Here is an 83,025-nt window from a genome sequence, read left to right as displayed (position 1 = left end):
GTGCCCACCCCACCCTGACCGGGCGGCGGCAGGACGGCGGGCAGCACGGGGAGCCGCAGCGCGAGCGTCACTGCCTCGACGGTCGCGGCCAGCAGCGCGCTTTCGTCGACGCCGTGCCGGTCGGCCCACTGCGCCGGGTAGGGACGGTCGGACGACCAGCCGTCGAGGACGTCGAGCTGCCGGAGCTGGGCGAACCACCGCGGGTGGGTCGTGGCGGCCGGCCGCTGGTGGGTCGCTTCGGCGACGGCCGCCGCGAGCAGCCCGGCGATCACCTCGTCAGCCTGGCGGCGGGCCACCTGGTGGACGTCGACGGGCAGCCAGCCGGCTGACCACAAGCGCTCGAGCTGGGTGCGCAGCACCGCGGCGACCCCGGCATGCAGCACCCGCGGCCACCGCACCAGGAACGCGAGCCGCCCGGCGACCAGGTCGGCCGTCGCCACCCGGCCGTAGAGGTGGTCGGCCGTAGCCGCCATGATCGCCTCGACGGCGACCTCGACCGACGGCGCGGCGCCATCGGACCCGCTACCTGCCGTGCGCTGGCTCCCGTTGGTCCGCACTCGTACCTCCGCTCGACCCGAACGTGCGAACCCCCATCATCGCGGGATGGTCTGACAACGTCCGCACCGTACCGCCCGATCGGCGGATACCGCGCGGACGACCGTGTCATGATTCACAACGGCCCGGAGCTGCGGTTCCGGCCACGAGGGGTGACCACGAGATGGACGACGCTACCGGGCACGTCGCGATCTGTCATACCTTGCGTCAGGTCGCCTTGTTCACCCGACGACCGAACGGGAGATGCACGCAATGACGAGTGGCCGCGTCCCGGTCCGTGGCGGAGAGCTGTTCTTCGAGGACCGCGGGGCAGGTCACGCCCTGATCCTCCTGCACGGCGGAACGCTCGACAAACGCATGTGGGACGGCCAGGTCGGCCAGTTCGTCCGAGCCGGGTACCGGGTGATCCGCTACGACGCCCGCGGGCACGGCCAGTCGACCACACCGAAGGACGACTTCGCCGCCTACGAGGATCTCGGGGAGCTGCTGGCCGGCCTCGACATCACCCGGGCCTCGCTGGTCGGGCTGTCGTACGGCGCCCGCACCGCGGTCGACTTCGCGCTCACCCATCCCGATGTGGTCGAGATGATGGTCCTGGCCAGCCCTGGCGTGAGTGGGATGCGGTTCAGCGACCCCGCGATCCTGGCTCTGCTGCGCGAACAGGCCGAAGCCGCCAGGGCCATGGACGCGGAACGGTACGTCGAGTGCTTCCTGCGCGCCTGGGTCGACGGGCCACTGCGCCGGAAGGAGCAGGTGGACCCGGAGGTCCGGCGCCGTTGCCAGCGGATGGCGCTCGACGTCATCGTGAACCACTCGGCGGCTTCCGGAACGCTGCTCGAGGTCGGTGCGATGGACCGGCTGGGCGAGCTGGCGGCTCCGTTGCTGGTGCTGGTCGGCGATCTGGACTCCTCCGACATCCACTCCGTGGCCGGTCGTATCGAGGCTGACGCGCAGTTCACCGCGAGCGCTGTCGTCCCCGGGACGGGTCACACCATGGCGATGGAGCAGCCCGCCGCGTTCAACGCAGCGGTGTTGACGTTCCTGGAGCGGGCCCGGCTGGCCCGCTGAGCCCGGCGGGCACCGCGCGGCAGCCCCGAACGTCAGTCCAGGCGAAGCCCGCGGTTGACGACGACGAGCGCGCCGTCGATGACGTCGCGCAGCGAGTCACGGTAGCCGGTGTCGTGCCAGTAGGCGACGGCGGCGATGAACGCGGCGACGATCGCGGCCGTGGTAGCTCTCAGCTCCAGATCGTTGGGGTCGCGGCCGGTGTGTTTGGCCAGCAGCTCCCGGATGGTGACCTCGGTCTCGGCGGCCTGGCGGTCCATGCCCGCCCGGACCGCGGGCTCGGTCATGGCGTAGTGCATGCGCCGCTGAGCGAGCTCCTCCTCGTCGTTGCGGGTCATCATGTCGATCATGTCGTGGATGACGGCGCGCAGAGCCGTGACCGGGTCGCGCGCGGCGAGTTGATCGTCGAACGCCTTGATGGCGATGGGGTCGTAGACGTCCCAGAGGACGATCTGCTCCTTGGTGCCGAAGTACCTGTAGACGGAGCTGGGCGACACCTCGGCCTCGGCGGCGATGCGCTCGATGGTCACGTTGCCATAGCCGTGCTCGTCGAACAGGGCGATCGCCACCCGCTGGATGTGATTCATCGCCTTGAGCTTCTTGCGCTCACGCAACCCCACCGGCTGGGAGTCAAAGATCCCATCGGCGGTTTTCGCTGGATTTCCCGGGTCGGCGGTCATCAGCGCCGATGGTAGCGCTGATTCCGGCGAACTGACAGTCGCTTGCACTTGGGCCTGCGAACGACGAGCCAGTGGGCGGGCTCAGATCTCCTTGGTGTAGAGCACGCTGCCCTTCTCGCGCTGATAGCCCAGACGCGTGTAGACGCCGAGCGCACCGGTCGGGTTGTCGGTGTCGACGTCGAGGCCCGCGTACTGCATGCCCTCGGCGGCGTAGGCGCGCATCGCCGCGGTGAGCAGGACGCCGGCGACACCCCGCCCCCGCCACTCCCGGCGCACCGCGACCAGGTCGGTCCAGCCCTCGGTGTAGCCCTGCGGTCCCCAGTCCTGGTCGTACGCGCCGGACATGAGGTACCCGACGACGCGGTCGGTGGCCTCGTCGATGGCGAGGACGCTCCAGTCGGGCCGGAACTTCTCACCGCCGACGACGTCCAGGGCCCAGGCCTCCGCGTCCACCGGGCTGGAACCCCAGTGGTCGCGGGCGAACGACTGGTTGTGCGCGATGCGGACGTCCTCGTCGCGCGCCTTGGAGTACGGCTCGACCCGCAGGCCGGCCGGCGTTGCGACGTCGGGCAGCGGCTGGGAGAGGTCGCGACGCATGCCGACGTACCAGCGCAGCGCGCCGTAGCCGCTGGCCTCGGCCAGCCGACGCATCCCGGTGTTGTGCTCGTCGGCGAACAGGCGGATGCGGGCCGGCAGGTTGGCCTCCGCGGTCGCGAGCTGCTGGCGCGCCCGCGCCTCCGACCACGCGACCAGCGCCCGGCCGACACCACGGCGGCGGTAGTCGGGATGCACCGCGCCGACCAGGTAAGGCGCCTGCGTGCCCTCGGTGACCGGCCGGAACACCGAGAACGCGTACGCACGGATGGCACCGTCGGCGTCGATGCCGGCGATGCTGTCACGGGCGGGGTCGCGCCAGCTGCCCTTGAACTGGTCGGCGAGTTCGGCGGCCGTCTGGCGCTCGATGGCGTCGTCGGCGTCCTCGGTGGCCGTGACCAGCTCGAACCAGGCCGGTACGTCGTCGAGGGTGAGTGGCCGCCACGTGAGGCCGGCGTCGGCCGGCAGGGCGGGCAGCCGCTGCGGCGGCTCGGCCCGCGTGGCGAGGGGTTCCAGGTCGAGCGTGCTCACGGCGACACCGTAGGGCGGCGACCGTGGCGCGGGCGAGCGAATTTCCGCCCGGCCACGCCACCTCACAAGCGCGCCAGCGGCTCAGTCCTTGCCGAGCATCAACGTCCACCACGACCCGAACAGGCCGGACTCGACGCCGAGCCCGATCGCGCGGTAGTCGCAGTCCAGCATCACCGCACGATCCGAGCCGTCGTCGGACCACTCGTCGACGACGCGGCGCGCGTTGGCACCACCGTGTGCCAGGTTCTCACCGACCGGCGCATCGTAGCCCTCCTCACGGGCGCGCTCCTCGGTGTCCTGGCCGTCGGAGTTCACGTGCGAGACCTCCCACCGGGAGCGCATGTCCTCGCTGTGCTCGCGGGCCGCCGCCTGCAGGCGCGGATCGAGCCGCAGGTCCGGGCAGCCGGCCTCGGCACGCAGCTCGGCGAGCTCCTCGACGAGCTCCTCTTCCCGGCCATCCAGCGGCAGCCCTGGCAGCAGCGGCTCCTCCGACTCCGTGGGCGTCGGCGTGGGCTCGTCGGTGGTGGTGGGCTCGTCCGACGGGGTCGGCGTGGGCTCGTCGGTGGTGGTGGGCTCGTCCGACGGGGTCGGCGTGGGCTCATCGGTGGTGGTGGGCTCGTCCGGCGGGCGCGTGGCGATGGGCCGCTCGGACGGCTCGTCGTTGTCGGACGCGTCGTCCTCGGAGCCGGACGAGTCGGACCCCTCGTCGTCGGAGTCGTCGGAGGCGTCGTCGGTCGGTGACGGCGTCCCAGTCGGCGCGTTTGACCCCGTCTCCTCCGCCGACGGGGTGGTCGACTCCGCGGTCGGGGTGGGTGTGTCGTCGGGCTCGGCGTAGTCAGGGGTGGTGGACTCGACCCGAGCGTGCAGAACGGGCTCGTCGTCGGTCACGGCGTAGATGAGGCCGCCCACCCCGAGCACGGGCGCCAGCGCGATGGCGCCGACCTTCACAAAGGGAGGCAGATTACGCAGGCGTGCGTGCCTGGCTTCGCTTGTCACGGACTCGACATCCTTTCCAACCCGGACGCCCCTCCCCTAAGCGCCCTTGACGGTCTTTGTGATGAAACCTGACATACCGTAGCCATCGCCCAGTTTTGTCCACAACCCAGGGTTCCCAAACCTCCAACGGCCGACCGATCTGTGACATCCGCGTCGGCGAGGATGGGTCGCATGATCGAAGAGCAGCCGGCGCCGGCCGATCGGCTCGTCGTAGCCGCGGCCATCGTCGACGACCTCGTCCGGCCCCAGAATCTGCTTGCCGCGCGCCGTAGCGCACCGGCCGCACTCGCCGGCGGATGGGAGTTCCCCGGCGGCAAGGTCGAGCCGGGAGAGACACCGCTGGAGGCGCTGCACCGCGAGCTCGACGAGGAGCTGGGTGTCGGCGTGCGGCTCGGCGCAGAGCTGCCCGGCCCTACCGAAGGACGGTGGACGCTCGGCCCCGGCCTGTCCATGCGGTTGTGGCTGGCGGTGCTCACCGACGGCGAGCCCGAGCCCCTGCAGGAGCACGACGAGTTGCGCTGGCTCGGCCCCGGCGAATGGGACTCGGTCGCGTGGCTTCCCGCGGACGTCGCGGTGGTGAAGGCGCTGATCGAGGCCGTGAGCCCAGACTGCCGCCCGGGCTGACCGCGAGGGGAGAGGTCCACTGAGCGGTGGACGACGGGAGCCGCCCAGGCCCGCTAGCCTGGCTGGATGACCGCCTCCGACCCCGACGAGCGGCCCGACGAGCGGCCCGACGAGCGTCCGGACGACCACGCCGCCGCGCCCGCTGACGAGCACGCCGACGAACCCGCCGCCGGTGCCCCAGCGCTCCCGCAGCCGCACGTCCTGCCCGGTGTGCGTGCCTCGGACGCCGAGCGCGAACAGGTCGTCCAGGCGCTGTCCGAGCACGCCACGACCGGCCGGCTCACGCTGCTCGAGCTCGAGGAGCGCATCGGCCTGGCCTACAATGCCGTCACCAGGGACGACCTGGAGCGGCTGACGGCCGACCTGCCGAGCGAGCAGAACGCCCCGTCCGGGCCGGCCACACCCACCGCGGCTCCGGGCAAGCGCCGCGCGGCCACCCGCTGGATCGTCGCGTTCATGGGTGGGACGGAGAAGCGCGGCCGCTGGCGGGCGGCCGAGCGCATCAACGCCGTCGCCGTCATGGGCGGCCACGACATCGATCTGCGCCACGCCGAGCTGGATGCCGACGACACCACGATCGTCGCGGTCACGGTCATGGGCGGCATGGACATCTACGTGCCGGACACCATCGATGTCGAGGTCGGCGGGTTCTCGTTGATGGGCGGGACGGGCGAGCGCGGCAGCCGGCGGCCGGCGCGGGCGGGCGCGCCGCGCATCCGCATCCTCGCCTACAACCTCATGGGCGGCATCGATGTCTGGCGGCTGCCGGAGGAGGCCAAGGACTTGCCGCTGAAGAAGGCGCGCCAGGTGGCGAAGAAGGCGGGCTGACGGTCGAGGGTCGCCCGGTGGCGCAACGGTGGCGGCCCCGCAGGCCGGGCACGGACCTGCGGGGCCGGTCTATATCACCGGATGGCTCCCCCGTGGAAGCCCCCTGTATCGCGAGGAAACGGCGGTGGAGGACAATCCGTTTCCTTCGCTGCATCCGACAGTAGACAGCCCGACTTTCAGATCGCTTTCATGCGACCTTCACCCTGGTGACCAGCGGTGGGGGACGCGGAACGGCCCCGGTCCGCTCAGCGGGCCGGGGCCGTTCGTCATCGCGATCCGGTGTTACGCGGTGCTACCGCCGCGCCGGGCCCGGATGGCGATCGCGACGCCGCCGGCCACGAGCAGGCCGACACCCACGACGATCATCCAGACGTTCGACGAGCCGGTGTCCGGCAGCTCGCCGCCGTCGTCGTCACCCTCAGCGCCGACGGTGAACGACACAGAGGCCTCCGACGAGGTCAGCTCGGGGTCGCCGCCGTCGAGGGTGGCCGTGGCGGTGAGCGTGTACTCGCCGTCCCGCAGCTCCTCGGCGGGCGTGAACGTCCAGCTGCCGTCCTCGCCGACCACGAGCTCGCCCTCCCACTCATCGGCGGCGGTCTGGACGCGCTCCGAGGACTCGGTGACGACACCCTCTATCGCGAGGCCGATGGTGGCGCCGGCGAACGCGGTGCCGCTGAACACGACGTCACCGGCGACGGTCGAGCCGTCCTCCGGCGCCGTGATGGTCACCGGCGCGGCCGTGATGCCGAGGTCGCTGACCGTGACGACCTGCGAGTCGCCCTCGAACGCCTGGGTGACGGTGGCGTCGAACCGCTCGCCGACCGGCAGGTCGGCCGACGGCGCGATCGTCCAGGTGCCGTCCTCGGCGACGGTCGCCTCGCCGAGCACCTCGTCGCCGACGGCGAGCGTCACGGTGGCGCCGGGCTGGCCGGTGCCGGTGAAGCTCGGACGCGGGTTGTCGGTGGTCTGCCCGTTGGTGGGCGACTCGACGGTGAGCGCCTCGGCCTGGACCTCGGTCGAGGTGAACGTGCCGCTGGCCACTTCGGACCGGGAGTGGTTGCCGTAGGTCGCGACGACCTCGTAGGTGTGCTCGCCCGGGGCCAGCGCCTCGGTGGCGGCGACGGAGAACGTGCCGTCGTCGGCGATGGTGCCCTCGTAGGACTGCTCGCCGTCGACGGTGACCTCGACCCGGTGCGTCGAGCGGGCTGCCTCAACGGTGCCGGTGAAGGTCGGCGTCGGGCCGGTCTGCCCGCCGTCTTCCGGCGAGGTGACCTGCGGGGTGTTGATCGCGACGGACAGCTCCCACTCGCTGCCCAGCAGCGTGAGGGCGTTGTACTCGCCGGTGGACAGCGAGTAGCCGATGCTGAAGTCGCCGGTCGTGTCGTCCGGGCCGGTGGCCGGGACCCAGCTGTCGCACTCGGTCCGCCCGTCGTGGGTCGAGCCGGAGTTCACGCCCAGCGCGTAGTTGCCGACGACGACCGAGCCGCCGCTGTCGCCGCCCAGCAGGCAGGCGTTGAAGATGAAGCCGGTCACGTCCTGCGCGCCGACCGGGGTGCTCTGCGCCGGGACCAGGATCTCACCGCAGGTCCAGCCGGAGGTGGCGCCGGACTTGCAGGCCTGGGCGCCGGTGACGGCGTCGATCGGGCCGCGGATGGTGACGGAGTTCTCGTCCGGCGCGCCGGAGCCGCCGGCCCACCCGGCCACCTGGGGGACACCGGTCCAGTCGGGGTTGGTGATGTCGACGAGACCGCCGTCGTGCTGCTCACCGAAGTGCATCGAGCCCGGCACGAACTCGCCGAGTTCCGGGCCGGGGAACTCGTTCGCCCAGTCCTCGGTGGCCCAGATCGGCTCTGACAGCTCGATGTGGTGCACCGGGTAGGTGAACTGCTCGCCGGTCTCCTCGTCGACGCCGCAGTGGCCGGCGGTCAGGTAACGGTCGTTGCCGTCGGCATCGAAGCCGCTGAAGCCGACGGAGCACCGGCTCAGCGGGAACGAGCCGGTCTCGTCGGCCTCGGCGACCTGGTAGGCATAGCCGTAGCCGCCCTTGTGATCCTGGGCCGGCTGTACCTCGCGGCCGCTGTCCAGCAGCTCGATCGGCCCGACGGTGACCTCGGCGCCGGCAGCTTCGGCGAGCGCCGCGTCGGCCTCGTCGGCGACGTTGTAGGTGACGTCCTGCCCGTCGATCGAGGTGCCGAGGATGTCGACGCCCTGCGCGCGCAGGGCGGTGGCGACGTCGGATGCGGCGCGAGCCGCCTCGGCATTGGCCAGGTACTGCGCCGGGTCGATGCCGAGGTCGCGCTCGATGGCCGCCTGCAGCGTGGCCGGCAGGTCCGCTGCCAGCTCGATGTAGTCGTCGGCGGCGAAGGTCGGCAGCACTGCGGATGGCTGCTCTTCGGCGTGTGCCGCGGTGGTCGAAGCTATGACGCCCCCACCGGCCACGGCCGTTACCACGAGCATTCCGGCAGCACGTGCCACGACTCGCCGGCGCGGCAGCATTGTGCTCACAAATTCTCCAAGATGTCATTCTGACATGGCATTTGCCCGGCCACCGCGACCTGGGGGTTCCCCCTGCATGACGCGGAAACCGGGACGAGATCACGTTACACAAGTCGACATCGCCAATACAGTGCGACCTGCATTTGGTCATGTTATTTCAGGGGACATTTCTCGTGGCAATTAATGAGCCACGTTTTGTCCACCTATAACCGGACAAAGGTTGCCGGATAGAACGATGTCACATCATGGTCATCGGACGTGCGGTCACCGCGATTCCGCGAGCAGAGCCTTGACCTCGTCGGCGCGCGCGGACTCCATGGACTCGTAGATGCGCAGCGCCGCGGTCCAATGGCCCGTGGCGGCCTTGCGGTCGCCGTGCGCCGCGCTGCTGTGACCCAGCTCGCACAGCGCCTCGGCCTCGATGTCGGCCAGGTGCTCGCTACGGGCCAGCCCGGCGGCGCGCGAGGCCGCCTCCGCGTACTCGACGCCCGCGGCCCGGCGCGCCTGTGCGGCCTTGACCAGGGCGGTCGCTTCGAGCGCCACCGAGCCCAGCTCCATGGCCAGCGCCGCGGCCCGCTCATAGACCTCGACCGCGCGGTGCGCGGCACCGGTGGCGAGCTCGAGGTGCGCCACCGCGAGCATCTGGTCGAACGCCTCGGTGCACGTGCCGTCCTCCAGGCCCTCGCCGGTCAACTCGAGGTTGCGCCGCGCCTCGTCGAACCGGCCGAGACTCACCAGCACGTCGGCCAGGTTGCGGCGGCAGCGGCGCCGCATCGCCGGGGTCAGCACGTCGTCGGCGGCGGCGCACTGCTCGAACAGGTCGGCTGCCTCCTGGTACTCGCCGTCGAGCTCATGCCAGACCGCCATGTTGTGCAGCATGATGATCTCGCCGTAACGGTCGCCCAGCCCGCGCCGGACCGCGAGCCCCTGCGTGCCGGCCTCGAGTGCCTCCCGCCGCCGGCCCTGGGCGCCGAGGGTCAGGGCGAGCGCGTGCCAGGCCCGGCCGACGAGGGACGTGTCACCCAGCGAGGTCCGCACGTCGAGAACCGCGCGCGACAGCTCCTCGCTGCGCGCGTCGCGGCAGCACTCGTAGCCGGCCCGGGTGAGCGCGAGCAGCAGCGCCGCGGACTCGTCCAAGAGGTTCTGCCCGTCCGCGCGCAGCCCGGCGATGCCCAGCGACGTCATCAGCGCCGAGTGGGGATGCAGCCACCGGTGCACGTCGGCGCGGTCGGCGAAGCTGCGCCCGACGACGTCGTGCGGGAACCATGGCGCGTCCTCGGTCGCATCGGCGCCGGGCCGCAGCACCGGCCACAGCTCGTGCAGGCTTCGCAGGTAGTAGCGGACCAGCCGCTGCCTGGCCGCCGCGACGCGGATCGGGTCGGCGCTGGCGCGCAGGTGGTCGTCGACGAGGTCGTGCCAGCGGTACTGGTCCGGGGCGTACGAGTCGATGAGTCGCACGTCGACCAGATGCTCCAACCGGGCGCGCGCGTCGGTGGCGGAGACGTCCCAGGCGACGGCGGCCGCCTCCACGTCGACCGACGGGCCGGGCAGCGCGGCGAGAAGCCGGAACCGGTAGCCGACGGCGGGGTCGAGGCCCTGGACCGACGCGGTCAGCATGGCGCGCACGCTGAGATCGCCGATCTCCAGCTCGTCCAGCCGGCCACCGGTGAGCCGCTCGGCGAAGTGGTCGATGGGCCAGGACGGCCGGGTGACGAGCCGGCCGCCGGCGATCCGCAGCGCCAGTGGCGACCCCTGGCAGGCATCGATGACGACGGCGGTGGCGTCGGGCTCCGCGGCCAGCCGGTCGTGACCCACCATCGACTCCAGTAGCTCGTACGCGTCGTCGGCGGCGAACAGGCTCAGGTCGATCTGGACGTCCGCCGGGATCATGCTCAGCTGCGGCCGGCTGGTCACCAGCGCGCTGCACCCACCCGAACCCGGCAGCAGTGGCGTCACCTGGGCTGCGTCGCGCGCGTCGTCGAGCACCACGAGCAGCTTGCGGTTGGCGCAGGCGGACCGGAACAGCGCGGCCCGCTCGTCGGCCAGCACCGGGATGTCGGCCTCGTCGGTGCCGAGGGCACGGAGGAACTCGGCGAGCACGTCGGCGGGGTCGGCGGGGTCGCTGGAGCCACGCAGCTCGGCGAAGAGCTGGCCGTCGGGGTGCGCCTCGCGCAGCGCATGGCCGACGTGCAGGGCCAGCGTCGTCTTGCCTGAGCCGCCGGGGCCGGAGATGAGGGCCAGCCGCGCCCACGACTCGCTCTGTGCCAGCGTGCTCGTCAGCACCGCGATCTCGGCCTCGCGCCCGACGAAGCGCGCCGTCGTCCGCGGCAGCTGGAAGGGCGCTCGAGCGGCGGCCTGCTGTGGCTGCTGGCGGACGGCGAGCAGCGTCGGGTCGGAGGCGAGGATGCGGCGATGGACCTCGGCCAGCTCCGGCCCGGGGTCGATGCCCAGCTCGTCGCCGAGCACCGTGACCAGGTCGTGGTATGCGGCGACGGCGTCACCCTGCCGACCCTGCCGGTAGAGGGTCAGCATCAGCTGCGCCCACAGCCGCTCGCGCCACGGATGGGCCGCGACCAGCCGGCGCAGTTCGGGCACCGCATCGTCGTCGATCTGGTCCAGGTGCAGCCGCAGCTCGAACAGCCGCTCCGTGGCCGCGAGCAGCTCCTCGATCAGCAGCGGCGCCGCGGCCCGCTCGAAGTCGTCGGGGACCAGCCCGGTGAGCGGCTTACCCCGCCACAGCGACAGCGCCGAGCGCAGCAGCTCGAGCTCGCCGGACGGCCCCGCGTCGCGGGCAGCGGACACGAGCCGGCGGAAGCGCGCGACGTCGACGGCGTCGGGCGGCAGGTCGAGGCGGTACCCGTCGCCGGCCGCCTGCACGACGCCGTCGCCGAGCGCGGCCCGCAACCGCGCGACATGGGTCTGGATCGCTGCTCGCGGGTGCACGGGCTCGTCCTCGGGCCAGAGGTATCCCGCCAGCGTGTCGACCGGGACGACGGTACCGGGTCGTACCGCCAGGGCGGCGAGGATGACTGTCGGTCGACCGGCCGGCACCTGGAGCGTTACCCCCTCGCGGTGCACCTCGACCGGCCCCAGCAGCGCCACATCAATCTGTGCGCGGCCCACCGTGTGTCTTCCCTCCGTCCCCCTGCACGGGTGTCACCGTACCGGTGACCGCGCTGTCGCGACACAGTCATCCGGGGAGCGGACCAGTGCTCGTCCGGTGTTCATCCGTGCGACACCTCGGGTAGATACCGTTCCCGATCTGCTCACGACGCCCTCCGGACGGAGCACCCAGCGGCAAGCCGACCCGATTCGTCACGTTCGTCGTCACCGGTGCCGGTGTCGCCGGCGTATGGATCGCCGGCTCCGGTGGAGCGACCCGTCGGCGACGCGGTGGTTCTCACCCGGGCCCGGTGAGGACGAGGCGCAGCGTGCGCGCCACGTGGGCGTCGGCGGCCGCGTCCGACGGCGCCGGGTCCAGCCCGAACATCCGCCGCCGGTGCGCCTCGCCCATCAACAGCGTGAACAGCTGCTCGGCCAGGTCGTCGAGGTCGTCGGGCCGGCCGAGCAGGCGCTCGGGGGGCAGTGCGGCGAGCAACTGCGCCAGCACGACGATGTAGCGGCGCGGGCCGTTCGCGTAGTGCCGGGCGGCGAGGTGGGGGAACTTCGCCGCCTCGCCGGTGACCAGCCGGTGCAGCCCGATGGCCTCGTCGGACAGCATCAAGCGGATCAGCCGGACCCCGAACGCGTGGAGGTCGGCGACGGGGTCACCGGCGTCGGGCGCGGCGGCGTTGACCACCCGGTCACCGAGCCGGCGCACCACGGCGACGAAGAGGTCGGTCTTGTCGCCGATGGTGGTGTAGATGGTGCGCTTTGCCACCCGCGCCTGCGCGGCCACCTCCTCGATGGTGGTGGCCGCGTAGCCGTGCGTGAGGAACTGGCGCATCGCGGCCTCGAGCAGCGCGTCCCGGCGGGCGGCGCGGTCGGCGTCGCGGGGTCTCCCACGCGGTGCCGTCGCCGCCGGCCGAGCAGTCATGGTCGCCATCCTGACCCGAGGTAGTCTTCTCTACAATGAAACGATAACGTTTCATTGTTTGCCCGGCCACCGCCGGGCCGACGGCTGGACGTCCCGTGACAACGAAGGGCGGGTAAAGAGTGGCCACCAGACGTAAGCGTTCGGTACCGGACCCCGAGGAGCTGCTCGGCTACTACCGGCAGATGCTCCTGGTCCGGCGGTTCGAGGAGCGCACGGCGCAGGCCTACACCGAGGCCAAGATCGGTGGGTACTGCCACCTCAACCTCGGCGAGGAGGCTACCGTCGTCGGCCTGATGGCCGCCCTGCAGGAGCGCGACTACCTCTTCACGAACTACCGCGACCACGGCTACGCCCTGATCCGCGGCATGGACCCTGGCCGCGTCATGGCCGAGCTGTACGGCCGGCAGGACGGCGTCAGCAAGGGCTGGGGCGGGTCGATGCACCTGTTCGACACCGACGTCCGCCAGCTCGGCGGCTACGGCATCGTCGGCGGGCAGCTCCCACTGGCCACCGGCGCGGCGCTGGCCGTCTCGTACCGCGACGGCGACGAGGTCGTGATGTGCCAGATGGGCGACGGCACCACCAACATCGGCGCGTTCCACGAGTCGCTGAACATGGCGACGCTGTGGGACCTGCCCGTCGTCTTCATCGTGGTCAACAACCAGCTGGGCATGGGCACCACGGTCGAGATGGCGTCGGCCGAGCCGGAGCTCTACAAGCGGGCCTCGGCGTACCGCATGGAGTCCGCGCGGGTCGACGGCAACGACGTCATCGCCGTGCGCGACGCGGCGAGCCTCGCCGTCGAGCGGGCCCGCAAGGAGCAGAAGCCGTACCTGCTGGAGACGGTGAGCGGCCGGCTGCGCGGGCACTCCGTCGTCGACCCCGCCGCATACCGCAGCAAGGACGAGGTCGACGCGGTCCGCGCGCAGGACCCGGTCGCCAGCCTGCACGACAAGCTGGTGAGTGGAGGAGTTGCCGGCGTCGACGAATTGGCGGAGATCGACGCCGACGTGGCCCGCATCGTCAAGGCCGCCGTCGAGTTCGCCGAGAAGAGCCCCGCCCCCGAGGTCTCCTCGCTGTTCGACTACACCTATGCGACGCCGGTGCCGAACGACTCGCGGCGCCTGCCGGGCGAAGCCCTCTTTCCCGCTGAGCCCGGAAACGACTCAGCTGACCCGCTGTTCCCGGTTGGAGCCTGACATGGCCGTCATGAGTTACCGCCAGGCCCTGCACGACACTCTGCGCGCGGAGATGCTCCGCGACCCGGACGTGTTCCTGATGGGCGAGGAGATCGGCCGGTTCGAGGGCTCCTACAAGATCACCGCGGGGCTGCTCGACGAGTTCGGCCCGAAGCGGGTGCGCGACACCCCGATCGCCGAAGAGGGCTTCACCGGTGCCGCGGTCGGCGCCGCGATGCTCGGGCTGCGTCCCGTTGTCGAGATCATGACCATCAACTTCTCGCTGCTCGCACTGGACCAGATCACCAACCACGCGGCGAAGATCTACGGCATGTTCGGCGGTCAGCGCAGCGTGCCGATGGTCATCCGGACCCCCGGTGGCGGCGGGCAGCAACTGGCGGCCACGCACTCCCAGAACGTCGAGCTGTTCTACGCGTTCACGCCCGGCCTCAAGGTGGTGGCGCCGTCGTCGCCGGCCGACGCGAAGGCGCTGCTGCTCGCCTCCATCCGCGACGACGACCCAGTTCTGTTCCTGGAGAACCTCGCCCTCTACAACACCAAGGGCGAGGTCCCCGACGGCGACGAGCCCGCCGAGATCGGCCGGGCCGCCGTCACCCGCGAGGGCACCGACATCACCCTGGTCGCCTACTCGCGGATGGCCAACGTCGCCCTGCAGGTCGCCGAGAAGCTGGCCAGCGAGGAGGGCATCTCCGCCGAGGTGGTCGACCTTCGCAGCCTGCGGCCGCTGGACCGCCCCACCATCATCGAGTCGGTCAAGAAGACCTCCTGTGCCGTGGTGCTCGAGGACGACTGGCTGACCTACGGCATCGGCGCGGAGGTCGCGGCGTCGATCTCCGACGGCGCGTTCGACTGGCTCGACGCGCCGGTGCGGCGGGTCGCCATGGCCGAGGTGCCGCTGCCGTACGCGAAGTCGCTGGAGCTGGCGGCGCTGCCGTCGGCCGCCGACGTCGTCACCGCCGTCCACCAGACGCTCGACGCGGTCGGGCGCCGGTCCGTCGGCGCGCACTGACCGGTCGACACGCACAGGGAGAAGTCATGGTCGACATCCTGATGCCACGCCTGTCCGACACCATGGAGGAAGGCGTCGTCAGCGCGTGGCGCAAGCAGGTCGGCGACGAGGTCAAGGCCGGCGACGTGCTGGTCGAGATCGAGACCGACAAGGCCGTCATGGAGCACGAGGCCTACGAGGACGGCGTCCTCGCGCAGATCGTCGTGCCCGACGGCGGCATCGCACCGATCGGGGCACCGATCGCCCGGCTGCAGACGGCCGGCGAGCCTCCGGCACCGGCTCGGGCTGAGACGCCGGCGGCGGCCGAGTCGCCCGCCCCGCCGAGCGGCCCGTCGATCTTGGAGTCCGCGCGGAATCAACCGGACAATTCACCCAGTAATGGTGCGGTTGGTCCAAGATCAACCGGAGCTGGCGGGCGGGTGCTTTCGTCGCCGCTGGCCCGCCGCGACGCGCGAGAGCTCGGGATCGACCTGACGACGATCGAGGGCACCGGCCCGGGCGGGCGGATCATCCGCGCCGACGTGGCCCGGGCACGCGACACTTCGAGCGCCCAGCAGACCGCGCCGGCGACGCCAGCCGCCGCCGCTCCGGCAACCTCGGCCGCTGCCGCCCTGAAGGAGACCGACGAGCTGATCCCGCTGACGTCGATCCGCAAGACGATCGCCCGCCGCCTCACCGAGAGCATGCAGACGTCGCCGCATTTCTACGTGACGAAGACGGTGGACGCCGGTCCGCTCTCGACCCTGCGCGCCGAGCTGAACGAGCGACTGGTCGCGGCCGGCAAGGCCAAGGTGAGCGTCAACGACATCATCGTCCGCGCGGCCGCGGTCGTGCTCCACGACCACCCGGTGGTGAACTCGTCGTTCACCGACGAGGGCATCGTGCAGCACGGGCGCATCAACATCGGCATCGCGGTGGCGACGGAGACCGGGCTGGTCGTGCCGGTGGTCCGGGACGCCGACGCAAAGAGCCTGACCCGCATCTCCGCCGAGACGCGGGAGCTGGCCGGAAAGGCGCGCGACCGCAAGCTCGGGCTGGACGAGATGAGCGGCGGTACGTTCACGGTCAGCAACCTGGGCATGTACGGAATCGACCACTTCACCGCGGTGATCAACCCGCCGGAGGCGGCGATCCTCGCGGTCGGCGCGGTGCGCTCCGAGCCGGGCGTCCGCGATGGCGAGGTGGCGGTGGTCCAGCGCATGACCATGACGCTCTCGTCGGACCACCGGGTGGTCGACGGCGCTCAGGCCGCTGAGTTCGTCCGCGACCTCGCGGCGGTGCTGGAGGATCCTTGGCTCGCCGTGGCCTGACCCTGCCCCTCGCCCGTGATCATCGCGTGAGCGCGAGGCGCCAGATCTGGCCGACCAGGTCGTGGCCGAAGCTGTGGTGCTCGTTCTCCTCGACCAGCTCGAATCCGGCCTTCTGGTAGATGCGTCGGGCGGCCGCGAGCACATCGTTGGTCCACAGGACCATCGAGGTGTAGCCGGCCGCCCGGGCGAACGCGACGCACTCATCTACCAGCCGGGTGCCCAGACCCGAGCCGCGGGCGTCCGGATCGACGAGGAGCAGCCGCAGCTGTGCCGTGGTGTCGTCCTTGCGCACGCAGAACACCGCGCCGACCGGGCGGCCGTCCCGCTCGGCGATCCAGGCGTTCTCGCGGGCCGGGTCGTGGTTCGCGCCGTAGTCGGCGACGATGCTGGCGACGAGCGCCTCGTAGCTGCGGTCCCAGCCGTACTCCTGGGCGTAGAGCACGCCGTTGCGGTGCACCACCCAGCCCAGGTCGCCCGGCCGAAGGCCGCGGATGACGTAGGAGCTGGGTGTCTCGGAGTCGGCGAGCAGCCGCCGGACGGAGTCGAGGTCGGCCACGAGACGGCGCCGCTCCGGCTCGGGCAACCCCGCCAGCAGCTGCTCGGCCTGCTGGTCCGACCGGGTAACGAGGTCAGCGATCGCCGTCTGCCCGGCCGCCGTGGGCGCCGCCAGGAGCTTGCGTCCGTCAGCCGCCGAGCGTGACCGCTCGATCAACCCGGCCGACTCGAACCGCGCCAACGTGCGGCTGAGCTGGGCGGCATCGACCCCGAGCACCTCGCGCAGCTCGCCGACCTCGGTGAGGTCGCGCTGGCCGAGCTCGAACAGGATGCGCGCCTCGGTGAGGGAGAACCCCGAGCGCAGGAGCTCCTGGTCGAGGAAGCCCATGACGCGCGTGTAGAAGCGGTTGAACTGCCGGACCGCGGTCACCTGGTCGCGCCGTACCTTGGTCATGTCCTTGACTGTATCAACAGAACCATTGACTCAGTCAAGCATCGGCCTCACGACGTTCTGGAGCAGCAGCGCGGTCGTCACCGGCCCCACTCCGCCGGGCACGGGGCTCAGCGCGGCCGCGACCCCTTCCACCGCCGGGTCGACGTCACCGGCCAGGCCGCCGTCCGCTGTCGGGTTGGTGCCGACGTCGACGACGACCGCACCGGGCCGCACGTGGTCCGGCCCGATCAGGCGGGTCCGCCCGGCCGCGGCGACCAGGACGTCCGCCGTCGACGTGACCGCGGCCAGATCCGCCGTGCGCGAGTGGCACACCGTCACGGTCGCGTCCCGGTCGAGCAGCAGGTGCGCCAGCGGCTTGCCCACCACCGTCGACCGGCCGACGACGACGGCGTGCCGGCCGGCCAGCTCGATGCCGTGATGGTCCAGCAGCGCCACGACCGCGGCCGCCGTCGCCGGCGCGAACGCGGGCAGTCCCGCCGCCAGTCGCCCCAGCGAGAGCGGGTTGGCGCCGTCGACGTCCTTGTCCGGGTCGATTGCCGCGGCCACGTCCGCCAGGGCGACCCGAGGCGGCAGGGGCGTCTGCAGCATCAGGCCGGTGACGGCCGCGTCGGCGCTCAGCTCTGTCAGCCGGCCGCCGATCTCCGCGGCGGTGGCCGCCGAGCCGAGGTCGACGACGTCACAGTCGATGCCGGCCTTTCCGGCCGCCGTCGCGATGGACCGGACGTACCAGGCGCTGGCGTCGTCGTCGGTGGCGGTGACGATGGCGAGGAGCGGTGGCCGGCCGGCGGCCCGCAGCCACGCCGCCCGCTCCGTCACCTCCGCCCGGACGATCGCGGCCGGCTCGGCGCCACCCAGCCGCGTCGCGGTCACGACCCGACCCGCTCGCGCACGGCCGCGGCCACCCGGTCCGCGCGCGCGGCCAGGTCGTCGACCTCGCCGACGGTGGCGGCCAACCGGTCGCGGACCACGTCGTCGGTGACGCCAGCCAGGTTGACCTCGACGTTCAGCCGCGCGGTCGTGGCGGCCGCGCGAGCGGCGTCGGCGGCCGCGGCGACGTCGGTGACCACGTTGGGGTTGCCAACCGGCAGGAGCTCCTCGGCCATCGCGACCAGGTGCATTGCCGCGACGATGACCGCCGCGGGCGGCTCGGCGGCAGCGGCCAGTGCCGTGGCGATGGCCGCGGACCGGGCCGTCTTCTCCTCGTCGGTCTCCTTCGGCAGCTGGTAGGTCGTGGTGACCGCGCGGAACGCCTCGGCGTCGTCCTCGGCAAGCTCCAGCGCGTCGGCACGCAGCGCGTCCGCGCGCACCAGAACCCGCTCGACCACGTCGGCATGGTCGGCGAACGTCGGACCGGTGCTGTAACGGGCGACCATGCCGAGCAGTGCGGCGGACTGCGCGGCGTGTAATGCCGCCACGGCACCGCCGCCGGGTGCGGGCACCCGGTCGGCCAGGCTGTCGAGGAAGTCGCCGATCGGCACGTCGCGCACGCTGGTCTCCTCGTCGCTCGGTGGGACGCACGACGACTCCAGTCTCCCGCGTCCGCACCGGCCGCGGGACGCCAGGGCGGCCCCGCGCGTCTCATGTGCCCACGATGTGGGACAAACCCTCACGATTCCGGCCGGTCTGGACCGATCATGAAGGAAGGTCGCCGGGCCGACCCACGGCGACCGACCGGGACTCGACACCCCCGGCGGGTCCCACCGCACAACCGAACAGGGCGACGATGACGAGAGCCATCGACGAGGTGCTGACCCGCGCCGTTGACGACCACGTCTTCCCCGGCGCGGTGTGGGCCGTCGGCGATCCCGACGGCGTCACGGGCTCGGGCGCCCGCGGGCTGCTGGACCCGCGTGAACCGGACGGCCCGATGCGCTCCGACACGGTCTTCGACCTGGCCAGCCTGACGAAGATCGTCGCGGTGTGGGCGTCCGTCGGCACGCTGTGGGAGAACGGCACGCTCAACCTCGACCATCCCCTGGCCACCTACCTGCCCGAGCTCGAAGGCTTCGACCTGGCCGCCGTCACGGCGCAGCACCTGCTGACGCACACCGCCGGCGTGCCATCGCGGGCCAACCTCAAGGCGCTGTACGGCTCCGACCGCACCGCCGTCGAACGCGGCATACTGCGCGAACGGCTGGAGCACCGGCCCGGCGAGGTGGTCGAGTACACCGACCGAGCCGCGCTGGTCCTCGGGCTGCTGGCCGAACGGCTCACCGGGTTGCGGCTGGACGACCTCAGCCGCGCGTGTGCCTGGGACGCGCTGCACATGACGTCCACCCGGTTCGGGCCGCTGCCGCCGGACGTCGCCGCGCGGTGCGCGCCGACCGAGTGGGACTCCGACACCGGCCGGCACCTCAAGGGCAGCCCGCACGACTACTCGGCCCGGCTCCTCGGTGTGTGCGGCAGCGCCGGCGCGTTCTCCGTCGCCGACGACCTCGCGGCCTTCCTGCGCTACCTGCTCGCACCGGACCAGGCACCGCGCCGCCCCGGCTTCGGCCCGGCCTGGATCAAGGAGTCGCTCAAGGTGCAGACCGGCTCGCTGCGCCCGGCGCGTGGGCTGTTCTGGCATCCGGCCGACCGGGCGATCCCGGACGTCTGGGCGCACCTGGGCTTCACCGGCACCGGGATGTGGGTCTCACCGCGCCGGCGCCGATGGGCGGTGCTGCTGACGAACAAGCTCTACTACACGCGGTCGAGCGGGCCGGTCAACGCGGTCCGCGACCGCTTCTGGCGAGTGGCGTTCGACCCCTGATCGTCAGGGCGTCAGGCGCACCACTAGCCGGCGGACCATACAGGCCCTCGAGGCCGACGCGCGGCTCCCGGCGGTGGACGAAGACCGCGAGGTCGAGGACGACGTGGACGGGAGCAGCCGGCGCCGCCGCGGCCGCCGCCTCCCGATTTTTCGCCTGAGCCGGGAACTGCCGCGAGGTCCGCGCCGTCCAAGCAGTCGGCCGCAACGACGAGGCCACGGTCCAGCACGCCACGCCGACGTCATGACGCGAATGAGAGCTCCCTTACTGCGTGACTACGGCGTGTCCAATGTGACGAATGTGGCGTCAGTTAACTCATAGCTGAGATATGGTTCCGCTCGTGGCAGACGACTACCGCAGCCGGATCGGTCGATTGATCCGTGACTCGCGACAGCACCGCGGATGGACCCAGAGCCAGCTCGCCGACGCTCTCGGCAGCAGCCAGAGCGCCGTCCACCGGATCGAGCACGGTCAGCAAAACCTGAGTCTGGAGATGATCGCCCGCATCGGTGAGGCACTCGACAAGCAGATCGTCTCACTCGGGCAACCCGGCCCGACGCATCTCCGGGTCAGCGGGGGCCAACAGCTCTCCGGCAGCATCGACGTCCGCTCCAGCAAGAACGCCAGCGTCGCGTTGCTGTGCGCCAGCCTGCTCAACAAGGGCCGCACCGTACTGCGCGGCATCGCCCGCATCGAAGAGGTCAACCGCATCATCGAGGTGCTCGAGAGCATCGGCATCCGCACCCGCTGGCTCGGCGAGCGACGCGACCTCGAGATCGTTCCACCCGAGCGGCTCGATCTCGACAGCATGGACGTCGAAGCCGCCCGCCGCACGCGCAGCGTCATCATGTTCCTCGGACCGCTGCTGCACCGCGAGCACCGCTTCAAGCTTCCCTACGCCGGCGGCTGCAACCTCGGCACCCGCACCGTCGAGCCGCACATGTCGGCACTGCGCCCGTTCGGCCTCGAGCTCAAGGCGACCGGTGGCTACTACCACGCCGAGGTCGACCGGAAGGCGTCGCCGACCCGGCCCATCGTGCTGATCGAGCGCGGCGACACCGTCACCGAGAACGCCCTGATGGCCGCGGCCCGCAACGACGGTGTCACCGTCATCCGCAACGCCAGCTCCAACTACATGGTGCAGGACCTCTGCTTCTTCCTCACCCGGCTCGGCGTGCGCATCGACGGCATCGGCACCACCACGCTCACGGTGCACGGCAGGTCCGAAATCGACGTCGACGTCGACTACGCGCCGTCCGAGGACCCCATCGAGGCGATGAGCCTGCTCGCCGCCGCGATCGTCACGTCGTCGGAGATCACGGTCCAGCGGGCGCCGATCGAATTCCTCGAGATCGAGCTGGCGCTACTGGAGGAGATGGGCCTCGACTACGACCGCAGCGCCGAGTACGTCGCCGCGAACGGCGAGACCCGACTGGTCGACCTGACGGTGCGTCCGTCGCTGCTGCGCGCGCCGCACGACAAGATCCACCCGATGCCGTTCCCCGGCCTGAACATCGACAACCTGCCGTTCTTCGCCCTGATCGCGGCCACCGCGAACGGCCAGACGATGATCCACGACTGGGTGTACGAGAACCGCGCGATCTACCTGACCGAGCTGACGAAGCTCGGCGGCAACGTCACACTGCTCGACCCGCACCGCGTCCTGGTGGAGGGACCGACCCGGTGGTCGGGCGCCGAGATCATCTGCCCGCCGGCGCTGCGGCCGGCCGTCGTCGTGCTGCTGGCGATGCTCGCGGCCAAGGGCGAGTCGGTGCTGCGCAACGTCTACGTCATCAATCGCGGCTACGAGGACCTGGCCGCCCGGCTGTCCGTGCTCGGCGCCCGCATCGAGCCCTTCCGCGACATCTGATCGATCAGGAGCGCCGGTTCCGGGGTCACGGCCGGCTCAGGCCTGGGATCGGCGGCCGCAGAGCTTCGCCCCTGCGCCCTCGAAATGATCACGTTCAGCAGGATCACCCGTGCAACACCATGCGTGCAAGCATGGTGCGACACGAGGTTTCGTGGTGAACGTGATCATTTGAGGGGCTGCCGGGGTGGTGTCACACGGTGATGTCCGATTCCCGCTAGTAGGGGCCCGCCCGGCGAGTCACACTGGACGCATGCTCGACGAAGAAGCGTGCTACCGCGCAGTTCAGGGCCGCGACGCCCGGTTCGACGGCGTCTTCTACATCGGCGTGACGTCGACCGGCATCTACTGCCGCCCCAGTTGTCCGGCCATGACGCCGAAGCGGGCCAACATCCGCTTCTACCGTACGGCCGCCGAGGCACACGGCGCCGGCTTCCGGGCCTGCCGCCGCTGCCGCCCGGACGCGACACCCGGGTCGGCGGAGTGGAACGTGCGCGCCGACATGGTCGGTCGCGCGATGCGCCTGATCGCGGACGGCGTCGTCGACCGCGACGGGGTGGCCGGGCTGGCGTGCCGGCTGGGCTACAGCGAGCGCCAGGTCCACCGGACTCTGGTCGAAGAAGTCGGCGCCGGCCCGCTGCGGCTGGCCCGCTCGCAGCGTGCGCACACGGCACGGGTGCTGCTGGAGACCACGGACCTGCCGGTCACCGAGACGGCGTTCGCGTCCGGGTTCGCCAGCATCCGGCAGTTCAACGACACGATCCGCGAGGTCTACGCCATCACGCCGAGCGAGCTGCGCGGCCGTGCCCGCCGGACCGGGCGCGACCGCGTCGCCGGGACAATCGATCTGCGGCTGGCCTACCGGCAGCCGGCGGACCTCGACGGCGTCCTGGCGTTCCTGGCCGAGCGCGCGGTGCCCGGCATCGAGGAGGTCGACGGCGGCACGTACCGGCGCGGCATGACGCTGCCGCACGGCACCGGCGTGGCCGAGCTGACCCCGCGGGACGGCTGGGTGCAGGCGACACTGCGGCTGGCCGACCCCCGCGACCTGACCGCCGCGGTCGCCCGGTGCCGCCGGGTGCTCGACCTCGACGCCGACCCGCAGGCCGTCGACGACCTGCTCGGCGCCGACCCGGTGCTCGGGCCGCTCGTGGCCGCGTATCCCGGGCGGCGAGTGCCCGGCACCGTCGACGGCGACGAGCTCGCGGTCCGCGCGGTGCTGGGCCAGCAGATCTCGGTCGCCGCGGCGCGCACCGTCGCCGGCCGGCTCGTGGCCGAGCACGGCAAGCCGCTGGACGCGCCGGTCGGTACCGTCACCCATGCGTTCCCGACGGCGTCCGTGCTGGCCGCGGTCGAGCCGTCGACGTTCCCGATGCCGCGCAGCCGGCAGCGCACCCTGCACGAGCTGACCACTCGTCTGGCCGACGGCGGCATCCGGCTCGACCCGGGCGTGGACCGCGACGAGGCCGAGCGGCTGCTGCTCGACGTGCCCGGCATCGGACCGTGGACGGCGCGGTACGTGCGCATGCGCGCGCTGGCCGACCCGGACGTCTTCCTGCCGACCGACCTGGGCGTGACGCACGGGCTGGCCGGGCTGGGCTTGCCGACCCGGCCGCGGGCCGTCGCCGAGCTGGCCGAGAACTGGCGGCCCTGGCGCTCCTACGCGCTGCTGCACGTCTGGTCGACGCTGTGACGCCGCCGCGTCACGCCCCCGCGAAACTCCAGAACCCGAGAACCATCGAAGGAGAACCCATGACCACCGCGTACTGGACCGCTGTCGACAGCCCGCTGGGCACGCTGTGGCTCACCGGTGACGGCGCCGGGCTCAGCGGCCTCTACATGGGACGGCCGGCCATGCTCGACAACGACGGCTGGGTCGAGGACGACGCGCCCTTCACGGCCGCCAGCCACCAGCTGGCCGCGTACTTCGCCGGCGAGCTGCGCGAGTTCGACGTCCCACTGAACCCGTCGGGGACACCGTTTCAGCAGGAGGTGTGGGCCGCGCTGCGGGCCATCCCGTACGGCGAGACGCGCAGCTACCGCGAGATCGCCGAGCAGATCGGCCGGCCGACGGCGTCCCGCGCGGTCGGCGCCGCGAACGGCCGTAACCCGATCTGCATCGTGGTGCCGTGCCACCGCGTGGTGGGCTCGTCCGGCGTGCTGACGGGGTACGCCTGGGGCCTGGACCGCAAGCGCACGCTCCTGGACCTGGAGACCACCGGCAGCCAGCAGCGGCTACCAGCTCCAGCCGTCGTGGCGTAGCGCACTCTCGATCATGACCCGGCGGACCGGTGCCGGTGCGTCCGGCACCGGCACGCCGGCAAGCCGCGCCGCGTCGAGCAACAGGTCGTCGTACGCGCGGGTGGCCGCCGCCAGGTGGTGTGCCCGCGCCCAGCGGCCCTGGTCGCACTCGAGCCGGCGGATCTCGCCGACGACGCGGGACAGCCGCAGCTGCACGTTGAGGGTCTGGAACGGGTCGGGCATGATGCACGGCGCACCGCGGCCGCCGGCGCGGCGACGCCGGAAGACTTTGCCGAGGTCGTGGAAAGGCGAATCCATCGTGGCTCCCTGACCAGCATGCTAGCCACCCCGGGAACGGTTGACGAGGGGTTTTCGGTCGCCTGTGGGACGCTCTACAGATGCCCGAAGGCGACACGGTCTGGCTGGCCACGAAACGCCTCCACGACGCGCTGGCCGGTGCCGAGCTGGTGCGCACCGACTTCCGCGTGCCGCGCCTGGCCACCGCCGACCTCGCCGGACGTACCGTCACCGAGTCGGTCGCCCGCGGCAAGCATCTGCTCACCAGGGTGAGCGGTGGCTTGACGCTCCACACCCACCTGCGGATGGACGGCGCTTGGCGCGTCTTCGCCTCCGGTCAGCCCTGGCGGGGCGGTCCGGCGTTCCAGATCCGGGTGGTGCTGTCGACAGACCGGCACGACGCGGTCGGGTTCCGGCTGCCCGTGGTCGAGCTGGTCCGGACCGCGGACGAGTCGCGCGTCGTCGGACACCTGGGCCCCGACCTACTCGGCGACGACTGGTCCGCCGACGTCGCCGTCCGCCGCCTGCTCACGGACCCTGACCGCGAGCTGGGCGTCGCCCTGCTCGACCAGCGCAACCTCGCCGGCATCGGCAACATGTACATGGCCGAGCTGTGCTTCCTGGCCGGCGCGTCACCGTGGACGCCGGTGGCCGCGGCGCCCGACCTGCGCGCCGTCGTCGACGACGCGCACCGGCTGCTGCACCTCGGTATCGAGACCGGGCGCCAGGTGACCACCGGCGACCCCCGCCCGGGCCGGCAGCACTGGGTGTACGGACGCGGCCGGCGGCCCTGCTGGCGCTGCGGCACGCCGATCCGGTCAGCGCAGATCGGCACCCCACCCCAGGCGCGGCTGACTTACTGGTGCCCGCGCTGCCAGCCGCGGCCCTGAAGCGAGATCAGGCCCGCTCGACGGTGACGTTGGGCGGGAACTCGCGGTCGGCGAACCGGCCGATCGCGTAGGTGGAGAACGCGTCGACGCCCGCGCTGACCGCACCGCCCAGCACAGGGACGCGGCGGACCATCGCCAGCGTCGCATGCTTGCCGCCGATACGCGCCACCAGCTGCGACGTCACGCCCGCCACGGTTCGCTCGACGACGGCGGGGTCGGGCTCGTTGATGCCGGTGGCAACGTCGAACGGCCGGCCCGGCAGGTCGCGGCCGCGTAGCGCGGCCTCGACGCCGTCCTTGCCGAGCAGTGTCATCATCGCGGCCGTGCGCACCCGCGGGTCGGCGATGTCGTAGCCGCGCAGGTGCGCGATGGCCGCGGCCATGCGAAAGTGCAGCACCGCGATGCCGGCCATGTTCGCCGGCACAGCGACCGGCATGGTGACGACGCCGCCGATGTTGGTGACGAAGCCCTGGACGCCGGCCAGCCGGATGTGCTGCTCGATGACGTCGCGGATGGCGCGCTCGACGTCGCCGCGCTTGTCGAGGTGACGACGGGCCACCTCGCGGGCGCCCGGGAAGCCGGGGAAACCCTCGATGGCCCGGCTCATGAACTGGTTCGCACCGCGCGCGGCCATGATCGGCGCCGCGCGTCGCGCGGCGACGGTACCGGCCCAGGTGCCTACGGTCCGACGCACACCCATGCCTTCACTGTACGTGGCCGGCGACGTCATTCGGATCCGTCGTGGGGCGGATTACCCTGACGATGGGAGCGGAGCCGTCGCACCGTGCCGGGAGGGAGACCGTAGTGCCCGTCGAGCCGCCGCCGACCCGGTGGGAGCTGCCCAGCACATCCGGCGACGACGACCTCGTCGCGTTCGGCGCCGACCTGGAGCCCGGCACGCTCCTCGCGGCGTACCGCAACGGCCTGTTCCCGATGCCGGTCGACCACCTGCTCGGCCGGGCCACCGACCTCGCGTGGTGGTCGCCGAACCCGCGCGGCGTGCTGCCGCTGGGCGGACTCCGGGTGTCGCGGTCGCTGCGCCAGTCGTGCCGACGGTTCGAGATCCGGGTCGACGCCAGCTTCGGCGAGGTCATCGACGCGTGCGCCGACCCCACGCGGCCCGGGGCGTGGATCACCCCGGGCATCCGGCAGGCCTACGAGCGGCTGCACCGGCTCGGCTGGGCGCACTCCGTCGAGGCATGGACGCCGGACGGCCGGCTGGCCGGTGGGCTGTACGGCGTGGCCATCGGCGGTCTGTTCGCCGGGGAGTCCATGTTCCACGCCACCCAGCGCTGGGGTCGCGACGCGTCCAAGGTCGCTTTGGTCGCCCTGGTCGAGCTGCTGCGCGCCGACGGGCAGGTGGGCCGGCTGCTCGACGTCCAGTGGGGCACGCAGCACCTGGAGAGCCTCGGTGTGGTCGAGATCCCGCGTCCTGAGTACCTCAGCCGGTTGCGCCGGGCGCTGGAGCTGCCGCTGCCGCCCGTGTTCGCCGGGCGCGTACCGAACGAGGCACACTGACACCATGCCGGAGCTACCCGAGGTCGAGGCCCTGGCCGCCTTCCTGCGCGAGAAGGCGGTCGGCCGGGTGGTCGCGCGTGTCGACGTCGCCGCCATCAGCGTGCTCAAGACCTTCGACCCACCCGTCACCGCGCTCGGCGGGCTCACCGTGACCGGGGTTGCCCGGCACGGCAAGTTCGTCGACCTCGACTGCGACGGTATCCACCTGATCATCCATCTGGCCCGGGCCGGCTGGCTGCGGTGGAGCGACACGCTCTCCCCGAAGCCGCCGAAGCCCGGCAGCGGGCCGCTGGCGCTGCGCGTCCACCTCGACGACGGCTCCGGCTTCGACCTCACCGAGGCCGGCACTCGCAAGCGGCTGGCCGTCTACGTCGCCCGCGACCCCGCCGAGGTCCCTGGGATCGCCCGGCTGGGCGTGGACCCGTTATCCGACGAGTTCACCGTCGACCGGCTGCGCCAGATCCTCACCGACGCCAAACGCGCCCAGATCAAGGGCGTGCTGCGCGATCAGTCGGTCATCGCCGGCATCGGCAACGCCTACTCCGACGAGGTGCTGCACGCGGCCAGGCTGTCGCCGTTCCGGCCCGCGTCGAGCCTCGACGACGACGAGCTCGCCGCGCTGCACGCCGTCATCATCGATGAGCTCACCACCGCGCTGAAGCGCGCGCAAGGACTGGCCGCCAAGGACCTCAAGGACTCCAAGCGCTCGTCCATGCGGGTCCATGGGCGCACCGGCGAGACCTGCCCGGTCTGCGGCGACGTCGTGCGCGAGGTGTCGTTCGCCGACTCCAGCCTCCAGTACTGCCCCACCTGCCAGACCGGCGGCAAGATCCTCGCCGACCGTCGGATGTCGAAGCTGCTGAAGTAGCGCGGGGTCAGAACGTGGCCGCCGCCGCGCTCGCGGCCGCTCGCGCGGCGCGCCGCCCTGCCTCCGGGTCCGCCGGGTCTCCCACCACCGAGTCCGGCCGCAGCGACACCGTCCGGATGTCCTCGACGCCGGCCCAGCGCAGCCAGTCCTCCAGGTAGGGGCTCTGGAAGTTCGAGCCGAACGCCGGACCGCGGCCGGGTGCGTAGACGCCGCTGGTGTAGATGACGGCGGCCTTCTTGCCGCGCAGCAGTCCTCGATAGCCCAGCTCCGGGTGGAACTCGAACACCAGGCCGGGCTGGCTCACGACGTCGATGAACTGCTTCAGCACGTAGGGCAGCCCGGCGTTCCACATGGGCACGCTGAACAGGTAATGGTCGGCGGCGTCGAAGCGGGCGAACGCCGCGGTGACGTCCTTCCAGACGGTTCGCTGCGTGTCGTCGAGGTCCTGCCCGGCGAAGATCGCCATCTTGGCGTGCGCCGCTGTCGGGCCGAACTCCGGCAGGGTGCCGTCCCAGAGGTCCCAGTGCCTGGCCTCAGCACCGGGGTTGGCCTGGCGGTAGGCGGCCACGAACTCGTCGGCGAGCACGAGCGACTCCGAGACGTTGCCCCGCGGCGACGCGGAGATGTGCAGGAGTGTTGTCATGGAGGTTCCCTTCGAACGAGCGATCTGGACTACAGTCCGGTTATGTCCATGGACAAGACCGGACCGCGGTCCGGTTATTCCCCGCCGCCGGGCGAGCTGCTGCAACTGCGCTCCTCGCCGCCGCGGGAACGGGCCGACGCCGCCCGCAACCGGGTCGCCGTGCTCGACGCCGCGGCCGCGCTGTTCGCCCGCGACGGCGTCGACAACGTGACGATGGACGCCGTCGCCGCCGCCGCCGGGGTCGGAAAGGGCACGGTGTTCCGCCGGTTCGGCGACAAGGCCGGGCTCGCCGTCGCGCTCCTGGACGAACGGGAGCGCGAGCTGCAGGAAGCCATCCTGTTCGGGCCGGCCCCTCTCGGCCCGGGCGGGCACGACGACGCGCCCGCGCCGCTCGAACGGCTGGCCGCGTTCGTCGACGCCTACCTCGACTACGTCCTCGTCCACCTGGACCTGGTGCGCATGTCGGAGACCGCCGCGCCCGGCGCCCGGTACCGCATCGGCGCCTACCGCTTCTGGCACCGGCACGTCACGTTGCTGCTCGCCGCGGCCGGATCACCTGAGCACACCGATCCCGACGCGCTCGCCCACGCGGTGCTGGCACCGCTGGCCGCCGAGCACCTGCACGCCATGGTCGCCGAGGTCGGACCGGAACGCACCCGCCGGGCCGTTCGCGCCGTCGCCCTCCGGTGAGCCGTGGCGGCGTCCACTCCGCCGCCACCACGAGGATTCCTGGTGCATCACGAGGCTCACAAGCATGGTGCGACACGCGATTTCGTGCTGAACGTGATCATTTGCAAGATCGCGTGTGGCGCGACGACGGGGTCCTTGTTAACGTTCACACCCACGACTGCGCAGAGAGTACGGTGTGAGCATGACGCAGGGGACGGTCAACCGCAGCCCGGTGATGGCCGACGTCGCCCGTATCGCGGGCGTGTCGCACCAGACCGTGTCGCGGGTCCTCAACGGGCACCCCAACGTTCGCGCGTCCACCCGCGAGCGCGTGCTGGCCGCCATCGACCAACTGGGCTACCGGCGCAACCTCTCCGCCCGCGCGCTGGTGACCCGGCGCACCAACACCCTCGGCGTGGTCGCGTTCGACACCACGCTCTACGGCCCGGCCAGCACGCTGTTCGGCATCGAGCAGGCGGCCCGCGACGCCGGCTACTTCGTCAGCATCGTGAGCCTGAAGACCATCACCCGCAAGAACGTGGACGAGGCGCTGGACTACCTCACCGCCCAGGCCGTGGACGGCATGATCGCCATCGCGCCACAGATCGAGGCTGCCGCGGCGGTGTCACGCGTCCCTGGTCACCTGCCGGTCGTCGCGGTCGAGGGCGGCGAGGCCGGCGCCACCCCCGTCGTCGCCGTCGACCAGGTCGCCGGCGCGCGGCTGGCCACCCAGCACCTGCTCGACCTCGGCCACCGCACCGTCTGGCACGTCGCCGGCCCGGCCGAGTGGCTGGAGGCCGAGGGCCGGACGACGGGCTGGCAGGCAACACTCGAGCAGGCCGGTGCGCCGGTGCCGCGGCTCATCCAGGGCGACTGGAGCCCACGCGCCGGCTACGAGGCCGGCCGCGCGATCGCCGCCGACCGCGAGGCCGGTGCGATCTTCGTCGGCAACGACCAGATGGCACTGGGGCTGCTGCGCGCGCTCACCGAGGCCGGCATCCGGGTGCCCGACGACATCAGCGTGGTCGGCTTCGACGACATTCCCGAGGCGGAGTTCTTCAGCCCGCCGCTGACCACGGTCCGGCAGGACTTCGCCGAGGTCGGTCGCAGGAGCATCGGCCTGCTTCTCGACCTCATCGAGTCCGGCTCCGTGGGACGCGACGAACACGAGCGCATCGTCGTCCCACCGACGCTCGTGACCAGGAAGAGCACGGCACCACCAACGACGGCGTGACGGCAACGCGGACGCCGGCCTACACAGGACCGAGGAGCGCAGGGAGACATTGTGAGCGATAACACCAACGACGCCGTCGTCGTCGGTATCGACTTCGGGACACTGTCCGGACGGGCCGTGGTGGTCCGGGTCGCCGACGGCGCCGAGCTGGGCAGCGCCGTCCACGAGTTCACACACGGCGTCGTCGACAACGAACTGCCCGGCACCGGCGAGCGGCTGCCGCCGGACTGGGCGCTGCAGGTGCCCTCTGACTACATCGACGTGCTCAAGACCGCCGTACCGCGGGCCGTCGCCGCCGCCGGCGTCGACCCGACCGCCGTCATCGGCGTCGCCACGGACTTCACCGCGTGCACCATGATCCCGACGCTCGCGGACGGCACCCCGCTCAACGAGCTGCCGGAGTACGCCGGGCGCAAGCACGCGTACGTGAAGCTCTGGAAGCACCACGCCGCCCAGCCGCACGCCGACCGCATCAACGCACTTGCCGCCGATCGGAACGAGCCGTGGTTGGCGCGATACGGCGGGCTGATCTCGTCGGAGTGGGAGTTCGCCAAGGCCCTGCAGGTCCTCGAAGAGGACCCGGAGATCTACGCGGCCATGGAGCGCTGGGTCGAGGCCGCCGACTGGATCGTCTGGAAGCTCAGCGGCAGCTACGTGCGCAACGCCTGCACCGCCGGCTACAAGGGCATCCGGCAGGACGGCGCCTACCCCTCGCCGGACTACCTCGCGACGCTGAACCCCGGCTTCGCCGACTTCGTCAGCGAGAAGCTCGACCAGCCGATCGGCCAGCTCGGGGACCGGGCCGGCGGGCTCACCGCCGAGGCGGCAGCATGGACCGGCCTGCCCGAGGGCATCGCCGTCGCGGTCGGCAACGTCGACGCCCACGTCACGGCGCCGGCCGCGCAGGCGGTCGAGCCCGGCCAGATGGTCGCGATCATGGGCACGTCCACCTGCCACGTCATGAACGGCGACGTCCTGCGCGAGGTGCCCGGCATGTGTGGCGTCGTCGACGGCGGCATCATGGCCGGCCGCTGGGGCTACGAGGCCGGGCAGAGCGGGGTCGGCGACATCTTCGGCTGGTTCGTCGACACGTCGGTGCCGGCGACCTATGCCGAGGAGGCCGCCCGGCGGGGCCTGAACGTCCACGAGTACCTGACCGAGCTGGCCGCCGCCCAGGAGGTCGGCGAGCACGGGCTGATCGCGCTGGACTGGCACAGCGGCAACCGGTCCGTGCTGGTCGACCACGAGCTGTCCGGCGTCGTCGTCGGCCAGACGCTGGCCACCAAGCCCGAGGACACCTACCGGGCGCTGCTCGAGGCCACCGCGTTCGGCACCCGCACCATCATCGAGACGTTCAACCGCGCCGGCGTCGAGGTCACCGAGCTGATCATCGCCGGCGGGCTGCTGAAGAACGGGTTGATCATGCAGATCTACGCCGACGTCACCGGCCTGCCGCTGAGCGTCATCGGCTCCGAGCAGGGCCCGGCTCTCGGCTCGGCCATCCACGCCGCCGTCGCAGCCGGCGCCTACCCGGACGTGCACGCGGCCGCGGCCGCCATGGGCAATGTCGAACGGGCCGTCTACCAGCCCGACCCCGACCGCGCCAAGGCGTACGACGCCCTCTACGCCGAGTACGTCACGCTCCACGACTACTTCGGGCGCGGCGGCAACGACGTCATGCGCCGGCTGCGCGCCATCAAGCGGACCGCGGTGACCCGATGACCACCCTCGACGACACCATCGGCGTCCTGCGCCGCACGGTCTGCGCGCTGCACGCCGACCTGACCCGGTACAACCTGGTCACCTGGACGTCCGGCAACGTCTCGGGCCGGGTGCCCGGCGCGGACCTGTTCGTCATCAAGCCCAGCGGCGTGTCGTACGACGACCTCACGCCGGAGTCGATCGTCGTCTGCGATTTCGACGGCAAGCTCGTCGACGGCGAGCTCTCCCCGTCCAGCGACACCGACGCGCACGCCTACGTCTATCGCCACCGGCCTGACGTCGGCGGCGTCGTGCACACCCACTCCACCTACGCCACCGCGTGGGCCGCGCGCGACGAGGCCATCCCCTGCGTGCTGACCGCCATGGCCGACGAGTTCGGCGGCGAGATCCCGGTCGGCCCGTTCGCACTGATCGGGGACGACTCCATCGGCCGCGGCATCGTCGACACGCTGGCCGGGCACCGGTCGCCGGCGGTGCTCATGAAGAACCACGGCGTCTTCAGCATCGGCGAGGACGCCACGGCAGCGGTGAAGGCAGCGGTGATGTGCGAGGACGTCGCCAGGACGGTGCACATCGCCCGTCAGCTCGGCGAGCCGAAGCCGATCCCCCAGGACGACATCGACCGCCTGTACGACCGATACCAGAACGTGTACGGCCAGTGAGCCTGGGCAACGCCCACTGAGCCGACGAAGCCACGAGGAGATGACGATGGATGCGGTGTTCGACCAGCGTGAGGTCTGGTTCCTGACCGGGAGCCAGGGGCTCTACGGAGACGAAACGCTGCGCCAGGTCGCGGGGCAGTCGCAGCAGATCGCGCAGGCCCTCGACAGCGCCGGCGACATCCCGGTCCGCGTGGTCTGGAAGCCGGTGCTGACCGACGCCGACGCCATCCGGCGGGTGGCGCTGGAGGCCAACGCCGACGACTCCTGCGTCGGCCTGATCGCCTGGATGCACACGTTCTCGCCGGCCAAGATGTGGATCAGCGGACTCGACGCGCTGCGCACGCCGCTGCTACACCTGCACACGCAGGCGAACCGGTCGCTGCCGTGGGCCGAGCTGGACATGGACTTCATGAACCTCAACCAGGCCGCACACGGCGACCGCGAGTTCGGGTACATCCAGTCCCGGCTGGGCGTCGCGCGCACCACCGTCGCCGGCCACGTGAGCGACCCCGTCGTCGTCGCCCGGATCGCCGCCTGGGTCCGGGCCGCCGTCGGGTACGCCGAGATCCACGCGCTGAAGCTGGCCCGGTTCGGCGACAACATGCGCGACGTCGCCGTCACCGAGGGCGACAAGGTCGAGGCACAGCTGCGGTTCGGGGTGTCGGTCAACACCTACGGTGTCAACGACCTCGTGGCGGTGGTCGACGCTGCCAGCGACGCCGAGATCGACGAGCTGGTCGCACAGTACGACGACACCTACGACCTGGTGCCGGAGCTGCGCAAGGACGGTGACCGGCGCGAGTCGCTGCGCTACGCCGCGCGCATCGAGGCAGGCCTGCGCGCGTTCCTGACCGACGGCGGGTTCCGCGCGTTCACCACGAACTTCGAGGACCTCGGCGGGCTGCGCCAGCTGCCCGGCCTGGCCGTGCAGCGACTCATGGCCGACGGCTACGGCTTCGGCGGCGAGGGCGACTGGAAGACGTCGGTGCTGCTGCGGACGGTGAAGTCGATGGCCGCCGGGCTGGCCGGCGGCACGTCGTTCATGGAGGACTACACCTACCACTTCGGGCCCGGTGAGCCGAGGATCCTCGGCGCGCACATGCTGGAGGTCTGTCCGACCATCGCGACCGGCACGCCGTCCTGCGAGATCCACCCGCTGGGCATCGGCAACCGCGAGGACCCGGTCCGGCTGGTGTTCGACGCCGCTGCCGGCCCGGCCGTCGTCGTGGGCATGGCCGACGTCGGCGACCGGTTCCGGCTGGTGGCCAACGAGATCGACGTGGTGCCGCCGGACGAGCCGCTGCCGCGCCTACCGGTGGCCCGGGCGGTGTGGAAGCCGCGGCCGAGCCTGTCGACGTCGGCGGAGTCCTGGCTGACCGCGGGCGGACCGCACCACACCGTGCTGTCGCAGGCGGTCGGCGCGGAGATCCTGGCCGACTTCGCCGACATGGTCCGCACCGAGCTCGTGGTGATCGACGCCAACACGACCACCCGGCGGTTCGCCCAGGAGCTGCGTTGGAACCAGGCCTACCACCGTCTCGCCGGCGGCCTCTAGGGCGCCCGGCCCCCGGGACCGATCGGCTACCCTGCCCGGGGGGAGAACGGCGGTCGGTCGGCGATGCTCAACCCTGATGTGCGGCTCGAGTGGTTCGTGTCCTTCCTCGCGGTCGTCGAGACCGGCAGCTTCTCCGCGGCCGCGGAGACTACCCACCGCTCGCAGCCACGGGTGAGCACCCACGTCGCGGCGCTCGAACGAGCCTCCGGTGTGCGGCTGTTCGACCGCCGCAAGCGCCCGGTCATGCTCACCGACGCCGGCAAGGCGCTGGCGGAACACGCCGAGGCGATCCTGCACGAGCTCGAGCTGGCCGAGGACGCCATGGCGACGCGGCGGGCGACCGGCCACGGCGTCGTCACCCTCGGCACCTATCCGAGTGCCAGCGCGGCGTTCGTGCCCGAGCTGCTGGATCGCTTCGCGGCCGACCACCCGGACGTGACGGTGGCGCTGGTCGAACGTTCCACGATCGAGCTCGGCGAGGCGCTGGTCGCGGGCGAGATCGACCTGTGCGTGCGGCCGATGAGCCCGCCGCTGGGCACGCCGTCCATACGCGAGCGGCTGCTCTGGCGGGAACCGCTGGTGGTCGCGTTCCCGCCGGACCATCCGCTCCGCGCACTGCCGGAGCCGCTTCCGATCAGCGAGGTCAACACCTATCCGTTGATCACCATCGGCTCCATGGACTCACCCGATCCCGCCGGCTACGAGCCGTATCGTCTGTTCAGCGAGCACGGCTTCGAGCTGCATCCGGTCCAGGCCACCAACCAGCCGCAGACCTTGATGGCGCTGGTGCGGCGCGGGTTCGGCGTCGGCGTCACCAATGGGCTCGCGGCGGCCATCTGCGACACCGACGGCATCGTGGTACGGCGGCTGGAGGGCGACTGCGGCCGGCGCGTGGCCGTGCGCTGGGACTCGTCGCGGCCGCTCAGCCGGGCGGCGCGTGACCTGCTGGGCGCCATCGTCGTGGCGCCGCGCCCAGCCGGAACCGAAGCGCTGCCGTGACCCCTTTCGCGAAGATGATCGCGTAGCCCGATACTTCTATACGAAAGACGCGCTTAACACCCATCCGCCGGGTTCGTAGTGTGACTGACCTATTCGACTCACACTATGCCTGGGAGTGCTGATGGGAGTTGACGGGATCGGTCGGCGCGAACTCATCCAACGTGCGGGTGGCCTGGGTGGCCTCCTCGCTCTGAGCCCGGTCCTGGCCGGAGTGGCCGAGGCGGGCGCCCCGGCGGCTCGGACCGGCCCCGCTCCTGGAGCCGTGACGGCACCCGGCGGACTCGACGTCTACGAGTCCATCGGCGTGCGGCCGCTGATCAACGGGCGCGGCACGTTCACCATCCTGAGCGGCTCGCTCATGCTGCCCGAGGTGCTGGAGGCGATCGACGCCGCCGCCCGCCAGTACGTCCACCTGGACGAGCTGGCCGACGCCGTCGGTCGGCGTCTGGGCGAGCTGACCGGCGCGGAGTTCGGGATGGTCAGCTCGGGGTGCTCGGCCGGGCTCGGGCACGCAGCGGCGGCCTGCACCGCTGGCGGCAACCCTGACCTGCACATCCAGATCCCGGACCTGACCGGGTTCGAGAAGACCGAAGCGATCATCCCGCGGCACTCGCGCAACGTCTACGAGGCCGCCGTCAGCGCCATCGGTCTGACTGTCGTCGAGGTCGAGACGCGCGCTGAGCTGGAGTCCGCCCTCGGCCCGCAGACCGCGCTCGTCTACATCATGGCCGGGCCGCGGGTCGACGAGAGCGAGCTCGACACCGCGACCATCGCCGAGATCGCTCGGCCGCACGGCGTTCCGGTGCTGGTGGACGCGGCGGCGGAGATCCTCACCATCCCGAACGTCCACCTCGAGCGCGGCGCGGACCTCGTCGCCTACAGCGGCGGCAAGTGCCTGCGCGGACCGCAGACGGCCGGCCTGCTGCTCGGCCGCGAGGACCTCGTCCGGGCGGCGTGGGTGCACAGCGCGCCGCACCACGGCTACGGGCGCGGCTTCAAGGTGGGCAAGGAAGAGGCGATCGGCATGCTCGCCGCCGTCGAGATGTGGCTGCGGCGCGACCACGACGCCGAGTGGGACCAGTGGACGGGGTGGCTGGAGCACATCGCGAGCACGGTCTCCACGGTCGACGGCGTCACCACGCGGATCGTGCAGCCGGAAGGGCTGTCGAACCGGACCCCGTCGCTGCGCGTGTACTGGGACGAGGAGCAGGTCGGACTGTCCGGCGCGACCGCCTCGGCCACCATGTACGACGGCGAGCCGCGCATCGCGCTCAACTCGACATCCGGCGACGCGCCCGGGCGGACCGGCGTGTCGATCACGCCCTACATGATGTCCCCCGGTGACGACAAGATCATCGCCAGAGAGCTGCGGGCACTGCTGCTCGACCCGCCGGAGCCGCCCGAGCCGCCGCGGCCACCCGCGGTGGACGTCGCCGGCACCTGGCAGGTCAGCATCGAGTACACCGCGAGCAGCTCCGACGCGCACGTGCTGGAGCTGACCCAGGACGGCGCCGACCTCAGCGGGACACACACCGGCGAGTTCGTGTCGCGCGAGGCCACCGGCACCGTCAGCGGCGAGACCGTGAGCATCCGCAGCAGCTACGGCGAGTCGCACGGCGACGCGCTCTCCTTCACGTTCACCGGCACGGTGTCCGGCGACGGCACCTCCATGAGCGGCGCCCTGGACATGGGTGAGTACCTCCGTGCCACGTGGACCGCCACCCGCCAGGCGTGACCCGACCCCGTCATTCGAGCACGCAGACCAGGAGGCACTGTGATCCCGAACCGACGAGACTTCATCAGCAAGGCACCGGCCGTTGCGGTCGTGGCGGCCTCCGCCGCGACCGGCGCGGCCGCCCTGACCGACTCCGAGCAGCAGGACCAGCCCGGCGGCTCGCGGCACCGGCCGCACAAGGAGACGCACTGGCCGGGTGGTGAGCCGCCGGACAACCCGCTGTTCAGCCCGATCGTCACGTTCGGCGACCTGGTCTTCATCTCCGGAATCGGTGCCCACTTCGAGGGCGACATCACCGCACACACCGATCACGTGCTGAACGAGGTGGAGCGCTACTTGGAGGCGGTCGGCTCGTCGATGGAGAAGGTGCTCAAGGTCAACGTGTACCTGAACTCGCTCGACGACTACGACGCCATGAACGCGGTCTTCCTCGGCCGCTTCGGCGACCGCCCCGGCGTGCGGACGACCATCGCCGCCGCGGCCGGCATCCCGGGCGACTCCCTGGTCGAGATCGACTGCATCGCCTGCCGCTGAGCCACGACCCCGACGGATTGGAGCCGACATGACACCACGGTCCCGTACGGTCCTCCCCCTCGCCCTGTCCGGCGTGCTCGCCGTGACCGCCCTGCACACCGCCGGATCGTCGACGCCGGAGCACGACGCCGCGCCCCCACCGCGGGCGGCCAGCAGCGGCGGCGCCGACGCGGAGTACGACCTGCTCATCGACGACGGCCACGTCATCGATCCGAAGAACGAGCGCGACGAGGTCCTCGACGTCGCGATCGACGACGGCGTGATCGCCGAGGTCGCCGCCGAGATCGACCCCACCAGCGCCGAGCGGACGGTCGACGCCTCCGGGCTCTACGTCACACCCGGTCTCATCGACATGCACACCCACCTGTTCGTCGGGCCGAACGACGCGTACTCAGCCGGCTGGCAGAGTGTCGCCCCCGACGGGTTCACGTTCCGCTCCGGTGTCACGACGGCCGTCGACACCGGGTCGGCCGGCTGGGAGAACTTCGACGAGTTCAAGACCAATGTGATCGACCGGTCGAACACGAGGGTGCTGGCGTTCCTCAACATCGTCGGCAAGGGCATGGCCGGCGGGGAGTTCGAGCAGGACCTGACGAACATGCTGCCCGGGCCGGCGGCGCGAGTCGCCCAGCAGTACCCGGACGACATCGTCGGCATCAAGACCGCCCACTACGAAGGCACCGACTGGAAGCCAGTGGAGCGGTCGGTGCGAGCCGGCGAGATCGCCGGTCTCCCGGTCATGGTCGACTTCGGCGCCGACCACCCGGAGCGCCCGCTGGAACAACTGCTCACCGAGAAGCTCCGCCCCGGCGACATCTACTCGCACGCCTACTCGGGCAACCGCGGCGAGCTCACCGAGGACGGCAAGGTCAACCCCGGCATGTGGGCCGGGCGCGAGCGCGGCGTGCTGTTCGACGTCGGGCACGGCGGCGGCAGCTTCGCGTGGGACGTCGCGGTGCCGGCGATGGAGGAGGGTTTCGTACCCGACACGATCTCCACCGACCTGCACATCAGCAGCATGAACTCCGGGATGAAGGACATGACCAACGTCATGTCGAAGTTCCTGGCCCTGGGCCTGCCGCTGTACGACGTCATCGAGGCCTCCACCTTGGCGCCGGCACAGGCCATCGGCCGGGAGGACCTGGGACACCTGTCACCGGGTGCGCCCGCCGACGTGGCGCTGCTCGAGCTGGCGGAGGGCGACTTCGGGCTCGTCGACAGCTTCGGCTTCCGCATCGACGGAGACCGGAAGCTGGTCTGTGCCCTCACCGTCCGCGCCGGCGAGGTGGTCTGGGACCTCGACGGCCGCGCGGCGAAGCCCTGGATGCCGAGGGAGCAGTGACACCTGCAGCCAAGATCACCAGCACCAACTAACCTTGATCGTCAAGTGGCACAGCGGGGCCTCGCCGGGCTCTTGACCGCAGCCGGCCGTGCGAGGCGGGGCTCCGGGTTCGAACCGGGTCACTCGTCGCGGCCGGCGAAGTCCCGCAGGTGAAAGTAGCCGTCGAGGGTCGCGACCCCGGCCACGGGAGCCAATGCCTGTGAAGCGTACTGTGAAAGTATCGAAAAGGGTTTCGCATCGCTACACTGTGCAAACCGGCCCGCTGAGGCAAGCCCAATCCAGCCAACGGTCGGCCCGTGAAGTTGCGATCGGAGGCGACCGTGGCGAACGGCTCGAGTCGGGCAACGACCCTGACCGACGTCGCCCGGCTGGCTGGCGTGTCGGTGGCGACGGCGTCCAAGGCACTGAACGGCCGGGCAGGGGTGCGGACCGAGACCCGCGAACGGGTCGTCGACGTGGCCAAACGCCTTGCCTTCCAGCCGAACGCGCTGGCGAAGAGCCTGCTGGCCGGTCGCACCGGAACCGTCGGTCTGCTCACCTCCGACATGGAGGGCCGGTTCTCGTTGCCGATCATGATGGGCGTCGAGGACGCGTTCGGCGCCGCTCGCACCTCGGTGTTCCTCTGCGACGCCCGGGGCGACTCGATCCGTGAGCAACACCACGTGGACGCCCTGTTGAGCCGCCGAGTCGACGGTCTCATCGTCGTCGGCTCGCGGACCGAACCACGGCCGTCCCTGGGCCGCGGCCTTCCGGTCCCGGTGGTCTACGTCTATTCGCCATCGGATCATCCTGACGACATGTCGCTGGTCATCGACAACGTCGCTGGTGCAAGCCTCGCGATCCAGCACCTGGTCACGGGCGGACGTAAACGGATCGCTCACATCGCCGGCGACCCGGGCTACCAGGCGACCCACGACCGCGCCCGGGGCGCCGAGGCAGCGCTGGACGCGGCCGGGTTGTCGTTGGCGTGTGGGCGGATCCACTACGGCTCGTGGACCGAGGCATGGGGTCGCGGTGCCACCCGGATGCTGCTGGCCGACGAGCCAGCGGTCGACGCGATCTTCTGTGGAAGCGACCAGATCGCCCGAGGTTGCCTGGAGGTGCTCCGCGACCAGGGCCGTGAAATACCCGATGACGTCGCGGTCATCGGCTTCGACAACTGGGAAGTGCTCACGGTGAACGCCCGTCCGGAACTCACCAGCGTCGACATGCGCCTGGAAGAGCTCGGCCGGCGGGCGGCTCAGCGGCTCTACGAGGCGATCGACGAAAGGATGACGCCCGGTGTGGAGATGCTGCACTGCCAAATCGTGCAGCGGGGCTCCACGATTCCGCTCAACTGACCGTCCGATCCCGGACGATGCCGGCAGCCGCTTGACGTCACTTCCGTGACGGGTCTAGCGTCGGCAGCTTGGAAAAGCTTTTCGTAGATTTTCTAACAGCGGAGGCGGACGTGACGCTTATGGTCGCGCCGGCGCCGCGCGGAGCCGGTCTGGACGTCCGCCGCGGAGCCGGCACATGGGCCACGTTGGAGCACCCCATCGAGTGCGCCGGCGTGGACGGGTCCCTTCATCGAAGCGGCTACGACCACATCGCCTCGGCCCTCGAGGGCCGGTGGACGGGTACGGCCCAGTGGCGACACGGGGACGCCACCATCCGGGTCTCCGATACCTGGGAGCCGGCCGGCGATGCGCTGACGCTGCACCGCCGGATCCGCGCCACCGGTCCAGCTCCGGAGCACCCGGACGGGTTCCGCTTGCGGCTGGCATGGTCGGTGCCGTCGCCCGGGCCGGTCCGGCTGTTCGTGCCAGGACTGATCTACGCCGTGGATCAGTACACCGATGGCCGCGAGCACTCCTACGCCGATCACCGCCTAGCCTATCCGCTCGTCGCGGCCCACCAGGTACGTCGGGGTGAGGTCATTGTCCTGAAACGACTCACCCCCGCCACCTTCGACCAAGCGCCGGAGCGAGAGCCAGGCCAGCGAGCGTTCATCCAACGCACAGACATCGGCTCGGTCGGCTTCTCCACCGAGCCCGAAACGCTGACGTTGAGCGCCAACTGGCCGTACCACGAGGGCGAAACCAGCGCCATGCTGGACCGTCAGGGTACCCCGGCCACCGCACACTTCCCGGTGGACGGCGAGGACCTCGACATCACCATCCGCTACCGGTTGTGGGTCGACGCCGCGAAGACCTTCTCGACCGCGACTCACCGGGCGTTCAGCGCCGCTTTGGCCGCTGCGGCGCCGGAGCCGACCGCCCTCCCCGTGCCACTGAGAGACTCCATCGAAGTGCGGTTGGATTCGGCTGCTGCCACCTACCGGGAATCCGACGACGGGTTCGCAGGATTCGCGCTCAACTTCGACCCGCGACACGGGTTCGGCTCGCACCCCTTGGCGTTCGGCGCATCGTTCGCCGAGCATCGGATGGGCCGTTCCGAGCAGATCTTCGAGTACGGCTTCACCGGCCGGCAGCTCAACGTCGCCTACATGCTCGCCCGCCACAACCCTGATGCCTGGTCCGAGCGCGCCGCTCGCGTGGTGGACGCGTTCGTCGATCGGATGTGTACCGCTTCCGGCTGGATGTACACGTTGTGGGACACCGGCCGAAAGCGGCCGCTGTACGCCTGCGGCGACCCGACTGGTCCGGTCATGCACTACCTCGGACGATCCAGCCGGCCGGGAACCTACAGCCGGATGATGGCCGAGGCCGGCTCCGATCTGCTGCTCAACATCTCCTTGTACAACCCAACCACCGCGCGTCCGTCCTGGTGGGACGCCTGCCTTCGGCTCGCCGACTTCTTCGTCCGGTATCAGGATGACGACGGGGCCTGGTACCGGGCCTACACCCCCGATGGCGACCCGGTTACCGGCGGAGAATGGTTCGGCACGTCGCCGGCCGCCGGCAAGACGGCGACGTCGACGGTGGTCCCGTTCCTGCTCGCCGTCGCCCGGCAGGCGACCGGGTGTCACCCCGAGGCCGCTCGGCGATACCGAGACGCCGCGATTCGAGCCGGCGAGTACGTCCTGCGACACTCCGTCGCACTGGACGACTACCGCGGCGGGACGCTCGACAACCCGAACGTCGTCGACAAAGAGGCAGCCTTTCTGGTCATGAGCGCCGCCCTGGCGCTGCATGAGGCGACTGGGGAAAGCCGCTGGTTGGATGCGGCACGCCGGTCGGCCACACAGGCGGTGACCTGGCACTCCATCTGGACGGTGCCGAACATTGACGGCACCGAGGTCGCCACCGCGGGCGTCCGCTCGGTCGGCTGGGGAGGCATCAACTCCATCTGGGGCGCCGGCGTGACCGACATCTATTCCCTCTTCTTCGCCGCGGATCTGGTCCGCCTCGCCCGGCTCGCCGACGACCAGTTGTTCGCCCGCGTCGCACAGCTCATCGCGCACTCGTCGGTGCAGCTGCTGTCGGTCCCGGAGCGGTCGTACGGGTTCGCCGACATCGGCATGCAACCGGAAGGCATTTCGTTCTGCGACCAGGGCGCCGACGACGGGCTCATCCGCAAAGGCGACACCTGGGGCGGTCTAGCCTGGCCCTATAGCGCCGGCACCTTCGGAATGGCGAAATACCTCGACGCCTGTGCCGAGCCGGCCCCGCACCACCAACCCCTGAACTCACCGATCGTGAGGAAATGACATGCGCCGACGAACGCTGATTCCCCTGTGCTTGGTCCCGGCGGCCTCGCTCGGCCTGGTCGCATGCGGTAGCGCCGTGCCAGAGGGCCAGGAAGGTGACAGCGGCGACGGCGGCGAGGTCACGGTGACCGTCATGTCCAACTTCACCTCCGACGTCGCCCGCGGCCAGGTGCTGGACGAGCTGATCGCCAAGTTCAACGAGGACCACGAGGGTGAGTACCAGGTCGAGTCCGCCGCCGAGCCGGACTGGCCGACCCTGCAGCAGAAGATCCGGTCGATGATCTCGGCGGGCGACCCACCAGACGTCTTCCTCTACAACTACAACCCCAACGACCGTAGCCGGGAGGAATCCGGCGCGCTGATGGACTGGAGCCGTTACCTCGACGAGGACCCGGAATGGAAGGCGCGCTTCTCCCCGGCCAACCTGGACGCGATCGCCCTGGACGGCGCGATTCCCGGCATTCCCGGTGACCAGGCTCCCGCACTCGTCTATTACCACAGCGACCTGCTCGAACAGGCTGGGCACGACTCGTTCCCCGCGACCTGGGACGACTTCTTCACCGTGGCGGAGACGCTGAAGTCCGAGGGAGTTGCCGGCCTGGCGATGATGACAGCCGACGACGCCTGGCACACCATGAACGCGTTCAGCTACCTGGCCACCGCCGCGGGCGGCCGCGATGCCTACGCACCGGGCGAATCCCTCGACAGCGACGCCATCCGCAGGGCCGCCGAGGACACTCGGCGGCTGCTCGAGCTCTCGACGCCGGACGCCGTGGGCGGCAACTACGCGGTCAGCTCACGCAACTTCCTGGCCAAGCAGGCTCTCGCGGTGATCGACGGGCCGTGGCTGATCAGCTCGATCCAGTCCGACGTCGAGGACCCGTGCACCGTCCAGGTGGCGCCCGCGCCGACCGCGGGAGACGGTGCCGTCGAGCCCGGCTATACCGTCACCGACTCGCTGAACGTCTGGGGCGCGGCTGAGCAGGCCGACGAGGAGAAGACCGAAGCCGTCGTGGCATGGATGAAGTACTTCACGTCGAACGACAGCGCGGTCCGGATGGCTGTCGACGGCGAGTACCCGCTCGCGGTGCAGACCGAGCTCGGCCCGGAGGACGCAGAGCGCGCATCGTGCCAGATGAGGCAGGTCCTCGAGATCGCCAACGCCGCGCCCGCCAGCGTCGTGCAGATGGGCCGCGAGATCACCAGTGGGGCACAAGCGCAGCTGCCGTCGCTGCTGGAGTCGCTCGCCCTGGGACAGCGCGGCCCTGATGAGTTCGCGGCCGGGCTCCAGCAGGCGAACCAGGAATGACCTCCGCCCTGGTCCCGGCCCGGGCGATGACGGCGCCGCCCGGCCGCAAGGAGCGCAGAGGCGGGCGAGACGTGGCCGACCGGTGGCGCATCGCGCTGTACCTCCTGCCCGCTTTAGCACTCGTCGTGCTGTTCCTGGCCATCCCGCTCGCGGTGGTGTTCGGCATGAGCACCACCGAATGGGCCGGCGTGGGCGTGCCCGAGTGGGTCGCGTTCGACAACTTCACCCGTCTCGCCGAGGACCCGGCCTTCCGTACGGCGCTCGTCAACACACTGATCTGGGTGGCGGCTGGCACGCTTGTGCACACGCCGCTGTGCGTCCTGGTCGCGCTCGTGATCGCCCGCAGACCGCGCGGCTGGCGGTTCTTCCGGACGGTGTTCTTCCTGCCGAACGTCATCTCGGCCACCGCGCTGGCGATGCTGTGGTACTTCGTCTTTCACGTCAGCCTGGGACTGCTGAACTCCGCCCTGTCCGCGATCGGCCTGGAGTCCTGGGTTCGGCCGTGGCTGTTCGATCCTTCCACGGCGCTCTCGGCCACGATGGCCCCCTGGGTGGTCTACATCGGCTTCGGGATGGTCCTGCTCCTCACCCAGATTTCCACCATCCCGAAGGAGCTCTACGAGGCCGCTGAGCTGGACGGGGCCTCGACACTGCGGCAGGACCTGTCCATCACCATCCCCTTGATCCGCCGGGCGATCGCCCTTCAAGTGCTCTTCGTCGTCGGCTACGCGCTGCGCAGCTTCGAGTATCCGTTCATCATGACCAGTGGTGGACCGGCTGACTCGTCGATGACGCTGTCGCTGTACATCCACCGCCAGATGATGACGGCGAACCAGTACGGACTGTCCATGGCGGCTGGCGTGGTCACACTGGTCGTCGGCACCGTGCTCACCCTGGCGGTCTTCGCGGCGTTGCGGCGGACGGAGCGATGACCATGGCCGGCAAGATGTTCCGCTGGGTCGTCCTCGGCGTCTTCACCCTGATCACGCTGCTGCCCCTGCTGTGGCTCGTGATGTCGTCGTTCAAGAGCGACGCCGAGCTGTTCGGCAGTCCGTTCGCGCCGCCGGAGTCGTGGTCGTTCCGGAACTACAGTGAGGCGCTTCGGGAACACCCGTTGCTGGTGTTCCTGCGCAACAGCGCCGTGGTCGCCGTCCTGGCGACGGCATTGATTCTGATCGCCTCGCTGATGGCGTCTTACTCCCTGATGCACCGCTTCCGGCTCAGCCGGATGACGTTCGGGTTCCTCCTGTTCGGAATCTTGCTACCGGTGAACGCGCTGATGACGCCGATTTTCTTCACCGTCAACAAGCTCGGCCTCTACAACACGACCATCGGTCTCGCGCTGGTGTACGCCGGGTTGTTCTTCCCGTTGGGCTTCCTCATCGTGAAGACCTACATGGACACGACGCCGATGGAGATCATCGAGGCGGCTCGGGTCGACGGGGCCAGCTTCCATGCGATCTTCCGCCGCGTGGTCGTGCCGTTGTCCATGCCCGGGGCGGCAACGGCGGGGATCTTCCTCGTGATCACCGCCTGGAACGAACTGCTGTTCGCGTCGATCCTCACGCAGGACGAGGCGTCTCAGACGGTACAGGTGGGCATGCGGTACTTCCTGACCACTTACGCCGCCGACTATCCGCTGGCGTTCGCCGCGACCGTGGTCTCCATCGCCCCGACCGTCGTGATCTACATGATCCTCAGCGAGCGCATCGTCGCCGCGATGACCGCTGGAAGCGTGAAATGAACACCCAGGAGGCGCTGTGTCCCGTCACCCAGTCAAGGACCACGCCGGGGGCCGACCGGTCGTGCCCAGATCAGGACCACTGCGTCCGCTCGGTCTGGGCGAGGTGCGGATCACCGGTGGATTCTGGGCTCGGCGGCAGCGTACGAATGCTGAGGCGACCCTTCCACACATCGCCTATTGGCTCGAGCGCTCCGGCTGGATCGCGAACTTCGACCCGGATCGGTTGAACGGCGCGGGCGACGGGTCCGGCCACGCCGGAAGGGAGTTCGCAGACTCCGAAATCTACAAGTTCATGGAGGCCGCCGCCTGGGAGGTCGCACGGTCCGGCGACCCGGCGCTGGACGCCCGCCTGACCGCACTCGCGGACCGCGTCGCGGCCGCACAGGACGACGACGGCTACCTCAACACCGCTTTCGGCCACCCGGGCCGGCCACCCCGCTACAGCGACCTGGAGTGGGGCCACGAACTGTACTGCTACGGTCATCTCCTTCAGGCCGCGGTCGCGCGGGCACGAACCCATGGCGGGGACCGGCTGTTCGAGGTCGCTCGCCGGGTGGCCGACCACGTCTGCCGGACCTTCGGGCCTGCCGGTATCGCTGGACTATGCGGTCATCCGGTCATCGAGACCGGCCTGGCCGAATTCGCCCGGGTCACCGATGAGCAACGCTATCTCGACCAGGCGGCCCTGTTCGTGGAGCGCCGCGGACATGCCCGGCTCGCCGACATCGAGTACGGCCGCGCCTACTACCAGGACGACGTCCCGGTACGGTCCGCCACCGTGTTGCGCGGCCACGCCGTCCGGGCGTTGTACCTCGCCTCCGGCGCCGTCGACGTGGCCACGGAAACCGGAGACACCGATCTCCTCCGGGCCGTCGCCACCCAATGGCAGACGACGGTGGCCCGCCGCACCTATCTCACCGGAGGAATGGGAGCCCATCACCAGGACGAGTCGTTCGGCGACGACTTCGTGCTGCCGCCCGACCGGGCCTATTCGGAGACCTGCGCCGGCGTCGGCTCGGTCATGCTCAGCTGGCGGCTGCTGCTGGCTTCCGGTGATCCCAAGTACGCCGACCTCATCGAGCGGGCTCTGTACAACGTCATCGCGGCGTCGCCTGCACTGGACGGGCGGTCGTTCTTCTACGCGAACACACTGCACCAGCGGCGGCCTGTGCCGGGGCCCGACGCAGGTACGCCCAGCCGGCGCGCGGCCGCCGGTTCGCGGGCGCCCTGGTACGAAGTGGCATGCTGCCCGCCCAACGTCGCGCGCACACTTGCCAGCCTCGCCGCCTACGTGGCAACAGCTGACGACGAAGGTGTTCAGCTGCACCAGTACATCACCGGAGGCGTGGCCACGCAGCTGCCGGACGGGCGGCGCGTCGCATTCGAAGTGGGCTCCGACTACCCGTACGACGGCACAGTGGTGATCCACGTCGTGGGTCACGAGCAGCGGCCTTGGACGCTTTCCCTTCGCATCCCCGCGTGGGCCGACGGCGCACGCGTCATCTTTCGTGGCGAACAGCGGGCGGTCGTGCCCGGAGTCGCCGCGATCACGGAGTCCTTCCGGCCCGGCGAGGAGATCCGGCTGACGCTGCCAGTCGCCGCCCGCCTCACCGCGGCGGATCCGCGCATCGACGCGGTGCGCGGATGTGTCGCGGTCGAACACGGTCCTCTCGTACTGTGCGCCGAGTCGGCCGACCTCCCCGACGGCGTCGAGCTGGACGCGATTCGCGTGGACATCGACCCCGGCGCGTCCGACATCACGCCGGGTGCCATCGAGACCGACGCCGTCGCCGTTGTGCGAGCACACAGAACGGCACCGGCGGATCGCCCGTGGCCATACCCACAGCCGGTGGGCACGAACACGCACGCATCGGAAGCCGACTCGGCCGTTGAGCTGCCGCTGATCCCGTACCACGCCTGGGCGAACCGCGGTCCATCATCCATGCGAGTGTGGCTTCCGACGTGATGCCAGGCTCTGTGTGTCAGGTGTGCGTGAGGCGCCGCCGTCACGCGACGGCGCCGAGCATCCGGACCGCCTCCACACGGTTCGGTGCCAGCCGCAGCTCGTCGGCGAGGCCGGCGAGCAGGTGCTCGGCGAGGGACTGCAGCAGCTCCAGGTGGCTGGCGTCGTCTGGCGATCCGAACGCCAGCACGAGGTCGACGGGGTCGTTCTGGTCGTGGCCGAACTCGACCGGCCGGCTCAGCACCGCCGCGGACAGGCACAGCTGGACGGCGCCGTCCTCCGGCCGCGCGTGCGCCAGCGCGAGGCCGGGCGCCAGCACCATGTACGGCCCGTGCTCCTCGGCGATCGCCACGCAACGGTCCGGGTACCTGGCCTCCAGGGCGCCGGCCGTGACCAGCGGGGCACAGGCGGCGTGCACGGCGCCGCGCCAGTCCGTGGCCTGGACACCGACCACCGCGTCGAGGATCGGCTCGGTCACTCCAGCCAGCCCTGTGCCCGCAGCGCCTCGTCGAGCTGGCGCCGCAACCCGTCGACGTCCATGAAGTTGGAGATGGCGATGACGACCGGCGCGACCCCGCTCAGCTCGTCGGTGTGCAGCCCCTGGGCGATGGCGACGTCGGCCTTCATCCCGCGGGCGGACGACACGTCGGTGTGCTCCACCTTCGCGTCGACCCCCAGCGACTTCAGCGCCTTCTCGGCGTTCATCTTCAGGATCAGGCTGCTGCCCATGCCCACGCCGCACACCGTCAGGACGGTCAGCGGTCGGTTCGGCGCTGGCGACATCGGTGTCTCACCGCTCTCTCGGCGTCTCGGAATCGGTCTCGGTGCCCGGCTCCGACTCTGCCATGTCCTCGTGCCGGTCGGCGGCATCGCTCCTCTTCAGGCGCTTGAGCAGCCACACCCATACCCCGAAGACGGCTACCACGACGGCGCCGACCAGCAGCACGGCACTGTCGCCGAAGCCGGAGAAGAGCTCGCCCAGGCCGAGCAGCAGCAGGATCATCAGATACCAGTCCGGGTCGGCCAGCGTGGCCAGCTCCGGAGCGGTATCGGAGAGCAGGTTCCAGCCCAGCCACTGGCCGAACGCGAGCGCGACGCCCGTGATCGCCCCGGCCAGCGTCGCGCCCCGCCAGCCGCCGAACGCGTTGCCGTAGACGGCCGCGCCGCCACCGACGAAGAACAGCATGATCATCGGCGGCACCAGGACGAACCAGCCGGCCGCGGCGAAGATGCCCATGAGGATCAGGAAGGTCGCGGTGGTGGAGACGAAGCCGAGCATGACGGCGGTCGGTGCGACCGGGAAGATGGTCGGTGCGTCCAGCGCCGGCCGGGAACCGGGGATCGCCTTCTCGCTGATACCAGTGAACGCCGGCACGATCTCGGCCAGGAACAGGCGCACGCCGTAGAGCAGGATCGCGATGCCGGCGGCGAACCGCAGGGCCGCGATGATCGCCCAGACCCATGGGTTGACGTCCGGGTTGTAGGCGTCCGCCTGCGCCTCGGCCACCTGCGAGTCGGCAAACGCGACGCCGACCACCATGATCAGCCCGATGACGAGCGCCGTCGACACCGTCACGTCCTTGAAGAACGACAGCCGCCGCGGCAGGCGCACCTGCTCGACGTCGTGCCGCTCCGGGTCGCCGACCAGCGGCGCCAGCTTCCCGCCGATCCACGCCACCGACGAGCTGGTGTGCGCGTAGCCCCAGTCGTCGGAGGAGATGACCCGGCGCATCATCGGGGCGATGAACATCGGCTGCACCGTCCAGTAGCAGCCGGCGACGGCCGAGCCCACCAGCACCAGCTGCCACCGTTCGAGGTCGCCGAAGACCTGCACCAGGCTGGCGGTGATGACCAACGCCATCCAGAAGAGGAGATGACCCGTCAGGTAGACGTAACGGGTCTTGAGCACCCGCACCAGCAGCAGGTGCACGACGAAGCCGAGCGTGATGACCAGTGCGACGTCGCTGCCGCGGGCGCCGAGGAACTCGTCGAGGCTGTTGGTCGACTCCGGCGGGTCGAGGCCGACGGCGCTGGCCACGATGGCTTGGAACGACGCCAGCCCGCCAGTGAACACCTCGACGCCGATGAACAGGATGATGATGCCGACCGTGGCCCGCAGGGCACCGCCGACGACGTCCTCGACCGGCTTGCGCTGCAGTATCAAGCCGATGGCCGTGATGATGCCGATGAGGATCGACACCTCGTTGAACAAGTTGGTCGCGATGAACTCGAGTGCGTTCACGGCTGGTCGCTCCCTCGCAGTCGGCTGCGCGGTCTCCCCCCGCTCGCTGTTGTCGGGACAGTACTGGTCCAGACCAATCCCGACAAGCGGCACGCCGAGGTCAACCGGTCGCGAGGTACAGCAGCGCCTTGCCGTAGGCCTCCTCGGCCAGCTCGTCCTCGATGTCGATGCGGTGCCCGGACACCTCGAGGGTTACCCGGTATCCGCCCTCGACCCGGTTCAGCCCGACGAACGTGCCGCCGAGCAGCTCGCGCAGCCGGCTCTCGCCGGGCAGCCAGAGGGCGACGTCCTGCTCCACGCTGTCCAGCGCCCATTCCACGGTCCCGTTGAAGCCGAGCACCCGCCCGGTCGGGAAGTCGTGCACGTCGACCACCATCTGGCTGACCACGAACACGTCGTCGTCCATGCCGCGGTTCGGGATGACGAAGCGGTCGCCGGGTTCGGGGTCCCAGCGCAGGCCGGCTTCGCGCAGCTTCCGGGCGAGTTCGACGGAGATCACCCTTCCATTGTGACCCCCACCGGTTTCAGGCCTTCCTCCCCAGGAAGGCGAGGAGCCGGATCTGCTCGTCGGCGTCGTCGGGCACTGGGACCTCCGGGCCGCAGACGCCGGGCCGGAACCGGACGCCGCTTCCGGGGGTACGGGCGACGAGCGCGACACGCCCATGGCGCCGTCTAGCGAAATCTACGGATCGGCCTAGACGGCGCCATAGAGTCCGATCATGGACCCGGTCCGCAACCCGTACGCCCCCGGCGCCGGTCAGCGCCCACCCGAGCTGGCCGGCCGCGACCGCGAGCTGCAGCAGTTCGACGTCGTGCTCGAGCGCATCGCCCGCGGCCGGCCGGAACGCTCCCTCGTACTGACCGGCCTGCGCGGCGTCGGCAAGACCGTCCTGCTCAACGCGCTGCGCTCCCAAGCCATCGGACGGATGTGGGGCACCGGCAAGATCGAGGCGCGGCCGGACCAGTCGCTGCGCCGACCGCTGGCCAGCGCCCTGCACATGGCTGTGCGCGAGCTGACCCCGCGGCACCGCGACCCCGAGCGAGTGGACGGCTTCCTCGGGGTGCTCAAGGCGTTCGCGCTGCGCTCCACCGGCGACGACACCAAGCTGCGCGATCGCTGGCAGCCCGGCATCGACGTGCCGGCGGCGGCCGGCCGGGCCGACACCGGTGACATCGAGGTGGACCTCGTCGAGCTGCTGGTCGACGCGGCCGGGGTCGCCCGCGACGTCGGGGTCGGCATCGCGCTGTTCGTCGACGAGATGCAGGACATCCCCGCGCCGGACGTGTCGGCGCTCTGCGCGGCCTGCCACGAGCTGTCGCAACAGGGCCTGCCGCTCGTCGTCGTCGGTGCCGGGCTGCCGCACCTGCCGGCCGTGCTGTCTGCGTCGAAGTCCTACTCCGAGCGGCTGTTCCGGTACGTGCGGATCGACCGCCTCGACCGCGGTGCTGCCGACCGGGCGCTGGCCAACCCGGCCGCCGACGAAGGCGTCCGCTTCGAGTCCGCGGCGCTCGACGCCCTGTACGAGGTGACCGAGGGCTACCCGTACTTCGTCCAGGCCTACGGCAAGGTCACCTGGGACAACGCCCCGGCCGACCCCATTGGCGCCGACGACGTGCGGATGGCGGCACCGGAGGCACAGGCCGAGCTGGCCGTCGGGTTCTTCGGCTCACGGTACGAGCGGGCGACCCCGGCCGAGCGCGAGTACCTGCGTGCCATGGCGTCCCTGTCCGACGACACCCACGGCGCGGTCCCCACCTCGGACGTCGCCACCTTCCTGGGCCGCAAGCCGTCGTCGCTGTCACCGGCCCGCGACTCGCTGATCAAGAAGGGCCTGGTGTACTCCGCCGAGCGCGGAACGATCGCCTTCACCGTCCCGCACTTCGGCATCTACCTGCGCCAGCACGCAACCATTTGAAGCCGGGAGCGCACCGCATCGGAGGTTCTAGGGCTCTCTACGCTCAGCGCTAGAGAACCCTAGAACTCACCAGAGACCGTAATCGTCGACGACGACCTGCTCGTCCGGCACGCCCTGGTCGCGCAGCCGCTCCAGGCTGGTGGCCACCATGGACGTCGGGCCGGCGACGTACACACGGTGCTTCCGCCAGTCGCCGTAGGCCGAGACGATGTTGCCCATCAGGTCGGGGCTGCGGTCGGTGGGACCGTCGGGCGAGACGACCGGGACCACCGTCAGCCGCCGGTACCGCACGCCGATGGACTCCAGGTGCGGCAGGGCGTAGAGGTGGTCGCGGTCTCGGCCGGCATAGAACACGTGCACCCGGCGGCCGTCCTGCCGCTGCTCGAGCTCCTGCAGAGTGGCCAGCACCGGGGCGATGCCGGTGCCGCCGGTGATGCACAGCAGGTCGTGCTCGGACCGCGGCGAGGCGACGTCGTGACCCTGCGGCGCTCCGAGGTGCAGGACGTCGCCGGGCTCGGTGCGCCAGACGAGCGCGCTGCTGACCCAGCCCGCACCGACGGTACGGACGTGGAACTCCAGCAGGCCGTCGTCGCGCGGGGCCGATGCCATGGAGTAGGCGCGCCAGATCTTGGGGCGGCGCGGCGTGGTCAGGTAGGTGTACTGGCCCGGGCGGTACGGGTAGTCGGTGTGCGGGCGCACCTGGAGGATCGCGACGTCGTCGAGGATGCGCCGGTGGTAGACGACCTCGGCGTCCCACCACGGCGGCGAGATGACGGCGTCGCGGCGGGCCGCACCCACCATGACCGACGCGATGTGGTCGTAGCCGTCGACCCAAGCCTTCTCGTACCGGGGTGTCCAGCGCTTGCCGAGGGCCCTGCGGATGGCCAGGATCAGCGCGGTGCCGACCGGCGCGTAGTGCTGGTCGATGACGCCGAACTTGCGGTGGTCGCGACCGAGGCCCTCGAGGTACGGCTCCAGGACGTCGCGGTCGTCGGCGCTGCCCACGATGCGCACGATGGCGCCGAGCAGGCGGGAGCGCTGGACCTCCATGCCGGCGCCGAAGAGCTCACGGGTCTCCGGCGCCATCACGAAGAGTTGCGAATAGAAGTCGGTGCCGATCGCGTCCAGGTGCTCCTCGACCAGGCCGAGACTCTCGCGCAGAGCGTCGCCGTCGAGGCCGGTCGTGTTGCGCGGCTGGGGTTCCAGTGCTCGCTCCGGCTCTACCTCGGTTCCAACCCCCGCGTGTGCCCCTGACGCACCGTCGGCCTCCGGCTCGCCATCGTCCACCCGGCCAGCCGGCTCTTGACCCACCTCGTCCGACAGCTGCTCGTTCACTCCGTCGTCGACGACGGGCGACGACGCCGAAGCGCCATTGCGGCGCAACTGCACCGGCTCCGCGCCACGGTCATGACGAGCGGGCTCGAACCACGAGCCACCGTCATGCGCACCGGAGTCGGCAACGGCGCGCGGGTCGACACCGGCGGCGTCGATGACAGCATCGCCCGCCGTTCCCCCGGTTTGATCACCTTCCGCCCCACGTTGTCCCGACGACCGGGAGTGAGTCCACATCGTCATCCTCTCCGCCCCGCTCTAACCTAGCGGTCCGCCCGTCACTTCGGCACGGAAGGAAAAGTCACGGTCGGACATACGTGTGCGATGAGGGCATCGCATACGGTACGCCGCAGCGGCTCTGGGCACCGGGAATCACGCGAATCCGCTGGTGATCAACGGTGCGATGGATCACCGGTCGGACGGCACCCGACGGACGGCGATGATGGAGATCCCGCAAACTGTCATCTCAACATATGGACGCGATCGTGTGACGAATGGTTCACTGTCGGGAGGTTTGACAGAGTCTTGCAGTGGGCACCACTGGATGCGGGTGTGACAGGGGTCTGGTGAAGGGAGAGCAGCCAGTGGGCCGAGTCGTGGCCACGAAGCGTGAGGCACGATCCAACAGCGCTCGCCTCGTGGAGCTGACCGGCGAGGTCAGTAACGTCCCGCACGCCCGTCACCTGGTAGCCGAGGACCTCCGCACCACCAGCGTCTCGCCGGCCGTCGTCGAGAACGCCCTCATCGTCGTCACCGAGCTGGTCACCAACGCCATCCTGCACGCTCAGCCCTTGACCCTCAGCGGCACCCGCGACGGCGTCCTGCTCCAGTGGTCGGTGTTCGGCGAGGACGTCCTCATCGAGGTCACCGACGGCGGCGGCCCTGACCGGCCGCAGATGCGCCAGCCCATGTGGACCGAGGACCAAGGGCGCGGGCTGTCCATCGTCGACGCCATCGCCCGCGAGTGGCGCGTCAGGGCCGAGCCCGGCCGGGTCACCGTCTACGCCATCGTCGGCCCGTGGAACCCGGCCTGACGGCGCCCGCTCACCCCCGTCCGGCTGACACCCGCCCACCGGAACCGGATACGCTCGGTTGTCGTGAGCGCCACTACTGAAGTCCCCGTCGTCGGCCCCCGCGAGCCGTGCCCGTGCGGTTCGGGCAAGCGCTACAAGGTGTGCCACGGCAAGCGTGCCCGCGAGGCCGAGCGGCAGTACGTCGCCCGTCCGTTCGCGGGCCTGCCCGGCGAGTGCGACTGGGTGGCCATGCGCGAGATCGTCTCCTCGGCCACCGCACCGCTCCGGCTCACCGGTGATGCCGCCCATCGCTCCGCCGTCGTCTGCACGCTGCTGCCGGGCGCCCTGCCCGCCCTGGTGCGCGACAACGGCGAGATCCTGCTGGCGCTACAGACCATCAGCTCCACCGGCGACCCGGCGGCCGACCTCGGACACACCCTGGCGCAGGCCCTCGAGGCGGAGCCGGGCAACACCGTGAACCCAGGTCCCCGCCCGGCCGACGCACCGCGGCTGCACGACCTGATCGACTCCGACGCCGAATTCTCCGTCACGGTTCACGAGGGCTTCGACTACTGGTTGGATCCTGAGTCGGACACCGGTTCCGAGGCCCGCGCTGCTTTGGAGGAGGCCAATTCCGCGATCGTTCCCGCGGCCCGCCTTAGCTCGGTCTCCGCCGCCTATTGGTGCAGCCTGGGCGACCGCGACCAGGTCCGGTGGGTCCTCCCGCACGAGGAGGAGCCGCTGTTGGACGGGCTGGCCCGGTTGCACGCCGCCGGCACGGACACATTGGGCGACGGTACCCGGCTGCTCGGCACGTTCCGGGCCAGCGGTTTGCTCGTCCCCGTGTGGGATCTCGTCGACGGCACCACCGCCGACGAGGTGGAGAAACCGGCCGCCACGTTCGCCGAGCGGCTCGACGACGCCGTCGCCGACACCTCGCCGCTCGACCACGACCAGCGCCGTGCGCGGGCGGGCCTGGCCAACCGCCAGGTGACCATCCGCTGACTCCAGGTTGATCTCCGGTCCGCGGCGCGAGAGGCCGCGGGCACGAAAGACCCCGACCGCTCACGACGGGGGAACACGAGCGACCGGGGTCTCTATGCAGACTACCGTGTTCTGGGCGAAGAAGTTCGAATGAATGAGAACTTCTTCATATTCATACCGTTACGGCCAGGTCTCGGCCGGTCTGCGACCTTGTCAGAGTGGGTCGCGCCGAAGCGGGCACGACATGCACCGGGGGCCGCCGCGGCCGGAGCCGAGCTCGCTGCCGGCGATGCGCAGCACCTCGATGCCGGACTCCTCCAGCCGGGCGTTGGTCTCGGTGTTCCGCTCGTACGCGACCGCCAGCCGGGGGCCGACGGCCAGCGTGTTGTTGCCGTCGTCCCACTGTTCGCGCTCGGCGGTCACCGGGTCGAGGCCGGTCTCGATGGTCCGCAGCGCGTCGATGCCCATGGCCCGCGCCGCGACCTCGACGAACGGCGCTGGGTCGTCGTCGATGACGATGTCGCCGTCGGCCCATCGCAGCGCCACTGCCGTCAGCTCGTCGGCGACGTTCGGGTACATGACGACGGAGTCCTCGTCGACCATGGTGCAGACGGTGTCGAGGTGCATGGTGGCGCGGTCCTGGGCGATCGGGACCGCCAGCACGGTGCGCGCCAGGCCGGGACGCAGGATGTTGCGGGCCAGGCGCTCGACGCCGGCCGGAGTGGTCCGCTCGCCGGTGCCCACGGCCACCACCCCGGGCGCCAGCAGCAGGACGTCGCCGCCCTCGAGGTTCTCCAGCTCCGGCCCGTAGACGGTGCCGACGCCGGCGAAGCGCGGGTGGTAGCGGTAGATGGCCGCCGTGAGGCTGGTCTCGCGGCGGCGCGCGGCCATGGCCAGGCTGGTGACGGCGACACGGTCGCCGATCCATACGCTGGAATCGCGGGTGAACAGCAGGTTGGGCAGCGGGTCGATGACGAAGTCGTGCCGCTCCATGAGCCCGTAGGTCAGCCCGCGGCCCGTGCGCAGCTCCTCGTGGGCCAGCCCGGTGATCAGCACCCGCGCGAGGTCGTCGGGATGCAGCCCGGCCAGCTCCGCGCGCAGGACGGCCCGCAGAGTGTCGCCGTGGCGCGGATCGGCCGCCACCGACTCGATGCACGCCTGCCGGGCCTCGTCGATCGCCAGCGTGTCCACCAACAGGTCGCGCAGGTACACGACCTCGACGTCATGGGCGCGCAGGGTGTCGGCGAACGCGTCGTGCTCGTCCTGGGCTCGGTCGACCCAGGGGATGCCGTCGAACAGCAGCTTGTCGTTGTTGCGTGGGGTGAGGCGCTTGAGCTCCGGCCCGGGTCGGTGCAGCAGGACGGAGCGCAGCCGTCCCACCTCGGAGTCGGCGCCGTCGACGGTCGGTCTGGACGCAGTCATCGAGAGCAGAGGCTACGCGGTCACCGGGCGGTTGGACGGTGCGGGGCACCGACCCGCCAGCCGGTCTCTAAGCTGGCGGCATGACGAACCAGGAGCGCCTCGTGGAGGGTGTCGCCGCGATCATCCCCGCCAAGGACGAGCAGGACCGGATCGCCGCCACGGTCGAGGCAACCCGCGGCATTCCGGGTGTCGACGTGGTCATCGTCGTCGACGACGGCTCCACCGACCGGACGACGGCGACGGCGACCGCCGCCGGCGCTGTCGTGGTCGGGCACGCCCGCAACCGGGGCAAGGCCGCGGCGATGGAGACCGGCGCCACCGCGTTGAACGCCATCGAGTCCCGCGAGGCGTCGCGCACCGCGCCGCGGGCGCTGCTGTTCCTGGATGCCGACCTGGAGGCGACCGCGGCGAACGCGCGTCCGTTGGTCGACCCGGTCCTGGCCGACGAAGCCGACATGACCATTGGCATCCTGCCGACCCAGCGCACGTCCGGCGGCGGCCGCGGCCTGGTGGTCGACCTCGCCCGCACCGGCATCGAGCGGGCCACCGGCTGGACGGCCACGCAGCCGCTGTCCGGTCAGCGCTGCCTGACCCGGGCGGCCTTCGAGGCGGCGCTGCCGCTGGCGCAGGGGTTCGGCGTCGAGACCGGCCTCACCATCGACCTGCTGCGACAGGGCTTCCGGGTGGTCGAGGTGGAGGTGGAGTTCCACCACCGCGTCACCGGCACCGACCTCAAGGCCCAGGTGCACCGCGGCAAGCAGTACGCGCACGTCATGCGGGCACTGCTGACCCGCGGCGTCCGCCCGTCGGCGCCGGCGCGGTTCCGTACCCGCTGACCCCCGCCCCACGAGCATCAACGAGACGGTGCAACCAGCTCCGCGTCGTCCACCAGCTTCGCCGGTGCCAGCCGCTGGGCTGCGGCGACCGCCGCGACTCCCAGCGGCACGCCCACCGTCAGCAGCAGCGCCGGCACGATGATGCCGGAGTCGTTGGCCGCGAACCCCGCCGCCCCGGTGAGCAGCGACGCCCACACCAGGTAGCGCATCAGCGACCACTGCCGCACGGTCTCGGCCATCGCGGCCGCGCCGTCGCGGCGGGTCAGCCACAGGATGAGCAAGTACGCCAACGGGACCAGCCAGCCGTAGATGGGCCAGCGCTCCAGCGTGCCGATGGACGCCTCGGCCTTGCGCAGGATGACGGTCAGCGCCTCGCCCGAGAGCAGGTCGTCGAAGAACCCGCCGAAGTGCGTGCGCGAGCCGGCCGGGCGCAGCCAGTCGAGGAACGCGAACAGCCCGAACAGCACCGTCGCGCCCACGCCGGCAAGCACCACCCGCGGCACGGTGACGCGGGCGCCGAGGGTCCCCAGGACCAGCACCGCGAAGCCGGGGATGGCGGCCAGGATGCCGCCGACGTCGGCGCCGGCCTGCGGCGCCCCGTCGACCACAACCGCGATCAGGCCGACCACGCCGACCGCGGTGGCGGCATAGCGGCGCGAGCGCCCGCGGTCGATGAGGAACTGGCCAAGCGCCGCCGCCGCGACAAGGCTCGCCACCACGAAGATGGCGAACGGGATGTTGCCGAATCCGTAGAAGCGCCCGGCCACCAGGGGCGACAGCCCGAGCAGGCTGGACTGCTGCAGGCTCGACCCGCTCGCCACGTCGACGGCCAGCACGGTGGCCGTCACGCCGGCGACGACACCCGGCGGGCCGTAGGCGCGCTTGCGCCACGGACCAGCCAGCGCCACGACGGTCAGCGCCACGGTGGACACGACGATGGACGTCCACAGCACGACGTTCGGGTTGTCGTAGCGCCACCACCGGGTGATGTTGGCCAGGTAGGACGCCACCGGCGCGGCGGCCGCGGTCACCGCGACCACCTGCACCACGCGCAGCACGATCGAGCCGTACGAGGAGCGGCGGCGCAGCGCCAGCACCGCGGCGGCGAACACGATCACCTGCACGATGCCCAGCACCTGGAAGAACGGCCCGGACTGGACGCGATAGATCTGGGCGGCCTGGTCGACGCCGGTCAGCTCCGCCACCGTGGCCGCGGACGTCGCCGCGTGCTCGCCGGCCGGACGCCAGTGCCGTCCGGCGACGTCGCGGGCCGGATCCTCCACCCCCGCGTAGGTGAGCAGCGTGGGCGCGATGTCGGTCAGCTGCACCAGCCCGGGCCACAGCGTCGACGACGACGTCAGCCACCGCCCGCCGAAGGTGTCGTCACCGTCGGCCACCGGCCCGGTGGCGAACGCGGCCCGGAGCCCGGCCGGGGGGATCGGCGTCGGCTGGTCGGGCAGGGGCACGGAGGTGGCCGCGCTGTCGGAGAGCCCGGCGATCAGCAGTGCGGTGTCCGGCGGCAGCTCGTCGAGGATGCGTGCGACCAACTGGTCGATGCCGGCGGTCACCTGCCGGCGGGTCTCCAGCGCGGCCTCTTCGGTCAGGTCGTCGCTGCCGGCCGGTGCGGGAGACGGCAGGCCGCCGAGGTCGATCACTGTGACCGGGCACCGGCTCAGCAGTTGCTGGTCGATCTCGCCGGAGAAGGGCTGATACGAGGCGACCCGGCCGGTGGAGTCGGCCAGCGCCATCGCGGCGCCCGGCCCGACGGCAGTGGCGCAGACCCCCGCCTCGGCCAGGCGGTCGCCGACCAGGCCGATCTCGGCGTTGTAGGAGTTGTCCTCCTGCTGCTGGACCAGCGCCTCCCAGCCGGGCACGACGGCGCCGCCGGTGCCGTCCGGCGACGGCTCGGGCACCTGGCGGCAGAAGCGGTCGTTCTCGTCGTCGGCGTCGGTGTCGTAGACATCGGTGGCACGCCGGCCGGAGCTGACCGACAGCCAGCCGTCGACCACGCAGGTGCGGGAGCGGACCGTGCGGACGGTGAGCGAGCCGGCGGCGGCGGAGCCTGCCATCTCGTACAGGGTGGGTGTGTCCTCGGCGGTGACGTCCGGCCAGGCCAGTCCCGCGATGCCGAGGAGGACGACGTTCGGCTGGTCGACGACGGCGGCCGGCGTGGACTCCGCCGGGGTGGCCGGTGGCGTGGCGCCGGCGGGCGTGGAGTCCGCGGCCGAGGCGACCGGTGCGGCCGCCGTGAGCATCAGTGGGGCGGCGACCCCGGCGAGGACCGTCGTGATCAGGCGAGCCCGAGCCGCGCGCCGCCCGCGCCGGGTGGCGCCGGGTGGCGTGCTGGGACGACCGCTCCGATCCGCATCCATCAAGGTTGACCGTATCCGCACTGGCCGGGTCGGCAAGTGGCGACGCTGCCAATTGTGGCCAGGTCGACACACTAGGCTGCTGGAATGACCAACCGTTACGCCTACCTCGGACCGGAGGCGACGTTCACCGAGGCCGCCGCGCTGCGCTTCCCAACCCTGGCCGGCGCGACGCTCGAGCCCTTCCCCACGGTACATGCCGCCATCAACGCCGTCCGAGCCGGCGACATGGCCGGTGCCGTCGTCCCGGTCGAGAACTCGGTCGAGGGTTCGGTCAACGCCACACTCGACGAGCTGATCCGCGGTGAGCCGCTCACCATCACCGCCGAGGTTTTGCTGCCGGTGACGTTCACGCTGCTGGCGCGGCCCGGCACCGACCTCGCCGACGTCCGTCGCATCGTCACTCACCCGGTCGCCGAGGCGCAGTGCCGGGCGTGGGTCAGCGCCAAGCTGCCCGAGGCCACCATCTCGCTGGGGCCGTCCACCGCGGCCGCCGCGGCCGCCGTCGCCACCACCACGCCCGGGCCCGACGGCGCGCCCTACGACGCCGCCATCGCCGCGCCGCTCGCCCGCGAGCGCTACGGGCTCACGGCCCTGGCCAGCGACATCGGCGAGGACTCCGACGCACTCACCCGCTTCGTGTTGGTCACGCAGCCGGGAAGGCCGGGCCGGCCCACGGGTTCGGACAAGACCACGCTGGTCGCCTTCATCCGCGACGACCACCCCGGGGCACTGCTGGAGATCCTCGAGCAGTTCGCCACCCGGGGCGTCAACCTCACCCGCATCGAGTCCCGGCCCACCGGCAACGGCATGGGCCGCTACTGCTTCGCCATCGACGTCGAGGGGCATGTCGCCGACGCCCGGGTCGGCGAGGCGATGATGGGCCTCAAGCGGGTCTGCGGCACGGTCCGCTTCCTCGGCTCCTATCCGCGCGCCGACGGCGTCCGGCCGCCGGTCCTGCCTGGCACGTCCAACGCCGACTTCGCCGACGCCGCCACCTGGCTGGACGAGCTCCGCGGCTGACCTCCAAACGAGGATCTTCTGCTGCTTCCATGGCGCGCGCGTGCCCCCGAATGATCACGTTCAGCACGAAATCACGTGTCACACCATGCTCGCAATCATGGTGAGGCTCGGGGGATCCTGCTGAACGTGATCATTCCGAGGCCCGCGGCGTAGATCGCTGCCGTTGACCTGGCGGCGGAGAGGGGCAGCGGTGCCGCACCCGGTACCGCGATCCCGCGTCGTTCCAGCCGGGTGCGACAACTCGCCGAGGGCCACCCCTTCGCACCGCTGGGCGTCGGGGCCCCCGGTTCTAACGCACCCCGCCGGCACAAACCGGGCCGTCCGAGCCCTCGACGTGGCCGGCCGGGCCGCCACTTGTCCGCAACGGCATCGCGATCCCGAACCGCACCCACCCACGGATGCAACGGAAGAGCCCAAAATGATCACGTTCAGCACGAAATCACGTGTTGCACCATGCTTGCAGCCCCGAGTAGGGGCGGGCAGGACCGGTGATGGGACGCGGGTCAGTGGCTTCCTCTCGTCACCGGTGCGTGGCGAAGGTGACAGTTGCCGTGCGTGGTGCTTGCTCGACCTGACGACCGAGATGACTGGTGATGCGCGTAGACGCCTGGTCGTGGCGAATAACCGGTGGGCATCCCACCAGGCCGGGCGGATACCCTCTTCAGCGTGCTAGATCTGCGCCAGATCCGTGAGGATCCCGACCGTGTCCGTGCCTCGCAACGCGCCCGCGGCGAAAGCGTCGACGTCGTCGACCAGCTGCTCGCCGCCGACGAGTCCCGGCGCTCCTCGCTGAGCGAGTTCGAGCGGCTGCGCGCGGAGCAGAAGAGCCTAGGCAAGCTGATCCCGCAGGCCTCCGGTGACGAGAAGCAGGCACTGCTGGCCAAGACCCGCGAGCTGTCCGCGGCCGTCAAGGCCGCCGAGGCCGCGGCCGCCGAGGTGCAGCAGCGGCTCGACGAGCTGTCCCTGGTGCCGTCCAACATCGTGCTCGACGGCGTGCCCGCCGGCGGCGAGGACGACTACGTGGTGCTGCGCGAGGTCGGCGGCAAGCCCGCGCTGAACACGGTGCGCGACCACCTGGAGCTGGGTGAAGGGCTGCGAGCCATCGACACCGAGCGCGGCGCCAAGGTGTCCGGTGCCCGGTTCTACTTCCTGACCGGTGTCGGCGCGCAGCTCGAGCTCGGCATCCTCAACCTCGCCCTGAGCACGGCGGTCGAGGCCGGGTTCACGCCGGTGATCACGCCAACGCTGGTGCGCCCGGAGGTCATGCGCGGCACCGGCTTCCTCGGCGCGCACGCCGACGAGGTCTACCGTCTCGAGGCGGACGACCTCTACTTGGTCGGCACCAGCGAGGTGCCGCTGGCCGGCTACCACGCCGACGAGATCGTCGACCTGTCCGACGGGCCGTTGCGCTACGCCGGCTGGTCGGCCTGCTACCGGCGCGAGGCAGGTTCTTACGGAAAGGACACCCGCGGGATCATCCGCGTTCACCAGTTCCAGAAGGTGGAAATGTTCTCCTACTGCCGTCAGGAGGACGCAGTCGACGAGCACGCGCGCCTGCTGGGCTGGGAGGAGCAGATGTTGGCCGCCATCGAGGTACCGTACCGGGTCATCGATGTCGCCGCGGGCGACCTCGGTTCAAGTGCCGCGCGCAAGTTCGACTGCGAGGCCTGGCTGCCGTCTCAGTCACGCTGGCTCGAGCTGACGTCCACGTCCAACTGCACGACCTTCCAGGCCCGCCGGCTGGGCGTGCGCGAGCGCGCCGACGGCGGCACGCGGCCGGTCGCCACGCTCAACGGCACGCTCGGCACCACCCGGTGGATCGTGGCGATCCTCGAGAACCACCAGCTGCCCGACGGCTCGGTGCGAGTACCGGAGGCACTGCGTGCCTACCTCGGCGGCCGCGAGGTCCTGGAACCGGTCACGAGGTGACGGCCCGCGACGGGTGGCGTCCCGGGCTCGTCGCGCTGGACGTCGACGGCACGCTGGTCACGTACGAGGAGTTCCACGACCCGCCGCGGGCCGCGGTGATCGACGCGGTCCGCCGGGTGCGTGACTCCGGTGCCCACGTCGTCATCGCGACCGGACGGTCCATGCACTCGACGGTGTCGTTGTTCGATCCGCTCGGGCTCGAGGAGGGCTACGCCGTCTGCTCCAACGGCGCGGTGGTGGTCGACGTCGCCACCCGCACGCCCTCCGATGTCGTGACCTTCGACGCCGGCGACCCGGTGCGGTACTTCGCCGAGCAGATCCCGGACGCCGTCCTGGCGGTCGAGGAACTGGGCCGCGGGTACCGCGTGACCGGTGAGTTCCCGGCCGGTGACCTGGACGGCGACGTCGTCGTCGTCAAGCACGACGACCTGATCGCGCGGCCGGTCACACGCCTGGTCGTGCGCTGGCCCAATGGCGACCGCGAGCGGCTGCGCGAGATCGCCCGCGATTCCGGCCTGCCCAGTGTCGACTACGCCATCGGCTACACCGCGTGGCTGGACATCATGCCCGAGGGCGTCTCGAAGGCCTCCGGGCTGAGCCGGGTGGCCGAGCGGCTGGGCCTGACCGCCGCGGACGCCATGGCGGTCGGCGACGGCCACAACGATGTCGAGATGCTGCGCTGGGCCCGGCTCGGGGTGGCGATGGGCCAGGCGCCGGACGACGTCAAGGCGATCGCCGACCAGGTCTGCGGCGACGTCGAGGGCAGCGGCCTCGCAGCCCTGCTGGATACCCACTTCGCCACGACGGAATGATCACGTTCAGCACGAGATCTCGTGTTGCACCGTGCCCGCAAGCATGGTGACGCACGGGAAAGCCTGGTGGTGGACCGCCGAACGCATGCCGGTCAGCGCTCCAGCGGCACCCGTGACGGCCGGCCAGGCGGTTTCTCAGGGACCGCCCGTAGACTGCACCGCGGAAGCGGCATCAATGCCGCTTTTCGTTCCGTCGATCTTGGTGTTCTACAGTGGCGGAGCACGGCACGCGACACATGATCATTTCGATAGTTGAAGGGCACCCACATGGCTGACACTCTTCGCGAGATCCTGCTCGACCCGAGCCGCCGGCCGGCCGTCGTCAAGGACCTCCACCAGCTCGTCGACGCCGAGGTCTCCGACAAGAGCGGCGTCTCCGGCATGGCGGTCAAGGGTGGCTACGCGGTCTTGAAGAAGATCAACGCCGGCTTCGTCCCCGACGCCATCGACGGCATGCTCGACTCGTTCGTCGAGCGGGCCGAGCCGTTCTACGCCGACTTCCAGGCCACCGGCGGCGGTTCCCTGGCCGACTACTTCGAGGGCCGGCGTGCCGATGTCGCCGACGCCCTCCTGGGCGTCACCGACGCCCGCGCCGCGTCGTCACAGCGCGACAGCATCAAGAAGGTCTACGGCAAGCTGCGTCCGCAGGCCCAGAAGCACGTCGAGGAGGCGCTGCCGCGGCTGGCCGGCGTCATCGAGAGCCACGCCCGCGCCACCGCCTGAGGCCGGCCTCCTCGCACTGTCGTCGGCCGGGTCGAGCCGGCTCGTCGCGGCCGTCGCCGCCGAGCCGCTCGACCAGGCCGCGACGCCGCACGCACACATCAGCGACCGCGGGACGCAGTCCCGCTCGTCGCGAGGGATCGTCCCGCAGGTCGGCCACGTTGTGCGCTACCGCACGGCGTACCGGACCGGGTCGGACGCCGCGGCGCCCGGTCCCGGTGCGACGGTCACAGGTACATGCCGCTGCCACGCTCGTCGGACTGCTCGCCCGGTGCCGCGCCCCCGGGTACCTGCCCGGGAGCCATCTGCACGCCCGGCGGCAGCGCTCGGCGCATCTGCTCCAGCTGGGCACGAGCCGCCATCTGCTGTGCGAACAGCGTGGTCTGGATGCCGTGGAACAGGCCCTCCAGCCAGCCCACGAGCTGTGCCTGCGCCACGCGGAGCTCAGCGTCGGTAGGCACGTTGTCGTCTCCGAAGGGCAGTGCGAGACGCTCCAGCTCGTCGACAAGCTCCGGTGCGAGGCCATCCTCGAGCTCGTCCAGCGACGCTCGGTGGATCTCGCCCAGCCGACGCCGGCTCGCCTCGTCCAGCGGTGCGGCCTTCACCTCGTCCAACAGCTGCTTGATCATGCTGCCGATGCGCATGACCTTCGCCGGCTGCTCGACCAGGTCGGTGAGAGAGCGCTGGTCGTCGCGGTCGCTGCTCCCGCCCTCGACGGCCATGCCCTCGGGGCCGACCACCACAACGCGCTGTTCGTCGCCACCGTCGGGGGATTCCCGGCCTTCGGCGTTCTCGTTCGGCTCCGTCATGGGACCATCTTTACCCCTCCGGGCCGCGCTCAAGGCACGCGGGTCGTAAATCACCGGCCGCCCGCCGGGCCGGCGCGCTGTGCCTTCTGCCGCCGGCAGGCCGCCTCCGTGCGGCGCAGCGCGAGAAGCTGCAGGGTGCGCCGGCGAGCGGCGCGGCGCACCGCGAGCAGGCCGAGCCCGACGACGACCGCGACCAGCGAGGGCCGCCTGCAGCCCTTCGACCGCCAGGGCCACGGCGAGGTCGGTCGGGTCCGTGCGTCTGCGAGCAGCCGGAACGGGTCGACCGCGATGCCGGTGACCCGGACCCGCGGCCCGTCGGTGAACGCGATCGCGGAATCCGCGAGCAGGTCACCGTCGCCGTCGACGAGCTCCGGTCGCTCCGCCATGGCCGGGGGGGTGACCACGATCTCGTCGTCGGCCTCGGGCCTCCGCCCCGAGTCGAGGCGGAGCATGTGGTCGTTCAGCGGGCCGTCGAGCGATGCCATCTGCAGCTCGTAGCGGATGGCGACGTCGCCGCGGTCGAGGCGGGCACTGTACGCCAGTCGATCAGGCGCGACGACGGCGCCGGCCGGCAGGAACGATGTGACGTCGACGGCGGCCGGGTCACGCTCCGGCTCGGTCGGAGCCGCCGGCTGGAGTACAGCGTCGTATGGATCTGCCTCGGCGGCGGTCTCAGGGCCACATCACCAGGAGATCGCGTGCATCACCAGGCGTGAAGGCATGGTGCACCACGAGATTTCGTGCTGAACGTGATCATTTCGTAGCGCGGCGGGAGGCGGGAGGCTCAGCGGGCGAAGTGGTTGGTGGGGACGGTCGACTCCTCGGCGACGCTGAGCAGGACCGGCCAGTGGGCCGGGGCGTCGGCGACGGCCACCAGGTCGGCCAGCCCGACCGGCCACACCGGGCGGTCGGTGAGGCGCAGCTCGTCGAGGCTCCACCAGCGGTGCCCGATGACGGTCAGCTGCTCGTCCTCGGTCAGCCCGGCCGGGTCGATCTCGAGCCCGGGGGCAGCGGCGGCGAAGTACGTCTCGGACTGGACCGCGACCTTGTCGGAGTAGGCATGCACGACGGTGCGCTCGGCCAGCGGCCCGCGGAACGCCGACGGTTCCAGCCGCAGCCCGGTCTCCTCAGCCACCTCACGGACCGCGGCCGCCAGCAGCGTCTCGCCAGGGTCGACCCCGCCGCCGGGGGTGATCCAGAATGTCGGCGCGCCGGGCGCGGACGGATCGCTGTCCTCGAACAGCAGAACCCTGCCGCCGGGCTCGATGAGCAGCACGCGCGCGGTGCGGCGGTGGGTGACCGGACGGTCGACTTCGGACTCCAACGACATGACCACATTCGTCAGGGTACGCCCCCCGGCCGCGCTTGTGACCACCTCGGTCGCAATCAGTCAGCCACTCGATGTCAAGGTCCTGTCTCAGGTGGTGAGCAGCACCTTGCCGACATGCTCGCCGGCCTCGACGACGCGGTGCGCGGCGGCCGCCTCCGTCATCGGCAGCACCCGGTCGATCACCGGTTTCACGGCGCCGGACTCCAGCAGTGGCCACACGTGCTCACAGACCTCCGCGACGATGGCCGCCTTGTTGGCGGGTGAGCGGGGACGCAGCCGGGAGCCGGTGATGTGGACCCGCTTGTCCATCATGGCGGACAGGTCCAGCTCGGCGGTCCGGCCGCCCTGCAGGCCGATGACGGCGAGCCGGCCGTCGCGCGCCAGCACGTCGAGATTCCGCGCCAGGTACTTGGCCCCGACGATGTCGAGCACCACGTCGGCGCCGCGCCCGCCGGTGGCCGCGCGGACCGCGTCGACGAAGTCGTCCTCGCGGTAGTCGATCAGGATGGACGCGCCCAGCTCCGCGCATCGCGCCAGCTTCTCGGGTGAGCCGGCGGTCACCGCGACCCGCGCACCCCGGGCCGCCGCGATCTGGATGGCAGCGGTCCCGATGCCGCTGGCGCCGCCGTGCACCAGGACCACCTCGTCGCGGCTCAGCCCCACCGTCATCACGAGGTTCGACCAGACCGTGCAGAAGACCTCCGGCAGCGCGGCCGCCGTCGCCAGCTCGACCCTTGTGGGCACCGACAGCACCTGCCCGGCCGGCACCGCGACCCGCTCGGCGTACCCGCCGCCGCCCAGCAGCGCGCACACCTCGTCGCCGACCCGCCAGCCGGAGACCTCCGCGCCGACCTCGCTGATGACACCGCTGCACTCCAGGCCGGGCCAGGCCGGTGCGCCGCCCGGCGGCGGATAGAGGCCCTGCCGCTGCGCGATGTCGGGGCGGTTCACTGCGGACGCGACGATGTCGACGACGACCTCGTCCGGGCCGCAGACCGGGTCGGGGACCTCGGTCCACGAGAGCACCTCGGGCCCGCCGGGCTCGGTGATGACGATGGCATGCACGATGCGGCTCCTGCTCAGATCCCGCCCGGCGGCCGGTCCGCCGGGTCCTCCGGCTCGTCCTCGCGCTCGTCCTGCGCCGCGGCCGCGGCGTGGATGTCCTCGCGGCGGGCCCACGGGTACTCCTCCGACGGCCGGATGACTATGAGCCGGTCGCCGCGGACCAGGTGCCCGATGGCCGGCGAATGGAACGGCAACTCGACGCCGTCGCGCACCACCGCCACCACCAGGTCGGTCAGCTGCTTCGGCTGCTTGCCCTCCTCGCGCGGGGTCACCAGGCGCGCGGCCACCTCCAGCCCGGTGCCGGAGGTGGTGAGGTCCTCCAGGACGTGCCCGAGCGCCGGGCTGACCGTCGCAAGGCCGAGGATGCGCCCGACCGCGTCGGACGACGTGACCACCTCGTTCGCGCCCCCCTGCCGGACCAACGCGACGTTGTCGGCCTCGCGGACCGCGACGATGATGCTCGCGTCCTGGTTGAGCTGCCGGCAGGTCAGCGTGGCCAGCACGGCGGCGTCGTCGCGCGCGGTCGTGATGATGATGCGGTCGGCGGTGGGCACCCCGGCGCGGCGAAGCACCTCCGTGCGGGTCGCGTCGCCCATGACGGCCACCAGGCCGGCCTCGTTGGCCTCGGCGATGGCCGAGGGGTCGGGGTCGACCACGACGATCGACTCCTCGGCGACCGCGTTCGCCAGCATGGTGGCGACCGCGCTGCGGCCCTTGACGCCGTAGCCGATGACGACGGTGTGGTCGCGCAACTTCTTCCTCCAGCGGTTGAGCCGTACCTGCTCCCGGCTCCTGGTGGTCAGGGTCTCCAGCGTGGTGCCGATCAGGATGATCAGGAAGAGCACCCGCATCGGCGTGATCAGGAGGACGTTGATGAGCCGGGCGCTGTCGCTGACCGGCGCGATGTCTCCATAGCCCGTGGTGGAGAGCGTGACGGTCGTGTAGTAGAACGCGTCGAGCAGGTCGACGCTGCCGTCGGAGTTGTCGTTGTAGCCGTCACGGTCCAGCCAGACGAGGAACACCGTGGCCAGCAGGATGCCGACGGCCACGGTGACGCGGGTCAGGACCTGCCGCAGCGGGTCGACGACCTCTGCCGGTGCCGGCAGGTGAACAGCGCTCTTGGTCTGCACAGCGAACGACGCTAGCCGACCCGATTTGCCGCCGCGCCCCGGGCCGCGCTCACTGCAGTGCGGGCGTGCTGGGGTCGGGGCCTTCGTTCCAGTCGCGGGCCAGGTCGCCCGCGGTGTCGAGGGCTGCCGCCACCTGTGCCGCGCCGCCACCCTTGATGGCCGCCGCGTACCCCGCGACAAACGTCGTCACCGGTGCCGCCGGCCGCTCCACGTTGTGCGCGGCGTCCCTGGCCAGGTCGAGGATCGCGCCGACGTCGACGTCGTCGACGGGAACCCCGAGCTGGTCGCACAGCTCGCTCACCCAGCGGTCCATCACGCGCTCACCCTTCCTCCGCGGCAGTTCCCACATCCTCTACCGGGCCCGCCTGCCATCGGGCCAGGTCGTCCGGCGTGTCGATGTCCGATGCGCCGGCCGCGTCGACGACGGTCCGCAGCCGCAGCCGGGCCAGCAGCTCGCGGACCGGCCGGTCCCGCGGATCACCGAGGGCGTCCAGCGCGGCCGCCAGCGGCTCGGTCTTGTACGCGGCCACCAAGGGCTGTACCCATCCACCGTCGTCGACGACGGCGACACCGCCGGCGCCCGGGTGGGCATCGGTGTCGTCGAGCGCGGCCACCAGCCGCCGCACCAGCGCCGACGACACCCGCGGCAGGTCCGCGGCCAGCACCACCACGATCGGCGGAGGCGACTCGAAGGCATCGAGACCGGCGGCCAGCGCGGCCAGCGGCCCGCCACCGGGCGGGTCCTCACGGGTCCACCGCACCGCTGCCTCGGTGGTCCGCCGCGGCCCGACCACGACCACCTCGGTCGCGCCCGCGCACGCTGCCACCGCACGGTTCAGCAGCGTCCGGCCGCCGACGACCAGCGCGGGCTTGTCGGCTCCGCCCAGCCGCCGCCCCGCGCCGCCGGCGAGCACGACAGCGCCCCACACCGTCACGGCGACGACTTCCAGGTGCGGCGATGCCGCAGCGCCGGGTTGCGCGCCCGGGCCGCCTCGATCCGGGCCGGGTCGAGCTCGGCGACCAGCCGGCCCTCCTCGTCGCCGAGCGATGCGACGGAGACGCCGAGCGGGTCGACCAGCATGCTCAGGCCGCAGTAGGCCCGGCCGGTCTGCGCCGCGGCCGCGACGTAGACCGTGTTCTCGATGGCCCGGGCGCGCAGCAGCGTCTGCCAGTGGTCCTCCTTCAGCGGGCCGCGCAGCCACGCCGCGGAGACGACGAACGCGTCGGCCCCGGCGTCGACCAAGGCCCGCCCCTGCTCCGGAAACCGCAGGTCGTAGCAGGTCAGCAGGCCGAGCCGGACACCATGCACGTCGACGACGGACGGCACCGGCGCACCGGCGCGCAACCGGTCGGACTCCTTGTAGCCGAAGGAGTCGTACAGCTGCACTTTGCGATACGTGCCGAGAAGCGTGCCGTCCGGGCCGAACGCCACCAGGGTGTTGTAGGGCCGGTCGGGGTCGTCAGAGCGTTCGAACATGCCGCCGATCACCGCCGCCCGGCGTTCCCGTGCGAGGCCGGACAGCGCCGCGGCGAACTGTCCGTCCAGCGGCTGCGCCACCGGTCCGAGCGGCAGGTCGGGCTTGCCGAAGTCGTGCATGACCGCCTCGGGCAGCACGATCAGGTCTGCCTCGAGATCCTTCGTCAGGCGCCGGATCGCTGCCACGTTCGCCCCGATGTCGGTGCCGGCCGCCAACTGGACCAGTGCTACCCGCATCTGGCCATTAAAGCGGCACCGGGGTCACCAGGGTCCCGTCGGCCAGGAACCGTTCGAGGTTGCGCAGCGCCAGTTGGGCCATCGCCTCGCGGGTCTCGTGGGTTCCGCAGCCGATGTGCGGGAGCAGCACTACGGTGTCGAGGTCCAGCAGGGCGGGCGGTACCCGCGGCTCGTCCTCGAAGACGTCCAGCGCCGCGCCGGCGATGCGGCATACGCGTACGACACGTCGGGCACGCGCTGCCGGCTGTGGTAGGAGAGGGGGGCGTCGAAGCCCTCCATCCGCCGCGCGACCGCCCGGCCGATACGGCCCAGCCCCAGGATGCCACCCGCATCCCGGTGACCCGGGTCATCAGCGGAAACCGGCCACCACCGGCCCAGTCGCCGCGGCGGACGAACCGGTCCGCCGCCGACAGCCCGCGCACCGCGTCGATCAGCCCGCCGACGGCCAGGTCGGCGACGCAGACGTTCAGCACGTCCGGCGTGTTGCTGACCGCGATGCCGCGCGCCCTGGCGGCCTCGACGTCGGTGGCGTCGTAACCGACCCCGAAGTTGACGATGGCGGCCAGCTTCGGCAGCGCCGCCATGAGCTCTGCGTCCACGCCGGTACCACCGCTGGTGACGGCGACAGTGACGTGGGCACCGTCGGCGGCCAGGAAGTCCGCCGCGGCCGGGCCGTCGGGCAACCGGACCGCCTGGTATGTCGTGGCAAGCTCGCGTTCCACCGTGGGATGCAGCGGACCGACCTGCACGACGGTGCCCGCCCTCACCGGCCGCACGTCCGCGTCGAGATCGTCACCATCACGGGCCGCTGGCGGATTTGGCGACCGGCTGGATCGAGCCGTCCGCGACCGTACGGATGCGCCAGCTCAGTGCTGTACGGAGGCGCGGCGCATGATGTCCTCGATGAACGGCGCCTTGCCCGACCGGTAGGCCGGACGGTCGTCGTGGTGCAGCGAGGCCAGGTCGCGTTTGATCGCGGTGTAGGTGGCCGCGTCCTCCGGGTGATGGCGCAGGTGGTCGCGGAAGGCCAGGCAGTCGCGGCCCAGCTGCGACACGTACTCCACGACATGCAGGTGGTGCGTGCGCCAGGCCGGGTCCGGATGGCAGAACGACCAGCGCCGCAGCTCGTGGTCGCCGTCCTCCCAGACGAACGTCCAGCCGACGGCCTCCATGGCCGGAATGGCGTCGCGCGCCTGCTCATAGTCGGCGACCATGGCCATCATGTCGATGATCGGCTTGGCCGCGAGCCCTGGCACAGCGGTGCTGCCGACGTGCTCCACGGAGCCGATCAGCCAGGGCCGCAGCGCCGGCTCGACGAGCTCACGCTGCTGTTCGAAGGAATGGGGCCAGTGCGGGTCGTAAGGAACGATGGTTATCGGGTCGCGGCGCACGGCATCGTGCGCAGCATTGCTTTCGTGCATGGCACCGAGATTAGTCCCCTCCGGCCCGGATGGTCGCGCAAGACAACGAGGATCCGCCCGAGTTCCGATCATGTTCATACGTAGGTACCGTCCGAGCGCGCCTAGCCGCCTCGGCCCGGGCATCCGGGTGAAGTGGAAGCGAGCTGGCTGCTTTGGTAGTGGTCGGAAGTGAGTCGAGGGCCCCGCCCGCTCCACCAGTCCCGTCAGCTGATGCCACCCCCGACAGGGACGACGTCGGGAGCGACCATGCCGGCCCGCTTGACCGTCCGCAGCGCGACGGCGACATCGGCGTGGATGAGCCCGGGGAGGTGCCCGACGGTCTCGGAGAGGAAGTCGTAGAGCGCGCTGTCGTTGGCGACGGCGATCTCGCCGCAGAGGTTCCGGTCGCCGGTCGTGGCGGCGATCATGATCACGTTGCGGTTGCGAGCCAGCATCTCGCCGGCCAGCCCGATCTTGGTCGGGTTGATCGTCAGCCACACGAACGCGTTGACCGTCAGGCCGAGGACCTCGGGCTCCACGACCGTGCGCATCCGCAGGAAACCGCGGGCCATCAGCGCCTCGGCCCGCCGGCGCGCGGTACTCGGGGTGACGCCGCAGCGACCGGCGAGGTCCTGCCAGCTCATCCGCCCGTCGCCGATCAGCTCTCCCAAGACCCGCTCGTCCAGTGGTGACATCGGCACGACCTCGTCCGGCTCGGGTCGCTCGGCCCAGCGGTCCCGCCGCTCGGCCCGCAGCGCCGTCACGGTCTCGTCGGGCAGAATGCCCGGGTTCCAGCCGTGCGGCGTGGAGAAGCGCCGGATGACCTGGTTGCTGAACGTCGCAGTGACACCTTCGAGCTGCGGCAGCCGGTGCATCATCAGCCGGTAGAGGTGCTCGTTGGACGTGTATGCGAGCTCCGCGACGCAGTCGACGCTACCGGTCAGCACCTTGACCGACCCCGTCTCGTGCCACAGCGCCAGCGGACGGGCCAGTTCGTCGGCCGCGCCGGGAGCGCACCGCAGCCTCACGAACACCGACCGGGCCCGGTGGCTGAGCTGCGAGTCCAGGGCGCCGACCACGCGCACCGCGCCCTGGCGGCGCAGCCGGGCGATCCGGCGGGAGACCGTCGCTTCGGAGCTGCTGACCGCTTGGCCGATGGTCGCGTGGGTTGCGCGCGGGTGCGCCAGCAAGGCAGCGATCACGCGGCGGTCGAGATCATCGACTCGTGCCGATTCCATCAGATCACCCGCCGACTATGTGCGTTCCTTGCATTCTACGCACATTCGTTGACAGGTTGGATCATGCGCCCCAAACATGGTGCCCCACAAATTCGCAGGACGTCCGCAGTCGCTGCCCACCGGGCAAACGCGACGGTCCGGACCACCGGAGGAGGACTGCTTCATGTGGCGACGGCCTATCTGCGCCGTGGCGGCGATCGCGCTCGTCGCGGTGGGATGTTCCGATGACGACGGCGACAACGCCGGCTCCGGCGACGGCGACGGGGGCGAGGGCGGCAGCATCACCATGTGGACCGTCTACGACACCGCGGATCGCATCGCGACCATGGAGCCGGTGCTGGCGACGTTCACCGAGCAGAGTGGCATCGAGGTCGAGCTGGTCGGCGTCAGCGCGCCCGACCTGTCGCAGGCCATGGTGTCGGCGGCCGCGGCGGGCGATCTGCCCGACGTCGTCGTCCACGGTGTCGAGCTCGCGGGCGGCTGGGTCAACGAGGGCATCCTCGACTCCGCCGCGGCCAGCGAGCTGGTCGACGAGCTGGGCGCCGACACCTTCAACGAGAGCGCGCTGGACCTCATCCGGGTCGAGGACGCCGAGGGCGAGTACGCCACGGTCCCGTCCGACGGCTGGGGTCAGATGATCTTCTACCGCTCCGACCTGTTCGAGAGCGCAGGCCTGGAGCCGCCGGACAGCTACGAGGATGTCCTCGCCGCCGCCGAGCAGCTGAACGGCCAGGACGGTGTCTCCGGCTTCGCGCTGGGCAGCTCCGGCGGCGACGGCTTCACCATGCAGGTCTTCGAGCACGTCGCCCTGGCCAACGACTGCCAGCTCGTGAACGACGACGGGGAGGTCACCCTCGACAGCCCCGAGTGCGTCGAGGCCATCCAGTTCTACGTCGACCTGAACGAGTTCGCGCCAACCGGCGCCGGCGACGTGGACACCACCCGGGCGAACTGGCTGGCCGGACGGGCCGCCATGATGTCGTGGTCGCCGCACCTGCTCGACGAGCTGGCCGGCCTCTTCCCGGACACCCCGTTGACCTGCGCCGAATGTGCCAACGACCAGCAGTGGCTGGTCGACCGGACCACCATGCTGCCGCTGTTCCAGGGTCCGTCCGGCGAGGAGCCCACCCAGTTCGGCCTCACCATCAACCTCGGCATCACCACCTCCGCCGACACCGAGTCGGCCAAGGAGCTGGTCCGGTACCTCCTCGGCGAGGAGGGCTACATGGGCTTCCTCTCCATTTCGCCCGAGGGCCGGTTCCCGATGCGCAACGGCCCGGAGGCCGGCGACACCTCGTATGTCGACGGCTGGCGCGAGCTCGCCGTCGGCAGCGGCTCGCAGACGGTCAGCGTGGGCGAGCTGTACGGCGACGAGGCGGTCGAGACCATCGCCACCGGTGCCACCGGGTTCGAGCGGTGGGGCTTCGCACAGGGCTACGGGGCGCTGGTGACCGCGATGTACGGCGACCTGGAGCTGACCAACATCCTGCGTGACGCCCTCGACGGCAGCATCACTCCGGAGGAGGCCGCCGCGCAGATGGACGAGAGCGCCACCCAGCTCGCCGAAGGGCTCGGCTGACGCGTATGGGTCCCGACGGATCGCGCACCACCGCACCGGACTCCGGTCCGAACGCGGGGGCCGATCGGAGGCCGGCGTCGGCTCCCGCCTGGGAGCCGGCGCGGGGCCGCCGGCGCGGCCCGTCGCTGCGGGCCCGCGAGGCCCGGGCCGGGCTGGTGCTGGTCAGCCCGACGGTGCTGATCGTCCTGCTGGTCGTCGTGCTGCCGTTCCTCTGGACCATCCTGATCTCGTTCCAGCGGCTGCGGCTGATCGACCTGCAGAACGTCTTCGACATCACGCTGACCCTGCGCAACTTCGAGACCGTCCTGGGCAGTTCGGACCTGTGGGAGATGGTCCGCACGACGCTGATCTACAGCGTCGGCGGCACCATCCTGTCCGTCGGCGCCGGCCTCCTGACCGCGCTGGCGCTGCGGCAGCGGTTCCCGGGGCGCATGATCATCCGGGCGTTCGTCCTGGTGCCGTACGTGATCCCGGTGGTCTCCGCGGCGCTGGTCTGGCGGACCCTGCTCAACCCGCAGTTCGGGCCGGTGAACGTCTTCGGCGTGGAGGTGCTGGGTTGGGACCAGCCGATCGGGTTCCTCAGCGAGCGGTTCCACCGGGTGGAGGTGTTCGGCCTGGGCGTCGACCTGCCGATCGCCCTGATCACGGTCATCGTGTTCGAGGCGTGGAAGACCTTCCCACTGGCGTTCCTGTTCATCTTGGCCAGGCTGCAGGGGCTGCCACGCGATCTGGAGGAAGCGGGCCGGGTCGACGGCGCCACCCCGCTGCAGCGGTTCCGCTACGTCGTCGCGCCCCAGCTGTCCGGCGTCATCGCGCTGCTGGTGCTGCTGCGGTTCATCTGGACGTTCCAGAACTTCAACGACATCTACCTGTTGACCAGGGGCTCCGGCGGCACCGAGGTGGTGTCCGTGCAGGTCTACAACTACCTGATCTCGCGCAACGACGTCGGCGGCGCGGCCGCACTGGGCCTGCTGATGTCGGTCGTCCTGATCATCGCATTCGCCGTCTACTACCGCTACGGCGTACTGAAGCAGGAGTCGGAGGTCTAGGTGGCGTCGCGGGAACGGGTCGAGACCCGCGTGCTGAACGTAGCGCGGGTGGTGTGGTTGGCGATCGTGCTGGCCGGATGTGTCGTGCCCCTGCTGTACATGGTGCTGCTCTCGGTCCGGCCGCTGCAGGCGGTCCTGGCCGATCCGCTGGACATGCTGCCCAGCCTCAGCGAGCTGAACCTGGCCGCGTACGAGCGGGTCATCGCCTCGCCGGAGGACGGTGGCTACGGGCTGCTGTCGTTCTTCGGCAACTCGCTGATCGTGGCGCTGGGCTCGGTGGTGCTGACGGTGGCGCTGTCGGTGCTGGGCGCGTACGCCGCCACCCGGCTGCGCTTCCCGGGCAAGAACGTGATCAACACGTCGTTCTTCGCCGTCTACATGTTCCCCGGCATCGTGATGGCGATCCCGCTGTTCGTGCTGTTCTCGCGGCTGGGCCTGCGCGGTGAGCTGCCCGCGCTGATCATCATCTACCTGGCCTCGACGGTGCCGGTGTCGGTGTACATGCTGCGCAACTACTTCCGCTCCATCCCGCAGGGTCTCGAGGACGCGGCGATGGTGGACGGCTGCAACCGCAGCCAGGTGATCTGGCGGATCGTCCTGCCGCTGGCGATGCCGTCGATCGCCGCGACGTCGCTGTACGTCTTCATGATCGCGTGGAACGAGTACCTGTTCGCGCTGTTGTTCCTGCTGGAGAGCCGGGACAACTGGACGGTCTCGCTCGGTCTGGCGCAGTTGGACGACATCAGCGTGTCAGCGACGGTGCTGATGGCCGGCTCCGTCCTGCTCACGCTGCCGGTCGTCGTGCTGTTCTTCGCCGCCGAGCGGCTGTTGGTCGAGGGCCTGACGGCCGGAGCCGAGAAAGGATGACGATGAGCGACGACCACGACGCGCCGGTGCGTCTGCTGGTGCTGGGTGCCGGGAACCGGGGCGGGCACGCCTACGCCGGCTGGTGCCTGGACAATCCGGGCGCCGCGACGGTGACCGGGCTCGCCGACCTGGACGACGAGCGCCGCGCCAGCGTCGGCGACGCGCACGGCGTCGCGCCGGAGCACCGGTACGGCGACTGGCAGGCCGCGCTGGCACAGCCCGGCCCGTGGGACGCGGTGATCGTCACGACGCCGGACCGCACCCACGTGGATCCCACCGTGCGCGCCCTGGAGCTGGGCTACGACGTCCTGCTCGAGAAGCCGATAGCGCCGACGTCGAGCGAGCTCGACCGGCTGGTCGCCGCGGCCAAGGACCGGCCCGGCGCCATCACCGTCTCGCACGTCATGCGCTACACGCCGTTCTTCACCACGCTGCGCAGGCTGCTCCAGGAGGACCGCATCGGCGACCTGCAGGGCATCCAGCACGCGGAGAACATCGCGTACTGGCACTTCGCGCACAGCTACGTACGCGGCAACTGGCACCGCACCGACCGGTCCAGCCCGATGCTCCTGGCCAAGGCCTGCCACGACCTGGACATCCTTCGCTGGTTGGTCGACTCCCCGTACGTCGCGGTGTCGTCTTTCGGCGACCGGCGGCACTTCCGCATCGAGAACGCGCCGGCCGGCTCCACCGACCGGTGCATCGACGGCTGCGCGGTCGCCGCCAGCTGCCCCTACAACGCCGAGCGCTTCTACGTCGAGCAGCTCGCCGGTGTGGAGACCTGGCCGGTCAGCGTCATCACCAAGGACCCGTCGCCGGAGGGCCGGATGCGGGCGCTGCGCGAGACCGACTACGGCCGCTGCGTGTACCGCATGGACAACGACGTCGTCGATCACCAGACCACGTCACTGCGGTTCGCCAACGGGGTGACGGCGTCCCTCGTGGTGTCCGCGTTCACGCGACAGAACACTCGCATCATCACGCTCATGGGCAGCCACGGCGAGATCAACGCCGACCTGGAGACCGGCCGCATCAAGATCATGCCGTTCCGGGACGCGTCGCCCGACATCGCCGGCCGGCAGGTCGACAGCGGCAGCACCATGCAGGTGGGCGAGGGTGCGACCGGCTACGTGGAGGAGATCCCAGAGCCGCGAGGCGGGCACTCCGGCGGTGACGCCGCGCTGATGGCCGACTTCGTCGAACGGACCCGACGGCGGCGGGCCGGCCTGCCGGTGGAGGCCGCGCCGAGCGCGTTCGAGGAGAGCCTCGAGAGCCACTGGGTGGCCTTCGCCGCCGAGCGCTCCCGCCAGAACGGCACCGTCGAGTACCTGTGAACAGCGCCGTCCCCGCCGACAACCGGCCGAACCTGCTGCTGATCACCACCGACCAGCAGCGCCGTGACACGCTGGGTCCGAGTGCGCCGCGCTTCCTGCGCACGCCGCACCTTGACCAGCTGGCCCACGAGGGTGTCCGGTTCGACGCGGCCTACGCCTCGACGCCGGTGTGCGTGCCGTCCCGGGTGTCGCTGCTGACCGGACAGTCCAGCCTGCGCCACGGGATGACGCACAACGGCGCCACCTCGTCGGTCCTGTCGCCGGGCGCGCCCACGCTGCCCGCGCGGCTGTCCGCGCTGGGCTACGCCACCGTCGGCATAGGGAAGATGCACTTCAGCCCGCCGCGCGCGCACCACGGCTTCGAAGAGCTGGTCCTGCCCGACGACTACTACCGGCACGCCAGCCGGACCGCCGTCGCCGCGATGCGCCACGGACTGGGCCAGAACGAGCTGTACCCCGGCATGGCTACGGTCCCGGAGGCGGCGACGCTGACCTCGTGGCTGTCCGAGCAGGCCGTCGAGCACATCCGGCACCGCCGCGACCCCACCCGCCCGATGTTCATGTGGCTGTCCTACTCCAAACCGCACCCGCCGCTGGACCCGCCGGAGCCGTACTACTCGATGTACCTGTCCGCGCCGATCCCGGAGCCGGTGGTCGGCGACTGGGCCGGCGACGATGCCCCGGCGGCGTTCCTGCGCCAGCGCCACCGCGGCTCGTTCGACCAGCTCGACCCGGACACCGTCAAGGCCGCCCGGGCGGCCTACTACGGGCTGGTCACGCAGATCGACTACAACCTGGGCCGAGTGCTCGCGGCCCTGCAGGACATCGGCGAGCTGGGGCGGACGCTGATCGTCTTCACGTCCGACCACGGCGAGTTCCTCGGCGACCACGGCACCGGCAACAAGGTGTTCTTCCACGAGGTGTCCGCGGGCGTGCCGATGATCGTCCGGCCGCCGGCGGGTGCGTCACCGTTCCCGCCCGGCACGGTCGTGCGGACCCCCGTCACGCTGGCCGACGTGCTCCCGACGTTCGTCCAGGCGGCCGGCGGCACCGTCGGCGACGACGTCGACGGGGTCGACCTCGTGTCGCTGGCGGCGGCGCCTTCCCCGTCACGGATGGTGACCGGCATCGCCAGCGGCGACGGCGGGCCGCCCGGCGTGCCGTACTACCTGGCCGTCACCGACGGCCGGCACAAGTACATCTGGTACCCGGAAGGTCCGGCCGAGCAGCTCTTCGACCTGGAGAACGATCCGGAGGAACGGTCCGACCTGGCCCGCTCGGCCGATCCGGCCGATCCGGCCGAGCTGGGCCGGTGGCGGGAGCGGTTGGTCGCGGCTGTTCGCGACGGCGGCGGCGAGCGCTACCTCGACGGCGGCCGGCTCCCGGCGGTGCCGGCGATGGGTGACACCCCCGCGGAGCAGCGCGCGACCGCCTGGCCCGGGTACCACACCGACGCGTTCCACCTGGACGTGCGGCACTGATCACGACAGTGCGGCGGGCAGTCCGAACGCGGGGAAGAGTTCCGGCGCGAACGTGGTGATCTCCGCTATCCGGCCGTCCTCGGCCCGCAGCACGTCGAGCTTGAAGGCCTCGAAGACGGTGCCGCCGCGTGCCCGGAGGTAGCACGCGGCGGCCGGCAGCCGGTTCGCCGCCGTGGGCAGCAGCCGCCAATCGCCGAGCCCGTCCGATCCGAAGGCCAGCTCCTGCAGCGGCGCCAGTGCCCCCCAGCCGTCGTAGCAGACCGGCTGTGGCGGCATGGTGACGCGGATGTCGTGCCTGGCGAGCTCCGCCATGCCGGCCGGGTCAGGGTTCTCGTTGAGCGCGACGTAGCGGCGCAGCAGGTCGCGTTCGTCGGCACTGAGGCCGGTGCGGGCCGTATGGTCGGGCGCCGGGCGTCGCTCCCGCAGCGTCGTCCGGGCCCGCTGCAACGCGCTGGTGACGGCCGGCACGGTCGTGTCGAGGATCTCGGCGGTCTCGGCCGCCGACCAGCCGATGACGTCGCGCATCACCAGTACCGCGCGCTGCTGGGCGGGCAGCAGCTGGATGGCGGCGATGAACGCCAGCTCGATGGTCTCCCGCCCGACGACGACGGCGTCCGGTCGCTCCGCGCTCGGGGCGAGCTCGTCCAGCAGCCGATCCGGGTACGGCTGGAGCCAGGGCAGGTCGGCGAAGGAGTGCGGCTCCTCCGGCCGTCGCGCGCGGCGGCGCAGCAGGTCCAGGCAGGCGTTCGTGGCGATGCGGTAAAGCCAGGCGCGGACGTTGGTGCCGGCGTAGAAGCTGTCCCGCTTGGTCCACGCCCGCAGCAACGTCTCTTGCAGGAGGTCGTCGGCCTCGTCGAACGAGCCGAGCATCCGGTAGCAGTGCACGTGGAGCTCGCGGCGGTACCGCTCGGTCAGCGCGGCGAAGTCGTCCTGGGCGAGATCCATCCGGCTCATTGTGCGCGATTCTCGGCCGGACCGATGACTCCGGGTGCCGCGCGTCGTTACACCCATCGACCGACCTCACCGAGGAGGAACTCATGAACACCGTGGTCCTTGACATCAGCATCTCCCTCGACGGCTACGTGGCGGCCGCGGGACGCACTGCCGAAGCACCGCTCGGCGCCGGCGGCGAGCGCCTGCACGAGTGGGCGTTCGGCCGCGACGAACAGAGCAGGGCCCTGCTGCGCGAAGCCGTCAGCGGGCTCGGCGCGGTGATCACCGGGCGCCGGAACTACGACGACTCCATCGCCTGGTGGGAAGCCGACGGCCCGTCCGGCCCGGCCCGGCGGCCCACCTTCGTCGTCACCCACGCGGCGCCCGAACGGTCGCCTGAGGACGGCGTGTACACATTCGTCACCGGCGGCATCGAGGACGCCCTGGAGCAGGCCTCCCGCGCCGCCGGCGACCAGGTCGTCGCCGTCATGGGCGGCGCGGACCTCGCCCAGCAGTACCTGGCGGCCGGCTTGGTCGACGAGATCTCGCTGCACGTCGTCCCGGTGCTGTTCGGCGCCGGCACGCGGCTGTTCGGTGATCTGCCCGGCGGCCACGTCGAGCTCGAGACCGTCGGCGTCGTGGCGGCACCGAGCGCGACGCACACCCGGTTCAGGGTGATCAGGTGACCGGCAGCCCGGCGGCCCGCAGCGACAGGTAGCGCCGCTCGGGAAGGCTGGCCGTCATCCGGGCGGCGCGCTGGTACGCCTCTCGCGCCGCGCCGGTCTCACCGGCCAGCTCGAGCAGGTGCCCGCGAACGGCGTCGAGCCGGTGCGTGTGCGCCATCCGGTCGTCGTCGTCCAGGGTGCCCAGCAGCGCCAGGCCGGCCCGCGGACCGTGCACCATGGCGACGGCGACCGCCCGGTTGAGTGTCACGACCGGCCCCGGCGACACCTTCTCCAGTACCTCGTACAGGGCCAGGATCTGGGCCCAGTCGGTGTCCGCGGCCGTCGGTGCCTCGTCGTGCACGGCGGCGATGGCGGCCTGCAGCTGGTACGGGCCGATCGGGCCGTGGCCCAGCGTGGCGGTGAGCAGGCCGACGCCCTCGGCGATCTGGTCGTGGTCCCACCGCTCGCGGTTTTGCTCGGCCAGCGGGATCGGCGTGCCGTCCGGCCTGGTGCGGGCGGCCCGGCGCGCGTCGGTGAGCAGCATCAGCGCCAGCAGCCCGATCACCTCGCCGGCGTCGGGAGCCAGCCGCCGCAGCATGCGCGTGAGCCGGATCGCCTCGGCGGTGAGATCGGTGCGCTGGGTCCGTTCGCCGCCGCTGGCGGTGTAGCCCTCGTTGAAGATCAGGTACAGCACGTGCATGACGACCTGCAGCCGCTCCGCGCGCTCCGCCGGCGGCGGTAGGCCGAACCGGGCGCCGCTGCTCTTGAGCTTCTGCTTGGCCCGGCTGATGCGCTGCCCGATGGTGGGCTCGGGTACGAGGAACGCGCTGGCGATCTCCGCCGTCGTCAGGCCGCCGACCGCGCGCAGCGTCAGCGCCAGCTGTGCCGGCAGCGGCAGATCGGGGTGGCAGCACAGGAACAGCAGCGTGAGCGTGTCGTCGGTCTGGACGGCCGCACCCGGCTCGGCCAGCGTCGCGACCGTCTCCTCCCGGCGCCGCCGCGCCTCCTCGCTGCGAACCTCGTCGACGAACCGGCGCGACGCGACCGTCACCAGCCACGAGCGCGGGCTGTCCGGGACCCCGTCGCCCGGCCACTGCGTCGCCGCCGCCAGCAGCGCCTCCTGGACAGCGTCCTCGCACGCGTCGAACTGTCCGTACCGGCGCACGAGCACACCGAGGACCTGCGGCGCGGCAGTGCGCAGCAGGTCCTCGATGGTCGTGGCCGGCATGGTCACATGTCCGGCGGCTCGTCCATGGCGTGCCGGACCTCCACCCGGCCGGCGTACGTGGCGATGCGCCCGGCGATCTCCAGCGCCCTCGCCTCGTCCTCGACGTCGACCACCCAGAAGCCGACCAGCGACTCCTTGGCCTCGGCGAACGGGCCATCGGTGACGACGGGGACGCCGTCCTCCAGCGTCACCAGCTTCGCCGTGCTCGCGTCGGCGAGACCCTGCTGGAAGACGAGCTCCCCGGACTCCTGGAGGTCCTTGTCCAGCTGGATCATGAAGGCGATCATCTCCTCGATCCATTCCTTCGTCTGGCTCGCGAGCATGGTCTCGGCGTCGCCGAACATCATGATCATGTACTTCACACGATCTCCCATCGGTTGCGGGCACCCGGGCGGGCCCTCTCGTCTTGTGGTCGGATCCGGCGCGCCGTTCTCGACAGGTCGCGTCAGATGTCGCCGGGGGCGTCCTCGCACCGCACGCCCTGCATGGCGTCCAGGGCCGCGCGGGCGGCGTCGTCGACCGGGATGAGCGTGGGTATCGGCTCGGCGTCGCCAAGCGTGATCCAGGCCGTGAACGCGTACGGCCGCTTCGCGTCGCCGATGGCGTGGCCACCGCAGCGCAGCACGTCGAAGTGGACCCGGCGCTCGGCCGACCCGGCCGCGGCGGCGGGATCGGCGGTCACCGTGAACAGGACACTGCCGCGGACGTCGTGGATGACCGCCGGTTCGGCGGAGCCGTCGATGCGGCTGACGGTGAGCACGCCGCTCAGCGTCGCGTCCGGCTGGCTCGCCAGCGGGCTGAGCGTCAGGTCGACCGCGGCGCCGAGCACCTGTGCGCCGCAGTCGGTGCGCAGCAGCCGGTCCAGCGTGCCGTTGGGATGCGGCAGGTCCAGCTCCAGCTCGTGCTCCGTGCCGTCCGCGGCCTCGGCGACCAGCGCCACCGACGCCGGCCCGGTGCTGGACGCGACGCCGTCCGGGCAACGCGCGGTGCCGTACTCGAGCTGCAGGTCGCGCGGCGTGGTGCCCGGCGGGATGGTGGAGTCGAACGATTGCGGACCCGTGGCCTCGAACGAGTCGCTGAGTAGCTCCGCGGACGTGATGCGCACGTCCTGGGTGCCGTGGTTGGTGACCGCGATGACGACGAGCCCCGGGCGGTTGAACGAGCGGCGGATCTCCGCGGTCGCGGTCAGGTCCGGGGCCTCCGCCCGGTCGGTCGGCGCGTCGGTGGTGCCACGGTCGCCGTCGTCGTCGGACCAGGCGAGGCCTGCCGCGACCGCACCGCCGGCGACCACCACCACCGCCAGCGCGGCGCCCCAGCCGAGCCGCCCACGTCTCATTCCCCGATTGTGCCCCGCGCGGTCACCCCCCGCACCTCCCGAAATGATCACGTTCAGCAGGATCACCCGAGCCTCACCATGATTGCGAGCATGGTGTGACACGAGATCTCGTGCTGAACGTGATCATTTCGGGTTCACCGGCCGGAGCGCGTGGAGATTCCCATGTGCCGGCAGCGAGTCAGGGGGAGGGGACGGGGAGAGGG

Annotated in this window: 75 protein-coding genes and 2 pseudogenes; 42 read left to right on the top strand and 35 right to left on the bottom strand. The window is 71.2% G+C overall.

The genetic code is table 11. The features are described 5' to 3' along the window. Window positions 1-557 (bottom strand): annotated as a pseudogene (locus tag E1269_RS19510) (hypothetical protein); the annotation flags it as partial. A gap of 250 nt (window positions 558-807) precedes the next feature. Here E1269_RS19510 and E1269_RS19505 point away from each other — a divergent pair. Further along, entirely contained in the window at window positions 808-1,623 is an 816-nt protein-coding gene (locus E1269_RS19505; protein ID WP_162606515.1) for an alpha/beta fold hydrolase, read from the top strand. A 32-nt stretch (window positions 1,624-1,655) separates the two neighbouring features. On the opposite strand, the gene E1269_RS19500 is transcribed toward E1269_RS19505, so the two are convergent. From E1269_RS19500 to E1269_RS19490, 3 genes are all read right to left on the bottom strand, one after another. After that, window positions 1,656-2,300, bottom strand: coding sequence for a TetR/AcrR family transcriptional regulator (locus E1269_RS19500; RefSeq protein ID WP_131897566.1), 645 nt, complete (start codon window positions 2,298-2,300; stop codon window positions 1,656-1,658). Window positions 2,301-2,381: 81 nt separating this feature from the next. Beyond that, on the bottom strand, window positions 2,382-3,425 hold the full coding sequence (locus tag E1269_RS19495) for a GNAT family N-acetyltransferase (protein ID WP_203433904.1): 1,044 nt from the start codon (window positions 3,423-3,425) through the stop codon (window positions 2,382-2,384). An 81-nt stretch (window positions 3,426-3,506) separates the two neighbouring features. Then, window positions 3,507-4,373: a CAP domain-containing protein gene (locus E1269_RS19490; RefSeq protein ID WP_131897564.1), complete on the bottom strand. Its 867-nt coding sequence runs from the start codon at window positions 4,371-4,373 to the stop codon at window positions 3,507-3,509. 219 nt (window positions 4,374-4,592) lie between these two features. Between E1269_RS19490 and E1269_RS19485 the strand changes: the two genes are divergently transcribed. Both E1269_RS19485 and E1269_RS19480 read left to right on the top strand, forming a co-directional pair. After that, window positions 4,593-5,045 carry a (deoxy)nucleoside triphosphate pyrophosphohydrolase gene (locus tag E1269_RS19485; RefSeq protein WP_239000964.1) on the top strand — a complete coding sequence of 151 codons (453 nt, stop codon included), beginning with the start codon at window positions 4,593-4,595 and terminating at the stop codon, window positions 5,043-5,045. A 66-nt stretch (window positions 5,046-5,111) separates the two neighbouring features. Beyond that, window positions 5,112-5,873, top strand: coding sequence for a DUF1707 SHOCT-like domain-containing protein (locus E1269_RS19480; RefSeq protein WP_131897560.1), 762 nt, complete (start codon window positions 5,112-5,114; stop codon window positions 5,871-5,873). Between the two features lie 282 nt (window positions 5,874-6,155). Here E1269_RS19480 and E1269_RS19475 read toward each other — a convergent pair whose 3' ends face one another. From E1269_RS19475 to E1269_RS19465, 3 genes are all read right to left on the bottom strand, one after another. Beyond that, on the bottom strand, window positions 6,156-8,249 hold the full coding sequence (locus E1269_RS19475; RefSeq protein ID WP_131897558.1) for an Ig-like domain-containing protein: 2,094 nt from the start codon (window positions 8,247-8,249) through the stop codon (window positions 6,156-6,158). A gap of 384 nt (window positions 8,250-8,633) precedes the next feature. Beyond that, entirely contained in the window at window positions 8,634-11,492 is a 2,859-nt protein-coding gene (locus E1269_RS19470) for an AfsR/SARP family transcriptional regulator (RefSeq protein WP_131897556.1), read from the bottom strand. Window positions 11,493-11,769: 277 nt separating this feature from the next. Then, window positions 11,770-12,405: a TetR/AcrR family transcriptional regulator gene (locus tag E1269_RS19465; protein ID WP_131897553.1), complete on the bottom strand. Its 636-nt coding sequence runs from the start codon at window positions 12,403-12,405 to the stop codon at window positions 11,770-11,772. A gap of 119 nt (window positions 12,406-12,524) precedes the next feature. On the opposite strand from E1269_RS19465, the gene pdhA reads away from it, so the two are divergent. From pdhA to E1269_RS19450, 3 genes are read left to right on the top strand one after another with little or no spacing between them, the layout of a single operon-like run. Beyond that, complete coding sequence (gene pdhA, locus E1269_RS19460) at window positions 12,525-13,604, top strand: pyruvate dehydrogenase (acetyl-transferring) E1 component subunit alpha (protein WP_203433903.1); 1,080 nt, start codon at window positions 12,525-12,527, stop codon at window positions 13,602-13,604. A gap of 1 nt (window position 13,605) precedes the next feature. Then, a complete protein-coding gene (locus E1269_RS19455) occupies window positions 13,606-14,613 on the top strand; it encodes an alpha-ketoacid dehydrogenase subunit beta (RefSeq protein WP_131897551.1) in 1,008 nt (335 codons plus the stop codon). A 26-nt stretch (window positions 14,614-14,639) separates the two neighbouring features. Then, a complete protein-coding gene (locus E1269_RS19450) occupies window positions 14,640-15,923 on the top strand; it encodes a dihydrolipoamide acetyltransferase family protein (protein ID WP_131897548.1) in 1,284 nt (427 codons plus the stop codon). A 19-nt stretch (window positions 15,924-15,942) separates the two neighbouring features. Here the strand turns inward: E1269_RS19450 and E1269_RS19445 are convergent, their stop codons facing one another. Genes E1269_RS19445 through E1269_RS19435 form a run of 3 tightly spaced genes read right to left on the bottom strand, consistent with a single transcriptional unit; the run spans window position 15,943 to window position 18,359 of the window. Then, window positions 15,943-16,872, bottom strand: coding sequence for a bifunctional helix-turn-helix transcriptional regulator/GNAT family N-acetyltransferase (locus E1269_RS19445; protein ID WP_131897546.1), 930 nt, complete (start codon window positions 16,870-16,872; stop codon window positions 15,943-15,945). A gap of 30 nt (window positions 16,873-16,902) precedes the next feature. Then, window positions 16,903-17,742: a bifunctional 5,10-methylenetetrahydrofolate dehydrogenase/5,10-methenyltetrahydrofolate cyclohydrolase gene (locus E1269_RS19440; protein WP_131897544.1), complete on the bottom strand. Its 840-nt coding sequence runs from the start codon at window positions 17,740-17,742 to the stop codon at window positions 16,903-16,905. Next, window positions 17,739-18,359, bottom strand: a complete 621-nt coding sequence (locus E1269_RS19435; protein ID WP_131897542.1) for a cyclodeaminase/cyclohydrolase family protein — start codon at window positions 18,357-18,359, stop codon at window positions 17,739-17,741. The genes E1269_RS19440 and E1269_RS19435 overlap by 4 nt, the downstream gene beginning before the upstream one ends. A gap of 236 nt (window positions 18,360-18,595) precedes the next feature. Between E1269_RS19435 and E1269_RS19430 the strand changes: the two genes are divergently transcribed. From E1269_RS19430 to E1269_RS19415, 4 genes are all read left to right on the top strand, one after another. Continuing rightward, the gene (locus tag E1269_RS19430) at window positions 18,596-19,624 is read left to right on the top strand and encodes a serine hydrolase domain-containing protein (RefSeq protein WP_131897540.1); all 1,029 of its coding nucleotides are present in this window, start codon (window positions 18,596-18,598) and stop codon (window positions 19,622-19,624) included. A gap of 338 nt (window positions 19,625-19,962) precedes the next feature. Next, complete coding sequence (locus E1269_RS19425; protein ID WP_131897538.1) at window positions 19,963-21,492, top strand: helix-turn-helix domain-containing protein; 1,530 nt, start codon at window positions 19,963-19,965, stop codon at window positions 21,490-21,492. A 250-nt stretch (window positions 21,493-21,742) separates the two neighbouring features. Further along, a complete protein-coding gene (locus tag E1269_RS19420; RefSeq protein WP_131897536.1) occupies window positions 21,743-23,182 on the top strand; it encodes an AlkA N-terminal domain-containing protein in 1,440 nt (479 codons plus the stop codon). A gap of 59 nt (window positions 23,183-23,241) precedes the next feature. Next, the gene (locus E1269_RS19415) at window positions 23,242-23,751 is read left to right on the top strand and encodes a methylated-DNA--[protein]-cysteine S-methyltransferase (RefSeq protein ID WP_131897534.1); all 510 of its coding nucleotides are present in this window, start codon (window positions 23,242-23,244) and stop codon (window positions 23,749-23,751) included. Here E1269_RS19415 and E1269_RS19410 read toward each other — a convergent pair. After that, window positions 23,725-24,048 carry a hypothetical protein gene (locus E1269_RS19410; RefSeq protein ID WP_131897532.1) on the bottom strand — a complete coding sequence of 108 codons (324 nt, stop codon included), beginning with the start codon at window positions 24,046-24,048 and terminating at the stop codon, window positions 23,725-23,727. The two genes, E1269_RS19415 and E1269_RS19410, sit on opposite strands and share 27 nt — an antisense overlap. An 80-nt stretch (window positions 24,049-24,128) precedes the next feature. Here E1269_RS19410 and E1269_RS19405 point away from each other — a divergent pair, with 80 nt between their 5' ends. Beyond that, the gene (locus E1269_RS19405) at window positions 24,129-24,917 is read left to right on the top strand and encodes an Fpg/Nei family DNA glycosylase (protein ID WP_131897530.1); all 789 of its coding nucleotides are present in this window, start codon (window positions 24,129-24,131) and stop codon (window positions 24,915-24,917) included. Window positions 24,918-24,924: 7 nt separating this feature from the next. Here E1269_RS19405 and E1269_RS19400 read toward each other — a convergent pair whose 3' ends face one another. Next, window positions 24,925-25,617: an EcsC family protein gene (locus tag E1269_RS19400; protein ID WP_131897528.1), complete on the bottom strand. Its 693-nt coding sequence runs from the start codon at window positions 25,615-25,617 to the stop codon at window positions 24,925-24,927. Window positions 25,618-25,721: 104 nt separating this feature from the next. On the opposite strand from E1269_RS19400, the gene aat reads away from it, so the two are divergent. Together aat and E1269_RS19390 are read left to right on the top strand one after the other, a co-directional pair. Next, complete coding sequence (aat, locus tag E1269_RS19395) at window positions 25,722-26,435, top strand: leucyl/phenylalanyl-tRNA--protein transferase (RefSeq protein WP_203433902.1); 714 nt, start codon at window positions 25,722-25,724, stop codon at window positions 26,433-26,435. Window positions 26,436-26,439: 4 nt separating this feature from the next. Next, entirely contained in the window at window positions 26,440-27,303 is an 864-nt protein-coding gene (locus E1269_RS19390) for an Fpg/Nei family DNA glycosylase (RefSeq protein WP_131897524.1), read from the top strand. 7 nt (window positions 27,304-27,310) lie between these two features. Here E1269_RS19390 and E1269_RS19385 read toward each other — a convergent pair whose 3' ends face one another. Beyond that, the gene (locus E1269_RS19385) at window positions 27,311-27,946 is read right to left on the bottom strand and encodes an FMN-dependent NADH-azoreductase (RefSeq protein WP_131897522.1); all 636 of its coding nucleotides are present in this window, start codon (window positions 27,944-27,946) and stop codon (window positions 27,311-27,313) included. 48 nt (window positions 27,947-27,994) lie between these two features. On the opposite strand from E1269_RS19385, the gene E1269_RS19380 reads away from it, so the two are divergent. The 15 genes from E1269_RS19380 (at window position 27,995) to E1269_RS19310 (ending at window position 47,069) form a co-directional block, all read left to right on the top strand. Continuing rightward, a complete protein-coding gene (locus E1269_RS19380) occupies window positions 27,995-28,636 on the top strand; it encodes a TetR/AcrR family transcriptional regulator (RefSeq protein WP_420810651.1) in 642 nt (213 codons plus the stop codon). Window positions 28,637-28,817: 181 nt separating this feature from the next. Continuing rightward, the gene (locus E1269_RS19375; protein ID WP_203433901.1) at window positions 28,818-29,849 is read left to right on the top strand and encodes a LacI family DNA-binding transcriptional regulator; all 1,032 of its coding nucleotides are present in this window, start codon (window positions 28,818-28,820) and stop codon (window positions 29,847-29,849) included. Between the two features lie 51 nt (window positions 29,850-29,900). Further along, window positions 29,901-31,571, top strand: a complete 1,671-nt coding sequence (gene araB / locus E1269_RS19370) for a ribulokinase (protein ID WP_131897518.1) — start codon at window positions 29,901-29,903, stop codon at window positions 31,569-31,571. After that, window positions 31,568-32,233 carry an L-ribulose-5-phosphate 4-epimerase gene (locus E1269_RS19365; RefSeq protein WP_131897516.1) on the top strand — a complete coding sequence of 222 codons (666 nt, stop codon included), beginning with the start codon at window positions 31,568-31,570 and terminating at the stop codon, window positions 32,231-32,233. Before araB ends, E1269_RS19365 begins: the two co-directional genes overlap by 4 nt. A 46-nt stretch (window positions 32,234-32,279) precedes the next feature. Continuing rightward, a complete protein-coding gene (gene araA / locus E1269_RS19360; protein WP_131897514.1) occupies window positions 32,280-33,788 on the top strand; it encodes an L-arabinose isomerase in 1,509 nt (502 codons plus the stop codon). A 63-nt stretch (window positions 33,789-33,851) separates the two neighbouring features. Beyond that, entirely contained in the window at window positions 33,852-34,787 is a 936-nt protein-coding gene (locus E1269_RS19355; protein ID WP_131897512.1) for a LysR family transcriptional regulator, read from the top strand. A 121-nt stretch (window positions 34,788-34,908) separates the two neighbouring features. Next, a complete protein-coding gene (locus E1269_RS19350; protein WP_131897510.1) occupies window positions 34,909-36,522 on the top strand; it encodes an aminotransferase class V-fold PLP-dependent enzyme in 1,614 nt (537 codons plus the stop codon). Window positions 36,523-36,561: 39 nt separating this feature from the next. Then, window positions 36,562-37,056, top strand: a complete 495-nt coding sequence (locus E1269_RS19345) for a RidA family protein (protein ID WP_131897508.1) — start codon at window positions 36,562-36,564, stop codon at window positions 37,054-37,056. A gap of 28 nt (window positions 37,057-37,084) precedes the next feature. Then, window positions 37,085-38,398, top strand: a complete 1,314-nt coding sequence (locus E1269_RS19340) for an amidohydrolase/deacetylase family metallohydrolase (RefSeq protein WP_131897506.1) — start codon at window positions 37,085-37,087, stop codon at window positions 38,396-38,398. 296 nt (window positions 38,399-38,694) lie between these two features. Then, window positions 38,695-39,738 carry a LacI family DNA-binding transcriptional regulator gene (locus tag E1269_RS19335; protein WP_203433900.1) on the top strand — a complete coding sequence of 348 codons (1,044 nt, stop codon included), beginning with the start codon at window positions 38,695-38,697 and terminating at the stop codon, window positions 39,736-39,738. Between the two features lie 68 nt (window positions 39,739-39,806). Continuing rightward, the gene (locus tag E1269_RS19330; protein ID WP_131897504.1) at window positions 39,807-42,050 is read left to right on the top strand and encodes a hypothetical protein; all 2,244 of its coding nucleotides are present in this window, start codon (window positions 39,807-39,809) and stop codon (window positions 42,048-42,050) included. Window position 42,051: 1 nt separating this feature from the next. Next, complete coding sequence (locus tag E1269_RS19325; protein WP_131897503.1) at window positions 42,052-43,359, top strand: ABC transporter substrate-binding protein; 1,308 nt, start codon at window positions 42,052-42,054, stop codon at window positions 43,357-43,359. Further along, window positions 43,356-44,291, top strand: coding sequence for a carbohydrate ABC transporter permease (locus tag E1269_RS19320; protein ID WP_203433899.1), 936 nt, complete (start codon window positions 43,356-43,358; stop codon window positions 44,289-44,291). The genes E1269_RS19325 and E1269_RS19320 overlap by 4 nt, the downstream gene beginning before the upstream one ends. A gap of 2 nt (window positions 44,292-44,293) precedes the next feature. Beyond that, window positions 44,294-45,103 (top strand): carbohydrate ABC transporter permease, encoded by an 810-nt coding sequence (locus E1269_RS19315; RefSeq protein ID WP_203433898.1) that lies wholly within the window; start codon window positions 44,294-44,296, stop codon window positions 45,101-45,103. Window positions 45,104-45,119: 16 nt separating this feature from the next. After that, window positions 45,120-47,069, top strand: a complete 1,950-nt coding sequence (locus E1269_RS19310) for a glycoside hydrolase family 127 protein (protein WP_131897501.1) — start codon at window positions 45,120-45,122, stop codon at window positions 47,067-47,069. Window positions 47,070-47,109: 40 nt separating this feature from the next. Here the strand turns inward: E1269_RS19310 and E1269_RS19305 are convergent, their stop codons facing one another. From E1269_RS19305 to E1269_RS19290, 4 genes are all read right to left on the bottom strand, one after another. Further along, the gene (locus E1269_RS19305) at window positions 47,110-47,544 is read right to left on the bottom strand and encodes a PTS sugar transporter subunit IIA (protein ID WP_203433897.1); all 435 of its coding nucleotides are present in this window, start codon (window positions 47,542-47,544) and stop codon (window positions 47,110-47,112) included. Continuing rightward, window positions 47,541-47,849 (bottom strand): PTS sugar transporter subunit IIB, encoded by a 309-nt coding sequence (locus E1269_RS19300; protein WP_131897499.1) that lies wholly within the window; start codon window positions 47,847-47,849, stop codon window positions 47,541-47,543. The genes E1269_RS19305 and E1269_RS19300 overlap by 4 nt, the downstream gene beginning before the upstream one ends. 7 nt (window positions 47,850-47,856) lie before the next feature. Continuing rightward, window positions 47,857-49,308: a PTS ascorbate transporter subunit IIC gene (locus tag E1269_RS19295; protein ID WP_131897497.1), complete on the bottom strand. Its 1,452-nt coding sequence runs from the start codon at window positions 49,306-49,308 to the stop codon at window positions 47,857-47,859. A 100-nt stretch (window positions 49,309-49,408) separates the two neighbouring features. Beyond that, entirely contained in the window at window positions 49,409-49,807 is a 399-nt protein-coding gene (locus tag E1269_RS19290) for a pilus assembly protein CpaE (protein WP_131897495.1), read from the bottom strand. 220 nt (window positions 49,808-50,027) lie between these two features. On the opposite strand from E1269_RS19290, the gene E1269_RS19280 reads away from it, so the two are divergent. After that, window positions 50,028-51,224 carry an AAA family ATPase gene (locus tag E1269_RS19280; RefSeq protein WP_131897493.1) on the top strand — a complete coding sequence of 399 codons (1,197 nt, stop codon included), beginning with the start codon at window positions 50,028-50,030 and terminating at the stop codon, window positions 51,222-51,224. A 66-nt stretch (window positions 51,225-51,290) separates the two neighbouring features. Here the strand turns inward: E1269_RS19280 and E1269_RS19275 are convergent, their stop codons facing one another. Then, window positions 51,291-52,613, bottom strand: a complete 1,323-nt coding sequence (locus E1269_RS19275) for a globin domain-containing protein (RefSeq protein WP_131897483.1) — start codon at window positions 52,611-52,613, stop codon at window positions 51,291-51,293. Window positions 52,614-53,140: 527 nt separating this feature from the next. On the opposite strand from E1269_RS19275, the gene E1269_RS19270 reads away from it, so the two are divergent. Further along, window positions 53,141-53,590: an ATP-binding protein gene (locus tag E1269_RS19270; protein ID WP_162606514.1), complete on the top strand. Its 450-nt coding sequence runs from the start codon at window positions 53,141-53,143 to the stop codon at window positions 53,588-53,590. Window positions 53,591-53,653: 63 nt separating this feature from the next. Beyond that, window positions 53,654-54,574, top strand: a complete 921-nt coding sequence (locus E1269_RS19265; protein WP_203433896.1) for a DUF5926 family protein — start codon at window positions 53,654-53,656, stop codon at window positions 54,572-54,574. Window positions 54,575-54,766: 192 nt separating this feature from the next. Here E1269_RS19265 and E1269_RS19260 read toward each other — a convergent pair whose 3' ends face one another. Beyond that, window positions 54,767-55,975: an arginine deiminase gene (locus tag E1269_RS19260; protein WP_131897477.1), complete on the bottom strand. Its 1,209-nt coding sequence runs from the start codon at window positions 55,973-55,975 to the stop codon at window positions 54,767-54,769. Window positions 55,976-56,055: 80 nt separating this feature from the next. Here E1269_RS19260 and E1269_RS19255 point away from each other — a divergent pair, with 80 nt between their 5' ends. After that, on the top strand, window positions 56,056-56,811 hold the full coding sequence (locus E1269_RS19255; RefSeq protein ID WP_131897475.1) for a glycosyltransferase family 2 protein: 756 nt from the start codon (window positions 56,056-56,058) through the stop codon (window positions 56,809-56,811). A gap of 17 nt (window positions 56,812-56,828) precedes the next feature. On the opposite strand, the gene E1269_RS19250 is transcribed toward E1269_RS19255, so the two are convergent. After that, a complete protein-coding gene (locus E1269_RS19250; protein WP_131897473.1) occupies window positions 56,829-59,183 on the bottom strand; it encodes a hypothetical protein in 2,355 nt (784 codons plus the stop codon). Between the two features lie 84 nt (window positions 59,184-59,267). Between E1269_RS19250 and pheA the strand changes: the two genes are divergently transcribed. The 4 genes from pheA to E1269_RS19230 all read left to right on the top strand — a co-directional run bounded on the left by pheA (window position 59,268) and on the right by E1269_RS19230 (window position 63,667). Then, on the top strand, window positions 59,268-60,203 hold the full coding sequence (gene pheA, locus E1269_RS19245; protein ID WP_131897471.1) for a prephenate dehydratase: 936 nt from the start codon (window positions 59,268-59,270) through the stop codon (window positions 60,201-60,203). Window positions 60,204-60,869: 666 nt separating this feature from the next. Next, window positions 60,870-62,132, top strand: coding sequence for a serine--tRNA ligase (serS, locus tag E1269_RS19240; RefSeq protein WP_131897469.1), 1,263 nt, complete (start codon window positions 60,870-60,872; stop codon window positions 62,130-62,132). After that, window positions 62,129-62,944, top strand: coding sequence for an HAD family hydrolase (locus tag E1269_RS19235; RefSeq protein ID WP_131897467.1), 816 nt, complete (start codon window positions 62,129-62,131; stop codon window positions 62,942-62,944). Before serS ends, E1269_RS19235 begins: the two co-directional genes overlap by 4 nt. A gap of 267 nt (window positions 62,945-63,211) precedes the next feature. Next, window positions 63,212-63,667: a DUF6918 family protein gene (locus E1269_RS19230; RefSeq protein WP_131897465.1), complete on the top strand. Its 456-nt coding sequence runs from the start codon at window positions 63,212-63,214 to the stop codon at window positions 63,665-63,667. A gap of 224 nt (window positions 63,668-63,891) precedes the next feature. On the opposite strand, the gene E1269_RS19225 is transcribed toward E1269_RS19230, so the two are convergent. The 11 genes and pseudogenes from E1269_RS19225 to E1269_RS19175 form a co-directional block, all read right to left on the bottom strand. Next, window positions 63,892-64,473 carry a bacterial proteasome activator family protein gene (locus E1269_RS19225; RefSeq protein WP_131897463.1) on the bottom strand — a complete coding sequence of 194 codons (582 nt, stop codon included), beginning with the start codon at window positions 64,471-64,473 and terminating at the stop codon, window positions 63,892-63,894. Between the two features lie 50 nt (window positions 64,474-64,523). Further along, entirely contained in the window at window positions 64,524-64,958 is a 435-nt protein-coding gene (locus E1269_RS19220) for a hypothetical protein (protein WP_131897461.1), read from the bottom strand. Between the two features lie 299 nt (window positions 64,959-65,257). Further along, window positions 65,258-65,803: an NUDIX hydrolase gene (locus E1269_RS19215; RefSeq protein ID WP_131897576.1), complete on the bottom strand. Its 546-nt coding sequence runs from the start codon at window positions 65,801-65,803 to the stop codon at window positions 65,258-65,260. An 87-nt stretch (window positions 65,804-65,890) separates the two neighbouring features. Further along, entirely contained in the window at window positions 65,891-66,868 is a 978-nt protein-coding gene (locus tag E1269_RS19210; RefSeq protein ID WP_131897459.1) for an NAD(P)H-quinone oxidoreductase, read from the bottom strand. 14 nt (window positions 66,869-66,882) lie between these two features. Next, complete coding sequence (locus tag E1269_RS19205) at window positions 66,883-67,998, bottom strand: potassium channel family protein (protein ID WP_203433894.1); 1,116 nt, start codon at window positions 67,996-67,998, stop codon at window positions 66,883-66,885. A 49-nt stretch (window positions 67,999-68,047) separates the two neighbouring features. After that, on the bottom strand, window positions 68,048-68,311 hold the full coding sequence (locus E1269_RS19200; protein WP_131897457.1) for a DUF6457 domain-containing protein: 264 nt from the start codon (window positions 68,309-68,311) through the stop codon (window positions 68,048-68,050). A 7-nt stretch (window positions 68,312-68,318) separates the two neighbouring features. Continuing rightward, on the bottom strand, window positions 68,319-68,933 hold the full coding sequence (gene mobA / locus E1269_RS19195; RefSeq protein WP_131897455.1) for a molybdenum cofactor guanylyltransferase: 615 nt from the start codon (window positions 68,931-68,933) through the stop codon (window positions 68,319-68,321). Then, entirely contained in the window at window positions 68,930-69,712 is a 783-nt protein-coding gene (locus E1269_RS19190; protein ID WP_131897453.1) for a carbon-nitrogen hydrolase family protein, read from the bottom strand. The genes mobA and E1269_RS19190 overlap by 4 nt, the downstream gene beginning before the upstream one ends. Before the next feature lie 7 nt (window positions 69,713-69,719). Beyond that, window positions 69,720-70,479: pseudogene (locus E1269_RS34335) on the bottom strand (NAD(P)-dependent oxidoreductase). A gap of 99 nt (window positions 70,480-70,578) precedes the next feature. Then, entirely contained in the window at window positions 70,579-71,133 is a 555-nt protein-coding gene (locus tag E1269_RS19180; RefSeq protein ID WP_203433892.1) for a GrpB family protein, read from the bottom strand. Window positions 71,134-71,336: 203 nt separating this feature from the next. Further along, window positions 71,337-72,350 (bottom strand): Lrp/AsnC family transcriptional regulator, encoded by a 1,014-nt coding sequence (locus E1269_RS19175; protein ID WP_131897451.1) that lies wholly within the window; start codon window positions 72,348-72,350, stop codon window positions 71,337-71,339. Between the two features lie 163 nt (window positions 72,351-72,513). Between E1269_RS19175 and E1269_RS19170 the strand changes: the two genes are divergently transcribed. Genes E1269_RS19170 through E1269_RS19150 form a run of 5 tightly spaced genes read left to right on the top strand, consistent with a single transcriptional unit; the run spans window position 72,514 to window position 78,660 of the window. Then, window positions 72,514-73,929, top strand: a complete 1,416-nt coding sequence (locus E1269_RS19170) for an ABC transporter substrate-binding protein (RefSeq protein WP_162606513.1) — start codon at window positions 72,514-72,516, stop codon at window positions 73,927-73,929. A 5-nt stretch (window positions 73,930-73,934) separates the two neighbouring features. Beyond that, window positions 73,935-74,978 (top strand): carbohydrate ABC transporter permease, encoded by a 1,044-nt coding sequence (locus E1269_RS19165; RefSeq protein WP_131897447.1) that lies wholly within the window; start codon window positions 73,935-73,937, stop codon window positions 74,976-74,978. Further along, on the top strand, window positions 74,979-75,845 hold the full coding sequence (locus E1269_RS19160; protein ID WP_203433891.1) for a carbohydrate ABC transporter permease: 867 nt from the start codon (window positions 74,979-74,981) through the stop codon (window positions 75,843-75,845). It abuts the gene before it with no gap. A gap of 2 nt (window positions 75,846-75,847) precedes the next feature. After that, window positions 75,848-77,179, top strand: coding sequence for a Gfo/Idh/MocA family protein (locus E1269_RS19155; protein ID WP_131897445.1), 1,332 nt, complete (start codon window positions 75,848-75,850; stop codon window positions 77,177-77,179). Next, complete coding sequence (locus tag E1269_RS19150) at window positions 77,176-78,660, top strand: sulfatase-like hydrolase/transferase (RefSeq protein ID WP_131897443.1); 1,485 nt, start codon at window positions 77,176-77,178, stop codon at window positions 78,658-78,660. The genes E1269_RS19155 and E1269_RS19150 overlap by 4 nt, the downstream gene beginning before the upstream one ends. On the opposite strand, the gene E1269_RS19145 is transcribed toward E1269_RS19150, so the two are convergent. Continuing rightward, window positions 78,661-79,671, bottom strand: coding sequence for an RNA polymerase subunit sigma-70 (locus E1269_RS19145; RefSeq protein WP_420810650.1), 1,011 nt, complete (start codon window positions 79,669-79,671; stop codon window positions 78,661-78,663). It abuts the gene before it with no gap. A gap of 26 nt (window positions 79,672-79,697) precedes the next feature. Here E1269_RS19145 and E1269_RS19140 point away from each other — a divergent pair, with 26 nt between their 5' ends. Then, entirely contained in the window at window positions 79,698-80,279 is a 582-nt protein-coding gene (locus E1269_RS19140; RefSeq protein WP_131897439.1) for a dihydrofolate reductase family protein, read from the top strand. On the opposite strand, the gene E1269_RS19135 is transcribed toward E1269_RS19140, so the two are convergent. From E1269_RS19135 to E1269_RS19125, 3 genes are all read right to left on the bottom strand, one after another. Beyond that, the gene (locus E1269_RS19135) at window positions 80,272-81,486 is read right to left on the bottom strand and encodes an RNA polymerase sigma factor (RefSeq protein ID WP_131897437.1); all 1,215 of its coding nucleotides are present in this window, start codon (window positions 81,484-81,486) and stop codon (window positions 80,272-80,274) included. The two genes, E1269_RS19140 and E1269_RS19135, sit on opposite strands and share 8 nt — an antisense overlap. A gap of 2 nt (window positions 81,487-81,488) precedes the next feature. Continuing rightward, entirely contained in the window at window positions 81,489-81,839 is a 351-nt protein-coding gene (locus E1269_RS19130) for a YciI family protein (RefSeq protein WP_239000965.1), read from the bottom strand. A 92-nt stretch (window positions 81,840-81,931) separates the two neighbouring features. Beyond that, the gene (locus E1269_RS19125) at window positions 81,932-82,822 is read right to left on the bottom strand and encodes a hypothetical protein (RefSeq protein WP_131897433.1); all 891 of its coding nucleotides are present in this window, start codon (window positions 82,820-82,822) and stop codon (window positions 81,932-81,934) included. Window positions 82,823-83,025 lie beyond the last annotated feature (203 nt).

This window comes from Jiangella asiatica, from assembly GCF_004349065.1.
GTDB classification, from domain to species: Bacteria; Actinomycetota; Actinomycetes; order Jiangellales; family Jiangellaceae; genus Jiangella; species Jiangella asiatica.
The sequence above is the reverse complement of the archived record's forward strand: the minus strand, read 5'-3'. Positions and strand labels throughout refer to the sequence as shown.

Excerpts from the sequence above, each read along its gene's own strand:
- E1269_RS19505 (WP_162606515.1), top strand. The coding sequence starts at position 808 with ATGACGAGTGGCCGCGTCCCGGTCCGTGGCGGAGAGCTGTTCTTCGAG.
- E1269_RS19500 (WP_131897566.1), bottom strand. The coding sequence starts at position 2,300 with ATGACCGCCGACCCGGGAAATCCAGCGAAAACCGCCGATGGGATCTTT.
- E1269_RS19485 (WP_239000964.1), top strand. The coding sequence starts at position 4,593 with ATGATCGAAGAGCAGCCGGCGCCGGCCGATCGGCTCGTCGTAGCCGCG.
- E1269_RS19480 (WP_131897560.1), top strand. The coding sequence starts at position 5,112 with ATGACCGCCTCCGACCCCGACGAGCGGCCCGACGAGCGGCCCGACGAG.
- E1269_RS19465 (WP_131897553.1), bottom strand. The coding sequence starts at position 12,405 with ATGACTGCTCGGCCGGCGGCGACGGCACCGCGTGGGAGACCCCGCGAC.
- E1269_RS19455 (WP_131897551.1), top strand. The coding sequence starts at position 13,606 with ATGGCCGTCATGAGTTACCGCCAGGCCCTGCACGACACTCTGCGCGCG.
- E1269_RS19450 (WP_131897548.1), top strand. The coding sequence starts at position 14,640 with ATGGTCGACATCCTGATGCCACGCCTGTCCGACACCATGGAGGAAGGC.
- E1269_RS19445 (WP_131897546.1), bottom strand. The coding sequence starts at position 16,872 with ATGACCAAGGTACGGCGCGACCAGGTGACCGCGGTCCGGCAGTTCAAC.
- E1269_RS19430 (WP_131897540.1), top strand. The coding sequence starts at position 18,596 with ATGACGAGAGCCATCGACGAGGTGCTGACCCGCGCCGTTGACGACCAC.
- E1269_RS19420 (WP_131897536.1), top strand. The coding sequence starts at position 21,743 with ATGCTCGACGAAGAAGCGTGCTACCGCGCAGTTCAGGGCCGCGACGCC.
- E1269_RS19415 (WP_131897534.1), top strand. The coding sequence starts at position 23,242 with ATGACCACCGCGTACTGGACCGCTGTCGACAGCCCGCTGGGCACGCTG.
- E1269_RS19410 (WP_131897532.1), bottom strand. The coding sequence starts at position 24,048 with ATGGATTCGCCTTTCCACGACCTCGGCAAAGTCTTCCGGCGTCGCCGC.
- E1269_RS19405 (WP_131897530.1), top strand. The coding sequence starts at position 24,129 with ATGCCCGAAGGCGACACGGTCTGGCTGGCCACGAAACGCCTCCACGAC.
- E1269_RS19400 (WP_131897528.1), bottom strand. The coding sequence starts at position 25,617 with ATGGGTGTGCGTCGGACCGTAGGCACCTGGGCCGGTACCGTCGCCGCG.
- E1269_RS19390 (WP_131897524.1), top strand. The coding sequence starts at position 26,440 with ATGCCGGAGCTACCCGAGGTCGAGGCCCTGGCCGCCTTCCTGCGCGAG.
- E1269_RS19385 (WP_131897522.1), bottom strand. The coding sequence starts at position 27,946 with ATGACAACACTCCTGCACATCTCCGCGTCGCCGCGGGGCAACGTCTCG.
- E1269_RS19380 (WP_420810651.1), top strand. The coding sequence starts at position 27,995 with ATGGACAAGACCGGACCGCGGTCCGGTTATTCCCCGCCGCCGGGCGAG.
- E1269_RS19375 (WP_203433901.1), top strand. The coding sequence starts at position 28,818 with ATGACGCAGGGGACGGTCAACCGCAGCCCGGTGATGGCCGACGTCGCC.
- E1269_RS19365 (WP_131897516.1), top strand. The coding sequence starts at position 31,568 with ATGACCACCCTCGACGACACCATCGGCGTCCTGCGCCGCACGGTCTGC.
- araA (WP_131897514.1), top strand. The coding sequence starts at position 32,280 with ATGGATGCGGTGTTCGACCAGCGTGAGGTCTGGTTCCTGACCGGGAGC.
- E1269_RS19355 (WP_131897512.1), top strand. The coding sequence starts at position 33,852 with ATGCTCAACCCTGATGTGCGGCTCGAGTGGTTCGTGTCCTTCCTCGCG.
- E1269_RS19350 (WP_131897510.1), top strand. The coding sequence starts at position 34,909 with ATGGGAGTTGACGGGATCGGTCGGCGCGAACTCATCCAACGTGCGGGT.
- E1269_RS19340 (WP_131897506.1), top strand. The coding sequence starts at position 37,085 with ATGACACCACGGTCCCGTACGGTCCTCCCCCTCGCCCTGTCCGGCGTG.
- E1269_RS19325 (WP_131897503.1), top strand. The coding sequence starts at position 42,052 with ATGCGCCGACGAACGCTGATTCCCCTGTGCTTGGTCCCGGCGGCCTCG.
- E1269_RS19320 (WP_203433899.1), top strand. The coding sequence starts at position 43,356 with ATGACCTCCGCCCTGGTCCCGGCCCGGGCGATGACGGCGCCGCCCGGC.
- E1269_RS19315 (WP_203433898.1), top strand. The coding sequence starts at position 44,294 with ATGGCCGGCAAGATGTTCCGCTGGGTCGTCCTCGGCGTCTTCACCCTG.
- E1269_RS19300 (WP_131897499.1), bottom strand. The coding sequence starts at position 47,849 with ATGTCGCCAGCGCCGAACCGACCGCTGACCGTCCTGACGGTGTGCGGC.
- E1269_RS19280 (WP_131897493.1), top strand. The coding sequence starts at position 50,028 with ATGGACCCGGTCCGCAACCCGTACGCCCCCGGCGCCGGTCAGCGCCCA.
- E1269_RS19260 (WP_131897477.1), bottom strand. The coding sequence starts at position 55,975 with ATGACTGCGTCCAGACCGACCGTCGACGGCGCCGACTCCGAGGTGGGA.
- E1269_RS19255 (WP_131897475.1), top strand. The coding sequence starts at position 56,056 with ATGACGAACCAGGAGCGCCTCGTGGAGGGTGTCGCCGCGATCATCCCC.
- E1269_RS19250 (WP_131897473.1), bottom strand. The coding sequence starts at position 59,183 with ATGGATGCGGATCGGAGCGGTCGTCCCAGCACGCCACCCGGCGCCACC.
- pheA (WP_131897471.1), top strand. The coding sequence starts at position 59,268 with ATGACCAACCGTTACGCCTACCTCGGACCGGAGGCGACGTTCACCGAG.
- E1269_RS19230 (WP_131897465.1), top strand. The coding sequence starts at position 63,212 with ATGGCTGACACTCTTCGCGAGATCCTGCTCGACCCGAGCCGCCGGCCG.
- E1269_RS19225 (WP_131897463.1), bottom strand. The coding sequence starts at position 64,473 with ATGACGGAGCCGAACGAGAACGCCGAAGGCCGGGAATCCCCCGACGGT.
- E1269_RS19220 (WP_131897461.1), bottom strand. The coding sequence starts at position 64,958 with ATGGCATCGCTCGACGGCCCGCTGAACGACCACATGCTCCGCCTCGAC.
- E1269_RS19215 (WP_131897576.1), bottom strand. The coding sequence starts at position 65,803 with ATGTCGTTGGAGTCCGAAGTCGACCGTCCGGTCACCCACCGCCGCACC.
- E1269_RS19200 (WP_131897457.1), bottom strand. The coding sequence starts at position 68,311 with ATGGACCGCTGGGTGAGCGAGCTGTGCGACCAGCTCGGGGTTCCCGTC.
- E1269_RS19190 (WP_131897453.1), bottom strand. The coding sequence starts at position 69,712 with ATGCGGGTAGCACTGGTCCAGTTGGCGGCCGGCACCGACATCGGGGCG.
- E1269_RS19180 (WP_203433892.1), bottom strand. The coding sequence starts at position 71,133 with ATGCACGAAAGCAATGCTGCGCACGATGCCGTGCGCCGCGACCCGATA.
- E1269_RS19175 (WP_131897451.1), bottom strand. The coding sequence starts at position 72,350 with ATGGAATCGGCACGAGTCGATGATCTCGACCGCCGCGTGATCGCTGCC.
- E1269_RS19170 (WP_162606513.1), top strand. The coding sequence starts at position 72,514 with ATGTGGCGACGGCCTATCTGCGCCGTGGCGGCGATCGCGCTCGTCGCG.
- E1269_RS19165 (WP_131897447.1), top strand. The coding sequence starts at position 73,935 with ATGGGTCCCGACGGATCGCGCACCACCGCACCGGACTCCGGTCCGAAC.
- E1269_RS19155 (WP_131897445.1), top strand. The coding sequence starts at position 75,848 with ATGAGCGACGACCACGACGCGCCGGTGCGTCTGCTGGTGCTGGGTGCC.
- E1269_RS19145 (WP_420810650.1), bottom strand. The coding sequence starts at position 79,671 with ATGGGTGTAACGACGCGCGGCACCCGGAGTCATCGGTCCGGCCGAGAA.
- E1269_RS19140 (WP_131897439.1), top strand. The coding sequence starts at position 79,698 with ATGAACACCGTGGTCCTTGACATCAGCATCTCCCTCGACGGCTACGTG.
- E1269_RS19135 (WP_131897437.1), bottom strand. The coding sequence starts at position 81,486 with ATGCCGGCCACGACCATCGAGGACCTGCTGCGCACTGCCGCGCCGCAG.
- E1269_RS19130 (WP_239000965.1), bottom strand. The coding sequence starts at position 81,839 with ATGATCATGATGTTCGGCGACGCCGAGACCATGCTCGCGAGCCAGACG.
- E1269_RS19125 (WP_131897433.1), bottom strand. The coding sequence starts at position 82,822 with ATGAGACGTGGGCGGCTCGGCTGGGGCGCCGCGCTGGCGGTGGTGGTG.